The organism is Aquicoccus sp. SU-CL01552, from assembly GCF_040365005.1.
Taxonomy (GTDB): domain Bacteria; phylum Pseudomonadota; class Alphaproteobacteria; order Rhodobacterales; family Rhodobacteraceae; genus Antarcticimicrobium.
In genome coordinates this window covers 165,056-278,042 of sequence record NZ_BAABWV010000003.1, presented here as the reverse complement: position 1 = coordinate 278,042, position 112,987 = coordinate 165,056, and the positions used below count along the sequence as shown (strand labels likewise).

Below are 112,987 nucleotides of genomic sequence, written 5' to 3'. Positions count from 1 at the left end.
TACCCGGCGGTGGAGGCGTTCGCCATGTTGTGCGCCGACATGTCCATGCTGCGCTGCAGGGCCGAGGCAAGGGAAAGGGAGACGTAATCCGCGTTACTCATGACTGGTTCCGTGGTCCCCAAGGCGCGCCAGCAAGAATAGGCCGGCAAGTTTTCGGTATTATTCCTGTTGCTGCATGGTAAACTATCCATCAATATAAGAACTAAGGCAAGATGTATTTGGTGAAACCCAAGGACAGTCGGCGGTACACATGAAGAAACCGGCAGCGGCTGCGGCAATACTGGCGGGCGGGCTTTCGGCCGGCGGCGTTTGGGCTACCGGGGCGCCGGTCGACGTGTCCGCGCCGGTCGAGCTGATCGCCGTCGCACGCCCCGAGCCGGGCCGACCCGGGCAGGCCGACATGGATCTGCGGCGCTGGCCTGCCGATGGATTTCATCACCATTTGACACAACGCATCGAGGCATTGAGCACCGCGCATGGCCCCGAGCGGGTCCGCGTGTTTCTCGACATGGCCGAACTTTATCTGGGTCACGCGCTGCTGTACGAGGCCCGGTCGATCCTGGACGAGGTGGCACCAAGGTCCCCCGGTGAGACGCGCCGCTGGCGCGCGATGCGGGATGCGGTGCGACTTCTGACCGGGGAGCCCGCTCCCGACTTCGGTGGGTCGCCCTTGGTTGCGGCGTCACGGACGGATCGGGGCATGTGGCTGACGCTGCAGGCGATCGCCACCGACGACGAGGTGATGCTGCGCAACAATCTGGCCGACGCGCTCGCGGTGCTGGCCGATCAGACCCGGCCGATCGCGCGCCTGTTGCTGCCGATTTTCACCGAAGCGGCGGTCGAGGCTGGCGAGACCCGCCAGGCGGAGCGGGCGGTTTCGCTGCTGGAGGGCGTGCCCGACCTGTTCGACGCGCCGGTGGGGTACTTTTTGCGGGGCCGGGCGGCCGAGGTGCAGGGACAGGCGCGAACCGCGCTGGAACTTTACTTCGCGGCCAGCGACGGCTGGGATCTGTACGCGGCGCGGGCGCGGCTGGCGCTGGCCGACATGGCGCTGGCCGATGGGGGCAGGGGCGCGCTGCTGGCGGCGCGGGACGTGTTGGAATACGGGGCAGGGGCCTGGCGCGGCGATCAGTACGAGCGCGAGCTGCTGCGCCGGCTTGGTGGAATTTACGCCGCGACCGGCGATCCCTTCAAGGCGCTGGTCGCGCATGGCAAGCTGATGCAGCGCTTTCCCGGCACCGAGGCGGCCGAGGAGGCGGTCGAGAGGGCGCGGATCGACATGGCGGCGGCCTACCGCGAGGGGGTCGAGGGGAAATTGCCGCTGGCGGAATGGTTGCCGGTTCACATGAGCCTGGTGCCGCTCTATCGCTATTTCCCTGATTTCGCGCTGTATTCCGAGGCGCTTGCGGATCGGGCGCTGGAGGTTGGCGGAACCGACCTGGCGGCGGGCGAGTATCGCCGGGCGATCGCGCTGGTCGAGGAGCTGGCCGAGCTGTCGGAACAACCCGCGGATCCCGAGCGTCTTGTAAGGCTGCGGCTAAAGCTGGCGCGCGCACTGTCGCAAGGCGGGCGCTATGCCGGGGCGCGTGACGTGTTGGACGGGATCGGCGTGCCGGGGAACCCCGAGCAGCGCGAACAGGTCAACGCGCTGAAGGCCAGCGTTCTTTCCGAACTGGGCGATTTCGACCGGGTGCGCAGGACCTATGTGGCTGATCCCGACGCCCAGAGCTTGCGCGACCTTGCCTTGGCCCTCTGGTCGGACGGGCGCTGGGATGGCGCGATCGTGTTCTATCGCCGGCTGTGGACGACCTTCCCAGAGGAGTTCACCGCGCGCGATGCTTCCTACCTGCTGCTGGCGGCCCGCAAATCCGGTGACGACAGGACCGCGGGCGAAATCGTGGCGGCGTTTCCGGGGCTGACCGACTCCGAGACCTGGGTGAATGTCGCCACCAGCCTGATCGAGACCCCAGCGCCGCTGGAGCCGCTCAGCAAGGGAGCGGCCGATACCCGCCTTGAAAGCGCGGAGCGGGCGGTTGGCGCCATCGACGGGGCAGAGGTCGGGCTCTGACATCCTCGGATGGTCGGCCCGGGTTATCGCGGCACATGCGGAAGGCGGACAAGAGGTTCTTGTGCTTTCCTTGCTTTCGCATTGGTTTTTCTTGAACTTTTAACTTGCCTTAAAGCGCGGTCGTGTATTCCTTGTTGAAAAAGCGTCAACGACAAGAACAAGAGGCGGTCATGAGCATTTCAAGCGCACTCCAAATCGGGGTCAGCGGGTTACAGGCCAATTCCACGGCCGTGGCCGGGATTTCCGAGAATATCGCCAATGCCAACACGGTTGGGTACAAGCGCGGGTTTTCCCATTTCGTCACGACGGCGGCCACGGGCGGCGCGGCTGAGGGTGTGCTGTCGGTCGCGGCAGTCGACGAAATGGAAATCACCCAGGCCGGCAGTCTGATCGCAACGGATTCCTCGACCGACCTGGCGATCAGCGGCGACGGCTTTTTCGCGGTGTCCCTGCGGCCGGACGAGACAGTGCAGACCAACTACATGCTGACGCGCGCCGGGTCGTTCCTGCCGGACGAGGACGGGAACCTGGTGAACGCGGCCGGGTACTACCTGGCCGGCTATCGGTACGATCTCGACGAAACGCTTCCCGATGTCGATCGTGGCACCTTCACCGACATGGAGACGGTGAACATCGGCAACATCACCCTGTCGGCGGCGGCGACCACCGAGATTTCGACCATCGGCAACCTGCCGGCGCAAGAGTCGGGCCTGACCACGCCGGGGGCGCCGTTCACGAACTCATCGGAGTTTTTCACCCCGCTCGGCGCCTCGGAGCGCCTCAGCTTTTCCTGGCAGCCGACCACGACCGACAACCAGTGGGACGTCACGATCAGCGACGGTGACGGCACCGCGCTGGGCACGGTGACGGTGGAGTTCAACGATTCCGGTTCCCTCGCGGGCTCGCCCTCTGCCTATTCCGATGTGACCTCGACCGCCACCGCGCCGGCGGGGTTCACCTTTGACACCGCGACCGGCGAGGCCACGGTCACCGTGGACAGCGGCGGCACCCCGCAGACGATCACCGTCAACCTGGGCACCCCGGACGAGTTCGACGGGGTCACCCAGTTCGCTGGCGACTTCAGCCAGACCTTCACCCGCGACGGCTCGAGCGTGGGCGAGGTGATCCGGACCGAGATCGACGAGGACGGCATTCTCTACGGTATCTTCGACAACGGCCAGCGCCGCGCGCTGTACGAGATCCCGGTCGCGACGGTGGCCAACCCGAACGGGCTGTACGAGATGAGTGGCAATGCCTACGGGCTGACCGTCGATACCGGCACCTTCCTGGCGTTGCAGGCGAACACCGGGTCCACGGGCGCCATCAGTTCCGGCCAGTTGGAGAGCTCCAACGTGGATATCGCCGAGGAGATGACCGACCTGATCAAGGCCCAGCGCGCGTTTTCCTCCAACGCCAAGGTGATCACCACGGTGGACGAGATGATGAGTGAGACCGCGTCGCTCAAACGCTGATCTGAGTCGGCCTTCAGGGGATAACCCATGAGTCTTTCCAGTGCGCTGAACGCGGCATCGACGGGTCTGGCGACGACCCAGACCCAGACCCAAGTCGTGGCCGACAACATCGCGAATGCGATGACGCCGGGCTATGTCCAGCGTGAAGCGGTCATCGTAACCACCAGTACCGGCGGGTCGGCCGTGTCCGAGGTGCGGCGCGATGTCGATGCGGCGCTGGTGCGCATGGCGCGTACCGAAAGCGGAAAGATGGCCAGCCTGGAGGCGATCCAGGAGGGGTTGACCAGTTACACGCTCTATCTTGGCCAGCCGGGGGACGGGCTGTCGCCGGCGGACAAGTTCTCGGCCTTCAACACGGCGATGACGACGCTGGTCAACATGCCTTCTTCGACCGGGGCGCAAACGGCCGCCGTCTATGCCGCCGAGGATCTGGCGGCCTCGATCCGGGGCGCCAGCGACACGCTGGGCAGCCTGCAGGTCGAGGTGGACATGGAGATCCGCTACGAGGTCGCCGACCTGAACCAGGCCCTCTACGATCTGGCCGACCTGAACAAGACCATGCGCGATTACGAGCCGGGGACGATCGAGGCGGCGCAGGTGGCCGACTCGATGGACGGGTTGCTCGACCAGGTGGCCGAGATCGTCGGGGTACGGATCACGGAATCCTCCGACGGCCAGATCAGCGTGTACACCACCGGGGGCGCGGCGCTTCTGGAGGGGACGCAAGTGCAGGATGTCACCTACTCCGCCGGCGATGGGCGCTTCTTTGCCGGCGAGGCCGAGATTACCCCGGGCGTGGATGGTGTGCGTGGGATCGAAGAGGGCAGCCTTGCGGGGCTGGCGGAACTGAATGGCGACATCCTTCCGCGCTTCCAGTTGCAGCTGGACGAATATGCGCGCGGCCTGATCGAGGCGTTCGAGGGCGCCGATGCCTCGCTTTCGGCGGGCGAGGCCGGCCTTTTCACCGACAACGGCAGCGCCTTTGACGCCACCGAACTAAATGGGCTGGCCAGCCGTATCCGGGTGAACGACGCGGTCAGCAGCTCCGGCGACAGCGAAGTATGGCGCATGCGCGACGGCATGTCCGCCACCGCCGAGGGAGCGGCTTCCGACGCAACCCAGATCCAGGGATTCATCGACGCGCTCGACACCCCGGTCGGCGCCGACGCTGATACCGGGCTGTACGCCGGGATTTCGGTTGCGGATTTCGCCGCCGAGATGATTTCGAGCCAGTCGGCCGAACGTGCGCGGGTGGAAAGCAGTTACAACGCGGCGGTTTCCGCCGCCGAAATGGTACAGGCGTCGCGCGAGAACGTCGAAGGGGTGAGTATCGACGACGAATTGCAACAGCTCATGCTGATCGAGCAGAGCTATGCCGCGAATTCCAAGATGCTGACAGCCGTGGCCGAGATGCTCGACACGCTGTTGGCCGCAGTCTGAGGATAAGTCATGAGCTGGAACATTAGCGGTGTCTCTTCGATGCAGTTCAGCTATTCCAACCGCCTGAACGTGGCCCGCGTGACCGAGCAGTTGCAGATCGCCGGCCAGGAACTGGCGACCGGGCGCAAGGCGGATGTGTTCGCCGATCTCGGTCCGCGCGCCTCGATCGCGTTGACGTTACGCGCGACCGAGGAGAACACCCAGACCTACCTGACCGTGAACGAGGTTCTGGACAGCAAGCTGGAGGCCATGCTGTCCGCGGTCGACACGGCGCGCAACGGTGCCGCGGAGGTGCTCCAGAACACGCTGATCAACGCCACGAACCCTACGTTGGGGGCGGATGCGCTGCAAACCCAGGCCCGTGCGACACTGGAGAGTATCATCGGTACGCTGAACATCAGCTTCAACGGCGATTTCCTGTTTTCCGGGACCGAAAGCGGCAGCGCGCCGCTGACCCGCTGGGAAGAGGAAAGCGGGGCGACCGGCCTTTCACCCGAAGAGGTGCTGTCGGATATCGTCGGATCCGGCCCGACGACCGTTGCCGAGGCCGAGGCGATGTTCGATGAGATCGACGCGTTCTTTTCCTCCACGAATACCACGGATCCCGATCGCAACTTCGAGGCCACCTTTTACAACGGCACACCTTTGCTGGACGACAGCGGCGATCCGAACACCCGGGTAACCGCGCGGATCATGGAAGGGCAACAGCTGGATTACGGCGTTCAGGCAAACGATCCGGCCTTTCTGGACACGATCAAGGGGCTTGCCATGCTCTCGGTCGTCGACGTCAGCCAGATCGAGGACGAGGCAACATATGCGAGTTGGATGGCCGAGGTGAGCGATACGCTCGGCAGGGGCGTGCAGGACATGCTGACCATCTCGGCGGGCATCGGGTTCAACCAACAGGTGGTGGTCAACGCGCAGTCCCAGCTTGAGGATATTTCGCTGGTGCAGCAGACCCAGATCGGCAACTACGAGAACGTCGATCCCTATGAGGCCGCCACCATGGTTACCAGCCTGGAGACCCAGTTGCAGGCCAGCTACAGCGTCACCGCGCGGCTGTCGCAACTGTCCTTGCTGAACTACCTCTGATCCGGGACGTCAGGCGCGGGCCTCGAGGGGCCGGGCCCGGGGCGAACCCTGCTGTTCGGGGTTGGGCAGATCGAACTCCTCGGGCGCGCTCAGCTTGTAGCCGCGGCCATGGACCGTCTCGATGTACTGTGATCCGCTGGTGGCGGCGGCGGCAATCTTCTTGCGCAGCTTGCAGATATAGACGTCGATCACCTTGTCAAAGGGTTGATCCGCGCTCATCCCGTAGACCGCGTCATAGATCGCGTTCTTCGAGATCACCCTGTTGGAGTTCAGCGCAAGATGCTGAAAGATCGAGTGTTCGCGCTTTGACAGCTTGATGCGGGCCCCGGAAACGATGGGGTCCCGCCCGTCGAAGAAAGCGGTCAACTCACCCACTTCGACGCTTTCGGCGGCATGGCCGTGGAACCGGCGGACGATGGAATTGATCCGCGATACCACCTCGCTTCCCTTGATCGGGCTGACGATGACATCATCGGCTCCCCGATCAAGGGCCGCCGAGGTATCCTGTGAATTGCGAAAATCGCGCAGGACGATGACGGGGTTGGCGCAACCGGCCTTGCGGATGGTGCGGATCTGGGCGTGGGTGTTGTCGGACTCTCCGATCAGGATCGCCCGGACCTCGTTGCCCGGCTGCGTCAGCGGCGCCAGGCCGGTCTCGAAAAAGTCCTCGCCCACGAACAGAGGCTCGACACCCGCGTTCTCAAGCTCAGCCGTCAGAGAGGGCTGCCGTTTCTCGCGTGGTTCGAAAACATAGGCGCGCATGAACACCTCCGTTCCCGCTGCTATTCATTGCTATCCTTTATCGCTAGCAAGGAAAGGTAGGAAGTTCAATAATAAAGTTGCGAATGTGCAAGTTTAAAAGCAACTGTATATGGACTTGGCAAAAACAAACCGATAGGGTTTCTTTCAGGGACCAGGGGTGAGGTCGATGTCTGTATTTGGGGCTCTGGCGAATGGAATGGCTGCGGTTGCCTTGGGGGCGGCGTGCCTTTTTGCGTCCCCGGTCGGCGCCGATGTCCGGATCAAGGATATCGCCAGTTTCGAGGGCGTGCGCGAAAACCACCTGATCGGCTACGGGCTGGTGGTCGGTCTGCTCGGGACCGGCGACCGGATGACCAACAGCCCGTTCACCCGCGAGGCCATCAAGGGCATGCTGGAGCGACTGGGTGTCGCCAATCTTGATGGCGATCTGTTGAAGACCAAGAACACCGCCGCCGTCATGGTCACCGCCAAGCTTCCGCCCTTTGCTCGGCGCGGGTCGCCGATAGATGTCAATGTCGCCTCGCTCGGCGATGCCACCAGCCTGCGCGGCGGGACCCTTCTGGTTACGCCACTGTCGGGCGCCGACGGCGAGGTCTATGCCGTGGCGCAGGGGCCGGTCGCCGTCTCGGGGTTCCTGGCGCAGGCAAACGCCGGCAGTGTGCAGGAGGGGGTGCCGACCATCGCCCGCGTCGACAGCGGCGCCATCGTCGAGCGCGAGGTCGGTTTCGAGCTGCGCGAGCTGGACAGTTTCCGCATCGCGCTGGGCGTGCCCGACTTTACCACTGCCGCGCGGATCGGGGACGCGGTCAATGCCGCCTTGGGCGGCGGCTCTGCCCGGGTGCTCGATCCGGGAACCGTCGAGGTGCGGCTTCCGGGCAAGGGCGACGTGGCCGAGACCGTGGCCGCGATCGAGAACCTGACGGTGCAGCCCGACAGCACCGCGCGCGTCGTCGTGGACGAGAAATCCGGCACCATCGTGATCGGGGCAAACGTGCGGATCGGCCAGGTCGCGATCAGCCAGGGCGGCCTGACGGTGCGGGTGCGCGAGCGGTTCAACGTGAGCCAGCCAAGCCCGATCAGCATCGGCGGCACCACCGTCGTCGTGCCGGAATCCGATATCGACGTGGAAGAGCGCGAAAGCAAGTTCACCATTCTGCAGGGCGACGTCAGCCTTCAGGATCTGGTCGACGGGCTGAACGCGATCGGCGTCGGCGCGCGCCAGACCATTTCGATCCTGCAGGCGATCAAGGCCTCGGGCGCGCTGCACGCGGACCTGGAGATCATCTGATGTCGACCCCCCCGATCATGCCGGGACCGGCCGCAACCGCCAATACCGAGGTTTCTGCCGCCGACAAGGCCCGGAACGAACGGCTCGGTCGCGAGTTCGAGACGGTGTTCCTCAGCCAGTTCGTCGACGAGATGATGAGCACGATCGACTACGGGCCGGCGTCGGGCGGGCAGGGGGCCGAGATGTGGCGGTCGTTCATGTCGCAGGCGCTGGCCGAAAAGCTGGCCGAGCGCGGCGGGCTCGGGCTGGGCGCCAATATCGAGCAGATGCTCGACGCGTACAGGCGCTGACATGAAATCGAGGGGCGCGAACATGGTGACGAAACGCAAATCCCGGATCGGCCAGCGCCTGCAGGCGCGCCGTGATGCGCCCTCCGGAACCGCCCGGGTCCTGACCGAAACGGACGAGGCGAACATCGCCGCCTATACCGACAAGGTGGGCGAGGCGGTGACGCTGCTGAACGAAGAGGTCGTCGCCCTGACCGAGGGGCGGTTCCAGGTCGTGAGCGAACTTTTTGATCGCAAGGCATCGGTGCTGAAATGGCTTGAACTGCGGCTGCCGCTGGTCGAGCCCTTCCTTCAGCACGAGGCGGCGGTTTCACGCGGCCTGCCCGAACGGATGCAGGAGCTTCAGGCCGCGGTCAGCGCCGACAGCGAGATGTTGCAACGCATGGCCACCGCCGCCGGCACCATCGTGCGAGAGATCCGCAAGGCCACCGAACGCAACGGGCTGAGCGGCCTTTATGGCAAGTCGGGGCAGAAGATCGGCGGCGAAGAGGGGGGCAAGCTGCGCATAGACCGCGAGTTTTGACCCCGGGTACAACCCGAAATACACGAAACCCTTTGCGTTGCCTTAATTTGGCCGTTTATATCCTCAATATTGGTTCATGGCCGAAAATCGGTTCATGGCCAGAAACAGTCAGAAGACTGAACAACAAGAAACGAGAACTGAGGAGAGCATTAAATGTCGTCCATTCTCACCAATACCTCCGCGATGAACGCGCTGCAGGCACTGCGCACCGTCAACAGCAACCTGGAAACCTCGCAGGACCGGATCTCGTCCGGCCTCAAGGTGTCCTCGGGCAAGGACAACGCGGCCTATTTCCAGATTTCCGAGACGATGAAGGGCGACAGCAGCGCCTTCGGCTCGATCAACGAAGGGCTGTCGCTGACCAAGAACTCGATCTCGACCGCGCGCCTTGGCGCCGAAACCATCCAGGACCTGTCGCAGCAGTTCCTCGACAAGGTGGCCTTCGCACAGGGCGCAACCGGCGGCCATGGCGAGATCGAGAATGATCTGCTCGAGCTGGTCAAGCAGATGGAATCCACCCTGAGCCAGTCGACCTTCAACGGCGACGATCTGCTGGGGGCGGATACGTATGGCTCTCCTGCAACGGCAGGATCCATTGCTGCAGCTACCGGCGTTTTGACTGCAACCACCGGTGACGCTACGGCTGGTGTGGCGCGCAACGTCGTGACAGGCGTCAGCCGTGCAGGCGGTACCTATGCTGCCACCACCATGGTTGTCGATACGCACGACATGGCAGAGCTCGTCGCGGATTTTAAGATCATTGCGACCGCCTTTGAAACCAATGCCACGGCGTCCACCGGCGCGGCCTTCCTGTCCGGGGCCCTGGCCTCGACCGAGGGCGTTGTCGGCAACGTGACCGACATCGCGACCAAGCTTGGCCAGGCCGAGACGGCAATCGAGGGCCAGCAGGAGTTCCTGTCGGCGCTGACCGACACGCTGGATACCGGCGTGAGCGCGATGATCGACGCCGACATGGAAGAAGAGGCCGCGCGCCTGCAGGCCTACCAGGTCCAGCAGCAGCTGGCGACGCAATCGCTGTCGATTGCCAACCAGCAGCCGCAGAACGTCCTGAGCCTGTTCCAGTAACCGGCTTGCCGCCAGGGGGCGTCTCCTGGCGGCTTGTTCTTTCACGGATGTTTCGGGCGGTAGGGCCGCGCACTGAACGCGCGTTTCGAACCCGGATACAGCCTGAAAGTTCGTTAAGCGGTAGCCTTGCTTGGATCCGGGCATTAGCATTCCCGATACTGGCTTTATGGCGAGAAACAGTCAGAAGACTGAACAACAAGAAACGAGAACTGAGGAGAGCATTAAATGTCGTCCATTCTCACCAATACCTCCGCGATGAACGCGCTGCAGGCACTGCGCACCGTCAACACCAACCTGGAAACCTCGCAGGACCGGATCTCGTCCGGCCTCAAGGTGTCCTCGGGCAAGGACAACGCGGCCTATTTCCAGATTTCCGAGACGATGAAGGGCGACAGCAGCGCCTTCAGCTCGATCAACGAGGGGCTGTCGCTGACCAAGAACTCGATCTCGACCGCGCGCCTTGGCGCCGAAACCATTCAGGACCTGTCGCAGCAGTTCCTCGATAAGGTAGCCTTCGCACAGGGTGCAACCGGCGGCCATGGCGAGATCGAGAATGATCTGCTCGAGTTGGTCAAGCAGATGGAATCTACCCTGAGCCAGTCGACCTTCAACGGCGATGACATGCTGGGTGCCGGCTCTTATTCTGATGCTGTCACCGCCAGCACAGGCGTTACCGTGGGTTCGGTCGCTCCGGCCGACGGTGCTTTGACAACATCAGCGAACAATGACACCTCTGTTGGCGCGACGCGCAATGTCGTGACCGGCGTCGGCCGCGCGGGCGGGACTTACGCCGCCACCACCATGGCTGTCGACACGCATGACATGGCTACGCTGGTCGCGAACTTCAAAGTCATTGCCACTGGCTTCGAATCCAACGCGACTTCGGCTACCGGCGCGGCCTTCTTGTCCGGTGTCCTGGCTTCGACCGAGGGCGTTGTCGGAAACGTGACCGACATCGCGACCAAGCTCGGCCAGGCCGAGACCGCGATCGAGGGCCAGCAGGAGTTCCTGTCGGCACTGACCGATACGCTGGATTCCGGCGTCAGCGCGATGATCGACGCCGACATGGAGGAAGAGGCCGCGCGCCTGCAGGCCTATCAGGTCCAGCAGCAGCTGGCGACGCAATCGCTTTCGATTGCCAACCAGCAGCCGCAGAACGTCCTGAGTCTGTTCCAGTAACGGGTTTTCGTCAGGGGGCGTCCCCTGATGTTTTTCACGAGTACCCCGGGGCGCATCGGTTTTCGCCGCCTCATTTGCCGGCCGCCTCTATACGGGGCGGCCGGTTTCCGTTTCGGCCGTCGCATCGGGCAGGATCGGCACGTCGATCCCCGCCTCGAGCAGCATCTTGTAGACCTCGGCAAAGCTCTGCTCGGCGCGCATCGTGGCGCCGCGCCCCTGCGACAGGAAGGTGTTGGCAGCCACGAAGAACCGCGCCGCGGCATCGGTTTCCGGGTCCGATCCGGGGGTATAGGCACCGACGCGGATCAACTCCTCCATGTCGGCATAGCGGGCCAGCGCCCGCCGGGCGGCGTGCATGATCCGGTATTCCTCGGGGCTGTGACAGTCGGGCAGCATGCGCGAAATCGACCGTTGCACGTTGATCGCCGGAAACCGGTTCTGTTCGGCGATGCGGCGATCCAGCACGATATGCCCGTCGACGATGCCGCGAATGGCGTCGGCAATCGGTTCGTTCATGTCGTCGCCATCGACCAGCACCGTGTAGATGCCGGTGATGTCGCCCTCGCCGGGGCGGCCCGGTCCGGCGCGTTCCAGCAGGTGCGGCAGCTCCGAGAACACCGTCGGCGGATAGCCCCGCGTCGTCGGCGGCTCACCGCTCGACAACCCGATCTCGCGCTGGGCCATGGCAAAGCGGGTGACACTGTCCATCATCAGCAGAACCTGCTTGCCCGCCTTGCGGAAATGTTCCGCCACCGCCGTCGCGGTCCAGGCCGCCTGACGGCGCAGCAACGGCGCCTCGTCACCGGTGGCCACCACCACGACCGAGCGCGCCATGCCCTTTTCGCCTAGGTCCTCGTCAATGAATTCCTGCACCTCGCGGCCGCGTTCGCCGACCAGCCCGATCACGATCACGTCGGCGTCGGTATTGCGCGCCAGCATCGCCATCAGCGTGGATTTCCCCACGCCCGAGCCGGCAAAGACCCCCATCCGCTGGCCCCGGCAGATCGGCGTGAACAGGTCGACGCATTTGATCCGGGTCTCCAGCTTTTCCCCGACCCGGCGCCGGTCATAGGCCGGTAGCGGGCTGTTGCGCCCGCGCGCGCGCCGGGTGCCGGGCCGAAAGCCGGGCGCGGGCGAGAGCGGCCGGCCAAGCGCGTCGATGACCGTGCCGATCCAGCTGTCGTCCGGGCAAATGCCGTCGCCGGTCTGGATCAGCTCCACCCGGTCGCCCACCGCGATGCCGTCCCAGGTGCCGAAGGGCAACAGGCGCAGCCCGTCGTCGCCGGTGCCCACCACCTCGCCCGTCACCGGCCCGTGTTGCCCCCGCACCCGGCAGCGTTGCCCGATCCCGGCCGCGCGTTCCAGTCCCGAGACCATCAGCGATAGGCCGACCACGGATTGAACGCGCCCGGCTATCCTTGTGGTTTCAAGGTTTGAAATGGTCTGTCGCAGGTCCGAAAAGATCGCGCTCACAAGAATAAACCCTGTCAATCTTTGCTCTACTTGCTATACTGACAAGAATTAAGCTGGAGTCCATGATGAATCTCGACAACATGAACCTTTTCCAGTTGGCATCGCGCCGCCTGCAATGGCTGTCGGACCGTCAGAAGACCGTTTCCGAGAACATCGCCAACGCCGATACCGCCGGTTACCGCGCCCGCGACGTGGAAAGCTTTGAATCCTACCTCTCCAACGCGGAAACCTCAGCGGTGCTGCCGAGCGCCGAGGTGGACGAGGTCGAAACGACATGGGCCGAGGCCATCTCGGGCAACAACGTGGTGATGGAAGAGCAGATCCTCCATGCGGCGGACACCGCCGGTCAGTACAAATTGGCGTCCAATTTGTACCGAAAGGCGCATGAGCTGATGCTGACCGTCGCCGGGTCGCGCTGAGGGGAGGCTGCTGAATGGATCCCTTGACGTCAATCATCGCCACGGCTGCCAGCGGCTTGCGCGCCCAGGGCGAGCGGCTGCGGGTCGTTTCGGAAAACGTGGCCAACTCTGCCACCACCGCTCAGGACCCGGGCGGCGACCCCTATCGCCGCAAGGTGATCAGCTTCGGGTCAGATACCGATGCGGCCACCGGCGCGGCGATGGTGCGCGTGGCCGAGGTTACCCGCGATATGGGTGATTTCTCCCTGCGGTTCGATCCAGCGCATCCGGCCGCCGACGAGAACGGTTATGTCAAGCTGCCCAACGTCAACCCGCTGATCGAGATGAGCAACATGCGCGAGGCCTCGCGCAGCTACGAGGCGAACATGACCATGCTGGAAAACGCACGCCAGATGCGCAGCGAATTGATCGACCTTTTGAAATAGAGCTGACCCATGAGCGATTTTACCTCCATCCAGCCCAATGCCGTGATCCAGGCCGCCTATGGCAAGTCCAAGGACCTTGCCTCGGACAAGTCCGCCGGGGCGACGGCCGACCAGGGGCAGACACCGGATTTCGCCCAGATGCTCCGCAATTCCGCCTCGGAGGCGGTCAGCACGGTGCGCGAGGGGGATGCCACCGCCGCCGCGGGCCTGACCGGCGAGGCCGGGTTGCAGCAGGTGGTCGAGGCCACCATGGCGATGGAAAGCACGGTCAAGATGTCGGTCGCGGTGCGCGACAAGCTGGTCGAGGCCTATCAGGAAGTCATGCGGATGCAAATTTGACGGCATTCGCCCAACCGGAGGCCGCTGTTGGACACGGTCAGCACATATGAGATCCTGCGTCTGACGATCACCACCGTGCTGCTGGCCTCGGCGCCGGTGATGGCGGTGGCGCTTGTCGTCGGGCTGGGCATCTCGTTCTTCCAGGCGCTGACGCAGATCCAGGAAATGACGCTGACCTTCGTGCCCAAGATCATCGCGATCTTTGTCGCGCTGGCGCTGGCGCTCCCGTTCATGTTCGGAACCCTGTCGCGGTTGTCGAGCCGGGTGTTCGATCTGATCGTCGGTGGAGGGGTCTAGGATGGGGCGTGGCGCGCATCTTGCCCTCGGGATGGCCGGGGCCGCCATGGCCAGCGGGCTGGTCTGGAGCGGGCCGCCGGCACAGGCCGAGTTCTTTGCCGGGTTCTATCGGTCTTCCGCGCCGGTGGTCATGGCGCCGTCCGCGCGCGCACCGGTCCCCGGCGCGGTGTTGCGCGGTGCCGACTGCCTGGCCGCGATCCTCGATGCGCAGGCGCGCTATGACATTCCCGACAACCTGTTGCTGGCCATCGGCGTGCAAGAGGCCGGGCGACGCGGCCCGGAGGGGCTGACCGTCTGGCCCTGGACCGTCAACGCCGCCGGAGAGGGCGCCTTTTTCACCACCCGGGATGAGGCGCTGCGCTGGGTCCGGGCCAAGCGGGGCAGCGGCATCCAGTCGATCGACGTGGGCTGCATGCAGGTGAACCAGAGATGGCATGGCCGTGCCTTTGCCTCGCTCGAAGAGGCATTCGATCCCGCGACGAACGTGGATTACGCGGCCCGGTTCCTGGTCGGCCTGTTTCGCGAAACAGGCGACTGGTGGAAGGCAGCCGGGCGGTACCATTCCGCCACCGACACCCACAAGGAGGTTTACCTGACCGCGCTGCGCCGCAATCACCGGGTGGTCAGCGCCGGCCTGTCGGACTTGATCGCGCAGGCCAGCACGGCGCGGATGTTCGAGGTGGCTGTGGCCGAACCCGCTGCGCCGCGCCTGCCGGTGCCGCCGGTGTTCTGGAGTTCGGGCGCAGAGGCGTCGTCACCGGATGCGCCGCGCCGTTTCTCGATCTATTCGAACAGCCCGATGAAGCCGGTCCTGCCGGCCTATCGGGTGGTGGAGTGATCCCGGCATGAGCGCGCGCGACGTCAACCCCTCCAACGCGATCGCAAAGGGCCTGTCGCAGTTCGGGCTGGCCAACCGCGATGTGGGTTTCGCCATCGGCGTTGTGCTGATCCTCGCGATGCTGTTCGTGCCGCTGCCGTCGGTGCTGCTCGATTTCGGGCTGGCGATCTCGCTGTCGCTGGCGGTGCTGATCCTGATGGTGGCGCTGTGGATTCCGACGCCGCTGGACTTCAACTCGTTCCCGACGCTGCTGCTGGTGGTGACGATGATGCGGCTGGCGCTGAACGTCTCGTCGACGCGGCTGATCCTGAGCCAGGGCCACCAGGGTTCGGATGCGGCCGGCAAGGTGATCGAGGGGTTTTCCCGGTTCATCGTGGCGGGCGATTTCGTCATCGGGATCGTCATCTTCGCGATCCTCGTGATCATCAACTTCGTGGTGATCACCAAGGGCTCGACCCGGATCGCCGAGGTGGCCGCGCGGTTCTCGCTGGATGCGATGCCGGGCAAGCAGATGGCGATCGACGCCGATCTGGGCGCCGGCATCATCAATGACGATGAGGCGCGCGAGCGGCGCCGGGTGCTGGAAGAGGAAAGCGCGTTCTTCGGGGCGATGGACGGGGCCTCGAAATTCGTGCGCGGCGACGCGGTTGCCGGGCTGATCATCACCCTGATCAACGTCATCGGCGGTATCCTGATCGGCATGACCAGCCACGGGCTGAGTGTGACCGAGGCGGCCGGAAACTATACCGTGCTGACCATCGGCGACGGTCTGGTCACCCAGATCCCGGCTCTGGTGGTGTCGCTGGCCGCCGGTCTGCTGGTGACCAAGAGCGGCACCCACGGCGCCGCGAACGAGGCGGTGCTGGCGCAATTGGGGAATTTCCCCAAGGCTTTGTACATGGCGGCCGCGCTCAGCCTGATGGTGGGGTTCCTGCCCGGCTTCCCGCTGACCGTGTTCACGGTGCTGGCCGCCGGCATGGCCGCGCTGGGCTATGTCATGCAGCAGCACCTGAAGGAACAGGAAAAGGAGAAGGCCGCCGCGACCAAACGCGAGGGCGAGGCGCGCGAGACCGAGGACCCGATCGCCGAAGCGCTGCGGCTGGACGATTTGCGGCTTGATCTCGGCGCGGCGCTGGTGCCGCTGATCTCATCGACCGACGCGGCGCTGCCGGGCAAGGTGAAAAGCCTGCGCGCGCTGTTCATCAAGGATTTCGGTTTCGTCCTGCCGCCGGTGCGGATCAAGGACGACAGCATGCTGCCGGGCATGAGCTATGCGATTTCGCTGCAGGGGGTGGAAGCCGCCCGGGGTGAGGTGCGGCCCGGGTCGATGATGGTGATTGACCCCGGCGGCACCGAGACCGACCTTGTGGGCGAGCGGACCCGCGAACCGACCTTCGGTCTGAACGCGGTCTGGGTCGACCAGAGCCGCGCCTCGGAGGCCGAGTTGCGCGGCCTCACGGTGGTCGATCCGGAAAGCGTGATCACCACCCACCTGACCGAGGTCATCAAGGAGCACATGCCCGACCTGCTGACCTTTGCGGCCACCCAGAGCCTGATCGAGGGGCAGAGCAAGGAGTACCAGAAACTCCTGTCCGACATGTCCAACAAATCGCCCGCGGTCCTGCTTCAGCACGTGTTGCAGGCGCTCTTGTCCGAACGGGTGTCGATCCGCAACCTGCCGCGCATCATCGAGGCGGTGGCCGAGGCCGCGGCGACAACCCAGAACCTGCGCGCGGTGGTGGAACATGTGCGCGGGCGGCTGTCCAAGCAGATCTGCCAGTCGCTGGTCGATGCCAACGGCTTCGTGCCGGTGATTGCGCTGGGGCCGGAGTGGGAGCGTGAACTCAACAACGCGGTGTCGCCCGGGGCCGAGGAGAACGCCTTTCTGATGTCGCCTGCGCGGGTTCAGGAATTCGTCCTGGCGGTGCGCAAGGAGATCCAGAAATTCGCCGCCGGCGACGAGTGGCCGGCGCTGCTGGTGACGCCGGACGTGCGGCCCTATGTGCGCCAGATCCTGGAACGGGTCAGCCCGGTCACCCAGGTGATTTCGCACAACGAGGTGCATCGCAAGGCTTCGCTCAGGACGGTCTCCACGGTGGGGGGCTGAGCGTGACCCTCGATACATATGTCGCCGGGGTGATCTTCGGCTATATGCTGGTGGTGGCGCGGATCGGCGGCGCGCTGATGTTCATGCCGGGCTTTGGCGAGACCCAGATCCCGATGCGCGCGCGGCTGTCTTTCGCACTGGTGCTTTGCGCCGCGCTCTACCCGGTCACGCCGGTCACCTCGCAGATGCCGGAGAATACCGTGGCGATGGCACTGCTGCTGGCCTCCGAGCTGACCATCGGTCTGTGGATCGGACTGGTCGGGCGGGTGCTGCTCTCGGCGATGGATTTTGCCGGTTACCAGGTCGGGCAAGTCTCGGGGCTGGCCAACGCCTTCGGCCCCTCGCTGGGCTCGTTCGAGGGGGCGACGCTGGTGGCGTCGCTGCTTCTGCTCGGGGCGGTGGCGGCGATCTTTGCCACAGATGCGCATCACATCATCCTGCGCGGGCTGATGCTGAGCTATGTGGTGTTCCCGCCGGGGCCGGTGATGCCCGGTGACCTGGCCGAGCAGATCGTGCGCGCGGGGGCGCACAGCCTGTATATCGGCACGGCGGTCGCGGCGCCGTTCTTCGTGATGGGGGTGATCCTGAACCTCGGCATGGGGCTGGCCAACCGGATGATGCCGCAACTGCCGGTGTTCTTCGTCGCCGCCTCGGTGCTGATCGCGACCGGGATGTTGGTTCTGGCCACGGCCGCACCGGCGATGCTGGACTTCTTCGTCGGCGATTTCGCCGACTGGTTCGGCACCTTCAGGTTCTGACGCCATGGCCGGGGACCAGGACCAGGACAAGAGCCAACAGACACAGGAACCGACGGAGAAGAAACTCCGCGAGGCGCGCAAGAAGGGTGACGTTCCCTCCTCGCGCGAAACCGGCAACATGATGGTGGTGCTGTCGCTGGTCCTTGTCACCGCCTTCGTGCTGCCGTGGCAGGGGCCGCGCCTGGCCGAGGCGCTGGGCGCATTGATCGAGGGGGCGGGCACGGTGCAGGTGGGCAACGGCCGCGCCGGCCTGACGGCGTTGGGGTTGGTGCTGCGCGACATGGGGACCACGCTGGCGCTGGTGCTGTCGCCGCTGTTCCTACTGATCCTCACCGGTGGCGTGGTCGGGGTGCTGATCCAGGGCGAAACCGTGGTCGCACTGGACCGGATCAAGCCGAAACTGTCCAAGGTCTCGCCCGCGCAAGGGCTCAAGCGGCTGTTCTCGGCCAATACGCTGGTGGAATTCGGCAAGAGCCTGATCAAGGTGCTGGTGGTGGGGGGGCTGGCGCTCTGGGTGACGGACCGGGCGGTGCGCGGGATATGGGAGGCACCCGGTTTCGTGCCCGAGACGCTGCCGGGTTACATGCTGGATGCCACCCGCCGCCTGCTGATCGCCGCCACAGTGTTCCTGGTGCCGGTGGCGATCCTCGATATCCTGTGGAACCGCTTTGACTGGCGCCGGCGCCAGATGATGTCGGTGAAAGAGGTTCGCGACGAGATGAAGGAATCCGAGGGCGACCCACAGATCAAGGGGCGCCGGGCCGCCTTGCGCCGCGCCCGTGCCCGGCAGCGCATGGCCACGGCGGTGCCGCATGCCAGCGTGATCCTGACCAACCCGACCCATTACGCGGTGGCGTTGAAATACGACCAGTCGGTGGATGCCGCCCCGGTCTGCGTCGCCAAGGGGGCCGACCTGATGGCCCGCCGGATCCGCGAGATCGCCTTTGAGCACGATGTTCCCATCGTCGAGAACAAGCCGCTGGCGCGCACGCTGTTCGACCAGGTCGAGATCGACGAGACGGTGCCGGTGGAACACTGGCAGGTGGTGGCCGAGATCATCGGCTTCGTGATGGAGTACAAGAAGAACCGCAACCGCAAGCTGCCGGTTGGGTCGGTGCTGCGGACGACACCGGATTGAGGTGATCGGAGGGGCACCCCGAAAACGCAAACGCCCCGGCGCGGGGCCGGGGCGGGATATGACGACCACGGAGGCCGGGTTACTTGAGCTTGATCCCCACCAGGTCCTGGTCGCCGGGCAGTTGCGACCGTTCGAGGATGATCTTGGAGACGGCCCGCGCCCGGACCGGCGACATCTTGGCCAGGATCGGCGCGGCGATGCGCGGCTTCATCTTGGCCAGCACCAAGATCGTCACCTCGATATCCAGATCGTCCATGATCCGCGCGGCCTCGGCCGGTTTCATGTTCTGGTAAAAGCCGATCAGGCGATCGAGGTCCTCGGTCTCGGCGGCTTTGACGCGGGCGAGCAGGGCCTCGATATCCGACTTCAGCTCCAGCAGCGCGGCCTTTTCGATCTCGAGTTTCTCACGGGCAAGGGCGAGTTCCGATTTCCGGCTCTCCAGGTCGTCCCTTTGCGCCGCGATCAGGTCGCGTTCGCGCGACAGCGATTGCAGCACCTCCTCGGGGGTTTCGCATTGGTTCGGGACCTCGGGCACCCGGGCGACGACCTTTGTCTCTTCTTCCAGAAAGACGGGGTCGGCTGTTTCGGATTTCACCTCGACCCGGATCGGCAGGTCGGGACGTTTCATCGCGTCCGAGGGAAAGGGCAGCCCAGGCAGGGAGGTTGCGGCCTTGGCAAAGGCCGCCACGGCGAGCCCGCCCAGAAGAAGTTTCGCCCCGAGTGCCCGTGCCATGGTCAGGCCCTCGATTCGCTGCGCGAGGTTTCAAAGAAACGGCGCACGAGGTCCTGTTTGTCACGCACCACCTGCACCCCGGGCAGCCGACGCTGCGCCTGGCGGCGGGACGAGAACGCCGGGGCGCTGTCGTCACCGGTGGCGGCCTCTTCCTGCGCTGCCAGTCCTTCGGCCAGGTTGTCGCGCAGCGCGTTGACCGAGGTTTCGGATTTGTCCACTGCCTCAGAGAACTCGCGCACCAGCGGCTCCAACTCCTCGAGCGAGGCCATCAGTTTCTGTACCCGGCGGGAAATCATCACGCCGTAGCCCACGCTGCCGGCCAGCAGCAGGATGATCAGGATATCAGTGATCGTTGCGGCCATTTGGGGTCTCCTCTTCCGGTTCCAGCGCCTCGGTGATGCGAATTGCCGTGTTTCCATTGTTGCGTTTGCCGATCGCGGCACGGAACATCGGCGTGTCCGCGCAGACGACGGTGGCGTCCTGCTCTTCCTCGACCCAGAGGTTCACGGTATCGCCGGATTTCCAGTTCATGATCTGGCGGATCGAAAGGTGAACCTCGGCCAGCACCGCCTCCAGTTCCACGGTCGCCCGTTCGATCTGGCCCGAAAGCTGGTCGCGCCACGGGCTGGCCTCGTCGGCGGGTTCGCCGAAGTGGATCTTGCCCAGCTTGGGGCGCACCGGTTCCAGCGCGTCATAGGGCAGGATTACCTCGAGCACGCCGGTATTCGACGCCAGCGCGACCGCAAAGTGCATCCGCACGCAGAGGTTGGCGGGCTGGGTCACGGTGGCCGAGTCCGGATCGGTCACCACGCGTTCGATCTTCAGCTCGATATCCCCGCCGGCCAGGCTGAAATTGGATCGCAGTCCCTGCATCACCAGCGTGGCGATGCGCCGGCCAAACCCGCGTTCGATCGCGGTAAACCGTTCGGGGGTGCGCGGGGTGTCGCCCTTCGGGGTGCCGCCCAGCATCAGTTCCATCGCCGTCAGCAGCAGCGTGGAGTCGACGACCAGCAGCACGTCCCCGTCGAGCCCGGGCGAGGAACACACGGTCATCACCGCCGGTTTCGGCAGGCTGTCGATCGCCTGCCCCATCGGGACATAGTCGAGCTGGCTCAGAGTCGCTTCACACAGCACGCCGGTCAACTGGGGCAATGCGACCGAGATCGACGCGGCGAGGCGCTCTCCGATGATGTCCAGCATCGGCAATCGTTCGAAGCTGAAATCCGACATCTTGATGATTTCGTCGATCAGGTTGCCGGTCTGGGCCTCGACGTTGTCATGGGAGAGGGTCTTGTTCATGTCTCGCCCCTATCTATTGCACGATCAGGTCGCTGATCAGGATTTCCTGCGGAAGATCGCTGCCCGCGGCGGCGCGGGCGCGCTTGAGCAGTTCGGCCTTCACGTTCAGGACGCCGGCCATTCCGCGCACGTCGGTTTCGGTCAGGCTGCGGGCATAGCCGGTGAACAGATCGCGCATGAACGGCTGGCGCTCCTTCATCAGCTCGCTCGCGCCCGGATCGGGGCGGTAGACCAGCACCAGAGAGAGCTTCAGGAAGGCCGGCTCCGGTCGCCCCTTGGCGTCGTAACTCTCGATGTTTGTTACGATTTCCTCGAACTCCAGAACGCCGTCGTTCGGCTTGGTCGCGTCCTCTCCCGCCGCACCATGGCTGCCGGTGTCGGCCATATCGGCATGTCCCGGATCCTGCCCGGCATCGGCGGACTTGTCGCCGGTCTCGTCGATGTAGTCGGGTGCGAAATTGGCCGCGTCCTGCTGAAAGGCGATCCGGGCAAGGAAGAACCCGCCCCCGAGAGAGGCCACCGACAGCAACAGCGCGGCCATCAGCAAGGTCCGCGCCGAGCGTGCCTTGCCGTTCTTGGCCGTTGCCTCGTCCGGTTCGGTGGACGCGGGGCGCGGGTTCTTTTTCGCCGGTTTCGCCATGGGTCAGTCTTGTCCCTCTTCTTGTGCATCATCCCGGTTTTTCCTTTTCCGCGCAAGTATAGACATCGTTATTTACTTGAAGGGCAAAAATAGAATATCGTGATCCTAAGAACAGATGGGACATTACCCATGAGGAGCGGCGTGCAAGACCTGATCAACAACCTCAAGGCGCTGGGTCGTCCGCGCCTGATGATCTTGGGCGGGGTGGCGCTCGGGATCGTGCTGGCGCTACTGCTGGGGGTCTCGGCCGTGTCGCGCAAGGACTTTGCGCCGTTGTACACGAACCTGTCGATGGCCGCGGCCGGCTCGATCGAGACCACGCTGATCGGCGCGGGTTTCGATGCGCGGATGGCCGAGGACGGGGCAAGCGTATCGGTGCCGCGCGGCGACCTGGCCCGCGCGCGCATGGTCTTGGCCGAAAGCGGATTGCCGATCGAGGGCGATCCCGGCTGGGAATTGTTCGATGAGTCCAGCGGCCTTGCGATGAACTCCTTCATGCAGCGGGTGAACCGCCTGCGCGCAATGGAGGGGGAGCTGGCCCGCTCGATCCAGACGCTCGACGGGGTGCAGAGCGCCCGCGTGCACCTTGTGCTGCCCGAGCGTGAGGCGTTTTCGCGCGAACGGCCCAACCCGCGGGCCTCGGTCATCGTGCGGGCGGTGCCCGGCCGGACCATCGCGCGCAAGCAGGCGATGGCAATCCGCAACCTGGTCTCCTCCTCGGTGGCCGAGCTGGAACTGGGGCGGGTCACGGTTCTGTCGGCGAGCGGTGAGACCATCCTTGCCGAAACCGGTGACGGCGACGGCCAGGCGACGCTGCAATCGGCCAAGGCGGGGATCGAGGACCGTCTCGCGCAGCAGATCCAGAGCATCCTGACCGCCCGGGTCGGCGCCGGTAACGCCCGGGTGCGGGTCAACGTGGACCTGACCTCGGCCCGCGAGGTGATCGTCGAGCAGAGCTTCGATCCCGATCAGCAGGTGGTGCGAGCCACTGACAGCCGCACCGAGCAACGCTCGGGCACCGATGCCGGCGGTAACGTGGGGGTGGAAAACAACATTCCCGCCGCGCTGGCCGATCCGGGCAACGGGGCCACCTCTGCGCAATCCAAGAGCGGTGAGAGCGTCCAGTACGAGATCGGCAATACCCGCCGCGAGGTGGTGCGCGAGGCGGGCGACATTCGCCGGGTCTCGGTCGCCGTTCTGGTCAACGGGATCTACAGTGTCGATGGCTCTGACGTGACCTATTCCGAGCGCAGCCCGGAAGAGTTGGACCGCCTGTCAGAGCTGGTCAAGAGCGCGGTCGGTTTCGACGACCAGCGCGGTGATACGGTGTCTGTGGATAGCCTGCGCTTCATGGATTACTCGATGGAGGTGGGCGATCCCGTCAGCATGACGCCGATGCAGCGGATCGGGAACAACATCGTGCCGATCCTGCGCGGCCTGCTCGGACTGCTGATCGTGGCGCTGGTCATGATCCTTGGCGTTCGCCCGGTGTTGCGCCACTTGCAACAGGCGGCCACGCCGGAGCTGCCCAAGGGCGAGGCGGCGGGTGCGCTTGCCGGCCCCGGGGGCGAGGGGGGCGTGGCAGAGGCCACGGCGGTGGCCGCTGCCGGCGGCGCGAAGCCGGGGGTGCCGGGGGCGGCGAACCTGCTCGATGTGTCCCAGGAGGACCGCAATGCGCCGGGCTATACCGGCATTTTCGATCCCGCCCATGATGACGGGGCGCCGCATGAGTACATCGAGACGCTGGGCGTGCGCGGCAGCCTGATCAAGGCGCGCGTCGAGGCGATCCAGACCCTGGCCGAGGACAAGCCCGACGAGGTGCTGCGGGTGCTGCGCGGCTGGCTGGTGGCCGAGGCGGACGCGCGATGAGGCTGTTCTTGCGCGATTTCGATGCCGAGGCGCTGACGGCGGGGCAGGCTGCGGCCCTCCCCGAGGACATGCCGCCACCGCCCCGGACCTATGGCGTGGACGAGGTCGATCGCCTGATTGCCGAGGCCCGCGAGGCCGCGCTGCTGCAGGGTCGCGAAGAGGGCGCGGCCATGGCCCGAGCCGAGGCCGAGGAGAGCCAGGCCGCGCGGGGCGCCGCCGTGCTCGAGACCATCGCGGCGCGGTTGTCCGACCTGCTGGAGCAGGAGGCGACGCACCGGCGGTCGCTGGAACGCGACGTGGTCGACATGCTGGTCGATATCGGCGAACGGATCGCGCCGGAGTTCCTGTCGGCCTATTCCGCCGACCTGGCGCAGGCCCGGATTCGCGCCGGTCTGCGCATGGCCGGTGGCAGTGCAAAGCTGACGATCCGCGTGTCGCCCGAGATGGCGCAGGTATTGGAGCCGCAACTGGCCGCGATGGCGCAATCGGCCGGGATCGACCCGGCGCCGCGCTTGGTGGCCGAGCCCGCGCTGGGCGAGGGCGAGGTGCGACTCGACTGGGACAACGGTGGGCTCGATTACAGCTTGGAGCGGTCCTGCACGGCCGTGCTCACGGCGCTGCGCGAGGCCGCCGGGAAACTGAACGACGATCAGGGAAAGGTCGGATAAATGGCGGATACGGACACCCAGACGCCCTCAGAGGACACCGGCGCCGAAACCGGCGCGGAGGCCACGACCGAAACCGGGCAGACGCCGGAGAAACAGACCCTAACCGAGATGGCCGCGGCGGCTGAGGGTGGGCGCAACATCGACGCGCTGCTGAACGTGCGCCTTGACGTTCGGGTGGTGCTCGGGCGCAGCCGGATGCCGATTTCCGAACTGCTGGAGCTGTCCAAGGGCTCGGTCATCGAGTTGGACCGCAAGGTGGGTGACCCGGTGGACATCATGATCAATGACCGGATGGTGGCGCGGGGCGACCTTGTGAAGGTGAACGGCGATCACATCGGCGTGGCGCTGCGGGAAATCGTCAAAGACTTCATCCCCGAGATCTGAGGCGGGGGATGTACCGGTTTTCCCAGATCGCCGTGCCGCGGCGCCCGGCCCTTGTCCTGGGGCTGGTCACGCTTGCGATCATGGCGGGGGCCGGGGGCGCCTGGGCACAGGATACCGACCTGGGCGGGCTGATCCGCGATCTTTCCACCACGCTGGGCGGAACCGAACCGGGCAGCGATACCGGCGCCAGCCTGTCGGGCCGGCTGATCCAGATGTTCGCCCTGATCACGGTGCTCAGCATCGCGCCGGGGCTTCTGGTGGTCACCACCAGTTTCACCCGGTTCGTCATCGTGTTCTCGATGCTGCGCTCGGCGCTGGGGCTGAACCAGACCCCGCCCAACATGGTGCTGAACGCGATGGCGCTGTTCATGACCTTCTTCGTGATGCAGCCGGTGTTCGACGATGCCTGGGAGAGCGGGCTGCGGCCGCTGATGCAGAACGCGATCACCGAGGAACAGGCGATGATGAACATCGCCGAACCGTTCCGCGCCTTCATGTTCGCCAACACGCGCGACAAGGACATTGCGCTGTTCCAGGACATCGCCGGCGAGGCCGACCCCGACGTCGTGCCCGACACCGCCGAGGCAGTGAGTTGGCGGGTGATGGTGCCGGCCTTCATGATCTCGGAGTTGCGGCGCGCCTTTACCATCGGCTTTCTGCTCTATCTGCCGTTCATCGCCATCGACCTGATCGTCGCCTCGGTGCTGATGAGCGCGGGCATGATGATGCTGCCGCCGGTGATCGTCTCGCTGCCGTTCAAGGTGATCTTCTTTGTGCTGATCGACGGCTGGTACATGCTGGCCGGATCGCTGATGCAATCCTACCTTACCGCGACCGGCGGCGGATAGGGCCGCGCGAGTCGCATTTTTCTCAAGGATAAACCGGAAAACCATGTTACTAATCCTTGTGCCGCATGGATAGTGCCGGTTAACTTGTCCAGGAACGATTGACGCAGCCGGACCAGGTCCGGGCAGAAACCGATGAACCAGTTTTCGCCTCTTCAAAAGCAGTCCCCCCTGAGCGGCGCCGAGAAATCGGCGATCCTGTTCCTGTGCCTGGGAGAGGAGCGCGGCGGGCAGCTGATGCAACAGCTGGACGCGCGCGAGATCCGCAAGATCACGCGGGCGATCTCGGCCATGGGCGAGGTGCCCGCCGAGGTCGTCGAGGAGGTCATGCGCGAGTTCGGCGAAAGAATGAGCAGCTATGGCGGCATCACCGGCTCGGTCGAGGCGGCGCGCGGATTGCTCAAGGGGTTCCTGCCGGATGAGCGTGTGGCCGAGATCCTCGAGGAGATCGAGGGCAGTTCGACCGGCGATCTCTGGGGCGACATGTCGGAACTGGACGAAAAGGTGCTGGCCGGCGTGCTGCGCAAGGAGCACAACCAGACCGTCGCGGTGATCCTGTCGCGCATCCGGGCCGAAGCCGCTGCCAAGGTGCTGCCGTTGCTGGGCGAGGAGCGGGCGGCGGACCTGGTCGAGCGGATGGTCGCGATGGAGGAACTGCCCCACGAGGTGTTGCGGAGCATCGAGGAAAGCCTGCGCCGCGAAGTGCTGGCAAAAGCCGGGCGCAATGCCGAGGCCAAGACCGAAAAGCAGCTTGTCAGCGTGTTCAACAAGCTCGATCCGAAGGTCTTCGAGGGGCTGTCGCGCGAGTTGGAAAAGAAGATCCCGGAAAAGTTCCGCACCATCAAGCAGAAGATGTTCGTGTTCCGCGACCTGATCGATATCGAGGTCGCGCCGCTGGCCAAGGTGATGCGGGAAGTCTCGGGCAAGACCCTGCCGTTGGCGCTGCGCGGGGCCGATCGCGATCTGCGCGAGCATTTCCTCTCTGCCTTGCCGGCGCGGTCGCGCGACATGCTGGAGGAGGAGATGCGCGGCATGGGCCCGGTTCGGTCGCGCGATGTGAAACAGGCCCAGTCCGAACTGGTCGAGGCGGCGTTGCGCCTGTCCGCAGGGGGGGAGATCGAGCTTCCCACCAGCGACGACGAAGAGATGATCGACTAGACCGGGCGTTCCGCGTTACAGCGAATAGGTGGAGTAGGACACCGGCTCGATATCCCAGGTGATCTCGATGATGCCGGAACTCAGCGTCGAGGAGCCTTGCAGGATGCTCAGCGCCGCGCTGGAGGCCGAGAACCCCTGTGGATCGAGCGCCTCGGAAATCGCGACGTACCGGTTGATCAACCGCTCCTGTTCCTCGGGGTCCGACAATTTGGTCAGGTCGAACTTGTCGGCAAAGATTTCGGCCTGCTTGTCCACGTCGAGGCCGGACATTTCGGAGGGCAGGCTCAGCGCGGTCTGAAAGAACTCGGTCAGCGTCTCGTTCTTCAGCACGTCGTACCAGCTGTCGATTTCAGTCACTTCTTCGCGGAATTCCAGCACCGCGCCGACGGTCTCGTTTTGCTCGGCGTAGTCGTTGGCATAGATCCGGCTGAAGTAGAGATCGACAATCTCCTCCTGCCAGGTGGGATCGCTGAAATCTGGCGATTGTGCCCCGGCTTCGGTGGTGAACCCCAGCCCCGTGTGCAATTCGCCAAAGCGGGAGTCGGTCAATTGGTTGACCAGCGAGGAATCGTCGCTCGGATCGCTTTCCAGGACCTTGCGGACCATCCCCTTGCCAAAGATCTGGTCCTCGAGGTCAAAGGCGCGCATGACGAAGCTGTAGACCTCGTAATCCTGCACCAGCTCCTGCGGCGAGGTGATCGAGCCGATCCGTTCGCGAAACTGCTCGGCGGCACGGGCGTGCTCCGGTTCGCTTTTCAGGCTCTCGATCTGGCGGTCCTGGGTGCTGTCGATGAGGGACAACGCCAACTGGCTGCTCAGTCCGGAAATGCTCAGAACCATGATCTTTTCCCTCGCTACTCGGCCGCTTCGACGGCGGTCGGACCGCCGGCAAAGAGCGACGTCAGCTCCTCTTCATACTGCATGACAGGACGCAGCGCGCGCATCGCCTTGTAGTGGTTGGCGGTCGCGACGTGGTTGGCCGCCTCGAAGATGTGCGCGGATATGCGCTCGTTGAAGATGGGGACCAGTTCCGCCAGGCTCTTCTGAATCACCGGCCGCAACTCGTCGCGGATATCGGGGCGCAGCAGGGCGGACTGAATGAAGAAGTACACCTTCTTGACCGGGGTGGCGGCTGAGGCTGCATCCAGCAGGTCCGCCTCGCGCACGACGTCGGCGTAGTTCTCGATCGTCAGGTTCTGACGCCGGTCCGCGTTGCGGATCACGCAGCCGTTGACCACGATCTTTTCGTTGGGTTTCAGCGTCAGTCGCAGCGCCACCGGCTACTCCATCACTTGCAGGGTGTTTCCATCCAGCGCGCGGATGATCGTCCGGTTGATGTTGACCAGCGGCCCCACCTTGTTCTGGCCCTTCATGACGCCCCGGGTGTGGGTGTCGACCCAGAACGACAGCGAGATCAGCCCGGCCCGCAGGTCCGGCGACAGGCTGTTGCCCTCGCTGGACAGGTCGCGCTGAAATGCCTGCCAGACCCGCTGGTTCTGCCAGAGCGCATCGCGCAATCCATTGGCCAGAATGCCGAGTTTTTCGAGTCCCTGCTCGGTCGAATCGTAGTCCGACGCGAGTCTTTCCAACTCGGACGTGACCCGTGACAGCACCCGACGCTCAATCTGTCGCGGCGACTCTGTCTCCGAGATCGTCCGCTTATACGCGGCTATGCCCATTCAGTTTCTTCCGAATATTTTTTTCTGCCTCAAACGGCATCGTATCGAAATTGGGTTAAAGCAAAATTAACCCTTTCGGCTTTTCCATTCGGTTTTGGTATGAAGCGGGAAAAACAGGCAGGTATTTCCGGGGTTTTCCGCGCGTTGAGAGGGCTTCGGCGACGCAACCTCGGGTCGTGCCGTTGCGTTTGCCGGCGGCCTGTCATGAAAGACGTGGATTTTCCGGCTTTGATTGACCCGCGATCTGGCATGGCGCCGGATCAAGTATATTGTCGCCCCTGGGAGGCAAGGAAGGGAAATTTCGACATGACCGATCTGTCCGCAGATGCGTGGGACGAGTTGCATTTTCCCCGTCCCGGGGAGAACGGCTTCGATCGCGTGGTCGAACGGGCAATCTCGCGGCGCGGGTTCCTGGGCGGCGTGCTGGCCTTCGGGTCTGGCGCGGCGGTGATGGGGGGCGGGGCGCTGACCGCGACCTCCGCCCGGGCGCAAACCTCTGCCGGGCGCTTCCCCTTCGTGCCGATCCCGACGCAAACCGACGCGACCGTGCATGTGCCCGCCGGGTATCACTGGGACGTGGTGGCGCGCTGGGGCGATCCGCTGTTCTCCGACGCCGAATCCTACGACGTCGCCGAGGGCGGCCCGCTGGCCAAGTCGGACCGTGTGTTCGGTGAGAATACCGACGGCATGGAGAGTTTCTCCATCCGGGGGCATCAGCTGATCGCGGTCAACCACGAGCACGCCAATCGCAGGATCAACCTGCCTGCTGCCCAACGCGGAACCCCTTCGGGTGTCGATGACGTGCGCAAGTTGCAGAACCTGCAGGGCGTCACCGTGATGGAGATCGCCGAGGGGGCCACCGGCTGGGGCGTGGTTCGGGACAGCCCGTTCAACCGCCGCATCCACCACAACACGCCGACCCGGGTGGTCGGACCCGCCGCCGGCCATCCGTTGATGCAGACTGCGGCCGATCCCACCGGAACGAGGGTGCTGGGCACCATCAACAATTGTGGGTCGGGCAAGACACCCTGGGGCACCTATCTGACCTGCGAAGAGAATTTCAACGGCTACTTCGGCATGACCGCGTCCGACGGGGAAACCGCCGTTTCGACTCCGGAACAGGCCCGCTATGGCATCGGCGCCCGGGACTGGGGCTATCATTATTATAAGTGGGATCCGCGGTTCGATCTGTCCACCAATCCGAACGAGCCCAACCGATTTGGCTGGGTGGTCGAGATCGATCCGGCCGATCCGCATGCGATGTCGGTCAAACATACCGGTCTGGGTCGGTTCAAGCATGAGAACGCCGAACTGACGCTGGCCCCCGATGGCCGCGTGGTGGTCTACATGGGTGACGATGAACGGGGCGAATTCCTGTACCGCTTCGTCTCTCACGGCATCTATACGCCCGGAGGCCCGACCGAGGGGCTGTTGGACGACGGCACGCTGTATGCGGCGCGGTTCAACGACGATGGCACCGGGGAATGGCTACCGCTGACGCCAGGAACCACCGGAATGGACCGGGCCCGGATCTGCATCCACAGCCGCATCGCGGCCTCGGCCGTGGGCGCCACCACCATGGACCGCCCCGAGTGGGTCGCGGTCAACCCCGGCGCGCCCGAGGTGTATTGCAGCCTGACCAACAACAAGAATCGGGGCGTCAAGCCGAACGCCGGAGGCGATGACACGCCGGTCAACGGCCCCAACCCGCGCGCGGCCAACCGCTATGGCCAGATCGTGCGCTGGCGTCCGCGCGGCGGCGATCATGCCGCCGAGGGTTTCGACTGGGATCTCTACGTGATGGCGGGCAATCCGGGCGTGCATCGGGACGCCTATGCCGGGTCGGCGAACATCAACGCGGGCAACCTGTTCAATTCGCCCGACGGCATGACGCTCGACAGAAACGGCAGGATCTGGATCCGGACCGACGGCAAGGACAGCAACAGGGGCGATTTCGCCGGGATGGGCAACAACCAGATGCTGGCGGGCGACCCGGTGACAGGCGAAATCGCGCGCTTTCTGACCGGGCCGAAGGGGTGCGAAGTGACCGGCCTGACCTGGTCGGCGGACCGTCGCACCATGTTCCTCGGCATCCAGCACCCGGGCGGAAGCTGGCCCGACGGATCGGGCCTGCCGCGCTCGTCGGTGATCGCGATCAAGCGCGACGACAACGGCCCGATCGGCTGAGCTTTTCACGTCGTCACCTGTGCAGATCCGGCCTTTTGCGGAAGTCATCCCGCCCGTGGCTGTCCGTTTCAGCGGTTTCCCGACGTTTACAGCCGCATCCTGGGAACGTCGTTGGGGTCAAGGCGCAGTTCGATCAGCAGCGGTCCGTTGCGGTTTGCGATTGCCTCGACGGCCTTTTCGAGGTCGTCGTTCGATTGCACGTGGATGCCCTGCCCCCCCAGCGCGGTGGCGACGTCCGAGAAGCGCGGCCACTCGAACTGGGCCAAGCCGGGGTCCATGCTCCGGTCGAGGAACTGGATGTGTTCGGCGCCATAGGCGGAATCGTTGCAGACGATGACGATCAGGTCCTGCTTCAGGCGGACGGCGGTGTTGAACTCGTTCACCCCGCCCATCATGAAGCCGCCATCCCCGGTGAAAAGAACGACCGGCCGGCCGGGCGCGGCAAGGCTCGCCCCGATCGCCTCGGGCACGCCAAGTCCGATCGACCCGAAGTTCGCGGTGACGATGAAGCTGTGCGGATCGGGCGCGGAAATGCGGCACCAGACCTCGGTCATGAAGCGGCCGCCATCGGTCGTCAGGGTCCGGTCCTTGGGCAGGGCCTGCTCCAGGCGGTCGAGCGCATAGACGAAATCCACGTAACCCGGGCCGGATTTCTCGGCCTGGCCCGCCGGGTGGGCGGTCAGCGCCTTCATGTCCAACTCACCGGTAAAGGCGGTGGGCGGAATCTCGGCCTCGTCCAGCCAATAGACGATATTGTCGGCGGTCAGCCCCGCATCGGCCACCAGCGCCGCGTCGGGGTGAAAGTTCTTGCTGACCTCTGGGACGCTGTTGTTGATCTGCACGATCCGCTTGCCTTTCATCAACGCGCCCTTGTCGGTGGTGAAGTAATGCAGGCTGGTGCCGAAGCACACGACGCAATCGGCCTTGGCGATGACGTCATAAGCCGCCGGGGTGCTGAGCGTGCCGAAAATGTCCATGTTGTAGGGGTGGCCGTTGAACAGCCCCTTGGCCTTGAGCGTGGTGGCCAGCGGCGCCTCGAGCCGGTCGGCGAGGCGGATCAGCTTGTCGCGCGCCCCGGCCGCACCGGCGCCGGCGAGGATGATCGGACGCTTGGCCGAGGCGATCATGCCGATGGCCGCGTCGAGGTCGTCGCCCTCAGGCACATAGGCCGGCGCGTCAAAGGCCTGGAACACCACCTTTTCGTGCTCGACCTCCTGCCACATGAAATCCGATGGCATGTTCACGACGATGGGCCGCTTTTCCACGCGGGCGCGATAGAACGCATGGGCGATGTCATAGGCGGCGGTTTCGGGTCCGCGGATCTGCTCGAACCCGGCACCGGTGACCTTGACCAGTTCACGCTGGTCGATGTTCTGCAGGTTCTGCGGTGTCATGACCGGGGTGTCCCCGGCCAGCAGGACCATCGGGATATGCCCCCGCGCGCCCTCGGTCAGGGCGGTGGTGCAGTTGGTCAGGGCCGGGCCGTGGGTGACCGTTGCCACGCCCACCCGGCCGGATACATGGGAATAGGCCAGCGCCATCAAGACCGAGCTGCCTTCGAAGGCGACCGGAACGAAGGTGCCGGAACAGGCGCGCACGTAGTGATCGACCATGAACAGGTTCGCGTCCCCCATGAGGCCGAACATGGTATCGACGCCATGATCCTGAATGGCGCGCGCAATCGACTGGTAGGTGTAGGGTTTTCCGTCTGCCATGGTCTTCCGTTGCCTTTGTGCTTGGTCAAGGGGCCCGTTCGGCGGGCTGGGTCCGCTGTGTTCTACTGCCGAACCCTGAGGCATTGGGCAACCCGGTTTCAAGCCCTGGCCTCGTTGGTGGCCTGGCAAGGGGCGGTTTCATCCTTGCAGATCATGTTCGTGGCCGTTCGCGATCGCGCCGGGGCATCCGCCGAACGGTGACCTCGGCGCGACAAGCTGGCGCAAGGCCCGACCTTGTATCGAGCGGATATAGATAGTAAGTGATCACTATCTATTTGACGAGCTGCCCGCCGAGGGCGCGCAGGCCCGGGGGCGATGCGCCCGGTCGATTTGAAACCAGTGGGAGTTCAAAGGTGAAAATACCGCGTGTATTACGGTTGCTCCCCCCCATCGCGCTCGGCGTCGCGGCCGCTGCCTGGTTCATCTCGCACGCGGAACCTCCGGCGCGGGTGGACGACGCCGGACGCAGCATCGCCGCGCGGACGATGATCGCTTCTGCCGAACCGGTACGCACGGTTGTTCGCGGCTATGGCAATGTCCAGGCCGCGCGCAGCTGGGAGGCGGTTTCCGAGGTCGCGGGCACCATCGTGTGGCGTCATCCGGACCTGGAAACCGGCAACATGCTTGAGGAGGGCACCGCGGCGCTGAAAATCGACCCGTCGGCCTATGAACTGGCGGTTGCGCAGGCCGAGGCGGATCTGTCCACGTTGCAAGCCGATGTCGCGCAGATAGCCATCGACGAGACGAATACTCGTCGGCTGCTGGCGCTGGAACAGAACCGGTTGGACCTGGCCGAAAGCGAACTGAACCGGATCCGGGACCTGCGCGAAAGGGGGGTGGCGGCGCAATCCGCGCTCGACAGCCAGGAACGTGCCACCCTGACGGTTCGCCGCGCGGTCGGAGAGTTGCAGAATACGCTTGCGCTGATCCCGAGCCGGCGACACCGGCTCGACGCGCAAATGGCCCGCACGACGGCGATCCTTGCACGGGCAAGGCGGGATCTTGAAATGACCGAGATCACGGTTCCCTTCGATCTGCGGATCGGCAAGGTGCATGTCGAGCGGCACCAGTTCGTGGCCGCGGGACAGCCTCTGATCACGGCTGACGATGTCGGACAGGTGGAAATCACGGCGCAGATTCCCGTCGCGTCGTTCCGGCGCCTTCTTGGCCGTGAAGCAACCGACCAACCCATGTCCCCCTCGGATCTGCCCGACCGTTTCGCCGGGGTCTCTGTCGAGGTGACCCTGGTGTCGGACGACCAACAGGCATGGGCCGGGCGCCTGGTGCGGGTGGAAAACGCGCTTGATCCACAGGCCCGCTCGGTGCCGGCCGTTGTCGTCGTGGATGACCCCTACGCCGGGGTGAACCCGCCCGACCGCCTTCCGCTGGTGCCGAACATGTATGTCGAACTCACCCTCACCGGCCCGGTGGTGGCGACACAGGTGACGCTTCCGGACAGTGCGGTGCACGAAGGCGGCATCGTCTACCTGCGCGATGGCGCGGGGCGGCTCGAGTTGCGCCGGGTGTCTGTCGGATGGCTCCAGTCCGGGACCGCCATTATTTTAGACGGGGTGTTTCCCGGCGAGGAGGTCATTCTCGACGATCTCGTGCCGGCAGTTCCCGGCATGATCGTCGTGCCGGTCGGGGAGCCGAAATGATCCGCTGGTTTGCAGAACACCCGACCGCGGCCAATCTGTTGTTGGTGCTGGTCTTTGCGGCCGGGGCGATGGCGGCGCCGACGCTCAAGCGGGAAACCTTTCCCGATTTCCGACCGGTCGAGGCGGAGATACGTGTCGTGTACCGGGGCGCCACCGCCGAAGAGGTCGAGGACACGGTGTGCCGGCGCATCTGGGATGCGGTCGAAAGCGTCGAGAACCTGGATGAACTGACCTGCACCGCGCAAGGCAGCATTGCCCGCGCGGTCGCGACCATGGACCCCGGCGGCGATTCCGCGCGCTTCGTGAACGATCTGCGCACCGAGGTCACGGCGGTCGATGATTTTCCCGCAGAGGCGGACCCGGCCACGGTGCGCGAATTGCACCGCACCGATACCGTCACCTCGGTCGCCGTGGCGGGCGACCTGCCCGCCGCCCATCTGGAACGCTACGCCGCCGGGTTGCAGGATCAACTGTCCGCCTTGCCGGGGGTGGCCAAGGTCACGATCTCGGGCTTCGGAGAGCGGCAGTTCCGCGTCACCGTTCCCCGCGCGATAATGGAACAGCACGGGTTGACCGTCGCCGGGCTGGCCGCGCAGATCGACGCCCAGAGCGTGGATCGCCCGCTGGGCACGCTTGAAACCACCCGCCGCGACATCAGCCTGCGCTTTGCCGACGAACGCCGCAGCATCGCGGGCCTGGCCGGATTGGTTGTGCTGTCGAAACCGAACGGTGCTGAACTCACGTTGGGGCAGATCGCGACCATCACCGAGCATTACACCCCCGAGGAAGAGCTGGCCTTCCTGGACGGGCAGCGCGCGGTGTTTCTTCAGGTCGACAAGGCGCTGGGCGCCGACGCGCTGGAGGTGTTCGACAGCGTCACGCAACTGGTCGAGGAGGAGCGCGTCGCCCTGCCGGACACGCTCAGGCTCGAGATCGTCAAGGACATGACCAGCATCGTGCGCGACCGCCTGGTGATGCTGGTGCAGAACGGGCTCATGGGGCTGGTGCTGGTGATCGCGGTGATGAGCCTGTTCTTCCGGCCCGGGTTCGCGATCTGGGCCGCGATGGGGTTGCCGGTGGCCTTCATGGGCGCCTTCGCGGGAATGGCCCTGCAGGGGTTGTCGCTGAACATGATGACACTGGTCGCCCTGCTGATGGCGATCGGCATCGTGATGGACGACTCGATCGTGATCTCCGATTCCATCGCCGAGGCCGCCGCCCGTGGCGCCACGCGGACCGAGGCCGCGATCAAGGGCACCCTTGCGGTGATGCCGGGCGTGCTGTCGTCCTTTGCCACGACGATCGCGGTTTTCGGGCCGCTCGCCTTTCTGGCGGGGGATCTGGGCGCGGTCCTGGAGGTGGTTCCGCTGGTCCTGATCGCGGCCTTGGCGGCAAGCCTGGCCGAGGCGTTCTGGGTGTTGCCGCATCACCTGAGCCACGGGCTGAAAAGCGCCGAGAAACCGCCCTCGCGGTTCCGCGCCGGGTTCGACGCCGGGTTCGAGCGCTTCCGCGAGAACCGGATCGGTGCGCTGGCGGATATGGCGATCCGTCAGCGATACCTTGTCACCGGCGCGACCATTGCGACACTGATCGTGACCGTCGGGCTGATGGGTGGCGGCTATCTCAAGCGCGAGGCGATCCCTTCCATCGACGGTGATGTGCTGGAGGCCCGGATCCTGATGCCGCAGGGCACGCCGCTGGCCCGCACCACCGAGGTGGTCGACCGGGTGTCGGCGGCGCTGCAGCGGGTCGACGCCACCTTTGCCCCGGATCAGCCGGAGGGGACGGCGCTGGTCAAATCCCTGCAGGTGCGGTTCAACCAGAATGCCACGGCGGGTGAGACCGGACCGCATGTGGCCACGATCAGTGTCGATCTTTTGGGTGCCGAGACGCGGACCGTGACACTGGACGAGATCGTGACCCTGTGGCGGCAGGAGATCGGGGAGGTGCCCGGCGCCCTGGCGATCCTGCTGACCGAGCCCGGCATCGGGCCGCAGGGGATCGCGATCGAGATTCGCCTGTCGGCTGCGGACCTTGATGAGTTGTCGATCGCGGCGGATCGGTTGCTTGCCGAAACCCGGAGCTATGCCGGGGTCTTCAACGCCACCCATGATCTGCATCCGGGCAAGCCGGAACTTCGGCTGCACCTGGCCGAGGGGGCGACCGCGCTGGGATTGACGGCGCGCGATGTCGCGGGACAGATCAGTGCCGCCTTTCTGGGCCGGGTCATCATGACGGTGCAGGAGGGGGACATCGCGCATGAGATCGAGCTTGAGCACACATTGCAGGACCGCGACTCGCGCGACGATCTGCGTGATTTCACGGTGACCCTGCCAAGCGGGCAGGCGGTGCCGCTGTCGACCGTGGCGCGGGTCGAGGCGGCGCGGGGGTTGTCCTCGATCACCCATGTCGACGGGCGGCGCACGGTCACCGTTCAGGCCGACGTCGATACAAGGATCGGCAACGCCGACGCCATCGTGTCCGAACTGGCGAACGGGTTCCTTCCCGGACTTGCCGCCACCATGCCCGGGCTGCGTTTCGAGATCGGCGGTCAGAGCGCAAATTCCGCGGAAACCGTCGTGTCGATCCTGCGCGGTTTCCTGATCGGTCTTATCGGCATCTACGTGGTGCTGTCGTTTCAGTTCCGCAGCTATGTCGAGCCGGTGATCGTGATGGTCTCGATCCCGCTGGCCTTTATCGGCGTGATCCTGGGGCACCTGATCATGGGGTACAACATCTCGATGCCGTCCCTGATCGGCGCCGCGTCGCTGGCCGGGATCGTGGTCAACAACGCGATCCTGCTGGTGCAGGTCATCAAGCGGCACGCCGGCGAGGGGATGGACCTGGCGCAGGCGGCCGGACGGGCCAGCCGCGAACGGCTTCGCCCGATCCTGATGTCGGTGTCCACGACGATGATGGGGCTCGTGCCCTTGCTGATGGAAACCAGCACGCAGGCACAGACGTTGAAGCCGCTGGTGATTTCGGTCGTCTTCGGCCTGTTCTCCTCCACGATCCTTGTGCTGATCGTCCTGCCTGCCTTTTACGCCATCCTCGGCGATCTGGGGATGGCGCGGGTGTCCCGCGCGCGGGTGGAACCCGACGTCGCGCCGCCGATGTCCGATGTAAAACAGAAAGGGGAACGTCTTGCCGAGTGATGCTTTGTGTCGTCCGGGTTGATGTCTTGCCCGCCGCAGAGATCCGTCCGAGGTAGGCCGGTCGCGACACCCCCTGATCGCCGGGTGGACCATGGCCGGAATCACGCAATGGGCCAAGACTGCAACGCTGGCCGTGGCCATCCTGATCGCGTTCTGCATGGAGGCGGAGGATGCCCTGTCGGCCGGCGAGATCCGGAGCCGGATCATCGGCCACAGCTTTCAGGGCCGCAAAGGGATCGTGTCGGTATCGCTGCGCTATGCCGAGGATGGCGCCGTGTCGATGCGGACACCGGTCGGCAGCGGGGTGGGAACCTGGGCGCTGCCGGCGCTGCGATCGCGGATCTCCTTACCGTCCGGTCCGGGATTCGGGCCGTTTGCCGGCGGTTCAAACATCAGGCGCATCCGCTGGTTTTCTCCCGGACGCAGGTCTTGCGGACTTCGACCCGCGCAGCGCCACGGCGACGATGATGCCCCAGATCGCGGTGCGCAGGCCCAAGGCCCCGGCGGTGCGGATCTCATAGGCCCCTCCGAACGCCACATGGATCCAGAACGCGACCATGATCAGGAGCGTGCTCACAAGGATCGCGACCGACAACCGGATGGCCCAGGACCGCACCATGAACAGACCGACACCCGCGGCGACATAGGCAAAACCCGCCAGGAAATTGAACCACAGAACGAATGGGACCGCGTCACCGACAGCGGCGCGCATCTCGGGCGTACCGAACAGGGCACGCCCCCCCGACACCATGGTCAGAAGGCCGAACAGGACAGCAACACCCGCCACCGCCCGGAGTGTCCATCGCGTTTTTCCCATAAGCCCTCCTGATCTCCGGCGGCCGCATCTGGGCCTGCCTGATTTTCGACATTGCCGGCCATCGGCGTGAGATAGTAAGTGATTACTATACTGAGTCAAGCCATGGTGCCGACCAAGAATTGGGCGATGTGCGTGGCCCGCGCAGGCGCTCTGTCGTATGTCTCCGGACCGGGCGCATTGAGGCGCTTGCCCCAGACAGCGGAAAAATTGGGCGGAGCGTGATCGGTCCTTTCGGCCACCGACGGAACCTCTGTATTATCGGCAACGAGATCGAGGATTGTGCCAGCCGGGCAAACGGAGGTTTTCAGGTGACCAAGACCAGGCAGAAGAAGATCCCGGCCGAGGAGCGCCGGAACGTGACCGTCGAGGCGGTCATCGACCTTGCCGCATCGACCAACCCGGACACCATCACGACCGCCGCGATCGCCAAGCACATGAAGCTGACGCAGGGCGCGATCTTTCGTCATTTTCCGAACAAGGACGCGATCTGGACGGCGGTGATGGACTGGGTGACGCGGACCTTGATGACCCGGATTGACGGCGCCGCCAAGGATATCGAGTCGCCGGTCGGGAAGATGGAGGCGATGTTTTTGGCCCACATCGGATTTGTCTCGGATCATCCCGGCGCGCCCCGGATGCTGTTCGGCGAGCTTCAGGCGGCGCGCAAGACTCCGGCGAAACGCCTGGCGCAGAGCCTCATGGCGCAGTACGGCGCGCGCCTGCATGACCTGCTCACGGCCGGGAAGACCAATGGAGAGTTGCGCGACGACCTTGATGTCGAGGCCGCCGCGACGCTTTTCATCGGCACGATTCAGGGGCTGGTGATGCAATCCCTGATCGCCGGCGACATGAAGCGGATGAAGGCCGCCGCCCCGGGGGTCTTCGCGATCTACCTGCGCGGCATTTCAAAGGACCTCGCAAGGTCCTGATGATGCAATCGCCACCCCGGCGTCAGGGGCCGCCAAACAAGGGTGCGGGACCTGTACTCATCCGACGGGGCTTTCGGAGACCTCTGCCGCAAACGCAGTGAAGAACTTGCCCGAGAGCTTGGCCGCGGTTCCCCGGATCAGGCGGCTGCCCAGTTGGGCGATCTTGCCGCCGACATCGGCCTTGGCGTTGTAGGCCAGTCGGGTGCCGCCCTCGACATCGGTCAGGGTGACATCCGCGCCGCCCTTGGCGAACCCCGCAGCGCCCCCCTTGCCCTCGCCCATCAGGCTGAAACCATCGGGCGCGCCGGCGGTGTCGAGCGTCACGGTCCCGGCGAACCGGGCCTTGACCGGGCCGATCTTGAGAACGACCTTCGCCTCGAGCTCCGTTGGCGAATGCTGGATCAACTCCTCGCAGCCGGGAATGCAGCGGCGGAGAACCTCGGGATCGTTGAGCGCCGCGTAGACGGTCGATTTCGGCGCGTTGATGGTGATTTCGTCGCTGAGCTCCATGGTGTTCTCAGTCCTTTCTCAGCAGCATTTCGGGTGGCTGTGCAGCAGGATCTCCTGCCGTTGCTCGTCGGTCAGGGCGGGCGCACGCGGCGTCCAAAGACGCCTTAGCCAGTTACGCATGGTTTTCATCTGCTTCTCCTCCTTGGGTGTTGCGCCCGGTGTTGCGCCACTGGACGATCTCGGCCATCACCGACAGGGCAATTTCCTGCGGGTCTATGGCGTGGATATCGAGGCCGGCCGGGGACTTGAGCCGGGCGATGCGATCGGCCTCCATCCCGGCGGCGGCGAGCTTGGCGATCAGCGCGTCGGCCTTGCGGCGCGAGGCGACCATCGAGACGTGGGTGGCCGGGCTTTCCAGCGCGGCGCGCAGGCAGGCCAGATCCTGGGTGCCCTGGCTGGCGACGACGACGAAATCGCGCGGTCCGAGCAGCAGGGCCGAGATGTCATTGCCGGCGAAACGCGCGGCCTCCGGCGGGCCATCCGCACCGTCCGGCAGCGCGAGGCGATATCCGGCCAGCACCGCATGCGCGGCCAGCGCCCGGCTGATCGGGGTGTCGCCAAAGACCACCAGCATGGGCGGCAGTTCAAAGGGTTCGAGCAGCACATCCACGGTTCCACCCGAGGGGCAGCCGCTCTGGAACACCTGGGTGCCGTCGGCATCGGTGAGCGAGACCACCTTTTCCGAGGGCTTCACTCGGATCAGCCGGGTCTCGCCCGCTTCGAGCGCCATCTGCCCGGCGCTGAGCACCGCGCGTTTCACGCAGGCGCCGCCCAGGTGGCCCAGGATCTCGCCCGCCTCGGTCACCACCGCCTTGGCGCCAGCCTTGGCCGAGGTCACGTCCGCCGTGCGTACCACGGTCGCCACGCAGAACGGGCGCCCGGCCCGGCGTTGCTGGTCGATCGTATCGAAGATGTCGAAGGATCCCATGGTTTCTTCCTTTGTTCAGAGCCGTGCGAATTCCGGTTCGAGGGCGGCCAACGCCTCGATGGTGTTGGCGGGCAGATGCGCGTCGAGATGGGGCAGGGCGGCCGCCATGGCGGCGGCGACGGGGGCATAATCCTTCCAGCCCATCAGCGGGTTCAGCCAGACGACGCGCCCCGCCTTGCGCCGGATCCGGGCCAGCGCCCCGGCCAATTTTTCCGGCGGGCCGGTGCAATAGCCGTCCGACAGGATGAGGACGACGCTGCGCCGGGTGAGCGCCCTGGCGGCATAGGTCTCGACAAAGGCGTTCAGCGAGGCGCCGATATCGGTGCCGCCGCCGAACCCCTCGGCCATCAGGCTGAGCCGCTCCGCCGCGCGCAGCGTGTCGCGGTCGCGCAGGGCGCCGGTCACCCGCATCAACCGGGTGTGAAACAGATAGGCGTCGGCGGTAGTGTCGGCATCGACCAGCCCCTTGAGAAAGGCCAGGAACACCCGCGCATAGAGTTGCATCGACCCGGAGACATCGCAGAGCACCACGATGCGCATCGGGCGGTCCGGGCGCCGCTTGCGGAACAGGTCGATCGGCTCGCCACCACGGGCAAGGCTCGCGCGCAGGGTGCGGCGCAGGTCCGCCATTTCCCCGCGCCGGGCCTGCCGGCGCCGGCGCGAGCGACGGTCGCGGATGGAACGGGCCAGCACCTCGGCGGCGCGTTCCGCCTCGCGCCGGCTGTCTTCGTCCATCACCTCGCGCAGGTCGCGCTTGCGCAGGTTGTCGGTGCGGGTGGCGATCAATCGGCCGTCGATACCCTCGGCCTCTCCCTCTCCCTCGCCGGGGGTGGTGTCGCCGTCGCTGTCGGCGGCCCCGTCGCCCGGTGCCTCGAAATGGTCCTGCCACAGGGTGGGCCGCGCCGATTGCACCCGGACATGGGCATTGGCGGTGCCGCTCCGGGTCTTGCCGCTGTTGAACCAATAGGCATCGAACAACGCGTCGAACCGCCGCCAGCCTTCGGCATCGGGCACGATCAGCGATTTCAGCGCCAGCCGGGCCTCGGCGGGATCGGTTGCGTTCACCGCCCCCAGCACCGCCAGCGCATCCGCTGTCTCGCCCGGGCCCAGCTTCATGCCGTTCATGCGCAGATGCGCGATGAACCCGGTCATCCGGTCGGCCAGCCCTTCGGCGCGCGCGGGAAAGCGGGTCACGCCCATCACGCCACCTTGCCGATGATGCGGTCGAGGACTTCGGCGGGGGCGGCATCGCGGTCGGCGGCGGTTTTCAACAGGCAGACCAGCGTCGCCTGAACCGTCGCGCGATCCTCGGCCAGGTCGTTGATGCCCAGCCCGGCAAGCGCGGCGGCCCAGTCCAGCATTTCGGCGATTCCGGGTGTCTTTTCCAGCTCCTCGCGCCGCAGCGCCTGCACCACGCCGACGATCTGGCGGGCGAGCCGGGCCTCGAGCTTCGGACCGCGCCTGGCGAGGATCGCCAGTTCCGTGTCACGGTCTGGGTAATCGATGTAGGAATACAGGCACCGGCGCCGCAGCGCGTCCGACAGGTCGCGGGTGCCGTTGGCGGTCAGGATCACCACTGGACGGGCGGTGGCGGTGATGGTGCCGGTCTCGGGTATGGTGACCTGGAAATCGGACAGGATCTCCAGCAGATAGGCTTCGAACTCCTCGTCGGCGCGGTCGATCTCGTCGATCAGAAGAACCGGCGGCTCGTCCTGTGTGATGGCCTCGAGCAGCGGCCGCTTGAGCAGGAACCTGTCGGAAAACAGCGCCTCTTCGCTGGCGTGATCGGCCCGGATCGCCAGCAACTGGCGCTGGTAATTCCATTCGTAGATCGCGTGCGAGGAATCGAGCCCCTCGTAACATTGCAGGCGGATCAACCTTGCTCCGAGGTGTTCCGTGAGGGCCTTCGCCACCTCGGTCTTGCCGACCCCGGCAGGCCCCTCCAGCAGCAGTGGCCGCCCCAGCGACAGCGCGAGATGAAGCGCCATCGCAAGGGTGTCCTCGGCAACATAGCCGATCCGGCCAAGGGCCTCTTTCAGGGCGATATGGGTGTCGACTGTCATGATTGATCCGCCTGCAAATCGCCGTCCGCCCCATCCCCGGTGACGGGCGGCGAATTTCCCTCAGCCGTGCAGGCCAAGCGTGTCGGCGATCGTCCAGATGCGCCATTGATCGTGCGGCATGTGGCTCTGAACCAGGCCGAACGGACGAAACGCATCGTGCACCGCGTTGGAAAACGCCGGGACAGACCCGACGTTCGGGCTTTCCCCCACCCCCTTGGCGCCGATCGGGTGATGCGGGCTGGGGGTGACCGTGAAGTCGGTGGTGTAATGCGGCGTTTCCCACGAGGTCGGGACGAAGAAATCCATCAGCGTCGCGCTCTTGTGGTTGCCCATGTCGTCATAGGCGATCTCCTGCCCCATCGCGATGGCATAGCCTTCGGTGGCGCCGCCATGGACCTGGCCCTCGATGATCATCGGATTGATCCGGGTGCCGCAATCGTCCAGCGCGTAGAACTTGCGCACCTGATGCTCGCCGCTGTCCACGTCGATCTCCATCACGCAGATATAGGCGCCGAAGGGATAGGTCATGTTCGGCGGATCGTAATAACTGACCGCCTCCAGCCCCGGTTCAAGCCCCGGAATCGGCTGGTTGTAGGAGGCAAAGGCGATTTCCTTCATCGTCTTGAACCGTTCCGGCGCCCCCTTGACCACGAAACGGTCGACATCGAACTCGACGTCGTCGTCGTGCACCTCGAGCAGATAGGCCGCGATCATCTGCGCCTTGGCGCGGATCTTGCGCGCCGCCATCGCCGTGGCCGCCCCCGCCACCGGGGTCGAGCGCGAGCCATAGGTGCCCAATCCGTATGGCGCGGTGTCGGTGTCGCCCTCCTCCAGCGTGATGTCGTCGGCGGGAATGCCGATCTCGCTGGCGATGATCTGGGCAAAGGTGGTGGCGTGGCCCTGGCCCTGGCTGATGGTGCCCAGCCGCGCGATGGCCGAGCCGGTGGGGTGAATGCGGATCTCGCAACTGTCGAACATGCCAAGCCCGAGGATATCGCAGTTCTTGACCGGTCCGGCACCGACGATCTCGGTGAAATGCGTCAGGCCGATGCCGATAAGCTTGCGGGTCTTGCCGGCCTTGAAATCCGCGATCCGCTGCGCCTGTTCCTCGCGCAGCTCGTCATAGCCCACCGCCTTCAGCGCCTTGTCCCAGGCGGCGTGGTAATTGCCGGAATCGTATTCCCAGCCCAGTGCCGACTGATAGGGGAACTGCTCCTCGCGGATGAAGTTGATGCGGCGCAGCTCGGCGGCATCCATGCCCAGCTTGATCGCCAGCACCTCGATCATCCGTTCGATGAAATAGGCCGCCTCGGTCACCCGGAACGAACAGCGATAGGCCACCCCGCCCGGCGCCTTGTTGGTATAGACACCGTCGACCGCCAGGTAGGCCACCGGGATGTCATAGGAGCCGGTGCAGATGTTCATGAACCCGGCCGGGAACTTGGTCGGGTCGGCGCAGGCATCGAAACCGCCGTGATCGGCGGTGGTGTGGCACCACAGCCCGGTGATCTTGCCCTCTTTCGTGGCCGAGATCTTGCCCTGCATCCAGTAGTCGCGGGCAAAGGCGGTGGACATCAGGTTGTCCATCCGGCTTTCGACCCATTTCACCGGCTTGCCAGTGACGATCGAGGCGACGATGGAACAGATGTAACCGGGATAGACGCCGACCTTGTTGCCGAAACCGCCGCCGATATCGGGGCTGATGACACGGATGTTGTGCTCGGCAATGCCCGAGATCAGCGAGGCGACCGTGCGCACCGCATGCGGAGCCTGGAAGGTGCCCCAGAGGGTCAGCTTGCCGGTGACCTTGTCCATCGAGGCGACGCAGCCGCAGGTTTCCAGCGGCATCGGGTGGGTGCGGTGGTAATAGACCATCTCCTCGGCCACCACCTCGGCCTCGTCCAGCACCTGTTCGGTCGCGTCCTTGTCGCCCATCTCCCAGGTGAAGATGTGGTTGTGATGGCGGCGCGGACCGTGGGCGCCCTCGGTCTGGCCCTCCAGGTCCTCGCGCAGCACCGGGGCATCCGGGTCCATCGCCTTGAACGGGTCGGTGACGACCGGCAGTTCCTCGTAGTCGACCTCGACGGCGGCGACGCCATCGGCGGCGGCATAGCGGTCGGTGGCGACGACAAAGGCCACCTCCTGGCCCTGGAACAGCACCTTGCCGTCGGCCAGAACCATCTGCTTGTCACCGGCCAGCGTCGGCATCCAGTGCAGCCCGAGCGGTTCCAGGTCCGCGGCGGTCAGCACCGCCAGCACGCCGGGCACCTTGAGCGCCGCTTCGGTCTCGATCGACGTCACCCGCGCATGGGCATAGGGAGAGCGGACGAAATCGCCGACCAGCATCCCGTCAAGCTTGATGTCGTCGACGTAGTTTCCCTTGCCTTGGGTAAAGCGCACGTCCTCGACGCGCTTGCGCGAACAGCCCATCCCCTTGAGGTTGGCACTGCGATCTTCGGGGGTTTGAACCTCGTCCTTCATTCCGCAGCCTCCTTCATGGCATTGAGCTGTTCGGCCGAGGCCAGGATGGCCTTGACGATGTTCTGGTAGCCGGTGCAGCGGCACAGGTTGCCGGCCATGCCGAACCGCACCTCGTCCTCGGTCGGGTCCGGGTTCTCCTGAAGCAGGCGATGGGCGCGGGTGATCATGCCCGGCGTGCAGAAACCGCATTGCAGACCGTGATGTTCGCGGAACATCTCCTGGATCACGCCGAGGCTGCCGTCGGCATTGGTCAGCCCCTCGACAGTGGTAATCTCGGTTCCGTTCGCCTGGCCGACGAAGACGGTGCAGGATTTCACCGACTTGCCGTTCATATCGACGGTGCAGGCGCCGCAATGGCTGGTTTCGCAGCCGATGTGCGGCCCGGTGACCCTCAGGTTCTCGCGCAGGAAGTGGATCAACAGGGTGCGCGGTTCGGCGAGCCCCTCGACCTCCTGGCCATTGAGGTTGAATTTGACGTGCATCTTGCTCATGGATTTGCCTCCCTTACGACCGGCGCGACAGCGCGCTGTCGATGGCGCGGCGCAGAACCACCGCTGCGACGTGTTTCTTGAACGCGACCGGGCCGCGCATGTCCTCTTGCGGGTCGATGGCGCCCAGCATGGCCGCGACACAGCCCTCGATATCTCCGGCGGCCAGCGCGGCACCCGCCGCCTCCGACCAGATCGGCGTATCGGCCAGGTTGGTCATGGCAACCGATGCGCTGCCGTTGTCCACCAGCACGGCGGCGGCGGCGGTGGCATAGTCGCCGATCTTGCGTTTTTGCTTGGCATAGGCGTACCCGGTGCCCGGCGCGGGGGTCGGGATGATGATCGCGGTCAGGATCTCCTCGTCCTCGCGGGCGGTGAAATAGGCGGCCTCGTAGAAATCGCGCGCCGCCACCTGCCGCGTACCGTCGGGGCCGGTCAGGTCAAAGCGTGCGTCCAGGCACTGCATCAGCCCGGGCATGTCGTTGCCCGGATCGCCGTTGGCGACATTGCCGCCGATGGTGCCAAGGTAGCGTACCTGGGGGTCGGCGATCTGCAGCGCCGCCTCGCGCAGGATCGGCAGTGCGGCGGCAAGCCCGTCGTGCACGATCATCTCGTGCTGCGTGGTCATTGCGCCGATGGTGACGGCGTCGCCCGCAACCGCGATGCCCCTCATCGCGTCGATGTCCTGCAAGTCGACGAGATGGCCCAACTCGGCCATGCGCAGCTTCATCATCGGGATCAGGCTGTGCCCGCCCGCGACCACGCGCGCCTCGTCTCCATGCTGTTTCAGAATGTCTATCGCCGACGTCAGATCGGCGGGTCGATGATACTCGAACCCGGCTGGTATCATGATGGTCCTCCCTGCGGCATCGCTGTCGATGTCGTCACTCGAGGGTCAGGGAAGACCGGCCCGCCGCCAAACACCCGCGCCCGAATGTCGCGGCTTTCTGCACGAGTTGCGAATAACCTGCGCGAGTTGCGAATTCAGACGCCCAGGGCCTCGCGCACATCAGCCAGGCGCGAGCGGCTGACCGGCGCCTTGGCGAGGGACTCGGTGTTCTTGAAGAAACAGACGCCGGTATCCTTGGTGCGCTGGAACTCGCTGACATAGGCCGGGTTGATCAGGTACGACCGGTGCACGCGGATGAACCGATGCGGTTTGAGCCGGCTGTAGGCCTCGGAAATGGACCAGGGACACAGGAACTTGTCCTTGCCGGTATAGAGCACGGTGTAATGGCCCTCGGCCCGGACTGCGGCGATGGTCGCGGACTCGGCGAACCGCGTGGTTCCATCCCGCTCGTAAGGAACGGGCAGGGCGGTCGGGCTCGTTTCCGGCAGCGTTGCGGATGGACCGGGCGACGATTCGGCGGCCTCCGCGTCCGGCTCCGGGGCATTGGAAACGGCGCCGGAGCCGAAGAACGACACACCGCTGAGCAGCGACACGCCGCTGATGACGAAGGACGACACCGTGACCAGCATCGCCAGCACGGCGTTGCTCAGAATCGGGCCCGCCGTCGAAGCCACGTCCGAGCGGTAGAACTGCGTGCCCGTCATCGCGATGAAATGCATCGAGACGACGGCAGCGGCGAAACAGAGCGTGCCCAGCAGGATATGCCCACGCGTCCGCGACCCATAGGCGACCCAGACTGCCAGGCTCGACAGGGCCAGCGCCGCGACCAGCGCCACCCCCACGCCAAGCGGCCGAAAGACCGGCCCGCACATCTCCATCCCCAGCATGCCGATGTAATGCATGGCCACGATGCCGGCCCCCATGATGCAACCGGCCGCCGTGATCGTGACCGGTGTGCGCCGCGCGAAGTGCAGCACCAGAAGCGCCAACCCCACCATCAGGATGGCGACCAGCGCCGACATCAGCGTGATCAGCCCGTCATAATAGAACAACTCGGGCAGTTGCAGGCCCAGCATGGCGACGAAGTGCATCGACCAGATGCCGCCGCCCAGAACGATCGCCGCCACGGCGACCAGGAACTTGCGCTGCACGATGGGCATGAGGGAGGCCCCGCGCAGTAGCGACAGCCCGCTGAACCCTGCGAACAGGGCCACGGCGAAAGACGCCGCGACCAGCCACGTATTGTGGGTAAACTCCAACACCCGCGCCATTCCTCCCTGAGCGCGGATAGTAGCACAGAGCGGCCACGGCGCAATTCCGCACATCGGCGGTTCCTTGCGCCTCGGGAACACCCGGAAGTGTCAGCCCTTCAGCCCGGCCTCGGCCGCGATCTGCTTGCGCGACTTGCGTTCGCGTTCGGTGGCGGATTTCAACTGGCCGCAGGCGGCCATGATGTCCTCGCCGCGCGGGGTGCGGATCGGGCTGGCATAGCCGGCCTTGTAGATGATGTCGGCAAATGCGCGGATGCGGTTGTTGGACGACCGCTTGTAGGGGGCGCCGGGCCATTCGTTGAACGGGATCAGGTTGATCTTGGCCGGGATGCCGTGATCCTTGATCAGCTTGATCAGGCGGCGCGCATCCTCGTCGGTATCGTTCACCCCGTTCAGCATCACGTATTCAAAGGTGATACGCTCGGAATTGGACACCTTGGGATAGCTCGCCAGCGCGGCCAGCAGTTCCTCGATGTTCCAGCGCTTGTTGATCGGGACAAGCACGTTGCGCACCTCGTCGGTGGTGGCGTGGAACGAAATCGCCAGCTGACATCCGATCTCCTGCGCGGTGCGGGCGATCTCGGGCACCACGCCGCTGGTCGACAGGGTGATGCGACGGCGCGACAATTGGATCCCCTCGGGGTCCATCGCGATCTTCATCGCGTCGCGCACGTTCTCGAAATTGTAAAGCGGCTCGCCCATCCCCATCAGCACGATGTTGGACAACAGCCGGGTCTCATCCTTGGGCGCCCCGGGCACCGGCCATTCACCCAGGTCGTCGCGCGCCATCATCACCTGGCCGATGATCTCGCCGGCGGTCAGGTTGCGCACCAGTTTCTGCGTGCCGGTGTGGCAGAACGAACAGGTCAGCGTGCATCCCACCTGAGACGAGACGCAAAGCGTGCCGCGATCCTCTTCGGGGATGTAGACCACCTCGACCTCGTGCCCGCCGGCGATGCGCACCAGGTATTTTCGGGTGCCGTCGCTGCTGACCTGTCGGCTCACCATCTCGGGGATCTCGATGGTGAAATGCTCGGCCAGCAGGGCGCGATAGGGCTTGGCAAGGTTGGTCATCTGCGCGAAATCGCGCACACCCCACTGATAGATCCACTGCCAGACCTGGTTTACCCGCATCTTCGACTGCTTCTCGGGCGTGCCCGCCGCGATGAACGCTGCGCGCATCTGGTCGCGGGTCAACCCGACAAGGTTCACCGGTCCCTCCGGCAGCTTGCGGGGAATCGTCATGACATCCTGGGTGATCGGTGTGGTCACGGGGTCGGGGGCGGACATGGGCGGCGGCTTTCGCGGTTATCGGTGCGGAATGGCCCCTATATAGGGTTTTGCGCCGATTTCAAAAGGATTCAGCCGCACCCGCCGGGGCGCGGCCGATCATGGAGTCCGCATCGTGGCCGATCAGTTGGAGCAGCGCTTCTCGGCATCCTCGACCGCGGCGGTGAACCCCAGCAGCGAAAAGGTATCCTTGGTCTGGGTGCCGCGGGTCGAGCGCGCGGTCAGGATCGCACTGGTGCCCCGCTTCATCGCGGTGATGATCTTGGCATCATCGGCCTCGGTTGCGGGCCAGGCCCATTCCCCGTCGGTGAACAGCTCGAACTCGGTGCCGCCGATATCCAGGTTCACGGTCGAGCCGTCGGCAAAGGGGTAGCCGCCGGTAAAGGTGACCTGTCCCTTGACCCCGGCGCCCGGCCGGTAAAACACGAACAGCAGGATGTCACCGCGCCGCACCGCCACCACGCGTCCGTCGCGGGTATTCACGGTTTCCTTGGGGGCGGAGACGCTCCAGCATTCCTTTGGATCGGCCTCGACGAAGACGCTCCAATCGGTTTCTGCTGCCACGCGGTTGGTGCTTTCTTCCTGCGCGATTGCATTGGTTGCTGCGAAGGTTGCGGCCATTCCGGCCATGCACAGGCCCGCCAGCGCGCGGGCGTGTTTCAATCCCATGTGTCCAGCCTCCCAGACTGTCCGTTACCTCAATTCCAAGGGGCGCACGCGGCGTTTGTTTCGCCGTCTGTCCCGTCGCGCACCCGACGCTTGCCGACATACGCACAGTAACGTAACTTGCGCCACGGGCGAAAGAGCGATTGGCGGGAATTCGCCAAAATCCGGAGCATTTCATGACCGAACCAGTCCCGATGGCCGAACTTTGGCGGGCCGACCTGTTGGAAAGCCGGCATCTTGGACATGGCGTCGTCTGCGACGACAGCGGCCAGATCGTGCAGGCCTGGGGCGATGCGCAGGCACTGATCTATCCGCGCAGCTCGTGCAAGATGATCCAGGCGCTGCCGCTGGTGACCTCCGGGGCGGCGGCGAAATACGGGTTGCGGTCGGAGCAGCTGGCACTGGCCTGCGCCTCGCACAATGGGGCTGAGATCCATACCTCGCGGGTGCGGGCCTGGCTGGGTGACCTGGGGCTGGGCGACAGCGATTTCCGATGCGGTTCGCAGATGCCCGATGACCGTGAGGCGCGCTATGCGCTGATCCGCGGGCACGAGGAACCGTGCCAGTACTACAACAACTGCTCGGGCAAGCATTGCGGGTTCCTGACCCTGGCGCAGCACATGGGCGCAGGGCCGGAGTACTGCGAGATCGACCACCCGGTGCAGCGCGCGGTGCGCGACGCCTTCGAAGAGGTCACCGGTGCGGCCAGCCCCGGCTATGGAATCGACGGCTGCTCGGCGCCGAATTTCCAGACCACGCTGCACGGGCTGGCGCGGGCGATGGCGTGGTTCGCCAGTGCCGGCGACCGGAGTGACCGCCAGAGCATGGCGGCGCAACAGCTTGTCGCGGCGATGGTCGCCCACCCCGACCTTGTCGCCGGCGAGGGGCGCGCCTGTACCGAGTTGATGCGCGCGATGGAGGGCCGCGTCGCGGTCAAGACCGGGGCCGAGGGGGTGTTCGTCGCGATCCTGCCGGAACGGCGGCTGGGCGTCGCGCTCAAGATCGCCGATGGTGCGACCCGGGCCAGCGAATGCGCCATCGCCGCGATCCTGACCGGGCTGGGCGTGCTCGACCCTGATCATCCGGCGACCGCGCGGCGGCTGAACCCGCCGATCCTGAACCGCCGCAAGATGGAGGTAGGCGAAACCCGCCCGGCAGCGGGGTTGCTCAGCCGCTGAGTTCCTCGACCAGCAGGTCAAAGACCAGGCGGATGCGCCGGTTGGTCCGCAACTCCCGATGGCTGACCAGCCAGGAGGGCACCGGGATCGGCGTGAACCCCGGCAGGATCGGGCGCGCACCGGGGACATGGGCCGCGATCGTGGGCGTCAATACCCCGATCGCCTCGCCGCGCCGGATCATCTCGAGCAGCACCATGCCACTGGCCGAGGACACCCGGACATTGTCGCGGCTCAGCACCAGCCCCCGCGCCTGCATCTCGGTCACGAAACGCCCCAGCGGCTCGAACGCCGCAAAATATGCGCCGTTCAGATTGCCCGGATCGGTCGGTTCGCCATAGCGCGCGAGATAGGCGCCGGTGGCATAGCAGCGCGCCTCTTCCTGCCTGAGCTTGCGGGCGATCAGGTCGGGCTGGTCGGGGCGCAGGTGGCGGATGGCGATGTCGGCCTCGCGCCGGCGCAGGTTCTGCACCTCGTTCGAGGCGACCACCTCGACGGTGATTCCGGGGGCCTCCCGCGATAGCCGGATCAGCGCGGGCGGCAGGATCAGCGCGGCGGTGATATCGCCGGCGGTAATGGTCACATGCCCCTCGATCGCCTCGCTTTGGCCGGTGGCGATCAGCGAGAACTGCCCGGCGGCCTCGCCCATGTGGCGCACCTGTTCCAGCAATTCCAGCCCGGCCTCGGTCAGTTGCAGCGCTCGTCCGGTCCGGTCGAACAACTGGACGCCCAGCCGTTCCTCCAGCGCCGCGACCTGGCGGCCCAGCGTCGGCTGGGTCATCCCCAAGGCCCGCGCCGCGGCCGAGAGCGACCCCTCTTCCGCGGTCACCAGAAAGGCGCGCGCCTGGTTCCAGTCAAACCGGATGCTGCTCCAATTCATGCAAAACCGTATACTGTGGATGCGAAAACGGGCAATTCCCAAAAGCCTGTGCATTGATATCCCGCTGTCACCGATTGTGATAGGATAAAAAGATGAGCCCTTCTGTTGTCTTCTGGGACGGGATCGCGGCGAAATACGCCAAGCGCCCGGTTCGTAACCCGACCGCCTACAGCGAAACCCTTGCCGCGACCGCCGCGCTGCTCACCCCCAGCGACCGGGTGCTGGAACTGGGCTGTGGCACCGGGACCACCGCGCTGAAACTCGCGCCCCACGTCCAGACGCTGACCGCCACCGACCTCTCGCCCGAGATGATCGCCATCGCCGAAGAGAAACGCCGCGCGGCGGGGGCGGCGAACCTGCGTTTCGCTTCTGCCGGCATCGCGGAGGTGGGGGAAGGGGAGGAGCCCTATGACGCGGTGCTGGCCTTCAACCTGCTGCACCTGATCGAGGATCTCGACGGGGCGCTCGCGGCGATCTACCGCCAAGTAAAACCGGGCGGGCTGTTCATTTCCAAGTCTGGCTGCCTCGGCCAGATGAACCCGCTGCTGCGCCCGCTGATCCGGGTGATGCAGCTGTTCGGCAAGGCGCCCTACGTCAGGGTGTTCAAGGGCCCCGAACTGGAGGCGGCGATCACCCGCGCCGGGTTCGTGCTGGAACAGTCGTGCACCTTTACCGGGGCGCGGGAATCGCTTTTCGTGGTGGCGCGGCGCCCCGGTTAGACCGTCGCGAATTCCTCCCGCGCATAGCCCTGAAGGTAGAGCAGCGCGGTCAAGTCGCCGAAGTTCACCCGCACGTCGCATTGCGCCGCGACCGTGGGCTTGGCATGCAGCGCCACGCCGGTGCCGGCCCGGCCCAGCATGCCCAGATCGTTGGCGCCGTCGCCCACGGCGATCACCTCCGATTCAGCGATACCCAGCCGCGCGGTGACCTGTTCCAGCGCCTCGACCTTGGCCGCTCGGCCAAGGATCGGGCGCTGGACATCGCCGGTCAGCGTGCCGCTCTCGACCAGCAGCGTGTTGGCGCGGTTCTCGTCGAACCCGAGCTGTGCGGCGACCGACCGGGTAAAGGCGGTGAACCCGCCCGAGACCAGCAGCGCAAAGGCACCGCCCGCCCGCATCGTGGCCACCAGCTCACGCCCCCCCGGCATCAGGGTGATCCGTTCTTTCAGCACCTGTGCGATCACCGTTTCGGGCAATCCTTTGAGCAACCCGACACGCTCGGTCAGGGCGCCTTCGAAATCCAGCTCGCCGTTCATCGCGCGGGCGGTGATTTCCTTGACCCGGTCACCGACTCCGGCCATGTCGGCCAGCTCGTCGATGCATTCCTGCTGGATCATGGTGCTGTCCATGTCGGCAATCAGCATCCGTTTCCGGCGCCCCTCGGCAGACTGAACGACGAGATCGACGCGCATTTTCTGCACCTCGTCCCAAACCTCCCAGCGGTTGTCGGGAATCGCCGGCAGGGGGAATTCCACCGCATGTCCCGGCGCCAGCCAGACCGCGTCGCCTCCGCCCCAGGCATTGCGCAGCGACGAGACCAGCGCCGGGTCGATCTCGGGCCCGGTGGGGGCGGTCAGCAGGGTGGCGATATACATGTGGCGCTCCGGTCATGGTGCAGGGTCGCGCCGGTAATAACGTCAGCGGCAGGGAATTTGCCAGCCCCCGCGACTGCGACCCTCACGGATCGCCGGTTTCCGACATCAGCACCGCGACAAAGCGCACGCTGGGAAGCTCGGCCAGGATGATCATCACCATCGCGGTCAGCGGGATCGCAAGGATCGCCCCCATCATCCCCCAGAGCGCGGTCCAGATCGCCAGCGACAGCAGCACCGTGAACGGGCTGAGGTTGACCGATTTGCCCAGGAACTTCGGCTCGATGTAATAGGCGACCGCCATCTGCGGGATCATCAGCGCAACCAGCGCCAGCGCGGCGTGCCCAAAAGAGGCGAACTGCACAAGGCTGGTGGTCACCGGAAAGGCCACTGCGACGACCGAGCCGATATAGGGGATGTAGTTCAGCAGCGCGATCACCAGCGCCCAGAACACCGGAAAATCGATTCCCAGCGCCCAGAGAACCGCCAGCGAGACCAGCCCGAGGATCACGTTCACCAGCGTCTTGGCAGCCAGGTAACCGCCGATGCGGTCGTTGATCTGCTGTACCACCTCCAGCATGTGCTCGGCCTGTTCGCTGCGATCCAGCGCGCGGCGGGTCTTTTCCGGCAGCCCGTCCAGCTCGGCCACGATGAAGACGGCATAGAGCGCGGCGGCGAGCACGACAGAGCCGGCGTTGGTGATGGTCGCAAGGGCGGCGGGCATCAGCGAGGTGCTGTCCAGCAGGTCGAGCAGCCGTTGCGAAAGCTGCGCCCAGCTGGGCAGTTCGTCGACCCCCAACAGATGCAGCAACCGGGCCTGCAGCGCATCGAAATTCTCTGCGTAGCCCGGGATCGCGGCCGAGATTGCGGCGGCATTGGTGGTGATGAACGAGGCCAGGACCAGCACGCTGGCAACGATGCCCGTCAGCACGATCAGCCGGCGCCAGCGTCGACGCAGCCGCCCCACCAGCGGCAGGCGCTCCAGCGCGTCGGCGGCGGTGGTCAGGACATAGACCACGATCACCGCCACCAGCACCGGCAGCAGGATCGACTGACCGATCCGCAGCAGCCAGCCGATCATCAGCATCAGCGCGACCGAGCAGGTCACCACCAGTAGTCTGTTGAGCCCCTGTGTCTGCATGTGCCTGTTCCTTCGGGGTGCCGGTTGCCGTCGCTCCTAGAAAACCAGTCCGGCGGCCCGGCGGCAATGCCGCAGTGGCCCGCCGCATCGGGTCCGGGGGTTTCCGATCGGAAGCAAGGCGCACCCTGCACCTTTCCAAAGCGACATTTTGACCGGAAATTGCGACATCAGCCATGTTGCGTGCCGCCCGAATCGTCCGTATACGCGTCGGCGGGACACCCCTCCCCAACGAGGGGCGCTTATCTGGAAGGGTAGCTGAAATGGCTATGCACAAACCGGCATCGCGGCCGGCCAATCCGCGTTTTTCCTCTGGCCCCTGTGCCAAGATTCCCCAATTCAACCTGGACATGCTCGCTGACGCCGCACTCGGCCGCTCGCACCGTGCCGCTGTCGGCAAGGACAAGCTGAAGGCGGCCATCGAGGGCACGCGCGAGATCCTCGGCATCCCGGCCGACTACAAGATCGGCATCGTGCCGGCCTCGGACACCGGCGCGGTCGAAATGGCGCTGTGGTCGATGCTGGGCGCCCGCAAGGCCGAGATGCTGGCCTGGGAAAGCTTCGGCTCCGGCTGGGTCACCGACGTGGTCAAGCAGCTCAAGATCGACGCCGAGGTGAAAACCGCCGACTATGGCCAGATCGTCGACCTTGCGACCGTCGATTTCGACAATGACGTCGTCTTCACCTGGAACGGCACCACCTCGGGCGTGCGCGTGCCAAACGGCGATGCGATCCCGACGGACCGCGCCGGCCTGACCATCTGCGATGCCACCTCTGCCGCCTTTGCCCAGGACCTGCCCTGGGACAAGCTGGATGTGACCACCTTCTCCTGGCAAAAGGTGATGGGCGGCGAAGCGGCCCACGGCATGCTGATCCTGTCGCCGCGTGCGGTGGAGCGGCTGGAAAGCTATACCCCCGCCTGGCCGCTGCCCAAGATTTTCCGCCTGACCAAGGGCGGCAAGCTGATCGAGGGCATCTTTACCGGTGCCACCATCAACACCCCCTCCATGCTCGCGGTCGAGGATTACCTCGTCGCGCTGGACTGGGCGCGCAAGATCGGCGGTCTGCCCGAACTGATGAAACGGGCCGATACCAACGCCAAGGTGCTGTGGGATTTCTGTGACCGGAATGACTGGCTCGCCAACCTGGCCGAGGATCCGGCGACGCGCTCGAACACCTCTGTCTGCCTGAAGTTCACCGATGATCGGATCGCCGATCCGGCGGCCTTCGCCAAGGCGGTTGCCAAGAAGCTGGAAACCTATGACGCGGCCTATGACATCGGTGCCTATCGCGATGCGCCGGCCGGCCTGCGTATCTGGTGCGGTGCGACCATCGAGGCGGCGGATGTCGAGAAACTGACGCTCTGGCTCAAATGGGCCTTCGAGGAAGTGCTCGAAGCTCAGGCGTAACCGCGCCCCTGCATTTCCCTGATCCCCAGCCGCCCCGGACCCGATCCGGGGCGCGCCTTTCCCCTATTCATATGCAAAGGACCAGACAGATGGCCCCCAAAGTACTCGTCAGCGACAAGCTCAGCGAAACCGCCGTCCAGATCTTCCGCGATCGCGGCATCGACGTGGATTTCATGCCCGACGTGGGCAAGGACAAGGAGAAACTGGCCGAGATCATCGGTCAGTACGATGGCCTTGCCATTCGTTCGGCCACCAAGGTGACCGAAAAGATCCTCGAGAAGGCGGATAACCTCAAGGTCATCGGCCGCGCCGGCATCGGCACCGACAACGTCGACAAGGAAGCGGCGTCGAAAAAAGGCGTGATCGTGATGAACACGCCGTTCGGCAACATGATCACCACCGCCGAACACGCGATCGCGATGATGTTCGCCGTCGCCCGCCAGATCCCCGAGGCCAGCGCCAGTACCCAGGCCGGCAAGTGGGAAAAGTCCAAGTTCATGGGCGTCGAACTGACCAACAAGACCCTGGGCGTGATCGGCGCCGGCAACATCGGCGGCATCGTCTGCGACCGGGCCCGCGGGCTCAAGATGAAGGTCATCGCCTATGATCCCTTCCTCAGCGAGGAGAAGGCCGACAAGATGGGCGTCGAGAAGATCGAGGATCTCGACGACCTGCTCAAGCGCGCCGACTTCATTACCCTGCACGTGCCGCTGACCGACCAGACCCGCAACATCCTGGGCAAGGAAAACCTGGCCAAGACCAAGAAGGGCGTGCGCATCATCAACTGCGCCCGCGGTGGCCTGGTCGACGAAGAGGCGCTGGCGGAGCTGCTGAAATCGGGCCATGTGGCCGGGGCCGGCTTTGACGTGTTCTCCAAGGAACCGGCGACCGAGAACCCGCTCTTTGGCCTGCCCAACGTGGTCTGCACCCCGCACCTGGGCGCCGCCACCACCGAGGCACAGGAAAACGTCGCCCTGCAGGTGGCCGAACAGATGTCCGATTACCTGCTGACCGGCGCTGTGCAGAACGCGCTGAACATGCCCTCGGTCACCGCCGAAGAGGCCAAGGTGATGGGCCCCTGGATCCAGCTGGCCGGCCACCTGGGCGCCTTCATCGGCCAGATGACCGATGAGCCGATCAAGGCGATCAACATCCTCTATGATGGCGTTGCATCGCAGATGAACCTCGACGCGCTCAACTGCGCGACCGTGGCCGGCATCATGAAAAGCGTGAACCCCGAGGTGAACATGGTCAGCGCCCCGGTGATCGCCAAGGAACGCGGGATCAAGATCAGCACCACCAATCAGGACAAGTCGGGCGCCTTCGAGGGCTATATCAAGCTGACCATCGTGACCGAGACCCGCGAACGTTCGATCGCCGGGACCGTGTTCAGCGACGGCAAGCCGCGCTTCATCCAGATCAAGGGCATCAACATCGACGCCGAGATCGGCTCGCACATGGTCTATACCACCAACGAGGACGTGCCGGGCATCATCGGCACCTTGGGTCAGACCCTGGGCGAGGGTGGCGTCAACATCGCCAACTTTACCCTGGGCCGCAAAGAGGCCGGGGGCGAGGCGATTGCGCTGCTTTATGTCGATGCGGCCTTGCCTGACGCGGTTGCCGGAAAGCTCAAGGAAACCGGGTTGTTCCGGCAGGTCCGGCCGCTGGTCTTCGACGTGGTCTGAGGCGGCCTGAACCGCACATGCAAAACTGAACCGGGCGCCGTATCCTGTGATGCGGCGCCCGTCGTTTGTCCAGTCCCTTTGCAGGCCGGGCGTCGCCGACTACATCGCGTCCTGGATGATCCGGCCGTCGAACACGGTAAGCTGGACCTCGGTCTCGGCGATATCCCAGATCGTCGTGATATCCTGCGCCAGGCGCTCGATGTCGCGGTCGATGACGATCAGGTCCGCGCGCTTGCCGGGCTCGATCGAGCCGGTGCGGTCCTGTTGCCCCATCGCGATCGCGCCGTTGATCGTATAAGCGGCCAGGGCGTCATCGAGGCTCAATGTTTCCTCGGCGTTGACCATGACGGGGACCAGTTCCGGGCTGACCGACTCGTCCCGCGGGTCCACCGGCAGCAGGTCGCCGCGGATCAGCCCGGCCGCGATGTTGACGAAGGGCTGCGGCGTCGGCACGTCCACCGGCGCGTCGCTTCCGGCGGCAACATGGCCGCCCGCCTCCAGGATGCTGCGGAAGGGATAGACCCGTTCCCCCCACAGCCCGTCGGTACGGTACAGCGCCGCCATGTCAAAGATCGACGTCACCTCGTTGATATAGGGGTTCACGGTGGTGTCATACTCCCAGAACGGCACGGCCCAGGCCATCGTCGGGGTGACGGTGGCGCCGAGGTCCCCGATGCGCTGGACATCCGCCTCGGAGACGAACTGGATATGCGCCAGGTTATGCGGCAGACCGCTGCGGCCGTTGCTGGCGCGGGCGGCCTCGATGGCATCCAGCGCGACGTGCACGGCACGGTCGCCAAGGGCGTGCATGTGAACGGTGAACCCCTCGGCGTCGAACGCCGTGACCGCGCGGTTCAGCGCGTCCGGCGTGAATTCCAGCAGGCCGCCGCGCTTGCTGCAGCGTGACGGGGAAAACCCGTGCTGCGCCGCAAACTCCGCCGCCGCAACCGGATCGGCCAGCGCCTGCGCCTCGGCACGCGCCCGCACGCAGACAGGACCGTCGAGATCGACATAGCGCGCGATATCGCCGTCCGCGCCAAAGACCGGCTCCAGGTAGGGGTTCAGCATCGCCGCGGTTTGGGTCGGATGCTCGACCACGCCATCGACGAAAAGCTTGACCCCGTCACCCTTGATGTAGTGGGACCCGGCGAACCGATCGCGCATGGCCTTGGCCGCCGTCATCGCCGCAGTCAGGTCGAGCGCGCGGGTCCGCCCGCCATAGAGGTTGCTGTCGATATGGGTGTTCAGCCTAACGCGAAAGGTCAGCTGCCCCTGCGCCTCGAGATAGGCGTAGACATCCGCGAGTTCCCTGGTGACCATGGCATCCTGCAGCGAGGTCACGCCGCTGGAGGCCATCAACTCGGTCAGCTCCCCGAGAACCGGTTTGAAATTCTCCAGTCCGGGGACCGGGGCACCGATGATGTGGCGGGCGAAATCCTTGGCCGTGCCGTCAGGGGCCCCATCGGGGCCGGTATTGAAGTACTCGGCATAGGCGGCGTACGCCGCGCCCAGGCTGTTGCCGTCGATCGGTACCGTCTCGCCGGTTTCCGGGTGGTGGGCCTGCTGGTAGGCCGCTGTGTTCAGCCCGAAGGCGTGACCGTCGGAGCCCTCCAGTTGAATCGGGATATCGCCGGACACCGCATCGAGTGCGGCCCGCACGGTGGGATAGGTTTCGGTCACGCTCAGCAGCGAAGGCGGGTTGAAGAACTGGCCGATCAGCCATCCGTCGGCGTTCAGCTCGGCCTCCTCCAGGCAGGCCCGCAGCCGGGCCACGGTTTCGTCCATGTCCACCGACTTGCCCTTGAAATTGCAGTCGAATCTTTCCCCGTCGTACTGCGGATCGACGGTGAAGAGGGGATGGATATGCACGTCGTGCAAGCCCGGCAGGATGATTTTTCCGCCGGCGTCGATCACCTTGGTCTCGGGGCCGATCAGCTCGGCCGCCGCCGCCCCGTCGCCCACGAACACGATGCTCTCGCCCCGGGTGGCCACGGCGGTGGCGCGGCTGCGATCCGCATCCATGGTGATGACGCGCCCGTTGGTGATGACTAGGTCGGCGGGCTCGGCCAGGGCCGCAGACGCGACGCCCCCGGCCAGCGCGCAGATGCTTCCCACGCGACGAAGGAAGGTGAGTGATGTCATGTCGATGTTCCCTGATGTGTCTTTTGCTGCCTTAGCTTAGGCGGCACGAACCGATCGGAACAACGCGGATGGTCCTTGATTTCCGATGCTGTTTGCGCCCAACTAGCGCCAATTCGCATCAGTTATGTGAGCGCAGATGACCCATTCGCCCCTCGCCGAGAATCTCAGGACGCTTGCCGGATACGGAAAATCCGTGTCCGAGGTCTGCCGCCGGGCAGGGGTCAACCGCAGCCAGTTCAACCGCTACCTGTCCGGGTCGTCCCGCCCCTCGCTGCAAACCCTGCGGCGGATCTGCGATTTCTTCGGCGTGGACGAGCACGAGGTTCTGCTGCCGCCCGAAGACTTCCGCGCCATCGTGCGCCTGCGCCCGCCGCGGATGAACGCCGGCGACGACAAGGCGGCGGATTTCGTGCAGGGCCTTTTCCTCGACCAGCGGCAGCCGGCGGCCCAGCCCGGATATTACCTCGGCTACATCATGCCTGAACCAGGGGTGCCGGCGATCTATGTTCACCTGGTGAAACTGTCCTGGACAGGGCGCGGCACCACGGTGAAGATCGTTGTGCGGTTCCCCGACGCGCAGATCAATCTGCCACGTCGGCTGACCTTCGAGGGCGCGGCCTTTGAACAGGCGGGCAAACTGTTTTGCATGGTGCGGGAACGCAGGCGGCGCAGGGCCGCCTCCTGCATCGTCCTGTCGCTTGGCGATTTCGAGACGCCAGCGCTGATGGACGGTGTCATCACCGGCACCGAGCCCGAAGGCGGCAACGACATCACCAGTTTCCGCGTTGTCTGGCGCTACATAGGGGCGAAACCGGATCTGCGTCGGGCGTTGCGGCAATGCGGCGTTTTCCCGCCCGACCAGATCGACCTGCCCGAGTTGGTGCGGCTCACGCTGGCCGACCCGATCTGATCGCGAGCGGCGGGCCTGCGGTTGGCCGGCGCCCCCGGCCCGTGCTCGGACCGGCGCTCAGGCCCGCGCCCCGGCCGGGATGATCGCCGGCTTTTCGTTCAGCTCGTCAATCGAGAATCCGGCGATGGATTTGAACTTGGCGGCATGGGCGGCCAGGTCGGCGCGCGGGATCACATCGTCGATGTCCTCGAAATTGCCGCCGCAGAGGTCCTCGACTCGCTGCAGGATGGCGTCCGGCCCGCCGCCGGCACGGTTGGCCAGCCCCACGGCGGTGGTCAGCGGGCGCATCTCGGCCTCAAAGGCCTCCAGCGCCTGTGCCGTCACCCCTTGCTCCAGCAGCCGCGCGCCGATGGTGCGGGCATCGACGATGGCCTGGCTGGCGCCATTCGAGCCGACCGGATAGGTCGGATGCGCCGCGTCGCCCATCAATGTCACGCGGCCCTGCGTCCAGCGCGGCAGCGGATCGCGGTCGACCATCGGGTATTCATAAACCACCTCGGCCCCCTCGATCAGCGCCGGCAGGTCGATCCAGCCGAACCGCCAGTCATGAAAATCGGGCAAGAACTCCTCGATCCGCGCGGCGCGGTTCCAATCCTCGCGCCGCCAGTCGTCACCGGGGTCAAAGCGTTTCTCGGCGATCCAGTTGATCGTCGCCAGCCCGGTCTCCGGGTCCGGTTGTGAAATCGGGTAGGCCACCGCGCGCAGCGAATCATGGCCGATCATCACCATGGTTCCGCCGCCGTGGTAATCCGGCGCCCGGGTGGTGGCGCGCCACAGGATGCGCCCGTCCCAGATCGGGGCGCCCTCGTGGGGGTACATCTGCGCCCGCAGCGCCGAATGGATGCCGTCGGCGGCGATGACCAGATCGCCCGCGACCCGCGACCCACCTTCCAGCAGCAGGGTCGCGCCGTCGTCCGCGGTCTCGAACCCGGTGGCGCGGGCATCGGTGACGATGCAATCGGGCCCGGCGCGCTCGACCAGCGCGTCGTGGAGCATCATCTGCAACTTGCCGCGATGCACCGAGTATTGCGGCCAGGCATAGCCCGCCCGGGTGCCGCGAGGCTCGTCCCAGATCGGCTTGCCGAGCTTGGAGTAAAACGCCAGTTGCCGGGTCTTTACCCCGATCCGCGAAAGCTCCGATTCAAGGCCCAGATCGTACAATTCGCGCACCGCGTTGGGCTGCAGGTTGATCCCCACCCCCATTGGGCGGATCTCTGCGGCGGATTCATAGATGCGGAACGGCAGGCCGATCTGATGCAGCGTCAGGCCCAGGCTGAGCCCGGCAATGCCGCCGCCGGCGATAAGAATGGTCATGGAACTCCTCCGGTCTTTGACCGGATATCAAACAGCCCCGGCGGCCCGGCGCAAGCCTCAACGCGGCGTGGGTTTCATCGTGTCGGGGCCGAAAATCGCGTCGGCGTGGCGGTCCAGATAGATCCTCAGCCAGGGCGTGAACCGCTCCGGGTGGCGCGCGATGTCCTCTTTCAGATCATCGACGTCGGCCCAGCGGGTTTCCATCACCTCGTCCAGGTTGGGGGAAACGGCGACCTCGTGCTCCACCGTGGCGACGAAGACATCGACGAGTTCGTGCTCGGTCAGACCGCCGCCAACATCGGCGCGGTATTCCAGCTGATGACGGAACTCCGGGGCACGGCCGGTGATGCCCAGTTCCTCCTCCAGTCGCCGCCGGGCGCAGAGTTCTGGCGCCTCGTCCCAATGCGGATGTGTGCAGCAGGTGTTCGCCCAAAGCCCCGGCGTGTGGTATTTCCCCAGTGCCCGGCGCTGCAACAGGATCGCGTCGCCGTGCAGCACGAAGACCGAAACCGCCTTGTGCCGCAGCCCCCTCTGGTGAACCTCGAGCTTGTCGACCGGGGTCAGCGTGCCGTTGACCCAGGCCGGGATGCGCAGGCTCATCTTCTCCCCCGGAGGGTCGGAAACGGGTGGGGGACGCGGGACGGGAGGAGGGTCATGCGGGCACTCCGCTGTTGATCGGGCCGGTTTCTGTCCGGCGGTGGCGGTCATGCCGTATGCGGCCGCTCCATACCCGTCCTGCGCCGGTCTGGCAATAACACGAAGGGCCACGGCGTTATCCGCCGTGGCCCGTTCCGATGGTCAATGCCGTGACGGATCAGTCGTCGGACTTATCTTCGGTCTCGTCCTCGGCGGCCATTTCCGGTGCCGGCGCGACGCTGACCAGATAGGCGTAGACGTCTTCGCCGCCCTTTTTCAGCTTGAAGGTCATCTTCGACTTGGCCTTCTTGTCCTCAAGGGTCTTTCTCAGGAAATCGCGCGGATCCTTGACGTAGTGATTGAACTCTTCCTCGTTCCAGACCAGCCCGGCCTCGCCCGCGGCGACGAGATCCTTGCCATAGCGGAAATCTTCATAGGTGCCGGCGGTGCGGCCGATCACGCCGAACAGGTTCGGGCCGGTCTTGCCGCCCTTGACGATGGCTTCGCCGGAATCGGAGATGATCGAGTGGCATGCCTTGCATTTGTTGAAGGTTTTTTCCCCTTTGGCCGCGTCCCCCTCGGCCAGCGCCGGGGTGGCGAGCAGACCAATAATCGCAGTCGCAATCAGACGGTTCATGGCTTTCCTCCTTTGGAATTTGGTTTGGCAGACTAGGTAGGTGTAAACGGAAAGAGTCAATCCATAGTGTACTTTTCCGCGCGGTTGCGACGCAGCCGAAAAAAGGTCGCGCTGGATCAGCCCCCCGTCTGCGACCAGCAGGGCAACAGGTCGCCGGGGGCGGGACGGGCGGCATGGACCGCGCGCGCGATCGCCCGGCTCAGGCACAGGGCTGCGGCATGGCCGATCCGGGCCAGGTCCCGGTCGGGCCGCGCCATCGGGCGGGCGCCGGTCGAGGCGGCAAAGACAAGATCGCCGTCGCCGGGCGCATGGGCCGGAACCGTGGCGCGCCCGATCCCGTCATGGGCGGCGGTCGCCATGCGCTGGCATTGCGCCTTGGTCAGGTCGGCATCGGTTGCCACGATGGCGATGGTGGTGTTGGCGCGGTCCTGCGCGGCGTCATCCGCCCGCGCCAGCATGGCCGCTTGCTTGCGGCTGTCGAGGGCACGGCCCAGTCCGGCGGCGGGATCGGGGCCCAGCCCGCCGAATTCATCGCCGATCTCGAAGGGGGCGGCCCAGAAATGCCGGTCGCCCGGGGTCGTGACGCTGCCCATCGGGTTGGCGGCGACCAGCGCGCCCACGGTGCTGCCGTCGTCCAGCACGAGAGAGGCCGAGCCGAGCCCGCCCTTGAGCATCGCGGTCAGCGCCCCGGTGCCGGCGCCGATGGTGCCGATCTCGAACTCCTCCGCCACCGAGTCAAAGGCGGCGCGGCCCAGGTCGCGATAGGGATTTGCGGCCCAATTCTTGTCCCCGCCGTTCAGCAGGTCGAAGATGATCGCCCCCGGGACGATGGGGATCAGGGCATCGGCGATACGAAAGCCGCGCCCGCGCGCGCGCAGCCCCTCCATCACCCCCGAGCAGGCATCCAGCCCATAGGCCGACCCCCCCGAGAGCACCAGCGCATCCACCCGGGCGACCGATTTGTCGGGGGCCAGAAGTTCGGTTTCGCGCGTGCCGGGCGCGCCGCCCATAACCTGCACCGAGGCGGTGAAAGCGGTGTCGGCGGTCAGCACGGTGGTGCCGGATTTCAACGCGGCGTCCTGCGCGTTTCCGACCTTGAGGCCGGGCACGTCGGTGATCAGGTTGCGGGGGCCGGGGATCATGCGCTTGTCCTTCTGTCTCGTTCTGGCGGCGTGGGGGTGGGTGCAGCGCCCGCCTTGGATGACGGTTTTGTCCCGCGATCTCATGGTGTTCGTCCGACCCCTGCCGATTTCGGGGCGAGATTAGGGCGGCCCGTTGCCGGGGACAAGCTAGTCGTCCTGGATCTTGCCGCGCAGCGATTTGACCTCGCCGCGTGCCTTCTTCGCCTCGATCCGGCGACGGACCGACCCCTTGGTCGGCTTGGTGGGAATGCGGCGTTTGGGGCGGATCAGGGCCTGTCGCAGCAGCTCGGTCAGGCGCTCGCGCGCAATCTCGCGGTTGCGGGCCTGGCTGCGGGTCTCGTCGCATTGGATGACGATGGCGCCGTCCTTGGTCCAGCGTCGTCCGGCCAGCCGCTTCAGTCGCGTCTTGACCGGTCCGGCCAGCGCCGGAGAGCGGGCAGCTTCGAACCGCAGTTCGACGGCGGTGGCGACCTTGTTCACGTTCTGCCCGCCGGGCCCGGAGGCGCGGACGAACTGTTCGGTGATCTCCCAGTCGGCGATCTCGATATCATCGGTGATACGCAGCATGGGGCCAGTCTATCCCGTTGGGGCGTCACGAAAAAGGGCCACCCTAGGGCGGCCCTTTCGAAAGTTTTCGGAGGTGGGGTCGGTTAGATCATCGACCGATCCACGCAGGCGGATTGTCCGCCAAGGGTTGCCCTAGCTGGCCGTCCCCTGCGCTGTCCCGACACCTCGCTCCAATACCTTTCTCGACACTGGATCACCTCCTGTTCTCTCTGTTTCCGTTAGGATCAGAGTGGCACGGAGGGGGCAAAACGCCAAACGAAATCGTCAGATCGGGTTACGGCGCGCGGTCAGGTGCTGAACGATCAGGCGGAACGGGATCAGCGCGACCAGCGACAGCGACAGTTTCACCAGCCAGTCCGCCAGCGCGAGCGAGACCCAGAGCGGTACCATCGGCCCCACGCCCAGCAGCGGCAGCGCCTCGTTCGCCCAGGAGACGTCGTTGCCCGGCTCCAGCCAGGCCAGTTGCGCCGAGAAGGCGATGGAAAAGAACAGCGCCGTATCCACCGAGGCGCCGACCAGCGTCGAGACCAGCGGCGCGCGCCACCAGCGGCCGCGGCGCAGGGCGGAAAAGATGCTCACGTCCAGCATCTGCGCGACCAGGAAGGCGGTGCCCGATCCCGCCGCGATGCGCAGGGTGACCAGCGGGCCGAACTCGCCGATGATCCGGGTGCCGATCAGCGAACAGATCACGCCGGTGACGAAACCGGCGAAGACGACCTTGCGCGCGGCCTGCTTGCCATAGACGCGGTTCATCACGTCGGTGACGAGAAAGGCAAAGGGATAGGTAAAGGCGCCCCAGGTCAGCCATTGGCCGAACAGGATCTGGACCAGGATGTTGGAGGCCACCACGATGGCGGCCATGGCAAGAATGCCGGGAATATGGGTGCGGTTCATGCTTTATGCCCGTTTTGACAAGGTTGCGGCGACTTGGCCCGCCCCGTTCGGACGGACAGGCGGCGTGTAAAGGCTCGGCCGCCTTTGCGCAAGGTTAATCCGGCAGGCGGTACTCGACCAGTTCGGTGCGCTGGAGCGACAGGAAATTGTCGTCGGAGACCATGGTGGCGCGCAGATCGCCCCCCGCATCGCGCCAGACCGAAACCCCTTCGAGGTTGTCATGGGTGCCGGCGGCGGTGGTCAAAAGGGTTTCCTCCTGCTCGGCCCCGGTCTCGGTGAGAGACCAGCGACGCAGCCGGCTGCGGAACCCCAGAACACCTACCGCGCGCTCCAGAACGTAAAACCGCCCGTCCGGCCCGAAATCGGCGCCAACCGGCAGGAACCGTCCGCGCGCGGGCAGGGCAAAGGCCACCCGCCAGCCCTGCGCGTCGCGTCGATAGACCGGGATGCGCCCCTGCGCGTCGCGCCCGCCTTCGGGCAGGGTATAGAGCCGGCCCGCGGCGTCGATCGCCAGCGCCTCGAGCGACCGGTTGCCCTCGAGACCGCGAAACACCTGCGGCGCGTTCAGCACGGTTGCCGGCGCGCCGGGCCGCGCATAGCGGGCGACGCGGTGCACCCCCTCGAACGAGATGTGGACCGTCCCATCGTGCCCGATCGCCAGCCCCTCGGAATCGGCGATGCGTCCGGTCAGCGGCTTGCCCCGGCTCGACTTGGGGCGCCAGTGCGACAGCGGTTCGACCCCGGCGATCTGGCCGTCATCGTCGCGCGTCAGCCGCACCTCGACCAGAGTCGTCCGGTCGCTCAGCACCGTGGCGCGCTGACCGTCGGGCGACAGGTGCAGGCCGGAAAACCCGCCGAACCATGGCTCGGACCGGGTCCATTCATAGGTGGACAGGAAGCGTGCGTCGCCTGAACTGCCGGGGCCGCGCGGGTCGCACCCGGCGAACAGCAGCGCGGCTATTGCGAGCGCAGGACCGAGACGCATTGGCGGGGCAGGTCGGACAAAAGGTATTCGCGGCGTTTCTTGGGCGGCGGGGCGTTCGGATCGGGTGGCGGCGGGTTCAGGATGTCGTTCACCCATTTCTGCGCGTCGGCACAGCCATCGCCGCGTGGCGGCTTGTCCTGGTTCTCGCAGCCGCGGGCGCCGCGCGGGCATTTCAGCCGGACGTGGAAATGATAGTGGTGCCCCCACCACGGCCGGATCTTGCGCAGCCAGCGACGGTCGCCTTTTTCATCCTTGCACATCCGCACCTTGGCGCCGGGAAAGACAAAGATGCGGGCGACGCGTGGATCCTTGGCGGCGGCGCGCAACAGCGCGTGATGCTGCGGGCTCCAATTGGCATTCACATAGGCGCCCTTGGCCTTGCGCAGCGAGATCGAGGAGATGTTCTCGCGCGCCTGCCGCGAGAGATCCAGCCGCTTGGCCGGCAACATCCAGATATCGACATCCAGCCCGATCTGGTGGCTGCGGTGCCCCGAGAGCATCGGCCCGCCACGCGGCTGGCTGATATCGCCGACATAAAGCCCCTGCCACCCGGGCAGGGTCGCGGCAAAGGCGCTGAGCTTCTGGATATAGTCGATGACCTCCGGATGTCCCCAGTTCCGGTTCCGGCTCAGCCGCATCGCCTGCCAGGTCGGGCCGGTCTCGGGCAGTTGCACCGCGCCGGCGAGGCAGCCTCTGGAATAGCTGCCATAGGGGGCGGGTGATTGCTGCGAGGCCACGGTCTTGGCGCCGAAATGCTGTTTCGCCAAAGGCTCGGCCATGGCCTGGGGCGCGCAGAGCGTCAGGATCAGGCCGAGACAGGCGAGCAGCGATTTCATGCGGGGTAGTCTCCTTGCGGTTTCACCCAGCGTAGCAGGATCAGCCCGATCAGGAAAAGCCCGATCAGCGGGGTCACCCCGATCTGCTGGCTGCCGCTGATCAGGGTCACCGCGCCGATGCTCAGCGGCGCGATGAACGAGGTCGCCTTGCCGGCCAGCGCGTAAAGACCGAAGGCCTCGGTCATGCGGTCGGGATTGGCTTGGCGCACCATCATCGTCCGGCTGGCCGCCTGGATCACGCCGCCCGCCGCGCCGATCACGGCGCCGACCACGTAAAAGGCGATGTCGGGCAGGGCGGAGCCCTCGGGCACCGGCAGGCCGAACACCCGGGTCGGGCTGATGAAGACGATGGCGATCGCCACCAGGGTCAGGGCAAGGATGCTGGTGGTGATCACCGGCTTGGGTCCGAAATGCTGATCGGCACGTCCTCCGACCCAGGCAAAGATCGCGCCGAAGATGATGGCGAGGATGCCGAAGATGCCGGTGTCGACTACCGTCCAGTTCAGCACGCCGGCGGCATAGATGCCGCCAAAGGTATACATGCCGTTCAGCGCGTCGCGGTAGAACATCGACGAACCGAGATAGGCGAACAGCGACGGCGTGCGCGGCAGGTTCCCGACCGTGCGTGCCACGTCACGCAGCGCGGAGGCGAGCGCGCCGCGCGGGGCCTTGCGCGGCGCCGGATCACGCACCCACAGAAAGAACGGTATCATGAAGACCGCGAACCAGATCGCGGTCAGCGGGCCGACGAAACGGGTGCCCTCACGCGCCGCCGGGTCCAGCCCGAGCGCGGGGGACAGGCCGAGGAAGGTCTTGCCGGTGGCGGCGCTCTCGGCGAAAAATCCCAGCATCACCACCAGCGCCAGCAGCCCGCCGAGATAGCCGAACGCCCAGCCGTTGCCCGAGATGCGGCCGATCTCGTCCCGGTCGCCCAGGTCGGGCAGCATCGAGTTGGTGAAGATGGTGGCGAACTCCATCCCGATCATGCCGACGGCAAAGAGGAAAAGGGTCAGGTAGAGGTTGAAGCTGCCCGGTGCCGCCCACCACAAGCCGGCGGCGCCGATCACGTAAAACGCCGAAAAGATCCGGATCCAGCTCAGCCGGTTGCCCGAGAGGTCCGCCATCGCGCCCAACACTGGCGCCAGCAGCGCGATCACCACCCCGGCGGCGCCGATCCCAAACCCCCAGGCCGATTGCGCGGCGCTGCCGTCATCCATCAATTCCTTGACGTAGGGGGCAAAGATGAAGGTGATCAGCAGCGTGTTGTAAGGCTGGCTGGCCCAGTCGAAAAAGAACCAGCCCCAGATCCGCCTGCGTGTGGAAATCGCCGTCATGCCCGCCCCCGCGTTTTGTCCGGATGCTAGGGGGTCTGCCCCGCACGCGAAACAGGAAAGGCGCCGGCGCGATGCAATCTGCGGCCTGTCGCGTCATTTCCGGCACATCATGAAACCGTCATCTTTGGCGGCGATCGGGCGGGCCCCTTGCCCTTTGTGCGTGCGCGCCTTAGGTCGGAGGCGGTTCAAAAAGGGAAAAACCGATGCAGTCGCTGTTCCAAATCCTCATGCTGATCCTCGACGTGGTGTGGTTCTTCATCATCGCGCATGTGATCATGAGCTGGCTGATCAATTTCCAGGTGCTGAACATGCGCCAGCAGTTTGTGGCGCAGGTCTGGTACGGGCTGAACCGCGTGCTCGAACCGCTCTATGGCCCGATCCGCCGCATCCTGCCGCCGATGGGCGGGCTCGACCTGGCGCCGCTGGTCGCGCTCCTGGCGATCATCGCCATCCGCATCGTGCTGCAGAACAATATCGCGCTGTTCTACTAAGGGCACGCCGACCAGGGATCCACGTCGGCGGTTTTCCGTGGGGATGCGCCTAGGCGCTCTTGTTCCCCGATTCCGACTGTGGGACACTGCACGCCAAGAGCAGAGACAACCCCCAGAACAAGGCCCCCGGCATGCCCTCCTCCTCGCTGTTGCGTGACGTGTTTGGATTCGAGGCGTTCCGTCCCGGCCAGGAGGAGATCGTCGAGGCGGTCGCCGCGGGCGAGAACGTGCTGGCGATCATGCCCACGGGGGGTGGCAAATCGCTGTGCTTCCAACTCCCTGCCCTGCTGCGCGAGGGGGTGACGGTGGTGATCTCGCCGCTGATCGCGCTGATGCGCGACCAGGTGCGCGGGTTGCAGGAGGCCGGGGTCGAGGCCGGCGCGCTGACCTCGGGCAACACGCAGGAGGAAACCGACGCGGTCTGGGTGGCGCTGGAGGCGGGGCGGCTGAAACTGCTGTACATGGCGCCCGAACGGCTGGCCTCGGGGGCGGCGCTGGGGATGCTGCGGCGGATCGGCGTCAACCTGATCGCGGTGGACGAGGCCCATTGCGTCAGCCAGTGGGGTCATGATTTCCGCCCCGACTACCTGCGGATCGGCGACCTGCGCCGGGCGCTGGATGTGCCGCTGGCCGCCTTCACCGCGACCGCCGATGCCGAAACGCAGGAAGAAATCGTTCAGAAACTGTTCGACGGGGTGCCGCCGCGTACCTTTCTGCGCGGGTTCGACCGGCCCAACATCCACCTTGCCTTTGCCGCCAAGGACGGGCCGCGACGCCAGATCCTCGACTTTGCGGCGGCGCGCCGGGGCCGCTCCGGCATCGTCTATTGCGGCACCCGGGCCAAGACCGAGGCGCTGGCCCAGGCCCTGCGCGAGGATGGCCACAGCGCCTGTCACTACCACGGCGGCATGGAGGCCGAGGACCGCCGCAGCGTCGAGGCCCGCTTTGCCCGCGAGGACGGGTTGATCGTGGTCGCCACCGTCGCCTTCGGCATGGGCATCGACAAGCCGGATATCCGCTGGGTCGCCCATGCCGACCTGCCCAAGAGTATCGAATCCTATTACCAGGAAATCGGCCGGGCCGGGCGTGACGGGGCACCGGCGGAAACCCTGACTCTGTTCGGCCCAGACGACATCCGCCTGCGTCGCAACCAGATCGACGAGGGGCTGGCGCCGGTCGAACGCCGCGCCGCCGATCATGCGCGTCTGAACGCGCTGTTGGGTTTGGCAGAGGCGCTGGGCTGTCGCCGCCAGGCGCTGCTGTCCTACTTCGGAGAAGACTCGGAGCCCTGCGGCAATTGCGACCTCTGCGACACCCCGCCGGAGCTGTTCGACGGCACTACGCCGGTGCGCATGGCACTCTCGGCGATCCTGCGCACCGAGGAATGGTTCGGCGCCGGGCATCTCACCGATATCCTGACCGGGACCGAGACCGACCGGATCCGCCAGCGCGGCCACGATGCGCTGCCCACCTTCGGCGTCGGCAAGGATTATGACAAGCGCCAGTGGTCCGCGATCTTTCGCCAGATGATGGGCCGCGACCTGTTGCGCCCCGACCCCGAGCGGCACGGCGCGCTGCGCATGACCGAGGCCGCGCTGCCGATCCTGCGCGGCGAGGGCACGATCACCCTGCGCAAGGATGCGCTGCGCAAGTCGGGACAGCGGCGGCCGGCGGTCAAGGCGCTGGTCTCGGACGAGGACGCGCCGCTGCTGTCGGCGCTCAAGGCCAAGCGGCGGGCGCTGGCCGAGGCGGCAAAGGTGCCGGCCTATGTCATCTTCGCGGACCGCACCCTGATCGAGATGGCCGAGACCCGGCCCGCCACCCTCGACCAGATGGCCCGGATCAACGGGGTCGGCGCGAAAAAGCTCGACCGCTACGGCGCGGCGTTCCTCGAGGTGATCAACGGCGAGGTGGCACCGGCGCACCCGGCGCGCCGCAAGCTGGCGGGGCGCGAGGCCGGGAGCCTCTATGACAGGCTGCTCGAGGCTCAGGCGGGGCTGGCGCGCGGCGAAGGCGGCATCGACAAACCGATGAGCTGTTCGGCGACGGAACTGGCCAAGCTGGCGCAGATGCGCCCCACCGAGGAATCCGCGCTGGTGCGATTGCTGGGCGAACGGCGGGCGGAACGTTTCGGCCCGGCCTTTCTGGACGTGCTGCGCGACGCGGGCTAGATCGGGGCGGACAAACATCCGAGGGGCAGACAATGTTGGTTGTGATTTCGCCGGCGAAAAAGCTGGACTGGCAGGACCGCGATATCGAGACGACCGAACCGGCTTTTGCGGGGGATGCGGCCGAGCTGGCCGAGGTCGCGCGCGGGCTGACGTCCGAGGATCTGCAGAAGCTGATGAAGATCAGCGCCGATCTGGCAAAGCTGAACCGCGACAGGTTCCGGGACTTCGCCGATGCGCCGACGACCGATGACACCCGCCCCGCCGCACTGGCCTTTGCCGGCGATACCTACCAGGGACTGGAGGCGGCCACGCTCGACGATGACGAGATGGCGTGGGCACAGGATCACCTGCGCATCCTGTCGGGGCTTTACGGCATACTCCGCCCGCGCGACGCGATCCAGCCCTATCGGCTGGAAATGGGCAGCCGGCTGAAAACCCCGCGCGGCAAATCGCTTTACGACTGGTGGGGCGACAGGCTCTCCGGCGCGCTGAACGACCAGGCCGAGGCGCTGGGCACCGACGTGCTGGTCAACTGCGCCAGCCAGGAATATTTCGGCGCGGTCGACCTCAAGGCGCTGAAGCTGCGGGTGGTCACCCCGGTGTTCATGGAGGACAAGGGCGGTGCGCCGAAGATCGTCAGCTTCTATGCCAAGCGGGCGCGCGGCGCGATGGCCCGCTTTGTCATCCAGCGCCGGCTGACCGACCCCGACAGCCTGCGTGATTTCGACACGGGCGGCTACGTCTACCGCCCCGACCTGTCCGAGGCGGACAAGCCGGTTTTCGTTCGCCCGCAGGACGCCGGGACCGCGTAACGCGCCCCCGGACCCGATCGGCTTGACGCGATCGGCCCGGCGCGGGAATCGTTGCCAAATCCCCGGTCCCCGTGCGAGCCTTGCGCCACAGTACGGAGTGATTTCATGGAACGATTTTTGCGCGCGGCCCTTGGCCTTGTTTTCGCGATTCTCTGGGGTATGGCCGCACAGGCCCAGCAGGCGACCCCCGAGTTTCGCTTTGTCGTCACCGACGACATGGATTTCTACGGGGCCGACCTCGACGCGTTGTTCGATACCGATCTGTCCAGTTGCCTGCGCGCCTGTTCGGCCAACCCACGCTGTACCGCCTTTACCTACAACACCCGCTCGAACGCCTGTTTCCCCAAAAGCGGCGTGCGCGAGCGGACGCCTTTCGCCGGGGCGCTCTCGGCCGAGAAAATCATCACCCCGGCGGCGGTTTCGGAGGGTGGCACCGCCCGCGCCGCCGACCTTGGATTTCTGCGCGAGGGCGATCTGACGCGGGCCGCCGAACGGACGCGCGATCTGGGGCTGCAACACCGCGCCGGTGGGATTGACGTCGAGGCCGCGCTCGATGCCGGGCGGGCGCGGGCAGCGGCGGGCGACACCCTGCGCGCCTCGGGCTGGATCGGGGCGGCGGTGTCGCTCACCGACATGGGGCCGCTCTGGACCGAATACGCGCGGCTTCTGCTCGATATCCGCACCGACAACAAGATCCGCCGCCGCGATTACGAGGAGCGGGCGCAGGACGCCGCGATCAATGGCTACCTGCGCGCCGGGACCGATGGCGCGCGGGTCACGGCGCTGGGCGTTCTGGCCGAGGCGCTGGAGCGGCGCGGTCGCGGTCGCGACATGATCCCGGCGCTGCGGCTGGCCAGCGATATCCAGCCGCGCGACGAGATCCTCGCCGCGCTGGAGACCGCGATCGGCAAATACGGCTTCCGCATCACCGACAGCAGCGTCGAAAGCGATACCGATGCGCCGCGCATCTGCGCGCAGTTCTCCGAGGATCTGGTCAAGGCGGGGGTCGACTACGGCCCCTACCTGCGCCTTCCCGAACCGGGGCTGGTGGTGCAGGCGCAGGAGCGGCAGCTTTGCATCGACGGGGTCGAGCACGGCAAACGCTATCGCGTGACCTTCCGGCGGGGCCTGCCGGCGGCCAGCGGCGAGGTGCTCCAAAAGGACATCGAGCTGACCCATTACGTACAGGATCGCAGCCCGAACGTACGATTCCCCGGCCGCGCCTACGTGTTGCCGAAATCTGCCGATGCCGCGTTGCCGGTCGAGACGGTCAATGTCGACAAGCTGGAGCTGGTGTTGCGGCGGGTCAGCGACCGCAACCTGATCCGCGCGATCCAGCAGGAATATTTCGCCCGCCCCCTGTCGCATTGGCAGGAAGAGGATTTCGCCGACAGCGTCGCCGAGGAGGTCTGGACCGGCACGGCAGAGGTGGGCAACGAGCTGAACGCCGACATGACCACGCGCCTGCCGATGGGGGCGGCCATCGCGGGGCAGGGGCCGGGGATCTACGTGCTCACCGCCCGGGTTCCGGGGGCCGATCCCTATGACGATCCGGGCGCGACGCAGTGGTTCGTGCTCACGGATCTGGGGCTGTCCACCCTGTCGGGTGCGGAGGGGCTGCACGTGCAGGTCCGGGGGCTGTCGGATGCGCAGCCGCGCGCGGGGGTCGAGGTTTCGCTGATCTCGCGTGCCAACGCGGTGCTGGCGGTGGCGCAGACCGGCGCGGACGGCCACGCGCTGTTCGACGCGGGGCTGACCCGAGGTAGTGGCGGCGCGGCGCCGGCGCTGGTGGTGGCGCGGCAGGGCGAGGATGACCTGAGCTTTCTGTCGCTGACCGAGCCGGCCTTTGACCTCTCCGACCGCGGGGTCGAGGGACGCGCGCCCGCCGGGCCGGTCGACGTGTTCCTGACCACCGACCGGGGCGCCTATCGCGCCGGCGAGACGATCCATGCCACGGCGTTGGCCCGTGACGACACCGCGCGGGCGATCGAGGGGCTGCCGCTGATCGCGATCCTCAGCCGCCCCGACGGGGTGGAATACAGCCGCCATATCTCCGACGGCGGCATGGCCGGCGGGCATGTGTTCTCCTTCCCGGTCGGCTCCGGCGCGCCGCGCGGCAGCTGGCGGCTGGACATCAAGGCCGACCCGGACGCCACGGCGCTGGCCAGCCAAACGGTTCTGGTCGAGGACTTCCTGCCCGAGCGGATTGATTTCGACCTGACGCTGCCCGAGGCGCCGCTGCGCGCGAGCGATACCCCGCCGCTCTCCATCGCGGCGCGCTATCTTTTCGGGGCGCCGGGGGCGGATCTGAGCGTCGAGGGGCAGGTGGTGCTGCGCCCGGCCAGCGCGGTCGCGCAGTGGCCGGGTTACCGCTTTGGCCGGCATGACGCCGGCGCGCGGGCGCAGAGCAGCTTTTTCGGAACAGTGCGCACCGACGCGCACGGGCTGGCCACGGTGCCGGTGGACCTGCCCCGCCCCGAGGCGACCGGGCAGCCGCTGGAGGCCGAGGTGATCGCGCGGGTGTCCGATGGCTCGGCCCGCCCGGTGGAACGCCGGTTGAGCGTGCCGGTGCGGCCCGACGGGCCGGTGATCGGGATCAAGCCGCAGTTCGAGGATGTGGTCGCCGAGGGGACCGAGGCCGAGTTCGAACTGATCGGATTGGCAGCTGACCTGACGCCCGAACCGATGATGGTGCGCTGGACGCTGAACCGGGTCACCACCCGGTATCAATGGTACCAGCTTTACGGCAACTGGAACTGGGAGCCGGTGATGCGCCGCAACCGCATCGCCACGGGCGAGGCGACGCTGGGGGCCGCGCCGGTCGCCATTTCGGCGCCTGTGGAATGGGGCGAATACGAACTCGTGGTCGAGCGCACCGACGGCGCCTATACGGCCGCTTCGGTGGATTTCTACGCCGGATGGTACGTTTCGGCCGATGCCGCCTCGACCCCCGACCGGCTGGAGATGTCGCTTGACCGGGAGAATTACGCGGTCGGCGAGACGGCGAACCTGCGGATCGTGCCGCGCATGGCGGGCACCGCGCTGATCACGGTGATGGGCGATCGGGTGATCTCACGCCAAGCCGTGACGGTCGACGAAGGCGAGAGCGTGATTCCGCTGGAGGTGACGGCAGACTGGGGCACCGGTGCCTATGTCACCGCGACGGTGATCCGCCCGATGGACGTGGCCGCAGGTCAGAACCCGACGCGGGCGATCGGCCTTGCCCATGCGGCTGTTGATCCCGGCGACAAGGCGCTGCAGGTGACCATCGACGCGCCGGAACTGACCCGACCGCGCGGCACCCAGCGGGTGCGCGTGTCGGTCGATGGCGCGGCGACGGGCGAACAGGCCTGGCTGACGCTGGCCGCTGTCGACCTGGGGATCCTGAACCTGACCGGCTTCGACAGCCCCGATCCGCAGGGGTACTATTTCGGCCAACGCCGGCTCGGGGTGGAATTGCGCGATGTCTATGGTCGGCTGATCGACGGCATGAACGGGGCGATGGGCGTGGTGCGCTCGGGCGGGGATGCCGAGTCCGGTGCGCGGATGCAGTCGCCGCCGCCGACGCAGGACCTGATGGCGGTGTTCTCCGGCCCGGTGCAGGTGGGGGAAGATGGCGCCGCCTTCGTCGACATCGACTTGCCTGATTTCAACGGCACCGTGCGGCTGATGGCGGTGGCCTGGACGCGCGCGGCGGTGGGCCAGGCCGAGGCCGACATGCTGGTGCGTGACCCGGTGGTGGTCACCGCCAGCCTGCCGCGTTTCCTTGCGCCCGGGGACGAGAGCCGGATCCGGCTGGAGGTCGTGCACGCGGACGGCCCCGCCGGGCAGATGGCGCTGGACCTGACCGCGCAAGGGCAGGGGATCGCGCTGGGCGATGACCCGGCGCCGTTCCAACTGACCGAGGGCGGCAAGGTCGTGTTCGAGGTGCCGGTGCGCGCCCTTGCTGTGGGCGATCCGGAGATCGAACTGGCGCTGACCACGCCCGCCGGTCAGACCCTGACGCAAAGCCTGCGGCTGCCGGTACGCGCCAATGATCCGCAGGTGGCGCAGACGCGGCGGTTCTCGCTGGGGGCGGGCGACCGGTTCCTGTTCAGCGACGATGTCTTTGCAGGGATGAAACCGGGCACGGCGCAGGCGATCCTGTCGGCCGGGCCGCTGGCACGTTTTGATGCACCGGGCCTGTTGGCGCGGCTTGACCGCTATCCCTATGGCTGCACCGAACAGGTCACCTCCAAGGCGCTGCCGCTTCTCTACCTGTCCTCGGTGGCGCAGGCCTCCGGGCTGGGTGACGGTCCGGCGGTGGACCGGCGGATTTCCGAGGCCATCGCGCAGGTGCTGACCCGGCAGGCGCCGAACGGTGCCTTTGGCCTGTGGCGGGCGGAATCCGGGGATTTCTGGCTGGACGCCTATGTGACCGATTTCCTGTCCCGCGCGCGGGCCGAGGGGCATTCGGTGCCCGACCGCGCCATGCGGCAGGTGCTGGACAACCTGCGCAACCGGGTGAACTACGCCCCCGATTTCGATGCGGGCGACGACATCGGCGGCAGTATCGCCTATGCGCTGATGGTGCTGGCGCGCGAGGGCGCCGCCGCGATGGGCGATCTGCGGTACTATGCCGATGTGAAGGGCGGCGATTTCGCCACGCCGCTGGCGGCGGCGCAGCTGGGTGCGGCGCTGGCGGCCTATGGCGATCAACCGCGCGCCGACGCGATGTTCGCCCGCGCCGCGCGGATGATCGAGACCCGGCCCGAAACCGGCCGCCTGTGGCGCGCCGATTATGGCACCGGGTTGCGCGACGCGGCGGGGGTTCTGGCGCTGGCCACCGAGGCGGGCAGTACGGCGGTGGACGCCGATGCCCTGACCGCGCGAATCACCCGCGCCGACCTGCGCCCCTCGACGCAGGAGGCGGCCTGGTCGCTCCTGGCGGCGCATGCGCTGATCGCCTCGCCCGAGCAATCGGGGCTGCGGGTGAATGGTGCGCCGGTCGCCGGCCCCTTCGTGCAGATGCGTGCGGATGATGCCGCCGGGCCGGGGGTGGAGATCACCGCCGCCGATGGCAAACCCACCGATATCACGCTGACCACGCTGGGCGTGCCCGAGGTGGCGCCCGGGGCGGGCGGCACCGGCTATGCCATCGCGCGGCGGTACTACAGCTTGGAGGGCGTGCCGGTAGAGGGCAACGATTTCACCGTCGGCGAACGGTTGGTCGCGGTCATCGAGGTCACCCCGTTCGAGAAAACCGGCGCCCGGCTGATGGTGGACGATCCGTTGCCCGCCGGCTTCGAGATCGACAATCCGAACCTGTTGCGCTCGGGCGATGTGCGGGCGCTGGACTGGCTGAACCCCTCGGAGGCGGAACACGCGGAGTTCCGTAGCGACCGGTTCCTCGCCGCCATCAACATGCGCGACGCCGGCAAGGTGACGCTGGCCTATATCGTGCGGGCAGTGACACCGGGCCTGTTCCACCACCCGGCCGCCTCGGTCGAGGACATGTATCGCCCCCGGTTCCGGGCGCGCGGAGAGACCGGTCAGGTGATCGTGCACGAATGAGGGCGCGTTGGGCTTTCGCGCTGGCGCTGCTGCTGTTCGCGGCTGCGGCGCTGCGCGATGGCGTCGACGCCTGGGTCGGGGCGACCGAACTGCCGGTGATGCTCTCGGACACCTCGGTCGAACTGCGCGACCGTGACGGCGTGCTGCTGCGCGCCTATCCCGTGGGGGATGGCCTGATGCGGCTGGCGCCGCCGCCGCTGGCGCGGGTCGATGCGCGTTTCCTGGCGATGTTGCTGGCCTATGAGGACAAACGGTTTCGCAGCCACCACGGCGTTGACCTGATGGCGATGGCGCGGGCCGTGGCGCAGGCGCTCTGGCACGGCCGCGCGGTCTCGGGGGGCTCGACCCTGACCATGCAGGTGGCGCGGCTCTTGGAGGATGGCGGCACCGGGCGCTGGTCCGGTAAGCTGCGCCAGATCCGGGTTGCGCTGGCGCTGGAGCGGCGGCTGGACAAGGAGGCGATCCTGTCGCTCTACCTGACCCACGCGCCCTATGGTGGTCCGTTGGAGGGGGTGCGCGCCGCCACGTTGGCCTGGTTCGGGAAAGAGCCGACGCGGCTGACCCCGGGTGAGGCCGCCCTGCTGGTGGCATTGCCGCAATCGCCGGAAACCCGCCGCCCCGACCGGCATCCGCAGGCCGCCCGCGCCGCCCGCGCGCGGGTGCTGGCGCGGATGCAGGGGCGCGAGGTGATCACGGCGGAACAAGCGCAGACGGCGGTGCGCGCGCCGCTGCCCGGGGTGATGCGCCCGTTTCCCATGCTGGCGCCGCACCTGGCCGATGCGCTGCGCGCCGCCGATCCGCTGGCGCCGCGCCATGACGTGACGCTCCAGGCCGGGGTGCAGGCGCGGATGGAGGCGCTGCTGGCCGAGGCAGCGCGCAAGGCGGGGCCGCGGGTTTCCGCCGCGCTGATGGTGGCGGATCACCAAAGCGGCGAGATCCTCGCCGCCGTCGGCTCGCCCGCCTACGCCGGGGCAGAGGCGCGGCAGGGGTTCGTCGACATGACCCGCGCGCTGCGCTCGCCCGGATCGACGCTGAAACCGCTGGTCTATGGCCTCGCCTTCGACCAGGGGCTGGTGCATCCCGAAACGCTGATCCACGACGGGCCGGTGATGTTCGGTCGCTACGCGCCACACAACTTCGACGGCCAGTACCGGGGCGATCTTCCGGTGCGCGCGGCCCTGCAGATGTCGCTGAACATCCCGGTGGTCAAGCTGACCAATGATCTCGGCTCCGCGCGGGTGATGGACGCGCTGCGCCGCGCCGGGGCGCAGCCGCGGCTGCCCGGTGGCAAGCCGGGGCTGGCGGTGGCGCTGGGCGGGGTCGGCACCACCCTGCGCGACCTCGTGCAGCTTTACGCGGTGATCGCGGCGGGCGGGCAGGGGCCGGTGCTGCGCGCGCGGCAGGAGGCCCCCTTTGCGCAAACCCCGCGCGTGATCTCGCCCGCCGCCGCCTGGCAGTTGGGTGATATCCTGCGTGGGCTGGCGCCGCCGCCGGGTGCGCCAGCCCATGCGCTGGCCTACAAGACCGGCACCTCCTATGGCCATCGCGATGCCTGGGCGATCGGGTTCGACGGGCGCCACGTGATCGGGGTCTGGATGGGGCGGGCCGACGGCACCCCGGTGCCGGGCGCCTTTGGCGGTGACCTGGCCGCGCCGGTGCTGTTCGAGGGGTTCGGGAGGTTGAAACCGGAGCTTGCCCCGTTTCCTGCGCCGCCGCCGGAAACCCTGATCCTGACCACCGGTGAGCTGCCGCAACCGCTGCGCCGCTATCGCCCACGCGGCGCGGCGCTGGTGCCCTCGGGGGGGCCACGGCTGACCTTTCCGCCCGAGGGCGCCCGGCTGGCCGCAGGCGACGGGCGGATCACGCTCAAGCTGAACGGCGGCGCGGCGCCCTTCACGGTGCTGGCCAACGGCGCACCGGTGGCGCGTGCGTTGCAGGCGCGGGAGATCGACATTCCCAGCCCCGGGCGCGGGTTCTCGACCCTCGTGGTGGTCGATCGCGACGGGCGCAGCGACCGGGTCACGGTGCAACTCGACTAGGGCTGTCGCCTAACGCCGCCCCTCGCGCAGCCAGCCGCCGACGATCAGCGTCGAGGCCAGGACCAGAACCAGCCACGCCGGCAACAGCGGTGTCTGGCGCACGTCGCGGGTCTCATAGGCGCCGCGCGGGGTCAGGCCGATCCAGCCGCGCCCCGAGGCCGGGCGCCCGGCGCGCACGTCGCGCAGGCGCGGCAACCCCTCCTCGAGCCGCTGGATGCCGCCGCGCAGCGGGTCGATCACCGGCCTCAGCACCGCGCCGGTGGCGATGGTCTGTTCGAATTCGCGCGGGGCGGCGGGGCCAAGCCCGATCACCGCGCTCTGGTCGCCCTCGACGAGGCGATAAAGGCCGATCTCCGGGCCCTGGTAGCGGGCTTCGAAGCGGCCCGGGGCGACCTCGCGCAAGTCCAGTTCCTCGGTCCCGCCGTCGGGGCGGGTCACCGTCACCGGTCCCACGGTTTCGCCCAGCGTGCGGCGGATGATGCGCATCCGCTGGCCGCTGGCCTCGGCCCAGAGCGCCTCTTCCTCCAGTTCCGGTTCCTTCATCATCCAGTGCGCCAGCCGCCGCAGCAGTTCGAGTTGCGGTCCGCCGCCCTCGTAGCCGCGCCCCCAGAGCCAGGCATGGTCCGAGGCCAGCAGCGCCACGCGTCCCTCGCCGACCCGGTCGAGGATCAGCAGCGGCTGGTCCTCATGGCCGGTCATCACCACGTTGCCGGCCTCCGGCTCGACCTCGATCTGGCGCAGCCACGATCCCCAGTCCTCGCCCGCGCCGAGGTCGGCGGTGACCGGGTGACGCGCGCCCAGCTCGGTCACCTCGGGGCGATAGCGGTCCTCGATCACCCGCGCGGTGGGCCGGGCCGGCAGAACCGGTGCCAGCGGCGAGCGATAGATGCTGTCTGCGGTGGCGAAGTCGGGCCCCGCCGCGACCAGAACCGCGCCGCCATTGGTCACGTAGTTGGCCACGTTGTCGAGGTAGATCGCCGGCAGGATGCCGCGCCGCTGGTAGCGGTCGAAGATGATCAGGTCAAAATCGTCGATCTTCTCCAGGAACAGCTCGCGGGTCGGAAAGGCGATCAGTGACAGCTCGTCCACCGGCACGCCGTCCTGTTTCTCGGGTGGGCGCAGGATGGTGAAATGCACGAGGTCCACGGAGCTGTCGGATTTCAGCAGGTTGCGCCAGGTGCGGCCCCCCGCGTGCGGTTCGCCCGAGACCAGCAACACGCGCAGCCGGTCGCGCACCCCGTTCATCTGGATCAGAGCGCTGTTGTTGCGGTCGGTCAGCTCGCCCTCCGCCTCGGGGACCGAAAAGCGGATCACGTTGCGCCCGCCGTGGGGCAGGGTGACGGGCAGCTCGATATCCCGGCCGATCGGTACGGTGAACCGGTCCGGCGGCGCGCCATCGACGGATATGTCCAAGGGCGCGGTTGCCGCCCCCCGCGGGGCCGCGCCGCTGTCCTCTATGCGCAGGGTCAGGGTCACCGCCTCGCCGATGATGGCAAAGGCGGGAGCGTTGCGCACGGTCAGCCGGCGGTCCCAGTCGCCTTCGCGCCCGGTCAGCAGCAGGTGCATCGGCGCCGGCAGATCGGGGGCGCGGTCGATATCGTGCACCCGCCCGTCCGACAGCGCGATGATCCCGGCGATGCGCGCCTGCGGCTCCTCGGCCAGCGCGGTCGACAGCGCGGTCATCAGCTCGGTTCCCGCGTCGCCTGCCCCGTCGCCGACATGCAGGCGGCGCAGCTCGGTGTTCTCACGCGCGGATATCTTCGCCGCCAGGGCCGCGCCGGCGGCCTCCATCTGGGACGGGCGGTCGGACAGGTGCTGGCTGGCGCTGTCGTCCTCGATGAGGATCACGATGTCGCTCAGCGGGGCGCGGTCCTCGATCTGGTAGCCGGGCCGCGTCAGCGCGGCGAGGATCACCAGTGCCGCCAGCAGCCGCAGCCCCCATCCGGACAGCCCGCGCCACAGCGCCAGACCCACGGCAATGGCCGAGAGCGCGGCCAGACCGACCAGGACCGGCCAGGGCAGCAGCGGGTCGAAGATGACGGTTCCGGTCATTGTCCCAGCCTGTCCAGAAGGGCCGGCACGTGCACCTGGTCCGATTTGTAGTTGCCGGTCAGCACGTGCATGACCAGGTTGACGCCAAAGCGCAGCGAGAGTTCGCGCTGCCGCTCGCCGGTGAAACCGCGCCCGACCGGCAACAGGGGGCGCCCGTCGCGATCCACCGCCCAGGCCGCGGCCCAGTCGTTGCCGCCGATCACCACCGGTGTCACCCCGTCATTGAGGTTGCGGAACGGCATCCCCTCGATCTGCTCGGCGTCGGGCGGGGCGGCCTCGACCCAGATGCGCCCGCGTGCGTGGCGCCCGGGGAAATCCTGCAACAGGTAGAAGGCGCGGGTCAGGACATGGTCCTGCGGCACCGGCTCCAGCGGCGGGATGTCCAGCGGTGCGGCCAGCGCCTGCAGTTTGCGGCCATTGGGGCTGGCGGCGCCGAACCCGGCGATATCGGCATCGCGGGTGTCGAACAGGATCATGCCGCCGGAGCGGAGATAGGCGTTCAGCCTTGCATAGGCAGCGTCCGAGGGCTGTGGTTGCTCCGGCGTGACCGGCCAGTAGAGCATCGGGAAAAACGCCAGTTCGTCCCGCTCGAGATCAAGGCCGATCGGTGGTGCCGGTTCGATCGAGGTGCGAAAGAACAGGGTGTCCGAGAGGCCGCGCAGCCCGGCCTGCGCGAGATCGTCCAGTCGCGCGTCGCCGGTCAGGACATGGGCCAGCGTCAACTCGCTGGCGGCGGCGATGGCGAACTCGGTGTCCTCGCCCCCGACCGGTTGCGCGGACAGCGGACCGCCGGGCAGACCGGTCAGCAGCAGCATCGCCAGCGCGGTCACGCCGCGGCGCATCGGCCACAGCCGCCCCCCCAGCGCCAGCGCCGCCAGCACATCGGCGGCCAGCAACGCCAGCGCCAGCGCCAGCAGCGGTCCGCCCAGGGGCTGTTCAGGGCGCAGTGTCAGGCGCTCCACCGGCACATCCTCGGGCCAGTTGGCGGGGGTCAGCGCGCTGTCTTCGCCCAGCACGTTGCGCGCCAGCCGCCGGTCGCCGCTGTCATAGACGCCCGGCCGCAACCCGGGGCCAAGCGGTGCCTCGGCCAGCGCCGGGCCGGCGACGCCGGGCAGGGCGCCGGCATCGCGCAGGGTGCCGAACCCGTCCATCACCTGGACCGGGCGCCAGGTGGTGCCCTCCAGGTCCGCCGCCTCGGGCGGTTTCGCCGAGGAGGAGACCGCCAGCCGCTCCAGCATCTGCACGAAGAGACCGGAGAGCGGCAGGGTCGACCATTCGGCATTGGCGGTGACGTGGAACAGGACCACCTGCCCCTGGCCCAGCGGCTTGCGCGTGACCAGCGGCGTGTCGTCGCTGAGCGCGGCGATCACCCGTTCGGCCAGCATCGGGTCGGGCTGGGCCATCACCTGCGCGTTCACCCGCACGTCATCGGGGACCGGCAGCCCGGCAAAGGGCGATTCGGCGGGGAAGGGGGCCAGCGTTTTCGGTTCGCCCCAGCTCATCGCGCCGCCCACGGTGCGCCCGCCGCTGCGCAGCCGCACCGGCATCAGCGGGTGTTCCTCGGTCCGGGCGATATCGCTGGCGGCAAGGCGTGGCCCGGCGAACCGCAGCAGCAGCCCGCCCTTTTCGATCCAGGCGACCAGGGCCTCCTCCTCGGCCTGCGACAGGGTGGCGACATCGGCCATCGCGATCACGTCGGGATTGGCCGGCAACAGGTCCAGCAGCGCGCCGTCGAGCAGGTCGGCGGTGGGGGCCAGCGCCTGTTTAAGGTAATGAAGCGGCGACAGAAGCTCGAGCCCCTCGCGGTCCTCGCGCCCGGCGATCAGCGCCACCTCGCGCCGCCGCAGCCGGTCGTCGGCCAGCGTTACCGCCCCGGCCGAGCGTTGGCCCTGGATCTCGAACCGGGAAATTCGCGCCCGCAACTCGGCCGGCAGCGACAGCGCCGCCGTCGCCTCGCCCGCGCCGGGGTCGAACCGGGTCGGAACCGTGGCGAGCACTCGCGCCGCGCCGGCGGGATCCTGGCCCTGGGCCAGCACTGTCACCGCGCGCGCCGCGCCGGGATCAGAGCGATGCAGCGTCAATTGAAGCGCCCCGTCGGCGAACCCGGCGGGGCCGATCCCCAGCACCGGCTGGCCAGTCTCGACCACGCGCAGATCGCCCTTGGCCCGCAGCGCGGCCAACAGCGGCGCGCGCCCCGGATAGGCCAACCCGTCGCTGAGCCATAGCGTATCGAAACCCTCTTCAGCGCTTGTCACGGCCGTGCGCGCCGCTTCCAGTTGCTCCTTGGTCGGTTGCCAGGGCTCGGGCGAAACCCCTGCAAGGCGGCTGCGCCAGGCGTCCGCCGACTGGAACTGCGGCGGCGCCGGCGCGGTCAGCGACAGCAGGGCCACGGGACGTCCGCCGCGCCCGGCCTCGGCCAGTTGCGCATCGAGCAAGTCCATTCTTACTGCCCAGTGCGGCGCGCCGGCCCAGCTTGCATCCAGCACGACCAGAAGTGGCCCGCTGCCCGCGCGCTCCTGCTGCGGGTTCAGGACCGGCCCGGCCAGCCCCAGGATCAGCGCCGCCACCGCCAGCATGCGCAGCAACAGCAGCCACCAAGGGGTGCGGTCCGACACGCTCTCGTCATCGGTCAGCCCGAGCAGCAGCGCCACGCCGGGGAACCGGCGCCGCACCGGCGCCGGCGGCACCGCGCGCAGGATCAGCCAGAGGATCGGCAGCGCCAACAGCCCCAGAAGCAGCCAGGGTGCGGTGAACCCGATTCCGCCCAGCACGGTCATGAGGTGCCCCCGTCAAGCGCGCGGTACAGCCAGAGCAGCGCCGATTGCGCGCTCTCGCCGGTGTGGTGCCGGCCCAGCCGCCAGCCGGTCGTGCGGCACAGCGCCGCCAGCCGGTCGCGCCGCGCCGCCAGCCGTGCCTTGTAGCGGTCGCGCAATTCGCCCGCCTTCAGCGTCTCGTGCCGCAGGGTGCCGCCGACGCTCTCAAAGATCGTCCGCCCCTGGAACGGAAAGTTTTCCTCGGCCGGATCAAGTACCTGCAGCAGCACGCCGCGCACGCCGCGGTCGGCGGATTTGGTCAACGCGCGCTCGACCTCGCCCATGTCGCCGAGGAAATCCGAGATGAACACGGCCCGCGCATGGGGGATCAACGCCCGGTGCTCGGGCGGGGTGTAATCGGTGGCGGCGTCAAGGCTGAAGGCTTCGGCCAGCCGCAGGATCTGGTTGCGGCCGCGTCGGGGCGGCAGCGCTGTGCCGGTCAGCCCGACCCGTTCGCCCCCCCGCACCAGCAGGATCGCGAGCGCCAGCCCCAGAAGACGGGCACGATCCGCCTTGTGCGGCAGGCCGTCGTCGGAGGCATAGCGCATCGAGGCGCCCTGATCGACCCAGAGCATCACCGACTGCGCGATCTGCCATTCGCGTTCGCGCACGAATTGCTGGTCCCCCCGGGCCGAGCGGCGGTGGTCGATCATCCGCCGGCTGTCGCCCGGCTGTGCCGGCCGGTATTGCCAGAAATCATCCCCCAGCCCGGCGCGCCGTCGGCCGTGTTCGCCCAAAAGGACGGTGCCCGCCAGGTGGTCGGCCCGCGCCAACAGCGGTGGCAGACGGGCGGCCTCGGCCTCGGCGCGAACGCGCAGTCCGGGCGCGAGGGCGGGGGTTTCTGTCACGCCGCGACCTCGCTTCGGGTCAGGGCGGTGGCGGTGGATTCGATCAGGTCGACCAGGTTGTCACCGCGCGCCCGGGCGGCGAAGTTCAGCGCCATCCGGTGGCTCAGCACCGGGCGGGCCATGTCGATCACGTCCTCGGCGCTGGGCGCCAGACGCCCCTGTAGCAGCGCCCGCGCCCGCACCGTCATCATCAGCGCCTGCGCCGCGCGCGGCCCCGGCCCCCAGGCCACGGTCTCGGCCACCTGGGCCGAGACGCCGGGCTCGTCGGGACGGAAGGCGCGCACAAGGTCGAGGATCAGGTCGACGACCGAGTCGCCCACCGGCATCCGCCGCAACAGGGTCTGCGCCGCGATCAGCTCTTGCGCCGAGAACACCTGCACGGCGTCCTCCTCGTTCGCGCCGGTGGTGGCCAGCAGGATGTCGCGCTCGGTCTGGCGGTCGGGGTATTCCACGTCGATCTGCACCAGGAAGCGGTCAAGCTGCGCCTCGGGCAGCGGATAGGTGCCCTCCTGTTCGATCGGGTTCTGGGTCGCCAGCACGTGGAACGGCGCCTCGAGCTTGCGGTCCTCGCCGGCCACGGTCACAACCCGCTCCTGCATCGCCTGCAACAGCGCCGACTGGGTGCGCGGGCTGGCGCGGTTGATCTCGTCGGCCATCAGCAATTGGCAAAAGATCGGCCCGGAGACGAAGCGGAACCCGCGGCTGCCATCCGGCGCGGTCTCCAGCACCTCGGAGCCGAGGATATCCGCCGGCATCAGGTCCGGCGTGAACTGGATGCGGTTGCCATCCAGGCCCATCACCGTCGACAATGTCTCGACCAGCCGGGTCTTGCCCAGCCCCGGCAGCCCGATCAACAGCGCGTGACCGCCACAGAGCAGCGCGGCGAGGGTCAGCTCCACCACCCGCTCCTGGCCGATGAACCGGCGGGTGATCGAGGCCTTGGCCTCGGCCAGCTTGTCTTCCAGCGCCTCAATCTCGGCGACCAGATCGTCAGGATCGGACATGACATTCCTTTCATCGGCCATATGTTCAGATAGACTATAGCGCGCAACGGACATGGCAAAACAGATGAGCGGACAAAAACCTGTGACACCTTCGCCCGAGGGCATCGCCGACGCGGTGCGAGCCAGCAAAACGCGCGGATTGCCGCCGGTGCACCTGTGGAATCCGCCGTTTTGCGGTGATCTCGACATCCGCATCGCCCGCGACGGCAGCTGGTATTACCTCGGCTCGCCGATCGGCCGGCCGGCGCTGGTCAAGCTTTTCTCCTCGATTCTCAAGAAGGAGGACGGGAAATACTTCCTCGTTACCCCGGTCGAGAAGGTGGGAATCACCGTCGATGACGCGCCTTTCGTCGCGGTGGATGTCGAGGCCGAGGGTGATGGTCGCGACCAGGTCCTGCGATTCACCAGCCATGTGGGCGACGAGGCCACCGCCGGCCCCGAGCATCCGATCCGGGTAGAACGCGACCCGGAGAGCGGCGAACCCGCGCCCTATGTCCTGATCCGCGCCAACCTTGAGGCATTGATCGACCGCAAGAGCTTTTACCGGCTGGTCGATCTGGGCGCGCATCACGACGGCTGGTTCGGGGTCTGGTCCTCGGGCACGTTCTTTCCGGTGATCCCCTCGGCGGAATTGGACGCCGCCTGATCGCCCCTCACTCGGCGGCGGCGCGCCCCCCGCCGATGAAGAGTTTCGGCATGTCGACAAAGGGGCCGTCGGTCAGCCGCGTACGGATCGGGGCCCAGGCCTCGGGCGCCACCTCGATCGCGTCATAAAGCGCGCGGTCGGCGGCAAAGCCGTCCATCGGCACCTCTTGCTCGGTCAGGATCCAGGCGAAATTCAGGGCGCCATCCTCCACCGAGGTCACGCGCAACGCGCGACCGGGGCCCATGTCGGCCTGCGGCAGCCGCCGCATCAGGTCGAGCTTGAGCAATTCGACGGTGACGTCGTCCAGCCCGGCTGCGCGCAGCACCAGCTTTTCCACCAGCGCTGGCCAGCCGAACACCAGCCGCACGTCGAGGCCTCCGCCGATCTCGCGCGCCGAGGGCAGGGCGCGCGACCCGTAGGAGGTGTCGAACACCTCGCTGATCGTATCCTCGACCTCGATGTAGTCGGGCATCATCCGGCCGGGAAACACCGCGATCCAGTGGCCGGCGCCGACCTCGAGGTAATTGAACTGCGGCTCCATCCGCACGGCCTTGTCGCATCCCGGGCAGGGCAGGCTCTGGAACGTGCCGTCGAGGATCGCCTCGCGCAGATCGGGCCGGCGGTCGGCGTTGACGCTGTCGCATTCCTCGAAGGCGATATCGGCGCCGCAGGCAGGGCAGGCGATCGAGGTGGATCTGAACAGGGACATGGCGCGCGGTCCTTTCGGGGATCAGAGGTCTTCCAGCCAGGTGACGGCCGGGTGATTGTCCTTGAGCTTGCCGCTGTGAAAGGCGGCGTACAGTTCCGAGAACCATTCGGCGGGGGCGCGGAACTGGTACCCGGTCACCCCCTTGGCCCGGGCCGAGGCAAGGTAGCTGACCCAATCGCCCTTCATCGCCTCGTGATAGGTGCGGTTGCCGATGGTACAGGCATCGGCCGAGACCTTGGTCTTCCAAGGCGCGTTGCCCTGGCGCGCCCGATCGACCCAGATCTCGCAATCGCGGCGGCGGCGGTCCCATTCCTCGGCGTCGCAGTCACGCGGTTCCGGCACCGGCGGCGACGACCCTTCGCCCATGATCATGTACTCGGCGACATAGGCGGGATCGAAATCGAACTTGCCCGCCACCGCCTCGGCCACCTTTCTGACGTCCGAGCGATAGTGGCGCCAGCCGCCATAGGTATCGCTGTCCTCGCCCAGGTGCCCGGTCATGAAACCGATCTTGTCGTCGACCGCATGGGCCACCTCGTGCAGCGTGTTCCAGTTGAAGAAGCTGACAGGTTCGTCCTCCTTGGTCTTGTACAGGTCGTCCTGCGCGCCCAGCTCGGCCTCCTGGCTGATGGCATAAATCGCGCTGGTCTTGACCTCGCCCTCGTGCATGGCGACGGTCTTCTCGACGAAGTTGAAGTACGAGCCGTCCTGCGTCCCGCCGCGATGGGAAAAGGTCAGGAAACTGTCGTTGTCCAGCGTGTCGCTGCCGGGAAGGGCGGCCATCACCTCGTAGAAGCGGCGCAGGTTGGGCGCGTCGCGGTCCATGTCGGTATCCTCGGTGATCTCCTTCACGAACCCGCCGCTGCCATCGGGCACCCAGCGCTTGTTCGACAGGGTCAACTCGCAGCCGAACCGCTCCTTGAAGGCGACCGCGATGACCTTGCGCTGGATGTCCGGCTCCAGCGTGTTGATGATCCGGTCCAGCGCCTTGGTGCTTTCCGCGTCGCCCAGAAAGGCGCGGATGTCCTCGGGCGTGGGCACCTCGTTCGCGGCGAGCTTGAGCCGCAGTTCCGCCGCCGGGATCTGGGCGCGGGCCTTGTCCAGCTCGGCCGTGGCGCCCTTGTAATCCTTGGCAATGGCCTTGGTCTCGGCCTCGTCCAGCGCGGTGTGGATCAGGGTGATATCGGTTTTCATCAGGTGCCGGTCGCGGTGCTTTTCCAGCCGGCTGTTCAGGTTGAAGCGGATCTGGTTGCGCGAGGCCACATAGGTGGCGTGGGTGTCCAACTCGGTGCGAAGCGCGCGCAGGGCCGCGATGGCCTGTTCCACGGCGTCGGTGCTGGCGCCGCGCCGGGCTCGGTCGCGCCGGGCTTCGGTCATTGCCGCCTCGACCCGGGTCAGCTCGGCCTCCACCGCGTCGCGCTTGGCGGCATACTCGGGGTGTTGGGCCAGCGCGGCGGCCAGGCCGCGTGCCAGGTCCGCGGCATCGCAAAGCTGGTCGAACTGCCCCATTTCCGAGGCGATGCCGCGACAGTGATCGACGGCCTCGCCGACCTTGGTGCGGGCGGTTTCGAACTCCTCCTCGACCCGGTCGCGGGCCTCCTGCAACAGGGTCTGCACCCCGTCGCGCAAGGCCTTGACGTACATCGCCGAGGGGCGGCCGCGCAATTGTTTGAAGGTGGCATCGGCGGCCTTGATCGACATCTTCAGGTCGTCGGTGTCCTCCGGCCCGACCGCTTTGATCGCGTCCATTACCTCGCCAAAGGCGGTCTGACCGTCCAGCGTCGCATCGGCGGTGGCGCAGTCCGAAACAAGCTCTTGGAACAGGGTGGTGGCCATCTGGAAATCAAAGGCCGCCGCCTTGGCCAGTGCGTTGTCGCGCTTGCCCTCCAGCCTTGCGAACAGCGGCGCGATGGGCGTGGTGTCACGTGCGGCGACCTCTTGCAGCGCGGCCAGTGCGGACACGCGCGCGGCGACATGACGCTCGAACAGGTCGACCTCGTCCTCGAGGGCGTCGCAGGCGGCGACAAAGCCGTCGAGCTTGCGCAGCGCGCCGGCGAACTGGTCTCTCTCGGCGTCCTTGGTCGCGGCGTCATGGCGCGCCTTCAACGCGGCGATGCGGTCATGCGTTGGCCCCATCGCCGGGTCGTCACGGTCCAGCAGCGACCGGATCGCGGCGTCGGCGTCGGCCTTGGCGGTCTCGTAGGCGGGGTAATCAGCCATCGCCTTGATCACCCGGTCAACCAGGTAGGCGGTGTTCTCGATCTGGACATAGGCGGCGCGATAGGCATGTTGCGCCATCAACGCGTCGACACCGTCGATGATCTCGTGCAGGCGTGTAATCTGGCCGGTCAGCGCGGGATGCGCGAAGGCCTTTGCGCCGGTGTCGGTGTAGTGGCGTTTGTACGATTTGGTCGCGAATTTGTAGTTGTCGGCAAGGTCGAGGTAGGGCTGCAGCAACCCGGCGCCCTCCTTGGCCAGCGTCTTGACGCGGGCGATGTCGCGTGCCGTCAGCGCCTCTTCCATGGCGGTCTTGATCCGGTCGAGCCGGTCGATCTCGTCGCCGAACCCGGGCGCGACATCGGACTTGCGCAGTTTCTTCAGCACGTATTTGAAATCGTCGCGGTTGGGCTTGTAGACGGTCTGAAACACGTCTCGCACCTGCACGGCGATGCCGATCTGCCTGTCTGCCTCGGTCAGTTCGTTCAGCGCCCCGGCATAGTCGCGGGCATCGGCCAACTGCTTGGCGGCGCGCAGCCGGGTCTTGATCTCTTCGAGTTCGGGATCAAGGCTCTTGTCGACATTGCTGTCCTTGATCACGTCACGGTCACGTTCTGTCTGCGTCAGCCGGTCGCGGTACAGCAGGCTCATGTTGACCTGTGTTGCTACCTCCTTGCAGGCGGCGATGCCCTGTTGGACGCATTGCTTGGCGGCGACCGGGTCGGCGGCCATCTGCGCGCGGCCGGACTCGGCGGTGCGCTCTGCGCCCTCCAACCGGTCGGTGAACAGGTTCTCGGAATCGAACCCGGCGACCGCCTGCGCGACCTTGCGGAACTCGCCCAGGGCGGCGTCGAAATCGCCGTCGAGGTTGTCGGTATCCTGCAGCCCGTCGATCCGGTCGGCGATGTCGGCGGCACGGGTGCCTCTTTCCAGCTCCATCGCGGCGTGGATCAACAGCCGCACCGCGCCGCCCCAGTCGCCCGACCGGGTCGCCGATTGCGCATTGGCCATGGATTGCCGGGTGGTGGCGATTGCCTCGGCCGCCTGCGTGCCGCCGGCGCCGCCGCCCTCCAGCCGGGCGATCTCGGTGGTCAGATCCTCGCGTCGTTTCAGGTAATCCTGCGCCTGGTCGGCCAGCGCCATCTTTTCGCCGTGCTGGTCCTTGAGCGCGATGGCGGCGGCCAGGGCGAGGCCGAAATCCTTGTCGGCGCCGGTGGTATAATCCTTGATCCGCCGGTCATCATCCCTGAGCCGCTGGTAATACTCCTCGATCGCCACCCGCCCGCCGGGACCGCGCCTGCCCCGTGTTTCGCGGCGGCGGGCGGTGAACAGCGGATACTCGGTGTTGAACTCGGTTATGCGGGCGATGGTCTTGTCGAGCGCCTTGAAATGCCCGATCAGCCCCTTGAGCTTGTGCGATCCGCCCAGCAGGTCGCCGCCCATGGTCAGGGCCGCGGCCTCTTGCAGGGTGTCGCGCATCAGGTCGATCTCGTCCTTGACCTTGTTGGTGATGCCCGCGTCCATCGCGTCGTAGGCGACGATCTTGTCATCGACCGACGTGAAGTTCCCGTTGTACTTTCGCAGCGCGACTTGCAGCCGATCATGGGCCGCGACCGCCGCCGGGATCGCGTCGAGCTTGCGCACGGCTTCGGCCATGTCCTCGGCGTCGCGGGCGGCCTTCGCCTCGGTCATCAGGGCCAGCGCGGCCTCGATTGCGGTCTTGATCTGTGGCACCCCGTTGAAGTTCCCGGGCGGCGGCAGATCGTCCAGTATCTCCTGCCGGACCGTCTCCATGGCGAGGTAGCGGCCATAGTCGTCGGCGAGGTCGAGCAGGTCCACCGCCGGGGCCAGATGCGGTTGCAGATCCGTGCGCGCACCGGCGAAATCGCCACCGTCGGCCTTGGCCTGCGCGCCGGCGTAGGCGGCGGCGATCAGGTCGAATTTCGGCTTCACATAGGTCGGCTCGTCCTTGTGGGCGTGACCGGTGATCATGTCCCAGCTGCGCAGGAAGCGGCGCTCCACCTCCTGCCAGGCGGTCTTGTCCGCGATCCGGGCATCGACGCCGGCCTCGGCGGCGTCATAGGCGGTACGCGCGACGGCGGCCCGTGCCGGCAGTTCGGCCGCGCCGACCTCGCCCGCCGCGTCAAGGCGCCGGCCCACCCGGTCGAGCAGCGCCTCGATATCGTCGGGAATGGCGACGGCGGTAAAGGCCCGGATCGCCCGGTCGCGCAGTTGCAGCAGCGCGTTGGAAATCTCGGTCAGCTCGCGGCGGGCCTCCTGCACGGTGTCGGCCAGCCCCTCTTCGGCGCTTTCGCGCACCTCGGCCAGGACCTCGGTGCGCAGTTCGAACGGGTTGATCGTATCGGCCGAGTCGAGCAGCCCCGACAGCCGGTCGAGCGCCTTGACCGCGCCGTCGAGATCCTTGAGCGAATCCGTCTCCAGCCCGCTTTGGTACTTTTCCTGCGCAAAGCCCCAGACCAGGAGGATGTCGTCCTGGTTGTCGAAGGCCATCGCATCGGGACCATCCCTGAGCGAGGCGAGCATCGCCTCCACCCGGTCATGCACCGCGTCGTATTTCTTGCCGGCCTCCTGCTGTTGCAGGCGAATCCAGGCGGTGGTGTTGACCTGGTCCAGATGCGCCAGCCCGCCGTCGAAATCCGGCTTTTTCGGGTTGGCCTCGATGATCTGCTCGGCGCCGGCAAGCTCGGCCAGTAGGTCGGCACGGACCCCGGCGTCCTCGATCTGCAGGATGCGCTCCTCGACCACGTCGCGCCGCACGTTGAAGGCGCCGAATTCGCGCGCCGCCGCCTCGCGCCGCTTGCGGGCCTTCTTCTTGCCGATGCGTTTGGGCATGCGGATATAGGTGTTGATGAAGTCGATCTGCGCAGGGGTCAGGCCGTCGGGCATGGGCGCGGCTCCAAATCAATCGCCGTCCTCCGGTTTGGAGGCAGACACAACAAAAACATAACTATGCGATGGGTCAGAGTGGCCCGGTCTGGTGATTCGGCGCAAGCGCGGGCTGCGAAAGCCGCGCTATTGCAGGACCGCGAATTCGATACGCCGGTTCAGCGCCTTGTTCGCCGGGCTGCTGTTTGGCACCCGTGGCCGGGTCTCGCCGTGGCCGACGGTGTGCAGCCGGGCCGGGTCGACGCCGCGCGTTGCTAATGCCCTGGCCACCGCCTCGGCACGGGCGCGGCTGAGCCTGAGGTTGGCCTCGGCGGCGCCGTCGGAATCGGTGTGACCGGCGATCTCGATCCGCAGCCTCGCGCAGCCTTGCGCGATCTCGCTCACCCGGTCGAGCGCGGCTGCGCTCTTGGCCGCGAGCCGCGCGCTGGCCGGGGCGAAATGGATGCCGCCGGCGCGCGAGGCCGCGTCGAGCCGGTCGGCGCAATCCCCCGGCTCCGCACTGGCGGGGACTGCGGTTACCGCTGGTCCCGTGGCCTCTGGGGCGGGTTGCGGGGCGCGCGCGCCGGGCTCGAACACCAGTGAAAAGCTGACGACGCCCACCGGCACTACCGAGACCTCGGCGGCCTCTTCCAGCTTGGCGATGCCCTGTGCCATGCCGAACCTGGTCGCCGACACCGGGATCGGCGCGACCGAGGCGACCTGCACCCGGTCCTCGGCCAACAGGGTGACGGCGACCCGCGCGCGGCCGCTCTGGGTCATGCCGTGCAGCGACAGAGCATAGTTCAGGTCGATCTCCTTGTGGCGCATGGTCGGCAGGTCGGCCAGGCGCGCGGCATCAAGCTGCGCGGTGATGACCGCCTCGGGGTGGAGGAAGGTTTCGAACAACATGAACCGCAGCCGCACGTTGCGCAGGTCGATGCCGGTGTCCACCGAATCAAGCAGCACCCGCAGCTGCGCCTTGCCCTGGGCGGTGACCAGCCCGCTGATCGTGGTAAAGCGGTTCGCCTCGGTGGTGTCGCCGTTCTTGATCGACAGGAACCGAAGCTCCGAGGCGTCGGAGTCCAACCGCCAGCCCCCCGCGAACGGGCCGTCGGCCCGGGCCTGCGGGGCGGGCGCAAGGGCCAGCAACGGCAGGATCAGGATCACTGCGCAGAGGCGAAACAGGACTCTCATGCCATCCTCCCTTGGCGGATCGGGCCGGGTCTGACATCAGCCTAACGGCAATCTTGCCCGAAGCCGAAGGAAAAGAGATTGCTTCGTTACTTTTTATGCCGAACTGCTAAGCTGCCCGGCAACAGGGATCGGGCAGGGGCGCAAAAGACCGGATGCGATTGACAAGGCACGTCTTTCTGCTGCTGCGGCTGGCCGCCGCCGTGCTGGTCATCGCGACCGGCGGCGCGCGGGCCGAGCAGCGCCTGGCACTGATCATCGGCAATTCCGAATACGGCCGGGTGACGGCGCTGGACAACCCGGTGAACGATGCCCGGCTGATCGCCGGCACGCTGGAGGGGCTGGGATTCGAGGTCACACTGATCACCGATGCGAACCAGATCGCGATGAAGCGCGGCATCGCCCAGTTCGGCCGCGCCCTGCGCCAGGCCGGCAAGGAGGCGACCGGGTTGTTCTACTATGCCGGCCACGCGGTGCAGAGTTTCGGCACCAACTACCTGCTGCCGGTGGACACCGACCTGGCCGACGCGGCGGATCTCGACCTGGTGGCGGTCGAGGCGCAATCGGTGCTGCGGCAGATGTATTCGGCCAGCAACCGCACCAATATCGTGATCCTCGATTCCTGCCGCAACAACCCGTTCTCGGACCTGCCGGTGTTCAACGACAGCGGGCTGGCCGAGATGCAGGCGCCCACCGGCACCTTTCTGGCCTATGCCACCGAACCGGGCGGCGTGGCGCTGGACGGGGTGGAGGGCAACAGCCCGTTCACCCGCGCGCTGGCCCAGCGGTTGCGCGATCCCGGCCAGCCGATCGAACAGCTGTTCAAGCAGGTCCGGGTCCAGGTGCTGTCCGAGACCGGCGGCCGGCAGACACCTTGGGACACCTCGTCGCTGACCAGTGATTTCTTCTTTTCCCGGTCCTCCGCCCCGCCCGACACGCTGGAAGAGCTTCAGGTCTGGCGCAGCGTGCAGGCCTCGGGCGAGCCGGTGCAGCTCATGCTGTTCCTGCGCGCCTATCCCAACGGAGTCTATTCGGAAGAGGCGCAGCGGCTGCTGAACGCGGTGATGGAAAACGAACTGGTCACCGGCAAGGCCCGCGCTGCCACGCCCTCGCGCGCCGGGCCGTCGCGGGCGGAACAGGCGATGCTGGAACAAGCGCAGCAATCCGCCACGCTGGGCGATTACCGCGGCTTCCTCGAACGCTATCCGAACAGTGTCTATGCCGAGTTCGTGGCGCAGGAGATCGCCGCGCTGCAACAGGGTGCTGCGACCGATCCTGAAGGGCCGCCCGCCGCGAAATCGGACGCGCCGGATGCGGCCCCGTCCCCGCCCGGCGCCGAGGCCGGTCCGGTGAGTTTTGCCAGCCCGCTGCTCTCGGACGATCCGGAGATCTCGGGCAAGACCATGGCCGAGCTGATCGGCGCCAGCCCGTTGTTCCCGCCGGTCGAGGGGCTGCCCGACAGCTATTGGAAGGACAAGACCTGCGCCAGCTGTCACCAGTGGTCCAGGGCGCGGCTGTGCGACCAGGGCCGGACCTATCTGCAGGCCTCCAAGACCCGCTCGCTCGACAAACAGCACCCGTTCGGCGGGGTGCTGAAACGGGCGATGAAAAGCTGGGCCGCCGGGGGCTGTCAGTAGCCCCTAGTTCTCCGACGTGCGGACAAAGAAATAGACCCATTCGCCCTTGAACCGCGGGTTGCGCGCGCGCACTTCGGCGACCCGGTCCTTGAGCCAGTCAAGGTAGGGCGCCGCCGGTTCCGTCAGCGGCCTCAACCCGTCGTAGAGCGGCTCGGAGGCGGCGAAGGCGACCGCGATCTCCTGCCCGTAGGGCGGGCCGATCAACAGGCGCAGCCCGGTTTCCCCCGCCGCTTTCGCGCCGACCTGCAGGGCGCCTTGCGCCTCTGACCGGCGCAGTTCGGCGTAGTCGTTCGGCACCAGGTGCAGCACGTTACCGCCGGCGTCGAAGTAATCGACATAGATCCACGCGGGATAGTCTGGCGCGGTCAGGTCAAAGGATAGCGGATCGCCCGCGACATAGGAAAACACCCGCGCCTGGGTGCCCGCCCCGATCAGCAGCGGGTTGGTGATCTGGTCGGTGGATTGCGGCAGGCCGACCCCGGCGATGCCGGTCAGGGCGCTGCATTGCGGGCGCGGCAGCACCAGGATGTTGTCGGAGACCGCGATATCGCCCCCCATCTGGTCGCGCAGGGCGGCGAGCACGGGCGCGCGCATGTCGGTTTCGGGCACGTGGCCGTTGACCTGCAGTGTGGCGCTCTCGGGATCGAAGGCGACCTGGAGCCGCCCGCAGGGCACCCCGGAGAGCAGCCCGGCCACCCCGTCGCGCAGCGCCTGCGCACCGGCCCCTGCCGCGTCCGGGCGGACAAAGCTCTGGAATGCGGCGAGCGAGACGGGATCGACCTCGCCGTCGCCGCCCTGGAACGCCAGCGCGGCGGTCATACGCTCAGGCTGCGGCGTGGCGGGTTCGGTGCGGGCGCCCTGCAGGTGCCCGGGGGCGAGGGGACGGGCTTGGGGTGCCTGCTGCGCCGCCGTCTCGGCGCGCGGGGCGGAGAGGGCGGCGGGCATCGCCGCCGGGGTCGCCGGGATCACATCGGTGGCGCGGGCCACGGCGGCAAGGGCCGAGACCCGGTTCGCCCGCGCCGCGACCGCTGCGACGGTTCCGGTGACCGGGGCCTCGGCGGGGCGTGCGGCTTCGATGGGCGCGCGCGTGGCGATGACGCGGGCGGCGGGGCTTTGCGGTTCCGGCGCCTTCTCCGTTTGCACTGCCCCGGCGGCCAGCCGTTGCGCCGGGGCCGGGGTCGCCTGTGCCGCGTCCAGTGGTGGCGCGGTGGGTCTGGCCCGCCCGCGCGGGATCGCGCCGGCCCCCACCGTCGTGCCCCGGGCGGTGTCCTCGGCCGCCGCCTCGGCCTCGGGCGCCCGTTCCGGCACCTTGATGCGTTCCAGCCGGTGCGCCTCGACCATCAGGCGGGTTTCCGGCGGGGGCTGCTCCTCGACCGGGCCGGGGCGGATCGTCAGCAAAACCAGCCCGAGCAGCACCCCATGCGCCAGTACCGAGGCGATGACGCCGCCGACCCATATGACCGGGGACCGGCTCATCCCGGCGGGCCGGGGGTGACCACGAGCACCACGTCGCGCACCCCCATCGCCTCGGCCGCGCCGACCAGCGGCAGCACGTGGCGCAACTCGGCCTCGCGGTGGGCGTTCACCCGCAGCCGCAGGTCGGGATCCTCGGCCAATCGCCGGGCCAACGCCGCGTCAAGCGCCGCCGTATCGGGCAGCGGGGCGCCATCCAGCGCCAGCTCCCCGGACGCCCCGATCGAGAGCGTCGCGCCCCCGGCGGGCATGTCGGCGCCGCTCTCGGCCAGCGGCGGCATCACCTCGAACGGGGCGGTCGCGTCCATCCGGCCGATCAGCATGAAGAACACCAGCAGGAAGAACACCACGTCGATCAGCGCCACGATGGTTTCGGAATGCGGTGCCGGGCTGGGGCGGTTCAGCTTCATGGCCGCGCCTCCAGCCGGATCACCCGCAGCCGCACTGCCCCGGCCTGCGCGGCGGCATCCATCACCGAGACCAGCGCCTGGGTCGTCGCCGCGCCGGAGGGCAGCACGATGACCCGGGTCAGCGGATCGCGCGCCAGAATACCAGACAACTCTGCCATCAGCGCCGCGCCCGGCATCGCCTGGCCACGCAGCACCGGCACCCCGTCGGCGCCCAGCCGAATCATCACCGTGCCACCCGTTTCCGCGCCGGCGGGGGCCGGTGCGGGCGCCTCGGCCTGCCGCACCGCCGGGATCATGTCGAGGTTCAGATAGGTCGAGGTGACCATGAAGAAGACCAGCAGGATCAGCATCACGTCGATCATCGGCACCAGCGAGATCAACGCGCGGGGTCGGGTCGGACGTTTCAGCGTGAGGCCGGCCATGACAGCACCCCGGGGGTTAAACGGGCGGGTTTTCGTCGATCAGAAGCAGTTCGCCCACCGCGCTTTCGATCATCTGCGCGGCGCTCTCGATCCGCGCGCTCAACAGCCCCGCCCCCACCGCCGCCGGGATCGCCACCAGCAGCCCCGCCGCGGTGGTCAGCAGCGCCTGCCAGATGCCGCCCGCCAGCACCGAGGCATTGGCCGCACCCTCGGCCATCTCCAGCTCCTGGAACGACTGGATCATGCCCAGCACCGTGCCCAGCAACCCGAGCAGCGGCGAGATCACCGCGATCAGCTCGATGGTGCGGATCATGCCGGTCATCCGCGCCACTTCCCCGTTGCCGCGCCGCATCAGCTCGGCCTCGAGCCGGGGGCCGCGAAACCCCTTGGCCAGCGCCTGCATCGCAAAGGCGGTGACCCGGTCGGCGGGCGAGCGACCGGCGGCAACCGCCTGTTGCGCGCCGTGCTTGTCGCCCTCGCGCCACTGGCCGAACGCCTCGGCGCGCCGCGCGGCACCGCCCCGCACCGGCCAGAGCTGGATCACCTTGACCGCGATCAGGGTCAGCGAAAACAGCGACAGGACGGTCAGCAGGGCGATGATCGGCCCGCCGGTCCCCAGGCTTTCCCATGCGACCGGCATGGCTATTTCACCAGCGCCGCTGGGGTCTTGCTGGCCAGGTCGAGGATCTCGAAACAGTCCATCTCATCCTCGTTCTGGGGGCGGCAGGCGGTCATCTCGTGCAGCAGGATCTCGGAGATGTCGGCGCAGGCGATCTGCGGGATCTCGAACAGCTTCAGCGTGGTGCGCGCCACCGGCAGCGGCGCCGCGTCGATCGACAGCAGCCGGTCGATCACGCCGCTTCCGTCAAGGATCGCCAGCGACATCTCGAACCCCTCAAAGCTTTTGCCGGTATCGTTGCGGAACAGGAAAAAGGCGCGGCAACCGCCGCCCTCGATCTCCTCGGCCTTGTTCAGTTCCACGGTCAGCCTGCCGGTTTCGGCCCGGGCGGGCAGCGCCGCGACCAGGGCCAGCATCAGGCCGGCGACGAGGGATTTTCGCGGTATCATCTGTGTCCTCCCAAGGAACGTGGCGGTTCAGCTTTCCAGCGCGGTGCTGACCTCTTGCAGCGCGGCCAGCGCGCCGGATCGGATGTTGGTTCGGGCAAAGCCGCTGTGGTCCACCGCCTTGAAAAACGCGGTGTCCAGCAGGCCCCTGTAATCGGCGATGATCCCGCGCGCCGCCCGTTTCAGCCCGTCGCGCCGGTCGCCGTCGGGGGTCTCGACAAGCTGTTCCAGCGTGTCCTCCAGCGTGGTGTCGATGTCGTCGAGATAGGCGAACAGCACGCCGGATCGCGACGGGACGTCCTCCATCCCCTCGACGCCCGTGGTAGCGGTGTCGATGGCCGTTTTCAGCGCCTCCAGGTCGCGGCGCAGGGTCTGGCGCGTCTTGATCCAGTTCAGCCGTGAGCGGGTGTAATCGGCGACATTCTCGGGCGCCGCCTCTCGGGCCTCGGCGGCGGCGGTGGTCTCGGCGGTTGCGGCGGCCTTGATCAGCGCCGCCACCCGCGTGGCCGCTGCCAGCGCCTTGTCGTAGTTTCCCGCGCCGGCCTGTTCCTGCGCATAGCCGAAAAAGCGGTTGATCGCGGCCAGGTCGCCGCGTTTCTCGGCGATCAGCCTGTCGATGGCCGGTTGCAGGCGGGCCTCGGCCATCTGCCATTTCGCCTGTTGCGGATCGCCGGGCGCGGCGGTTTCCTTGTTTTCCGCCGGTGGTGCGCTGCGGATCTTGTTCACCGCTGCCTCGATCCGGCCCAACAGATCGTCGGCCCCGGCCAGGTCGCCGGCCCTGAGCCGCTTGGCCGCGCTTGTCAGCGCCGTGGTCAGCTTGCCGCCCGCAGGCTCCGGCAGATCGGCGATCACCCCTTTGAGCGCGCCGGCCCGCGCCACCAGCCGGCGGGTTTCGGTCGCGTCCTCCGTCGGGGCTGCGGGCGGCTCTGTGGCGGACGTTTCGCCGCCTTCACCTGCGGCGCGCAACCGGGTCGCGGCCTTTTCCAGTGCCGCGACCGTGCGGTCGGCTGCCGCGAGGTCGCCGGATCGGATCAACGCCACCGCCTGCGCGACGGCCTTTTTCAGCTTGCCCGCCACGGCATCCGGGGCCGAGGCGACCACCGGTTGCAGTGTCTTCAGCCGGGCGGCAAGTTCCGCAGCCGAGGGGCCTGCCGCCGCGACCTCCTCTGTCGTCTCGACCTCCTGCGGCGCGTCAACGGCAGGCGCCTCGGCCTCCTCTGCCGCGCCCCCCTCCTCGCCGGCATCGTCGTCATCCAGGGTGGGATCGTCTGGCAGATCCTCGATATCGCTGTCCAGGACCTCGCCGTTGGCATCCATCACCAGGATGTTGAGCTGCACCTTTTGCGACTTGAGGTATTTCTTGAGTACCTTGGCCAGCGCCGGCACCACCTTTTCGCAGGTGAGTTCCATGGTCTTTGCCTTGACCTCGAAGGTGCCGAAGGCGACCTTCGATCCCCCACCCTCCTTCTTGGCGATCTTGGCGATCACCTCCGGCTTCTTGCGCCGGTCGATCAGCATGGTGTGGTCGTCCTTCTTGCCGGGGCAGAAGGCAAAGGACAGCGGCTTCTTCTTGCCCAGCTTGATCAGTTTCTTGAGCTCTTCGCCCTCGACCTTCTGATCCGCCATGACCTCGGCCTCCCCCTTAAATCGAAACGAAATACAATTGACTTTGAGTCAACGATAAGGCTGACTTAGCGTCAAGATATTGTTTTCTGACGTTAAGCGAACCGACGGGCACACCGCAATTCAGCGCGGTGGCAAAACAAGAACCCGCGTGATCGCACCGATAGAACCGGGGAGGTTCCGATGGATCTGGCTGTTCTTCTGCAGTCAAAAGGCGACGATTCGCCCAGCGGGGAGAATCTGGAATACGATCCTGTCTTCACCGAGATGGAACTGGCCGCGCAGCCGGGCGAAGAGGTTCAGGTCGGCGACGAGATCCGCGCCGCCGAGGATCCGGACTATGGCGAGATGCGCGTCAAGGCGCTCGAGGTGCTGGAACGCAGCCATGATCTGCGCGCCGCGGTTGTCCTGGCCGACGCGGTGCTGCACGGCGATGACGGGCTGACCGGCTTTGCCGATGTGACTGGCTATATCCGGGGCTGTCTCGAGGATTTCTGGGACAGTTGCCATCCCGAGCTGGACGAGGATGACGGCGACCCGACCATGCGCATCAACGCGGTGCAGGACCTGTGCGGCCAGCCCGGCGGAATGGGCGGGCCGTCGCCCGTCTATCGGTCGCTGCGGCGCGTGGCGCTGACCGACAGCCGTGGGTTCGGCCGGTTCTCGCTGCGCGACATCGAGATCGCCGAGGGGCATATGACGGCGCCGTCCGACATGGACACCATCCCCGATACCGCCGGGATCTCGGCGGCATTCCAGGATACCGACGGCGCGGTTCTCGAGGGCTGGCTGGAGGCCGCGCGGCGCGTCGAGGAGAATGTCCGCGCCATCTCCGAGGTGTTTTCCGAACAGACCCCGGGGCAGGGCCCCGAGCTCGATCCGCTGATCAAGCTGGCGCGCCAGATCGTCAAGCGGCTGGCGGAGCACGCCGGCGGCGAGGCCGGCGCGGAGACCTCCGAAACCGGCGATGCGGACGAGGGGGCCCCCGGCGCGCCAGCTGTATCCGGTGGTGCGTCCGGCGGTCCGGCGGTGGGCGGGATCAATTCGCCCTCCGACGTATCCAACGCGCTGGACCGGATCGTGGCCTATTACCGGCGCAGCGAACCCTCCAGCCCGGTGCCGCTTCTTCTGGAGCGGGCCAAGCGGCTGGTGAACGCGGATTTCCTCACGATCATGCAGGACATGGCCCCGGCGGGGGTCGACAACGTGCACCTGATCGGCGGGATCGAAGACGACGACTGAGCGCCGCCTTTCCCCGGTCGGGGGGAGGGGTGGAACGAACGGGACAATTCAGGGACCAAGGAGCACTAGATGGCAGACAGCTCACAGAAATTCATCGCGCGCAACCGCGCGCCACGGGTGCAGATCGAATACGATGTCGAGCTTTACGGTGCCCAGAAAAAGGTTCAGCTCCCCTTTGTCATGGGGGTGATGAGCGATCTGGCGGGCAAGTCCGAGGTGGCACAGCCCGCCGTCGCCGACCGCAAGTTCCTGGAAATCGACGTCGACAATTTCGACGACCGGATGAAGTCGATGGCCCCCCGCGTCGCCTATACCGTGCCCAACACGCTGACTGGCGAGGGGAACCTGGCGGTCGACATCACCTTCGAGAGCATGGACGATTTCTCGCCCGCCGCGATCGCCCGCAAGGTCGAGCCGCTGCGCGAGTTGCTCGAGGCGCGCACGCAGCTGTCGAACCTGATGACCTACATGGACGGCAAGACCGGCGCCGAGGACCTGATCAGCAAGATCATCCAGGATCCCGCGCTGCTCAAGACCCTGGCCGCTCAGCCCGCCCCGAAATCCGACAGCGCAGAAGAATAGGAGCATCCGATGGCCGAAGAACAAGTCCAGACGGAAGCCGGTGGCGAAGAAACGGCATTCGGATCGTCCGAGTTTGCCAACCTGCTGCAAAAGGAATTCCGCCCGAAATCCGATCAGGCCAAGACGGCGGTGGAATCCGCGGTCAAGACCCTGGCCGAACAGGCCCTGGCCAATACCAACCTGATCTCGGACGACGCGCTGAAATCGATCGAGGGGATCGTCGCCGAGATCGACAAGAAGCTGACCGAACAGGTCAACCACGTGCTGCACCACGAAGAGTTCCAGCAGATGGAAAGCGCGTGGCGCGGGCTGCACTATCTCGTCAACAACACGGAAACCGACGAGCAGCTCAAGATCCGGGTCATGAACATCTCCAAGAAGGACATGCACAAGACCCTGCGCAAGTTCAAAGGCACCGCCTGGGACCAGTCGCCGATCTTCAAGAAGCTCTACGAGGAAGAGTTCGGCCAGTTCGGGGGTGAACCCTATGGTGCGCTGGTGGCCGATTACCATTTCGACCATTCGCCGCCGGATATCGAGCTCTTGGGCGAGATGTCCAAGATCGCCGCGGCGGCCCATGCGCCGCTGATCACCGGGGCGAAACCGTCACTGTTCCAGATGGACAGCTGGTCCGAACTGGCCAATCCGCGCGATCTGACCAAGATCTTCCAGACGCCGGAATACGCCGCCTGGCGCAGCCTGCGCGAAAGCGAGGATTCGAAATACGTCGGGCTTGCCATGCCGCGTTTCCTGGGCCGGTTGCCCTATGGGTCCAAGACCGACCCGGTCGAGGAGTTCGCCTTCGAGGAGGATACCGAGGGCGCCGACAGCAACAAGTATGGCTGGGTCAATGCCGCCTATGGCATGGCGATGAACATCACCCGGTCGTTCAAGACCTATGGCTGGTGCTCGCGCATCCGTGGCGTCGAATCCGGCGGCGCGCTGACCGAGCTGCCCAGCCACACCTTCCCCACCGACGACGGCGGCGTGGACCAGAAATGCCCGACCGAGATCGCGATCTCGGACCGGCGCGAGGCGGAATTGGCCAAGAACGGCATGATGCCGCTGATCCACCGGAAGAATTCGGATGTCGCCGCCTTCATCGGGGCGCAATCGCTGCACAAGCCGGCGGAATACGACGATCCGGATGCCACCGCCAACGCCAACCTCGGCGCGCGGCTGCCCTATCTCTTCGCCACCTGCCGCTTTGCCCATTATCTCAAGTGCATGGTCCGCGACAAGGTGGGGTCGTTCAAGAGCCGGCAGGACATGGAGGGCTGGCTGCAGGACTGGATCAACCAGTACGTCGACTTCAACGCCGAGATCTCGTCCGAGAACGAAAAGGCGCGCAAGCCGCTGGCGGCGGCCGAGGTCGTGGTCGAGGAGGTCGAGGGCAACCCGGGCTACTACAGCTCGAAGTTCTTCCTGCGGCCGCATTACCAGCTCGAAGGACTGTCGGTGTCGCTTCGGCTGGTCTCCAAATTGCCATCAGAAAAGGGTGCCTGACCGGGATTTTTCCCCGGTCGGGTGCAAGGAATTTCAACCACCAACTGACTTTACAATGAAAGGATAAGACAATGGCTGCCAATATGTTTGTCCAGATCTCGGACATCGGCGGGGATGGGACCGAGGACGCGCACAAGAACTGGATCGTGATCCAGTCGGCCAGCTGGAACGTCGAACGCGCGGTCGAAATGACCGATCTCGGCTCGACCCAGCGGGGACATGCAAACTCGAACTTCGGCAAGATCGAGGTGACCTCGCAGATGGGCAAGGCGTCCAACGATATCGCCCTATCCGTTGCCAACGGCACCGTGCGCCCCGAGATCATCATGCATTGGTGCCGCTCTGGCGACAGCGCCTCCGCCGGCCTGCTGGTTTACTCGATCTGGAAGATGAAGCACGTGGTGATCGACAGCTACGCGATCTCGGCCAGCGAGGATGGGATTCCCGAGGAAACCTGGTCAATGGCCTATGTCGCGATCGAGCATGAGTACAAGTCGACCGATCAGAAGTCCGGCAAGCTCAGCACCGAGAACACCTTCAAGTGGAACGTTCAGACCGGCAAGGTCGAGTGATCCCGCGGCCCGCGCCCCGGATGTTTCCGGCTCGGGGCGCGGGCCGACCATTTGAGACCGCCCCAGCGGAGCGCGCCAGATGACACCCGAAGAGCACCTCAAGACGGGGGACCTCGACCTTGCCCTCAAGGCATTGCAGGACAAGGTTCGCGCCGACCCCGCCGATGCCCGGCTCAGGATCTTCCTGTTCCAGCTGTTGTGCGTGATGGGCGACTGGAACCGCGCGATCAAGCAACTCAAGCTCAGCGCCGAGCTTGACCCGGAGGCCACGATGATGGCCCAGACCTACCGCGAGGCGATCATCTGCGAGGTTTACCGCGACAAGGTCTTTTCCGGTGAAAAGGAACCGATGGTATTCGGCGAGCCGCAGGAATGGCTGGCCCTGCTGATCGAGGCGCAGAAAACCCTGGCCCAGGGTCGCCCGGACGAGGCCGCCGCGCTGCGCGCGCGCGCCTTCAACGCCGCCCCGGCCACCTCCGGCACGCTCAACGGCGAACCGTTCGACTGGGTCGCCGATGCCGACATGCGGCTTGGCCCGGTGTTGGAGATCATCATCAACGGGCGCTACTTCTGGCTGCCCTTCGCGGCCATCGCGGAACTGGAGATCGACGAGCCCGGCGATCTGCGCGACGCGGTCTGGACCGCCGGCACGCTGCGGCTGGCCAATGGCGGCGAACTCGCCGTGCTGATCCCGACCCGCTATCCCGGCACGACACAGGGCAACGACAGCGCCGCGAAACTGGCCCGCGCGACAAGCTGGGCCGATGCCGGCGCCGACACCTTCGTCGGCACCGGTCAGCGCCTGTTGGCCACCGACCGGTCCGACGTCGCGCTTCTGGACGTGCGGAGCCTGGTCATGGACGGCGCCGGGGGCGCGCCCGGCGATGGCTGACCAGACCCTCTCCGACCGTTTGCAGCCCTCGCTGCTTGACCGTCTGACCGACCACGATCCCGGCAACCCGAAAGAGGGGCGTGATTCCCGTGTCATCGACCTGGTGCGCCTGCGCGAGATCATCCAGCGCGACCTGTCCTGGCTGCTCAATACCAACAACATCGCCAACATGCTCGACACCGAGGCCTATCCCCATGTCGCCGGCTCGGTGGTGAACTACGGGCTGCAGGAGATATCGGGGGAATATTCGACCGAAGAGCGCGCCGAACTGATCCGCCGCTCGATCGAGGCCGCGATCTCGATTTTCGAGCCGCGGATCGTCGCAGGGTCGGTCGATGTCCGGATCAGCCCGGACGACCGTGGCGGAGAGATGACCGTCGCCCTCGATATCCGCGCCGACATGTGGGCCCAGCCGCTGCCGCTGGAACTGTATCTGCGCAGCCAGGTGGATCTCACCACCGGCGAGGTCGCCGTGGAACGGAGCGTGTGATGGATACAAGGCTCACCAAGCATTACGAGAACGAGCTGATGTACCTGCGCGACATGGGGGCGGAGTTCGCCGCCGCCTATCCCAAGATCGCCTCGCGCCTCGGCATGGAGGGGATCGAGGTGCTCGACCCCTACGTCGAACGGCTGCTCGAGGGGGTGGCCTTTCTCTCGGCGCGGGTGCAGCTCGAACTGGAACTGCAATATCCCAATTTCACCTCGAACCTGCTGGAAATCATCTATCCGCATTACCTGGCGCCGACGCCCTCGATGATGATCGCTGCCTTCGAGCCCGACATCGCCAACGCGGCGCTCAAGGACGGCTACCTGCTGCCGCGCAACACGGTGCTGCGCAGCCGCCTGATGGAGGGCGAGCAGACGCCGTGCGAATACCGCACCTCTGCCGATATGACCATGTGGCCGATCGAGATCGCGGAGGCCGAGTATATCGACGGTCGCGGCGATCTCGTCGCCGCCGGGGTCGCCGGACAGAGCCGGGCGCGCGCCGCCATCCGCCTGCGCCTGCGCCGCCGCGACGGTGAGCCGATCAGCGACCTGGGGATGGACAACCTGGTGCTGCATCTCAACAGCTCTGCCGGCAATTCCTGGCTGTTGCTGGAAATGCTCTGCACCCAGGCCGAGGGGCTGACCGGCCGCGCCACCGATCGCCGTGCCGACTGGACCCTGCCGCTGCCCGATGGCGCGGTGGTGCAGCGCGGGTTCGAGGCCGAAGAGGCGCTGCTGCCGATCCCCCGCCGGGTGTTCGAGGGCTATCGGCTGTTGCAGGAATACTTCGCCATGCCCGAGCGGTTCCTCTTCGTCGACCTCCAGGGGCTGCGCCCGGCGCTGAAACGCGCCGCCGGGGCCGATGTCGACATCTACATCCTGCTGCGCGAGGGGCACCGCGACCTGACCCCGATGATCGTCCCCGAGGCCTTTACCCTGAACGCGGTGCCGGCGGTCAACCTGTTTCCCAAGCGCTGCGACCGGGTGCTGTTGTCGGGGCATGACACCGAGCATCACGTTGTGCCCAACCGCACCGCCGGGCTGGATTACGAGATTTACACGCTGCAAAGCGTGACCGGCATCAGCGGCGAGGGCGCGGATGACGTGACTTTCCGCCCGTTCTATTCCGCCACCGATTTCACCGCCGCCGGCGAAACCCACCCGGCCTATTACACCCTGCGCCGCCGCATGCGCCAACGCAGCGAGAAAGAGCGGCTGCGCGGTGTGCGCACCTCTTACCTGGGGTCCGAGGTCTATGTCTCGCTGGTCGACCGGGCGCAGGCGCCCTATCCGGCCGACCTGGATCAACTGGCGGTCCAGGCGCTGTGCACCAATCGCGATCTGCCGCTGCTGCTGTCCACCGGCGACGCCGACGTGTTCCAGCTGCCCGAGGGCGGCCCGGTGAAATCCATCCGCCTGCCGGTCTCGCCGACCCGGCCGCATCCGACACTGGCCCAGGGTGACACCGCCTGGCGGCTGATCAGCCATCTCAGCCTGAATTACGCCTCGATCACCGATGCCGGGCAGGGCAGTGCGGCCGAGGCGCTGCGCGAACTTGTCGGGCTCTACGCGCCGCTGGGCAACCGGGTGACCGAGAAACAGCTCGAGGGGATCACCTCGGTGACCAGCCGCCCGATCGTGCGCCGGGTCAGCGACGAGGTGCTCTCGACGGCGGTGCGCGGGCTCGAGATCACGATCAATTTCGACGAAAGCTTCTTCGAGGGGTCAAGCATCTATGCCCTCGGCGCGGTGCTGGAGCGGTTCTTTCGCCGCTACGCCACCCTCAACAGTTTTACCGAAACCGTTTTGACAACACAGAAACGCGGGGAAATCTCCAGATGGCGACCGGAAAAGGGACTGGGCCGGATCATCTGAGCCATTTTGAAAGGCTCACGCGCGACCCTGAAAAGCATCACGTTTTTCAGGCGCTTCGTGTTATCGAGGCCAGCTTTCCCGACGCCCCCCGCCTGGGCGAAAGCCGCCGCCCGCGCCAGGATCGGGTAAGGCTGGGCCAAAAGCCGGAGCTGTCGTTTCCAACCTCGACCATCGCCGAGTTCACCCCGCCCCGGGGCGACCAGCCGGGGCGGCTGACCAACCGGTTCTTCGGCCTGTTCGGGCCGCAGGGGCCGTTGCCGCTGCATATCACCGAATACGTCCGCGACCGGCTGCGCAATCACCGCGACCCGACCTTCGCGGCCTTTGCCGACATGCTCACCCATCGGCTGATGGGGCTGCTTTACCGCGCCTGGACGGCGGGACAGCCGGCCGCCAGTTTCGACCGTGGCGACGATCCGATGTCGCGCAAGGTGGCGGCGCTGGCGGGGTATCACGCCGACAACCTGCACGACCGCGACGCCTTTCCCGACCTGGCCAAGATGCATTTCGCCGGTCTGCTGGCGCAGGGGCCCAAGAATGCCGCCGGGCTGGAATCCATGCTGGCGGCGTTCTTCGAGGTGCCGGTGAAGGTGCAGCAATTCGTCGGTTCCTGGCTGGAGCTGGAACCGGACGACCGCTGGCAGTTGGGCGCCGCCGCCCGGCTGGGCCGCTCCACCAGCATCGGCAACCGGGTCTGGAGCCGCGCGGCCAAGTTCCGCCTGCGGATCGGCCCGCTGAAGATGGCGGATTACGAACGTCTCCTGCCCGGCGGTCCCGCGCAGGAACGGCTGCGCGCGCTGGTGCGCAGCTATGCCGGCGATGCGCTGGACTGGGACATCAACATGATCCTCGCCGGCGACGAGGTGCCGCGCGCCAGCCTCGGCGGCTCCACCCGGCTGGGTCACACCAGCTGGATCGGCAGCCGCCGCGACGACGACACCGACCGCCCCGATGCCGAGGATCTGTTCCTCTATCCCGGCGCCGGGCCGGAACACAGGCCGCTCTGACGGTCGCGAACGACAGGGAAGGATTTGCGATGACCGAGATCAGCCGCGTTGCACTGTTCGGAAAGCTGAACAAGCAGGGTTACCAGGCCGTGGAGAGCGCGACGGTGTTCTGCAAGATGCGGGGCAACCCCTATGTCGAGATCGCGCATTGGATGCACCAGATCCTCAACGGGCAGGACAGCGACCTGCACCGCATCATCCGGCATTATGACCTCGACCCGGGCAAGATCGCCACGGAGCTGACCCGCGCGCTCGACGCGCTGCCGCGCGGCGCCTCGACGATCTCGGATCTCTCCGATCACCTGATGGACGCGATGGAACGCGGCTGGGTCTGGGGCTCGCTGCTCTATTCCTCCTCGCAGGTGCGCACCGGGCATCTGCTGCTGGGCATGCTCAAGACCCCGGCGCTGCGCAACATCCTCGCCACCATGTCGCCGGAACTGGCGCGGATCGGTGCCGACGACCTAGCCGACAATTTCGCCGCCGCCACCGATGGCTCCCCGGAAGAGGGGCAGCGCCCGCAGGACGGTTCCGTCACCGGCGGCGGGGCCGAGCCGGGCGAGGCCTCCTCGGCCCGCGCCCCGGCGCAGATGGGCCAGGGCGAGGCGCTGGAGCAATTCTGCACCGATCTGACCGAACAGGCCCGCAACGGCGAGATCGACCCGATCGTCGGCCGCGATGAAGAGATCCGCCAGATCGTCGACATCCTGATGCGGCGGCGCCAGAACAACCCGATCCTCACCGGCGAGGCCGGGGTGGGCAAGACGGCGGTGGTCGAGGGCTTTGCCCTGCGCATCGCGCGCGGCGACGTGCCCCCGGCGCTCAAGGACGTGCGCCTGCTGATGCTCGACGTCGGGTTGCTCCAGGCCGGCGCCAGCATGAAGGGCGAGTTCGAGAACCGCCTCAAACAGGTCATCGAAGAGGTGCAGTCCAGCCCGGTGCCCATCGTCATGTTCGTCGACGAGACCCACACGCTGGTCGGCGCGGGTGGTGCTGCCGGCACTGGCGACGCGGCCAACCTGCTGAAACCGGCGTTGGCGCGCGGCACCCTGCGCACCATTGGCGCGACGACCTGGGCGGAATACAAGAAACACATCGAAAAGGACCCGGCCCTGACCCGTCGGTTCCAGGTGGTGCAGGTCGAAGAACCGGGTATCCCCAAGGCGATCCTGATGATGCGCGGCATCGCCTCGATGCTGGAAAAACACCACCGGGTGCAGATCCTCGACGAGGGGATCGAGGCCGCCGTGACCCTTTCGGCGCGCTACATCCCGGCCCGGCAACTGCCCGACAAATCGGTCAGCCTGCTCGACACCGCCTGTGCCCGCGTCGCGGTCAGCCAGCACGCGGTGCCCGCCGAGGTGGACGACAGCCGCCGCCGGATCGAGGCGCTGGCCACCGAACTGGAGATCATCGGCCGCGACGAGACCGCCGGCTATGACGTGGCCGACCGGCGCGAGGCGGTGAGTGCCGCGAAAGAGGCCGAGGAGGGCCGTCTGGCCACGCTGACCGAACGCTGGGACGCCGAGAAAGCGGTGGTCGAATCCATCCTCGACCTGCGCGCCCGCCTGCGCGAGGGCGGCGCCCCGGTCGAGGGCGATGAGGCCGCCAGCGAAAAGGCCGCCGCCGCCAGCCCGCTCAGCACCGAGGAGCGCGCCGCGCTGCTGGAAGAGCTCAAGGCAAAGAACGCCGAACTGACCGAAATCCAGGGCGATACCCCGCTGATCCTGCCGATCGTCGATCACCAGGCGGTGGCCAGCGTCGTCGGCGACTGGACCGGCATCCCGGTGGGCCGCATGCTCCGCGACGAGATCGACACCATCCTGCACCTCGAGGAACGGCTGGCCCAACGGGTGATCGGGCAGGATCACGCGATGAAGATGATCGCCAAGCGCATCCAGACCAGCCGCGCCGGACTCGACAACCCGTCGAAACCGATCGGGGTCTTCATGCTGGCCGGCACCTCGGGCGTGGGCAAGACCGAGACCGCGCTGGCGCTGGCCGAGATCCTTTATGGCGGTGAACAGAACGTCATCACCATCAACATGTCCGAGTATCAGGAGGCGCATACCGTCTCCTCGCTCAAGGGGGCGCCGCCGGGTTACGTCGGATACGGCGAGGGCGGCGTGCTGACCGAGGCGGTGCGGCGCAAACCCTATTCGGTGGTGCTGCTCGACGAGGTGGAAAAGGCGCACCCGGACGTGCACGAACTGTTCTTCCAGGTCTTCGACAAGGGCGTGATGGAGGATGGCGAGGGCCGCGTCATCGACTTCAAGAACACGCTGATCCTGCTCACCACCAACGTGGGAACCGAGCTGATCATGGACCTGTGCTCCGACCCCGACCTGATGCCGGAGCCAGAGGGCATCGGCAAGGCGCTGCGCGATCCGCTGCTCAAGGTGTTCCCGCCGGCGCTGCTGGGGCGATTGGTGACGATCCCGTACTATCCATTGACGCCCGACATGCTGGGCCAGATCACCCGGCTGCAACTGGGCCGCATCCAGAAACGCGTGGGTGAGGCGCATAATGTGCCGCTCGCCTTTACCGACGCGGTGGTCGAGCAGATCGTCGACCGCTGCCAGGAGCTCGACTCCGGCGGCCGCATGATCGACGCCATCGTCACCAACACCATGCTGCCCGACATCTCGGCCGAGTTCCTGCGCCGGATGATGGAGGGCGACGCGGTGGCCAAGGTCGAGATCGACGTGACCGACGGCGATTTCACCTATGCCTTCGACTGACCGGCAATGACACGAGGGAGCAAGGTCTGGTGATGGTGCGATCGGGGAACGGGATGCGACGGGCGGGGCGGCCCGTCGCCCAGCAAAGGGGAAACCGGGTTTGAACACGACGGAGACGGCGACAGCGACAACGCTTCGGGACAGGACCCGCGCCATGGTGGAGCGCGACAGCGTCCATTACACGATCCTGGGCGTGATCATCTTCAACGCGATCACCCTGGGCCTGTCCACCTCGCAGACCCTCCGCGCCGAGATCGGTGGCGTGCTGACGATGATCGACCGCGCCGTGCTGACCTTTTTCGTGATCGAGCTGACGCTGAAATTCTATGCCTACGGGCTGCGCTTTTTCACCAGCGCCTGGAACGTGTTCGATTTCGTCGTGGTCGGGCTTGGCCTGCTGCCCAGTTCCTCGGGGCTGTCGGCGCTGCGCGGGCTGCGGGTGATCCGGGCGATGCGCCTGTTGTCGGTGATCCCGCAGATGCGCGCGGTGGTGCAGGCGCTGCTCGATGCGCTGCCGGGCATGGGCGCGGTGATCATCATGATCTCGATCGTGTTCTATGTCTTCGGGGTGATGGCGACGCTGATGTACGGCGCCGCCTTCGACCCCTGGTTCGGCACGCTGGGCCGCTCGCTCTATTCGCTGTTCCAGATCATGACGCTGGAAAGCTGGTCGATGGGCATCGTCCGCCCGGTGATGGACCAGTTCCCGATGGCCTGGCTGTTCTTCGTGCCGTTCATCGTGATCACCGCCTTTTCCGTGCTCAACCTCTTCATCGGCCTGCTGGTCAACACCATGCAATCGGCGGTGGAGGAAGAGGCCGAGGCCGAGTTCGAGCAGCTGCGCGACCTGGTGCGCACGGAAACCGATATCGTCGATACCCACGTCCTCGAGTTGCGCGACGAGATCAAGGCGCTGCGCGCCGAACTGGCCGATCTGAAAGGGGCCGGATCATGAGCGACAACGCGCAGAAATTCATCGCCCGCAACCGCGCCCCCCGGGTGCAGATCGAATACGATGTCGAGCTCTACGGCTCGCAGAAAAAGGTCCAGCTGCCATTTGTCATGGGGGTGATGAGCGATCTTGCGGGAAAATCCCGCGTTGCCCAGCCGGCCATCGAGGATCGCAAGTTCCTTGAAATCGACGTCGACACTTTCGACGACCGGATGCAGGCAATGGCGCCGCGGGTGGAATTCTCGGTGCCCAACACGCTGACCGGCGAGGGCAACCTGCCTGTGGACCTGACCTTTGAAAAGATGTCCGATTTCTCGCCCGCCGCGATCGCCTCCAAGCTCGACGCACTGCGCCCGCTGCTCGAGGCGCGCACGCAACTGTCCAACCTGATGGCCTACATGGACGGCAAGGCGGGGGCCGAGGCGTTGATCGAACGGATCCTCGCCGATCCGGCGCTGCTCTCGGCGCTCGGCGGCGCGGGGGGCACGGGCGCGGACCATGCCGCCGCCCTC

At 66.6% G+C, this 112,987-nt stretch carries 97 protein-coding genes (2 of these 97 cut by a window edge); 50 read left to right on the top strand and 47 right to left on the bottom strand.

Translation table 11 applies throughout. From position 1 onward, the window contains the following. Positions 1-101, bottom strand: partial view of a flagellar hook-basal body complex protein gene (locus ABWV23_RS05540; protein WP_353345778.1) — the start only. The gene continues 637 nt to the left of window position 1, outside the view; the window shows 101 of its 738 coding nt (coding positions 1-101); the start codon lies at positions 99-101; the stop codon falls past the left edge of the window. Between the two features lie 149 nt (positions 102-250). On the opposite strand from ABWV23_RS05540, the gene ABWV23_RS05535 reads away from it, so the two are divergent. From ABWV23_RS05535 to ABWV23_RS05520, 4 genes are all read left to right on the top strand, one after another. Continuing rightward, positions 251-2,068: a hypothetical protein gene (locus tag ABWV23_RS05535; protein WP_353345776.1), complete on the top strand. Its 1,818-nt coding sequence runs from the start codon at positions 251-253 to the stop codon at positions 2,066-2,068. Positions 2,069-2,238: 170 nt separating this feature from the next. Continuing rightward, the gene (locus ABWV23_RS05530; protein WP_353345774.1) at positions 2,239-3,540 is read left to right on the top strand and encodes a flagellar hook protein FlgE; all 1,302 of its coding nucleotides are present in this window, start codon (positions 2,239-2,241) and stop codon (positions 3,538-3,540) included. Between the two features lie 27 nt (positions 3,541-3,567). After that, on the top strand, positions 3,568-4,980 hold the full coding sequence (flgK, locus tag ABWV23_RS05525; RefSeq protein WP_353345772.1) for a flagellar hook-associated protein FlgK: 1,413 nt from the start codon (positions 3,568-3,570) through the stop codon (positions 4,978-4,980). Positions 4,981-4,989: 9 nt separating this feature from the next. Next, positions 4,990-6,072 (top strand): flagellin N-terminal helical domain-containing protein, encoded by a 1,083-nt coding sequence (locus ABWV23_RS05520; RefSeq protein ID WP_353345770.1) that lies wholly within the window; start codon positions 4,990-4,992, stop codon positions 6,070-6,072. A 9-nt stretch (positions 6,073-6,081) separates the two neighbouring features. Here ABWV23_RS05520 and ABWV23_RS05515 read toward each other — a convergent pair whose 3' ends face one another. Further along, positions 6,082-6,834, bottom strand: a complete 753-nt coding sequence (locus tag ABWV23_RS05515) for a response regulator transcription factor (RefSeq protein WP_353345768.1) — start codon at positions 6,832-6,834, stop codon at positions 6,082-6,084. 196 nt (positions 6,835-7,030) lie between these two features. Here ABWV23_RS05515 and ABWV23_RS05510 point away from each other — a divergent pair, with 196 nt between their 5' ends. The 5 genes from ABWV23_RS05510 (at position 7,031) to ABWV23_RS05490 (ending at position 11,197) form a co-directional block, all read left to right on the top strand. Further along, positions 7,031-8,122 carry a flagellar basal body P-ring protein FlgI gene (locus ABWV23_RS05510; RefSeq protein WP_353345766.1) on the top strand — a complete coding sequence of 364 codons (1,092 nt, stop codon included), beginning with the start codon at positions 7,031-7,033 and terminating at the stop codon, positions 8,120-8,122. Beyond that, on the top strand, positions 8,122-8,412 hold the full coding sequence (locus ABWV23_RS05505) for a rod-binding protein (protein ID WP_353345764.1): 291 nt from the start codon (positions 8,122-8,124) through the stop codon (positions 8,410-8,412). Before ABWV23_RS05510 ends, ABWV23_RS05505 begins: the two co-directional genes overlap by 1 nt. Before the next feature lie 22 nt (positions 8,413-8,434). Continuing rightward, positions 8,435-8,932, top strand: coding sequence for a flagellar biosynthesis protein FlgI (locus tag ABWV23_RS05500; protein WP_353345762.1), 498 nt, complete (start codon positions 8,435-8,437; stop codon positions 8,930-8,932). A 153-nt stretch (positions 8,933-9,085) separates the two neighbouring features. Next, positions 9,086-10,018 carry a flagellin gene (locus ABWV23_RS05495; protein WP_353345760.1) on the top strand — a complete coding sequence of 311 codons (933 nt, stop codon included), beginning with the start codon at positions 9,086-9,088 and terminating at the stop codon, positions 10,016-10,018. Positions 10,019-10,243: 225 nt separating this feature from the next. After that, positions 10,244-11,197, top strand: a complete 954-nt coding sequence (locus tag ABWV23_RS05490; RefSeq protein WP_353345758.1) for a flagellin — start codon at positions 10,244-10,246, stop codon at positions 11,195-11,197. An 87-nt stretch (positions 11,198-11,284) separates the two neighbouring features. Here the strand turns inward: ABWV23_RS05490 and ABWV23_RS05485 are convergent, their stop codons facing one another. After that, positions 11,285-12,670: a FliI/YscN family ATPase gene (locus ABWV23_RS05485; RefSeq protein ID WP_353345756.1), complete on the bottom strand. Its 1,386-nt coding sequence runs from the start codon at positions 12,668-12,670 to the stop codon at positions 11,285-11,287. Positions 12,671-12,732: 62 nt separating this feature from the next. Between ABWV23_RS05485 and ABWV23_RS05480 the strand changes: the two genes are divergently transcribed. Genes ABWV23_RS05480 through ABWV23_RS05445 form a run of 8 tightly spaced genes read left to right on the top strand, consistent with a single transcriptional unit; the run spans position 12,733 to position 18,991 of the window. Beyond that, entirely contained in the window at positions 12,733-13,089 is a 357-nt protein-coding gene (locus ABWV23_RS05480; protein ID WP_353345754.1) for a flagellar basal body protein, read from the top strand. A 14-nt stretch (positions 13,090-13,103) separates the two neighbouring features. Beyond that, positions 13,104-13,514 (top strand): flagellar basal body rod protein FlgC, encoded by a 411-nt coding sequence (gene flgC, locus ABWV23_RS05475; protein ID WP_353345752.1) that lies wholly within the window; start codon positions 13,104-13,106, stop codon positions 13,512-13,514. A 9-nt stretch (positions 13,515-13,523) separates the two neighbouring features. Continuing rightward, positions 13,524-13,853 carry a flagellar hook-basal body complex protein FliE gene (fliE, locus tag ABWV23_RS05470; protein ID WP_353345750.1) on the top strand — a complete coding sequence of 110 codons (330 nt, stop codon included), beginning with the start codon at positions 13,524-13,526 and terminating at the stop codon, positions 13,851-13,853. A gap of 27 nt (positions 13,854-13,880) precedes the next feature. After that, complete coding sequence (gene fliQ / locus ABWV23_RS05465; protein WP_353345748.1) at positions 13,881-14,150, top strand: flagellar biosynthesis protein FliQ; 270 nt, start codon at positions 13,881-13,883, stop codon at positions 14,148-14,150. A gap of 1 nt (position 14,151) precedes the next feature. Further along, on the top strand, positions 14,152-14,988 hold the full coding sequence (locus tag ABWV23_RS05460) for a lytic transglycosylase domain-containing protein (protein WP_353345746.1): 837 nt from the start codon (positions 14,152-14,154) through the stop codon (positions 14,986-14,988). A 7-nt stretch (positions 14,989-14,995) separates the two neighbouring features. Continuing rightward, positions 14,996-17,095: a flagellar biosynthesis protein FlhA gene (gene flhA / locus ABWV23_RS05455; RefSeq protein WP_353345743.1), complete on the top strand. Its 2,100-nt coding sequence runs from the start codon at positions 14,996-14,998 to the stop codon at positions 17,093-17,095. A gap of 2 nt (positions 17,096-17,097) precedes the next feature. Next, the gene (locus tag ABWV23_RS05450) at positions 17,098-17,853 is read left to right on the top strand and encodes a flagellar biosynthetic protein FliR (RefSeq protein ID WP_353345741.1); all 756 of its coding nucleotides are present in this window, start codon (positions 17,098-17,100) and stop codon (positions 17,851-17,853) included. Positions 17,854-17,857: 4 nt separating this feature from the next. Beyond that, positions 17,858-18,991: an EscU/YscU/HrcU family type III secretion system export apparatus switch protein gene (locus ABWV23_RS05445; protein WP_353345739.1), complete on the top strand. Its 1,134-nt coding sequence runs from the start codon at positions 17,858-17,860 to the stop codon at positions 18,989-18,991. A gap of 79 nt (positions 18,992-19,070) precedes the next feature. Here the strand turns inward: ABWV23_RS05445 and ABWV23_RS05440 are convergent, their stop codons facing one another. From ABWV23_RS05440 to ABWV23_RS05425, 4 genes are read right to left on the bottom strand one after another with little or no spacing between them, the layout of a single operon-like run. Next, positions 19,071-19,724, bottom strand: a complete 654-nt coding sequence (locus ABWV23_RS05440) for a MotE family protein (RefSeq protein ID WP_353345737.1) — start codon at positions 19,722-19,724, stop codon at positions 19,071-19,073. A 2-nt stretch (positions 19,725-19,726) separates the two neighbouring features. Continuing rightward, complete coding sequence (locus tag ABWV23_RS05435) at positions 19,727-20,086, bottom strand: flagellar motor switch protein (RefSeq protein ID WP_353345735.1); 360 nt, start codon at positions 20,084-20,086, stop codon at positions 19,727-19,729. After that, a complete protein-coding gene (locus ABWV23_RS05430; protein WP_353345733.1) occupies positions 20,067-21,023 on the bottom strand; it encodes a flagellar motor switch protein FliM in 957 nt (318 codons plus the stop codon). The genes ABWV23_RS05435 and ABWV23_RS05430 overlap by 20 nt, the downstream gene beginning before the upstream one ends. Before the next feature lie 13 nt (positions 21,024-21,036). Next, on the bottom strand, positions 21,037-21,663 hold the full coding sequence (locus ABWV23_RS05425; RefSeq protein ID WP_353345731.1) for a flagellar basal body-associated FliL family protein: 627 nt from the start codon (positions 21,661-21,663) through the stop codon (positions 21,037-21,039). A 141-nt stretch (positions 21,664-21,804) separates the two neighbouring features. Here ABWV23_RS05425 and fliF point away from each other — a divergent pair, with 141 nt between their 5' ends. The 5 genes from fliF (at position 21,805) to ABWV23_RS05400 (ending at position 26,587) form a co-directional block, all read left to right on the top strand. Further along, positions 21,805-23,532: a flagellar basal-body MS-ring/collar protein FliF gene (gene fliF / locus ABWV23_RS05420; protein ID WP_353345729.1), complete on the top strand. Its 1,728-nt coding sequence runs from the start codon at positions 21,805-21,807 to the stop codon at positions 23,530-23,532. After that, entirely contained in the window at positions 23,529-24,200 is a 672-nt protein-coding gene (locus tag ABWV23_RS05415; protein ID WP_353345727.1) for a FliH/SctL family protein, read from the top strand. The genes fliF and ABWV23_RS05415 overlap by 4 nt, the downstream gene beginning before the upstream one ends. Continuing rightward, positions 24,201-24,584, top strand: coding sequence for a flagellar motor switch protein FliN (gene fliN / locus ABWV23_RS05410; protein WP_353345725.1), 384 nt, complete (start codon positions 24,201-24,203; stop codon positions 24,582-24,584). 8 nt (positions 24,585-24,592) lie between these two features. Then, the gene (gene fliP / locus ABWV23_RS05405; RefSeq protein WP_502901598.1) at positions 24,593-25,432 is read left to right on the top strand and encodes a flagellar type III secretion system pore protein FliP; all 840 of its coding nucleotides are present in this window, start codon (positions 24,593-24,595) and stop codon (positions 25,430-25,432) included. Positions 25,433-25,564: 132 nt separating this feature from the next. Next, positions 25,565-26,587, top strand: coding sequence for a flagellar motor switch protein FliG (locus tag ABWV23_RS05400; RefSeq protein ID WP_353345723.1), 1,023 nt, complete (start codon positions 25,565-25,567; stop codon positions 26,585-26,587). 15 nt (positions 26,588-26,602) lie between these two features. Here ABWV23_RS05400 and ABWV23_RS05395 read toward each other — a convergent pair whose 3' ends face one another. From ABWV23_RS05395 to ABWV23_RS05385, 3 genes are read right to left on the bottom strand one after another with little or no spacing between them, the layout of a single operon-like run. Continuing rightward, entirely contained in the window at positions 26,603-27,427 is an 825-nt protein-coding gene (locus ABWV23_RS05395) for a DUF1217 domain-containing protein (protein WP_353345721.1), read from the bottom strand. 14 nt (positions 27,428-27,441) lie between these two features. Then, a complete protein-coding gene (locus ABWV23_RS05390; protein ID WP_353345719.1) occupies positions 27,442-27,864 on the bottom strand; it encodes a flagellar biosynthesis repressor FlbT in 423 nt (140 codons plus the stop codon). A 3-nt stretch (positions 27,865-27,867) separates the two neighbouring features. Beyond that, the gene (locus ABWV23_RS05385) at positions 27,868-28,266 is read right to left on the bottom strand and encodes a flagellar biosynthesis regulator FlaF (RefSeq protein ID WP_353345717.1); all 399 of its coding nucleotides are present in this window, start codon (positions 28,264-28,266) and stop codon (positions 27,868-27,870) included. Between the two features lie 306 nt (positions 28,267-28,572). Between ABWV23_RS05385 and ABWV23_RS05380 the strand changes: the two genes are divergently transcribed. Next, entirely contained in the window at positions 28,573-30,453 is a 1,881-nt protein-coding gene (locus ABWV23_RS05380) for a PhoX family protein (RefSeq protein ID WP_353345715.1), read from the top strand. An 86-nt stretch (positions 30,454-30,539) separates the two neighbouring features. Here ABWV23_RS05380 and ABWV23_RS05375 read toward each other — a convergent pair whose 3' ends face one another. After that, entirely contained in the window at positions 30,540-32,168 is a 1,629-nt protein-coding gene (locus tag ABWV23_RS05375; protein WP_353345713.1) for a thiamine pyrophosphate-binding protein, read from the bottom strand. Between the two features lie 260 nt (positions 32,169-32,428). Between ABWV23_RS05375 and ABWV23_RS05370 the strand changes: the two genes are divergently transcribed. The 4 genes from ABWV23_RS05370 (at position 32,429) to ABWV23_RS05355 (ending at position 38,727) form a co-directional block, all read left to right on the top strand. Further along, positions 32,429-33,826 (top strand): efflux RND transporter periplasmic adaptor subunit, encoded by a 1,398-nt coding sequence (locus ABWV23_RS05370; protein ID WP_353345711.1) that lies wholly within the window; start codon positions 32,429-32,431, stop codon positions 33,824-33,826. Then, positions 33,823-36,981 carry an efflux RND transporter permease subunit gene (locus tag ABWV23_RS05365; RefSeq protein ID WP_353345709.1) on the top strand — a complete coding sequence of 1,053 codons (3,159 nt, stop codon included), beginning with the start codon at positions 33,823-33,825 and terminating at the stop codon, positions 36,979-36,981. The genes ABWV23_RS05370 and ABWV23_RS05365 overlap by 4 nt, the downstream gene beginning before the upstream one ends. Before the next feature lie 91 nt (positions 36,982-37,072). Beyond that, positions 37,073-37,810, top strand: a complete 738-nt coding sequence (locus tag ABWV23_RS22395; protein WP_502901597.1) for a hypothetical protein — start codon at positions 37,073-37,075, stop codon at positions 37,808-37,810. Between the two features lie 296 nt (positions 37,811-38,106). After that, positions 38,107-38,727, top strand: a complete 621-nt coding sequence (locus ABWV23_RS05355; protein ID WP_353345705.1) for a TetR/AcrR family transcriptional regulator — start codon at positions 38,107-38,109, stop codon at positions 38,725-38,727. A gap of 57 nt (positions 38,728-38,784) precedes the next feature. On the opposite strand, the gene ABWV23_RS05350 is transcribed toward ABWV23_RS05355, so the two are convergent. From ABWV23_RS05350 to ABWV23_RS05305, 10 genes are all read right to left on the bottom strand, one after another. Next, complete coding sequence (locus ABWV23_RS05350; protein WP_353345703.1) at positions 38,785-39,237, bottom strand: SRPBCC family protein; 453 nt, start codon at positions 39,235-39,237, stop codon at positions 38,785-38,787. A gap of 112 nt (positions 39,238-39,349) precedes the next feature. Further along, positions 39,350-40,165 carry an XdhC family protein gene (locus tag ABWV23_RS05345; protein WP_353345701.1) on the bottom strand — a complete coding sequence of 272 codons (816 nt, stop codon included), beginning with the start codon at positions 40,163-40,165 and terminating at the stop codon, positions 39,350-39,352. 15 nt (positions 40,166-40,180) lie between these two features. Beyond that, a complete protein-coding gene (locus ABWV23_RS05340; protein ID WP_353345699.1) occupies positions 40,181-41,365 on the bottom strand; it encodes a vWA domain-containing protein in 1,185 nt (394 codons plus the stop codon). After that, entirely contained in the window at positions 41,365-42,228 is an 864-nt protein-coding gene (locus tag ABWV23_RS05335; protein WP_353345697.1) for an AAA family ATPase, read from the bottom strand. The genes ABWV23_RS05340 and ABWV23_RS05335 overlap by 1 nt, the downstream gene beginning before the upstream one ends. A 60-nt stretch (positions 42,229-42,288) precedes the next feature. Beyond that, positions 42,289-44,709: an aerobic carbon-monoxide dehydrogenase large subunit gene (locus ABWV23_RS05330; protein WP_353345695.1), complete on the bottom strand. Its 2,421-nt coding sequence runs from the start codon at positions 44,707-44,709 to the stop codon at positions 42,289-42,291. Beyond that, positions 44,706-45,200 carry a (2Fe-2S)-binding protein gene (locus ABWV23_RS05325; protein ID WP_353345693.1) on the bottom strand — a complete coding sequence of 165 codons (495 nt, stop codon included), beginning with the start codon at positions 45,198-45,200 and terminating at the stop codon, positions 44,706-44,708. Before ABWV23_RS05325 ends, ABWV23_RS05330 begins: the two co-directional genes overlap by 4 nt. A 13-nt stretch (positions 45,201-45,213) precedes the next feature. Then, positions 45,214-46,047 (bottom strand): FAD binding domain-containing protein, encoded by an 834-nt coding sequence (locus tag ABWV23_RS05320; RefSeq protein ID WP_353345691.1) that lies wholly within the window; start codon positions 46,045-46,047, stop codon positions 45,214-45,216. Positions 46,048-46,181: 134 nt separating this feature from the next. Continuing rightward, positions 46,182-47,318 carry an MHYT domain-containing protein gene (locus ABWV23_RS05315; protein WP_353345689.1) on the bottom strand — a complete coding sequence of 379 codons (1,137 nt, stop codon included), beginning with the start codon at positions 47,316-47,318 and terminating at the stop codon, positions 46,182-46,184. Between the two features lie 90 nt (positions 47,319-47,408). Next, complete coding sequence (gene rlmN, locus ABWV23_RS05310; protein ID WP_353345687.1) at positions 47,409-48,608, bottom strand: dual-specificity RNA methyltransferase RlmN; 1,200 nt, start codon at positions 48,606-48,608, stop codon at positions 47,409-47,411. A 123-nt stretch (positions 48,609-48,731) separates the two neighbouring features. Then, positions 48,732-49,277 carry an invasion associated locus B family protein gene (locus ABWV23_RS05305; protein ID WP_353345685.1) on the bottom strand — a complete coding sequence of 182 codons (546 nt, stop codon included), beginning with the start codon at positions 49,275-49,277 and terminating at the stop codon, positions 48,732-48,734. Between the two features lie 173 nt (positions 49,278-49,450). On the opposite strand from ABWV23_RS05305, the gene ABWV23_RS05300 reads away from it, so the two are divergent. Then, a complete protein-coding gene (locus ABWV23_RS05300) occupies positions 49,451-50,452 on the top strand; it encodes an asparaginase (RefSeq protein ID WP_353345683.1) in 1,002 nt (333 codons plus the stop codon). Here the strand turns inward: ABWV23_RS05300 and ABWV23_RS05295 are convergent. Then, the gene (locus ABWV23_RS05295) at positions 50,442-51,329 is read right to left on the bottom strand and encodes a LysR family transcriptional regulator (protein WP_353345681.1); all 888 of its coding nucleotides are present in this window, start codon (positions 51,327-51,329) and stop codon (positions 50,442-50,444) included. The two genes, ABWV23_RS05300 and ABWV23_RS05295, sit on opposite strands and share 11 nt — an antisense overlap. A 92-nt stretch (positions 51,330-51,421) precedes the next feature. Here ABWV23_RS05295 and ABWV23_RS05290 point away from each other — a divergent pair, with 92 nt between their 5' ends. Continuing rightward, on the top strand, positions 51,422-52,048 hold the full coding sequence (locus tag ABWV23_RS05290; protein ID WP_353345679.1) for a class I SAM-dependent DNA methyltransferase: 627 nt from the start codon (positions 51,422-51,424) through the stop codon (positions 52,046-52,048). Here ABWV23_RS05290 and serB read toward each other — a convergent pair. Then, the gene (serB, locus tag ABWV23_RS05285) at positions 52,045-52,923 is read right to left on the bottom strand and encodes a phosphoserine phosphatase SerB (RefSeq protein ID WP_353345677.1); all 879 of its coding nucleotides are present in this window, start codon (positions 52,921-52,923) and stop codon (positions 52,045-52,047) included. The two genes, ABWV23_RS05290 and serB, sit on opposite strands and share 4 nt — an antisense overlap. Before the next feature lie 82 nt (positions 52,924-53,005). Then, positions 53,006-54,061 (bottom strand): AI-2E family transporter, encoded by a 1,056-nt coding sequence (locus tag ABWV23_RS05280; protein ID WP_353345675.1) that lies wholly within the window; start codon positions 54,059-54,061, stop codon positions 53,006-53,008. A gap of 260 nt (positions 54,062-54,321) precedes the next feature. On the opposite strand from ABWV23_RS05280, the gene ABWV23_RS05275 reads away from it, so the two are divergent. Further along, entirely contained in the window at positions 54,322-55,467 is a 1,146-nt protein-coding gene (locus ABWV23_RS05275; RefSeq protein WP_353345673.1) for a phosphoserine transaminase, read from the top strand. A gap of 89 nt (positions 55,468-55,556) precedes the next feature. After that, on the top strand, positions 55,557-57,155 hold the full coding sequence (serA, locus tag ABWV23_RS05270; protein WP_353345671.1) for a phosphoglycerate dehydrogenase: 1,599 nt from the start codon (positions 55,557-55,559) through the stop codon (positions 57,153-57,155). 99 nt (positions 57,156-57,254) lie between these two features. Here serA and ABWV23_RS05265 read toward each other — a convergent pair whose 3' ends face one another. After that, complete coding sequence (locus tag ABWV23_RS05265; protein WP_353345669.1) at positions 57,255-59,297, bottom strand: amidohydrolase; 2,043 nt, start codon at positions 59,295-59,297, stop codon at positions 57,255-57,257. A gap of 136 nt (positions 59,298-59,433) precedes the next feature. On the opposite strand from ABWV23_RS05265, the gene ABWV23_RS05260 reads away from it, so the two are divergent. After that, entirely contained in the window at positions 59,434-60,207 is a 774-nt protein-coding gene (locus ABWV23_RS05260; protein WP_353345667.1) for a helix-turn-helix domain-containing protein, read from the top strand. 57 nt (positions 60,208-60,264) lie between these two features. Here the strand turns inward: ABWV23_RS05260 and ABWV23_RS05255 are convergent, their stop codons facing one another. The 9 genes from ABWV23_RS05255 to ABWV23_RS05215 all read right to left on the bottom strand — a co-directional run bounded on the left by ABWV23_RS05255 (position 60,265) and on the right by ABWV23_RS05215 (position 68,552). Next, complete coding sequence (locus ABWV23_RS05255) at positions 60,265-61,521, bottom strand: flavin-dependent oxidoreductase (protein WP_353345665.1); 1,257 nt, start codon at positions 61,519-61,521, stop codon at positions 60,265-60,267. A gap of 57 nt (positions 61,522-61,578) precedes the next feature. After that, a complete protein-coding gene (gene idi / locus ABWV23_RS05250) occupies positions 61,579-62,121 on the bottom strand; it encodes an isopentenyl-diphosphate Delta-isomerase (protein WP_353345664.1) in 543 nt (180 codons plus the stop codon). A gap of 214 nt (positions 62,122-62,335) precedes the next feature. Next, positions 62,336-62,794, bottom strand: a complete 459-nt coding sequence (locus ABWV23_RS05245; protein ID WP_353345662.1) for a c-type cytochrome — start codon at positions 62,792-62,794, stop codon at positions 62,336-62,338. A gap of 116 nt (positions 62,795-62,910) precedes the next feature. Then, complete coding sequence (locus ABWV23_RS05240; RefSeq protein ID WP_353345660.1) at positions 62,911-63,936, bottom strand: P1 family peptidase; 1,026 nt, start codon at positions 63,934-63,936, stop codon at positions 62,911-62,913. 147 nt (positions 63,937-64,083) lie between these two features. Beyond that, complete coding sequence (gene arfB, locus ABWV23_RS05235) at positions 64,084-64,503, bottom strand: alternative ribosome rescue aminoacyl-tRNA hydrolase ArfB (RefSeq protein WP_353345658.1); 420 nt, start codon at positions 64,501-64,503, stop codon at positions 64,084-64,086. Positions 64,504-64,767: 264 nt separating this feature from the next. Further along, entirely contained in the window at positions 64,768-65,397 is a 630-nt protein-coding gene (locus ABWV23_RS05230; RefSeq protein WP_353345656.1) for a queuosine precursor transporter, read from the bottom strand. A 94-nt stretch (positions 65,398-65,491) separates the two neighbouring features. Further along, positions 65,492-66,382, bottom strand: a complete 891-nt coding sequence (locus tag ABWV23_RS05225; RefSeq protein WP_353345654.1) for an esterase-like activity of phytase family protein — start codon at positions 66,380-66,382, stop codon at positions 65,492-65,494. After that, entirely contained in the window at positions 66,355-67,218 is an 864-nt protein-coding gene (gene mepA, locus ABWV23_RS05220; RefSeq protein ID WP_502901596.1) for a penicillin-insensitive murein endopeptidase, read from the bottom strand. Before mepA ends, ABWV23_RS05225 begins: the two co-directional genes overlap by 28 nt. Further along, on the bottom strand, positions 67,215-68,552 hold the full coding sequence (locus ABWV23_RS05215) for an MFS transporter (RefSeq protein ID WP_353345652.1): 1,338 nt from the start codon (positions 68,550-68,552) through the stop codon (positions 67,215-67,217). The genes mepA and ABWV23_RS05215 overlap by 4 nt, the downstream gene beginning before the upstream one ends. Before the next feature lie 203 nt (positions 68,553-68,755). Between ABWV23_RS05215 and ABWV23_RS05210 the strand changes: the two genes are divergently transcribed. The 5 genes from ABWV23_RS05210 (at position 68,756) to pbpC (ending at position 79,618) form a co-directional block, all read left to right on the top strand. Next, the gene (locus tag ABWV23_RS05210) at positions 68,756-69,043 is read left to right on the top strand and encodes a YggT family protein (RefSeq protein WP_353345650.1); all 288 of its coding nucleotides are present in this window, start codon (positions 68,756-68,758) and stop codon (positions 69,041-69,043) included. Positions 69,044-69,174: 131 nt separating this feature from the next. Continuing rightward, positions 69,175-71,214, top strand: a complete 2,040-nt coding sequence (gene recQ, locus ABWV23_RS05205; protein WP_353345648.1) for a DNA helicase RecQ — start codon at positions 69,175-69,177, stop codon at positions 71,212-71,214. A gap of 32 nt (positions 71,215-71,246) precedes the next feature. Next, positions 71,247-72,026 carry a peroxide stress protein YaaA gene (yaaA, locus tag ABWV23_RS05200; RefSeq protein ID WP_353345646.1) on the top strand — a complete coding sequence of 260 codons (780 nt, stop codon included), beginning with the start codon at positions 71,247-71,249 and terminating at the stop codon, positions 72,024-72,026. 105 nt (positions 72,027-72,131) lie between these two features. Further along, a complete protein-coding gene (locus tag ABWV23_RS05195; RefSeq protein ID WP_502901595.1) occupies positions 72,132-77,579 on the top strand; it encodes an alpha-2-macroglobulin family protein in 5,448 nt (1,815 codons plus the stop codon). Beyond that, positions 77,576-79,618, top strand: coding sequence for a penicillin-binding protein 1C (pbpC, locus tag ABWV23_RS05190; RefSeq protein WP_353345644.1), 2,043 nt, complete (start codon positions 77,576-77,578; stop codon positions 79,616-79,618). Before ABWV23_RS05195 ends, pbpC begins: the two co-directional genes overlap by 4 nt. Positions 79,619-79,627: 9 nt before the next feature. On the opposite strand, the gene ABWV23_RS05185 is transcribed toward pbpC, so the two are convergent. Genes ABWV23_RS05185 through ABWV23_RS05170 form a run of 4 tightly spaced genes read right to left on the bottom strand, consistent with a single transcriptional unit; the run spans position 79,628 to position 86,335 of the window. Then, complete coding sequence (locus tag ABWV23_RS05185; RefSeq protein ID WP_353345642.1) at positions 79,628-81,670, bottom strand: hypothetical protein; 2,043 nt, start codon at positions 81,668-81,670, stop codon at positions 79,628-79,630. Next, positions 81,667-84,447: a DUF4159 domain-containing protein gene (locus ABWV23_RS05180; RefSeq protein ID WP_353345640.1), complete on the bottom strand. Its 2,781-nt coding sequence runs from the start codon at positions 84,445-84,447 to the stop codon at positions 81,667-81,669. Before ABWV23_RS05180 ends, ABWV23_RS05185 begins: the two co-directional genes overlap by 4 nt. Further along, a complete protein-coding gene (locus tag ABWV23_RS05175) occupies positions 84,444-85,331 on the bottom strand; it encodes a DUF58 domain-containing protein (protein WP_353345638.1) in 888 nt (295 codons plus the stop codon). Before ABWV23_RS05175 ends, ABWV23_RS05180 begins: the two co-directional genes overlap by 4 nt. Then, positions 85,328-86,335 (bottom strand): AAA family ATPase, encoded by a 1,008-nt coding sequence (locus ABWV23_RS05170; protein WP_353345636.1) that lies wholly within the window; start codon positions 86,333-86,335, stop codon positions 85,328-85,330. Before ABWV23_RS05170 ends, ABWV23_RS05175 begins: the two co-directional genes overlap by 4 nt. A 64-nt stretch (positions 86,336-86,399) precedes the next feature. Between ABWV23_RS05170 and ABWV23_RS05165 the strand changes: the two genes are divergently transcribed. Then, complete coding sequence (locus ABWV23_RS05165; RefSeq protein WP_353345634.1) at positions 86,400-86,981, top strand: DUF1285 domain-containing protein; 582 nt, start codon at positions 86,400-86,402, stop codon at positions 86,979-86,981. Positions 86,982-86,988: 7 nt separating this feature from the next. On the opposite strand, the gene ABWV23_RS05160 is transcribed toward ABWV23_RS05165, so the two are convergent. The 3 genes from ABWV23_RS05160 to ABWV23_RS05150 form a co-directional block, all read right to left on the bottom strand. Then, on the bottom strand, positions 86,989-87,690 hold the full coding sequence (locus tag ABWV23_RS05160; RefSeq protein WP_353345632.1) for a CpXC domain-containing protein: 702 nt from the start codon (positions 87,688-87,690) through the stop codon (positions 86,989-86,991). Between the two features lie 21 nt (positions 87,691-87,711). Then, complete coding sequence (locus ABWV23_RS05155) at positions 87,712-92,814, bottom strand: hypothetical protein (RefSeq protein ID WP_353345630.1); 5,103 nt, start codon at positions 92,812-92,814, stop codon at positions 87,712-87,714. Between the two features lie 126 nt (positions 92,815-92,940). Further along, the gene (locus ABWV23_RS05150; RefSeq protein ID WP_353345628.1) at positions 92,941-93,987 is read right to left on the bottom strand and encodes an OmpA family protein; all 1,047 of its coding nucleotides are present in this window, start codon (positions 93,985-93,987) and stop codon (positions 92,941-92,943) included. Between the two features lie 152 nt (positions 93,988-94,139). Here ABWV23_RS05150 and ABWV23_RS05145 point away from each other — a divergent pair, with 152 nt between their 5' ends. After that, positions 94,140-95,621 (top strand): caspase family protein, encoded by a 1,482-nt coding sequence (locus ABWV23_RS05145; protein ID WP_353345626.1) that lies wholly within the window; start codon positions 94,140-94,142, stop codon positions 95,619-95,621. A 3-nt stretch (positions 95,622-95,624) separates the two neighbouring features. Here the strand turns inward: ABWV23_RS05145 and ABWV23_RS05140 are convergent, their stop codons facing one another. Genes ABWV23_RS05140 through ABWV23_RS05115 form a run of 6 tightly spaced genes read right to left on the bottom strand, consistent with a single transcriptional unit; the run spans position 95,625 to position 100,617 of the window. After that, on the bottom strand, positions 95,625-97,097 hold the full coding sequence (locus ABWV23_RS05140) for a DUF4384 domain-containing protein (protein ID WP_353345624.1): 1,473 nt from the start codon (positions 97,095-97,097) through the stop codon (positions 95,625-95,627). Then, positions 97,094-97,504, bottom strand: a complete 411-nt coding sequence (locus ABWV23_RS05135; RefSeq protein ID WP_353345622.1) for an ExbD/TolR family protein — start codon at positions 97,502-97,504, stop codon at positions 97,094-97,096. The genes ABWV23_RS05140 and ABWV23_RS05135 overlap by 4 nt, the downstream gene beginning before the upstream one ends. Beyond that, positions 97,501-97,926: an ExbD/TolR family protein gene (locus tag ABWV23_RS05130; protein ID WP_353345620.1), complete on the bottom strand. Its 426-nt coding sequence runs from the start codon at positions 97,924-97,926 to the stop codon at positions 97,501-97,503. The genes ABWV23_RS05135 and ABWV23_RS05130 overlap by 4 nt, the downstream gene beginning before the upstream one ends. A 16-nt stretch (positions 97,927-97,942) precedes the next feature. After that, complete coding sequence (locus ABWV23_RS05125) at positions 97,943-98,566, bottom strand: MotA/TolQ/ExbB proton channel family protein (protein WP_353345618.1); 624 nt, start codon at positions 98,564-98,566, stop codon at positions 97,943-97,945. Between the two features lie 2 nt (positions 98,567-98,568). Then, complete coding sequence (locus ABWV23_RS05120; RefSeq protein WP_353345616.1) at positions 98,569-98,994, bottom strand: hypothetical protein; 426 nt, start codon at positions 98,992-98,994, stop codon at positions 98,569-98,571. A gap of 27 nt (positions 98,995-99,021) precedes the next feature. Further along, on the bottom strand, positions 99,022-100,617 hold the full coding sequence (locus ABWV23_RS05115; protein ID WP_353345614.1) for a hypothetical protein: 1,596 nt from the start codon (positions 100,615-100,617) through the stop codon (positions 99,022-99,024). Between the two features lie 180 nt (positions 100,618-100,797). On the opposite strand from ABWV23_RS05115, the gene tssA reads away from it, so the two are divergent. The 11 genes from tssA to tssB (ABWV23_RS22390) all read left to right on the top strand — a co-directional run. Beyond that, positions 100,798-101,856: a type VI secretion system protein TssA gene (tssA, locus tag ABWV23_RS05110; protein ID WP_353345612.1), complete on the top strand. Its 1,059-nt coding sequence runs from the start codon at positions 100,798-100,800 to the stop codon at positions 101,854-101,856. 69 nt (positions 101,857-101,925) lie between these two features. Further along, complete coding sequence (gene tssB, locus ABWV23_RS05105; RefSeq protein WP_353345610.1) at positions 101,926-102,438, top strand: type VI secretion system contractile sheath small subunit; 513 nt, start codon at positions 101,926-101,928, stop codon at positions 102,436-102,438. Positions 102,439-102,447: 9 nt separating this feature from the next. Then, complete coding sequence (gene tssC, locus ABWV23_RS05100) at positions 102,448-103,944, top strand: type VI secretion system contractile sheath large subunit (RefSeq protein ID WP_353345608.1); 1,497 nt, start codon at positions 102,448-102,450, stop codon at positions 103,942-103,944. A 71-nt stretch (positions 103,945-104,015) separates the two neighbouring features. Continuing rightward, positions 104,016-104,516, top strand: coding sequence for an Hcp family type VI secretion system effector (locus ABWV23_RS05095; RefSeq protein ID WP_353345606.1), 501 nt, complete (start codon positions 104,016-104,018; stop codon positions 104,514-104,516). A gap of 79 nt (positions 104,517-104,595) precedes the next feature. Then, positions 104,596-105,408 (top strand): type VI secretion system accessory protein TagJ, encoded by an 813-nt coding sequence (locus tag ABWV23_RS05090; protein WP_353345604.1) that lies wholly within the window; start codon positions 104,596-104,598, stop codon positions 105,406-105,408. Beyond that, positions 105,401-105,898 (top strand): type VI secretion system baseplate subunit TssE, encoded by a 498-nt coding sequence (gene tssE / locus ABWV23_RS05085; RefSeq protein WP_353345602.1) that lies wholly within the window; start codon positions 105,401-105,403, stop codon positions 105,896-105,898. The genes ABWV23_RS05090 and tssE overlap by 8 nt, the downstream gene beginning before the upstream one ends. Then, on the top strand, positions 105,898-107,775 hold the full coding sequence (gene tssF / locus ABWV23_RS05080; RefSeq protein ID WP_353345600.1) for a type VI secretion system baseplate subunit TssF: 1,878 nt from the start codon (positions 105,898-105,900) through the stop codon (positions 107,773-107,775). The genes tssE and tssF overlap by 1 nt, the downstream gene beginning before the upstream one ends. Beyond that, the gene (tssG, locus tag ABWV23_RS05075) at positions 107,739-108,782 is read left to right on the top strand and encodes a type VI secretion system baseplate subunit TssG (protein ID WP_353345598.1); all 1,044 of its coding nucleotides are present in this window, start codon (positions 107,739-107,741) and stop codon (positions 108,780-108,782) included. The genes tssF and tssG overlap by 37 nt, the downstream gene beginning before the upstream one ends. A gap of 29 nt (positions 108,783-108,811) precedes the next feature. Next, on the top strand, positions 108,812-111,523 hold the full coding sequence (tssH, locus tag ABWV23_RS05070) for a type VI secretion system ATPase TssH (protein ID WP_353345596.1): 2,712 nt from the start codon (positions 108,812-108,814) through the stop codon (positions 111,521-111,523). Between the two features lie 154 nt (positions 111,524-111,677). Continuing rightward, a complete protein-coding gene (locus ABWV23_RS05065) occupies positions 111,678-112,478 on the top strand; it encodes an ion transporter (RefSeq protein WP_353345594.1) in 801 nt (266 codons plus the stop codon). Then, on the top strand, positions 112,475-112,987 hold the start of the coding sequence (gene tssB / locus ABWV23_RS22390; RefSeq protein ID WP_502901594.1) for a type VI secretion system contractile sheath small subunit. 2,898 nt of this gene lie beyond the right edge of the window; only the first 513 of its 3,411 coding nucleotides appear in the window; it begins with the start codon at positions 112,475-112,477; its stop codon lies beyond the right edge, outside the window. Before ABWV23_RS05065 ends, tssB (ABWV23_RS22390) begins: the two co-directional genes overlap by 4 nt.

What these genes read in the sequence shown, in the direction of transcription:
- ABWV23_RS05295 (WP_353345681.1), bottom strand. Translation starts at nt 51,329, where the DNA reads ATGAATTGGAGCAGCATCCGGTTTGACTGGAACCAGGCGCGCGCCTTT.
- tssA (WP_353345612.1), top strand. Translation starts at nt 100,798, where the DNA reads ATGGATCTGGCTGTTCTTCTGCAGTCAAAAGGCGACGATTCGCCCAGC.
- serA (WP_353345671.1), top strand. Translation starts at nt 55,557, where the DNA reads ATGGCCCCCAAAGTACTCGTCAGCGACAAGCTCAGCGAAACCGCCGTC.
- tssF (WP_353345600.1), top strand. Translation starts at nt 105,898, where the DNA reads ATGGATACAAGGCTCACCAAGCATTACGAGAACGAGCTGATGTACCTG.
- ABWV23_RS05495 (WP_353345760.1), top strand. Translation starts at nt 9,086, where the DNA reads ATGTCGTCCATTCTCACCAATACCTCCGCGATGAACGCGCTGCAGGCA.
- ABWV23_RS05505 (WP_353345764.1), top strand. Translation starts at nt 8,122, where the DNA reads ATGTCGACCCCCCCGATCATGCCGGGACCGGCCGCAACCGCCAATACC.
- ABWV23_RS05435 (WP_353345735.1), bottom strand. Translation starts at nt 20,086, where the DNA reads ATGGCCGCAACGATCACTGATATCCTGATCATCCTGCTGCTGGCCGGC.
- idi (WP_353345664.1), bottom strand. Translation starts at nt 62,121, where the DNA reads ATGAGCCTGCGCATCCCGGCCTGGGTCAACGGCACGCTGACCCCGGTC.
- tssH (WP_353345596.1), top strand. Translation starts at nt 108,812, where the DNA reads ATGACCGAGATCAGCCGCGTTGCACTGTTCGGAAAGCTGAACAAGCAG.
- ABWV23_RS05275 (WP_353345673.1), top strand. Translation starts at nt 54,322, where the DNA reads ATGGCTATGCACAAACCGGCATCGCGGCCGGCCAATCCGCGTTTTTCC.
- ABWV23_RS05535 (WP_353345776.1), top strand. Translation starts at nt 251, where the DNA reads ATGAAGAAACCGGCAGCGGCTGCGGCAATACTGGCGGGCGGGCTTTCG.
- ABWV23_RS05330 (WP_353345695.1), bottom strand. Translation starts at nt 44,709, where the DNA reads ATGAAGGACGAGGTTCAAACCCCCGAAGATCGCAGTGCCAACCTCAAG.
- yaaA (WP_353345646.1), top strand. Translation starts at nt 71,247, where the DNA reads ATGTTGGTTGTGATTTCGCCGGCGAAAAAGCTGGACTGGCAGGACCGC.
- ABWV23_RS05520 (WP_353345770.1), top strand. Translation starts at nt 4,990, where the DNA reads ATGAGCTGGAACATTAGCGGTGTCTCTTCGATGCAGTTCAGCTATTCC.
- ABWV23_RS05335 (WP_353345697.1), bottom strand. Translation starts at nt 42,228, where the DNA reads ATGACAGTCGACACCCATATCGCCCTGAAAGAGGCCCTTGGCCGGATC.
- ABWV23_RS05415 (WP_353345727.1), top strand. Translation starts at nt 23,529, where the DNA reads ATGAGGCTGTTCTTGCGCGATTTCGATGCCGAGGCGCTGACGGCGGGG.
- ABWV23_RS05315 (WP_353345689.1), bottom strand. Translation starts at nt 47,318, where the DNA reads ATGGCGCGGGTGTTGGAGTTTACCCACAATACGTGGCTGGTCGCGGCG.
- ABWV23_RS05400 (WP_353345723.1), top strand. Translation starts at nt 25,565, where the DNA reads ATGAACCAGTTTTCGCCTCTTCAAAAGCAGTCCCCCCTGAGCGGCGCC.
- ABWV23_RS05375 (WP_353345713.1), bottom strand. Translation starts at nt 32,168, where the DNA reads ATGGCAGACGGAAAACCCTACACCTACCAGTCGATTGCGCGCGCCATT.
- ABWV23_RS05365 (WP_353345709.1), top strand. Translation starts at nt 33,823, where the DNA reads ATGATCCGCTGGTTTGCAGAACACCCGACCGCGGCCAATCTGTTGTTG.
- ABWV23_RS05265 (WP_353345669.1), bottom strand. Translation starts at nt 59,297, where the DNA reads ATGACATCACTCACCTTCCTTCGTCGCGTGGGAAGCATCTGCGCGCTG.
- ABWV23_RS05155 (WP_353345630.1), bottom strand. Translation starts at nt 92,814, where the DNA reads ATGCCCGACGGCCTGACCCCTGCGCAGATCGACTTCATCAACACCTAT.
- ABWV23_RS05340 (WP_353345699.1), bottom strand. Translation starts at nt 41,365, where the DNA reads ATGGGCGTGACCCGCTTTCCCGCGCGCGCCGAAGGGCTGGCCGACCGG.
- ABWV23_RS05425 (WP_353345731.1), bottom strand. Translation starts at nt 21,663, where the DNA reads ATGGCGAAACCGGCGAAAAAGAACCCGCGCCCCGCGTCCACCGAACCG.
- ABWV23_RS05385 (WP_353345717.1), bottom strand. Translation starts at nt 28,266, where the DNA reads ATGGGCATAGCCGCGTATAAGCGGACGATCTCGGAGACAGAGTCGCCG.
- ABWV23_RS05095 (WP_353345606.1), top strand. Translation starts at nt 104,016, where the DNA reads ATGGCTGCCAATATGTTTGTCCAGATCTCGGACATCGGCGGGGATGGG.
- ABWV23_RS05395 (WP_353345721.1), bottom strand. Translation starts at nt 27,427, where the DNA reads ATGGTTCTGAGCATTTCCGGACTGAGCAGCCAGTTGGCGTTGTCCCTC.
- ABWV23_RS05300 (WP_353345683.1), top strand. Translation starts at nt 49,451, where the DNA reads ATGACCGAACCAGTCCCGATGGCCGAACTTTGGCGGGCCGACCTGTTG.
- ABWV23_RS05260 (WP_353345667.1), top strand. Translation starts at nt 59,434, where the DNA reads ATGACCCATTCGCCCCTCGCCGAGAATCTCAGGACGCTTGCCGGATAC.
- pbpC (WP_353345644.1), top strand. Translation starts at nt 77,576, where the DNA reads ATGAGGGCGCGTTGGGCTTTCGCGCTGGCGCTGCTGCTGTTCGCGGCT.
- ABWV23_RS05125 (WP_353345618.1), bottom strand. Translation starts at nt 98,566, where the DNA reads ATGCCGGTCGCATGGGAAAGCCTGGGGACCGGCGGGCCGATCATCGCC.
- fliP (WP_502901598.1), top strand. Translation starts at nt 24,593, where the DNA reads ATGTACCGGTTTTCCCAGATCGCCGTGCCGCGGCGCCCGGCCCTTGTC.
- ABWV23_RS05195 (WP_502901595.1), top strand. Translation starts at nt 72,132, where the DNA reads ATGGAACGATTTTTGCGCGCGGCCCTTGGCCTTGTTTTCGCGATTCTC.
- ABWV23_RS05230 (WP_353345656.1), bottom strand. Translation starts at nt 65,397, where the DNA reads ATGAACCGCACCCATATTCCCGGCATTCTTGCCATGGCCGCCATCGTG.
- serB (WP_353345677.1), bottom strand. Translation starts at nt 52,923, where the DNA reads ATGTATATCGCCACCCTGCTGACCGCCCCCACCGGGCCCGAGATCGAC.
- ABWV23_RS05145 (WP_353345626.1), top strand. Translation starts at nt 94,140, where the DNA reads ATGCGATTGACAAGGCACGTCTTTCTGCTGCTGCGGCTGGCCGCCGCC.
- fliE (WP_353345750.1), top strand. Translation starts at nt 13,524, where the DNA reads ATGAGCGATTTTACCTCCATCCAGCCCAATGCCGTGATCCAGGCCGCC.
- ABWV23_RS05240 (WP_353345660.1), bottom strand. Translation starts at nt 63,936, where the DNA reads ATGATCCCCGGCCCCCGCAACCTGATCACCGACGTGCCCGGCCTCAAG.
- tssB (WP_353345610.1), top strand. Translation starts at nt 101,926, where the DNA reads ATGGCAGACAGCTCACAGAAATTCATCGCGCGCAACCGCGCGCCACGG.
- ABWV23_RS22395 (WP_502901597.1), top strand. Translation starts at nt 37,073, where the DNA reads ATGGCCGGAATCACGCAATGGGCCAAGACTGCAACGCTGGCCGTGGCC.
- ABWV23_RS05185 (WP_353345642.1), bottom strand. Translation starts at nt 81,670, where the DNA reads ATGACCGGAACCGTCATCTTCGACCCGCTGCTGCCCTGGCCGGTCCTG.
- ABWV23_RS05345 (WP_353345701.1), bottom strand. Translation starts at nt 40,165, where the DNA reads ATGGGATCCTTCGACATCTTCGATACGATCGACCAGCAACGCCGGGCC.
- ABWV23_RS05430 (WP_353345733.1), bottom strand. Translation starts at nt 21,023, where the DNA reads ATGAACAAGACCCTCTCCCATGACAACGTCGAGGCCCAGACCGGCAAC.
- ABWV23_RS05180 (WP_353345640.1), bottom strand. Translation starts at nt 84,447, where the DNA reads ATGACCGTGCTGGGCGGAATCGGGTTCACCGCACCCTGGCTGCTTCTG.
- ABWV23_RS05350 (WP_353345703.1), bottom strand. Translation starts at nt 39,237, where the DNA reads ATGGAGCTCAGCGACGAAATCACCATCAACGCGCCGAAATCGACCGTC.
- ABWV23_RS05255 (WP_353345665.1), bottom strand. Translation starts at nt 61,521, where the DNA reads ATGACCATTCTTATCGCCGGCGGCGGCATTGCCGGGCTCAGCCTGGGC.
- flgK (WP_353345772.1), top strand. Translation starts at nt 3,568, where the DNA reads ATGAGTCTTTCCAGTGCGCTGAACGCGGCATCGACGGGTCTGGCGACG.
- ABWV23_RS05515 (WP_353345768.1), bottom strand. Translation starts at nt 6,834, where the DNA reads ATGCGCGCCTATGTTTTCGAACCACGCGAGAAACGGCAGCCCTCTCTG.
- ABWV23_RS05165 (WP_353345634.1), top strand. Translation starts at nt 86,400, where the DNA reads ATGAGCGGACAAAAACCTGTGACACCTTCGCCCGAGGGCATCGCCGAC.
- tssE (WP_353345602.1), top strand. Translation starts at nt 105,401, where the DNA reads ATGGCTGACCAGACCCTCTCCGACCGTTTGCAGCCCTCGCTGCTTGAC.
- ABWV23_RS05440 (WP_353345737.1), bottom strand. Translation starts at nt 19,724, where the DNA reads ATGGCACGGGCACTCGGGGCGAAACTTCTTCTGGGCGGGCTCGCCGTG.
- ABWV23_RS05530 (WP_353345774.1), top strand. Translation starts at nt 2,239, where the DNA reads ATGAGCATTTCAAGCGCACTCCAAATCGGGGTCAGCGGGTTACAGGCC.
- ABWV23_RS05290 (WP_353345679.1), top strand. Translation starts at nt 51,422, where the DNA reads ATGAGCCCTTCTGTTGTCTTCTGGGACGGGATCGCGGCGAAATACGCC.
- ABWV23_RS05445 (WP_353345739.1), top strand. Translation starts at nt 17,858, where the DNA reads ATGGCCGGGGACCAGGACCAGGACAAGAGCCAACAGACACAGGAACCG.
- tssG (WP_353345598.1), top strand. Translation starts at nt 107,739, where the DNA reads ATGGCGACCGGAAAAGGGACTGGGCCGGATCATCTGAGCCATTTTGAA.
- ABWV23_RS05325 (WP_353345693.1), bottom strand. Translation starts at nt 45,200, where the DNA reads ATGAGCAAGATGCACGTCAAATTCAACCTCAATGGCCAGGAGGTCGAG.
- ABWV23_RS05490 (WP_353345758.1), top strand. Translation starts at nt 10,244, where the DNA reads ATGTCGTCCATTCTCACCAATACCTCCGCGATGAACGCGCTGCAGGCA.
- ABWV23_RS05500 (WP_353345762.1), top strand. Translation starts at nt 8,435, where the DNA reads ATGGTGACGAAACGCAAATCCCGGATCGGCCAGCGCCTGCAGGCGCGC.
- ABWV23_RS05160 (WP_353345632.1), bottom strand. Translation starts at nt 87,690, where the DNA reads ATGTCCCTGTTCAGATCCACCTCGATCGCCTGCCCTGCCTGCGGCGCC.
- ABWV23_RS05065 (WP_353345594.1), top strand. Translation starts at nt 111,678, where the DNA reads ATGGTGGAGCGCGACAGCGTCCATTACACGATCCTGGGCGTGATCATC.
- ABWV23_RS05510 (WP_353345766.1), top strand. Translation starts at nt 7,031, where the DNA reads ATGGCTGCGGTTGCCTTGGGGGCGGCGTGCCTTTTTGCGTCCCCGGTC.
- fliN (WP_353345725.1), top strand. Translation starts at nt 24,201, where the DNA reads ATGGCGGATACGGACACCCAGACGCCCTCAGAGGACACCGGCGCCGAA.
- flgC (WP_353345752.1), top strand. Translation starts at nt 13,104, where the DNA reads ATGGATCCCTTGACGTCAATCATCGCCACGGCTGCCAGCGGCTTGCGC.
- ABWV23_RS05380 (WP_353345715.1), top strand. Translation starts at nt 28,573, where the DNA reads ATGACCGATCTGTCCGCAGATGCGTGGGACGAGTTGCATTTTCCCCGT.
- flhA (WP_353345743.1), top strand. Translation starts at nt 14,996, where the DNA reads ATGAGCGCGCGCGACGTCAACCCCTCCAACGCGATCGCAAAGGGCCTG.
- ABWV23_RS05215 (WP_353345652.1), bottom strand. Translation starts at nt 68,552, where the DNA reads ATGACGGCGATTTCCACACGCAGGCGGATCTGGGGCTGGTTCTTTTTC.
- mepA (WP_502901596.1), bottom strand. Translation starts at nt 67,218, where the DNA reads ATGAAATCGCTGCTCGCCTGTCTCGGCCTGATCCTGACGCTCTGCGCG.
- ABWV23_RS05130 (WP_353345620.1), bottom strand. Translation starts at nt 97,926, where the DNA reads ATGGCCGGCCTCACGCTGAAACGTCCGACCCGACCCCGCGCGTTGATC.
- ABWV23_RS05210 (WP_353345650.1), top strand. Translation starts at nt 68,756, where the DNA reads ATGCAGTCGCTGTTCCAAATCCTCATGCTGATCCTCGACGTGGTGTGG.
- ABWV23_RS05280 (WP_353345675.1), bottom strand. Translation starts at nt 54,061, where the DNA reads ATGCAGACACAGGGGCTCAACAGACTACTGGTGGTGACCTGCTCGGTC.
- ABWV23_RS05320 (WP_353345691.1), bottom strand. Translation starts at nt 46,047, where the DNA reads ATGATACCAGCCGGGTTCGAGTATCATCGACCCGCCGATCTGACGTCG.
- ABWV23_RS05245 (WP_353345662.1), bottom strand. Translation starts at nt 62,794, where the DNA reads ATGAACCGTCTGATTGCGACTGCGATTATTGGTCTGCTCGCCACCCCG.
- ABWV23_RS05090 (WP_353345604.1), top strand. Translation starts at nt 104,596, where the DNA reads ATGACACCCGAAGAGCACCTCAAGACGGGGGACCTCGACCTTGCCCTC.
- recQ (WP_353345648.1), top strand. Translation starts at nt 69,175, where the DNA reads ATGCCCTCCTCCTCGCTGTTGCGTGACGTGTTTGGATTCGAGGCGTTC.
- ABWV23_RS05305 (WP_353345685.1), bottom strand. Translation starts at nt 49,277, where the DNA reads ATGGGATTGAAACACGCCCGCGCGCTGGCGGGCCTGTGCATGGCCGGA.
- ABWV23_RS05120 (WP_353345616.1), bottom strand. Translation starts at nt 98,994, where the DNA reads ATGATACCGCGAAAATCCCTCGTCGCCGGCCTGATGCTGGCCCTGGTC.
- ABWV23_RS05135 (WP_353345622.1), bottom strand. Translation starts at nt 97,504, where the DNA reads ATGAAGCTGAACCGCCCCAGCCCGGCACCGCATTCCGAAACCATCGTG.
- rlmN (WP_353345687.1), bottom strand. Translation starts at nt 48,608, where the DNA reads ATGTCCGCCCCCGACCCCGTGACCACACCGATCACCCAGGATGTCATG.
- ABWV23_RS05225 (WP_353345654.1), bottom strand. Translation starts at nt 66,382, where the DNA reads ATGCGTCTCGGTCCTGCGCTCGCAATAGCCGCGCTGCTGTTCGCCGGG.
- ABWV23_RS05140 (WP_353345624.1), bottom strand. Translation starts at nt 97,097, where the DNA reads ATGAGCCGGTCCCCGGTCATATGGGTCGGCGGCGTCATCGCCTCGGTA.
- arfB (WP_353345658.1), bottom strand. Translation starts at nt 64,503, where the DNA reads ATGCTGCGTATCACCGATGATATCGAGATCGCCGACTGGGAGATCACC.
- ABWV23_RS05150 (WP_353345628.1), bottom strand. Translation starts at nt 93,987, where the DNA reads ATGAGAGTCCTGTTTCGCCTCTGCGCAGTGATCCTGATCCTGCCGTTG.
- ABWV23_RS05115 (WP_353345614.1), bottom strand. Translation starts at nt 100,617, where the DNA reads ATGGCGGATCAGAAGGTCGAGGGCGAAGAGCTCAAGAAACTGATCAAG.
- ABWV23_RS05460 (WP_353345746.1), top strand. Translation starts at nt 14,152, where the DNA reads ATGGGGCGTGGCGCGCATCTTGCCCTCGGGATGGCCGGGGCCGCCATG.
- ABWV23_RS05480 (WP_353345754.1), top strand. Translation starts at nt 12,733, where the DNA reads ATGATGAATCTCGACAACATGAACCTTTTCCAGTTGGCATCGCGCCGC.
- tssC (WP_353345608.1), top strand. Translation starts at nt 102,448, where the DNA reads ATGGCCGAAGAACAAGTCCAGACGGAAGCCGGTGGCGAAGAAACGGCA.
- ABWV23_RS05170 (WP_353345636.1), bottom strand. Translation starts at nt 86,335, where the DNA reads ATGTCCGATCCTGACGATCTGGTCGCCGAGATTGAGGCGCTGGAAGAC.